90 protein-coding genes (1 of these 90 cut by a window edge) are annotated in these 112,380 nt (G+C 49.3%); 30 read left to right on the top strand and 60 right to left on the bottom strand.

Features of this window, described 5'->3' with window-relative positions:
* Positions 1 to 193 precede the first annotated feature (193 nt).
* Positions 194 to 1,201: an NAD-dependent epimerase gene (locus ACG2E4_RS04435; protein WP_395275810.1), complete on the top strand. Its 1,008-nt coding sequence runs from the start codon at positions 194 to 196 to the stop codon at positions 1,199 to 1,201.
* Here ACG2E4_RS04435 and ACG2E4_RS04430 read toward each other — a convergent pair.
* The 32 genes from ACG2E4_RS04430 to ACG2E4_RS04275 all read right to left on the bottom strand — a co-directional run bounded on the left by ACG2E4_RS04430 (position 1,198) and on the right by ACG2E4_RS04275 (position 36,985).
* On the bottom strand, positions 1,198 to 1,776 hold the full coding sequence (locus tag ACG2E4_RS04430; RefSeq protein WP_395275809.1) for a WecB/TagA/CpsF family glycosyltransferase: 579 nt from the start codon (positions 1,774 to 1,776) through the stop codon (positions 1,198 to 1,200). The two genes, ACG2E4_RS04435 and ACG2E4_RS04430, sit on opposite strands and share 4 nt — an antisense overlap.
* Before the next feature lie 243 nt (positions 1,777 to 2,019).
* Positions 2,020 to 3,120 (bottom strand): glycosyltransferase family 4 protein, encoded by a 1,101-nt coding sequence (locus ACG2E4_RS04425; RefSeq protein WP_395275808.1) that lies wholly within the window; start codon positions 3,118 to 3,120, stop codon positions 2,020 to 2,022.
* Complete coding sequence (locus ACG2E4_RS04420; protein ID WP_395275807.1) at positions 3,104 to 4,261, bottom strand: glycosyltransferase; 1,158 nt, start codon at positions 4,259 to 4,261, stop codon at positions 3,104 to 3,106. Before ACG2E4_RS04420 ends, ACG2E4_RS04425 begins: the two co-directional genes overlap by 17 nt.
* On the bottom strand, positions 4,215 to 5,480 hold the full coding sequence (locus ACG2E4_RS04415; RefSeq protein ID WP_395275806.1) for a hypothetical protein: 1,266 nt from the start codon (positions 5,478 to 5,480) through the stop codon (positions 4,215 to 4,217). Before ACG2E4_RS04415 ends, ACG2E4_RS04420 begins: the two co-directional genes overlap by 47 nt.
* A 36-nt stretch (positions 5,481 to 5,516) precedes the next feature.
* Positions 5,517 to 6,509, bottom strand: a complete 993-nt coding sequence (locus ACG2E4_RS04410; protein WP_395275805.1) for a hypothetical protein — start codon at positions 6,507 to 6,509, stop codon at positions 5,517 to 5,519.
* Positions 6,510 to 6,521: 12 nt separating this feature from the next.
* On the bottom strand, positions 6,522 to 7,805 hold the full coding sequence (locus tag ACG2E4_RS04405) for a lipopolysaccharide biosynthesis protein (protein WP_395275804.1): 1,284 nt from the start codon (positions 7,803 to 7,805) through the stop codon (positions 6,522 to 6,524).
* A 16-nt stretch (positions 7,806 to 7,821) separates the two neighbouring features.
* The gene (locus ACG2E4_RS04400) at positions 7,822 to 8,511 is read right to left on the bottom strand and encodes a cytidylyltransferase domain-containing protein (RefSeq protein ID WP_395275803.1); all 690 of its coding nucleotides are present in this window, start codon (positions 8,509 to 8,511) and stop codon (positions 7,822 to 7,824) included.
* Positions 8,511 to 9,557 carry a nucleotidyltransferase family protein gene (locus ACG2E4_RS04395; protein ID WP_395275802.1) on the bottom strand — a complete coding sequence of 349 codons (1,047 nt, stop codon included), beginning with the start codon at positions 9,555 to 9,557 and terminating at the stop codon, positions 8,511 to 8,513. The genes ACG2E4_RS04400 and ACG2E4_RS04395 overlap by 1 nt, the downstream gene beginning before the upstream one ends.
* On the bottom strand, positions 9,544 to 10,227 hold the full coding sequence (locus ACG2E4_RS04390) for a PIG-L deacetylase family protein (protein ID WP_395275801.1): 684 nt from the start codon (positions 10,225 to 10,227) through the stop codon (positions 9,544 to 9,546). Before ACG2E4_RS04390 ends, ACG2E4_RS04395 begins: the two co-directional genes overlap by 14 nt.
* Positions 10,224 to 11,108: a methionyl-tRNA formyltransferase gene (locus tag ACG2E4_RS04385; RefSeq protein ID WP_395275800.1), complete on the bottom strand. Its 885-nt coding sequence runs from the start codon at positions 11,106 to 11,108 to the stop codon at positions 10,224 to 10,226. Before ACG2E4_RS04385 ends, ACG2E4_RS04390 begins: the two co-directional genes overlap by 4 nt.
* Positions 11,109 to 11,113: 5 nt before the next feature.
* A complete protein-coding gene (neuC, locus tag ACG2E4_RS04380) occupies positions 11,114 to 12,274 on the bottom strand; it encodes a UDP-N-acetylglucosamine 2-epimerase (protein WP_395275799.1) in 1,161 nt (386 codons plus the stop codon).
* The gene (neuB, locus tag ACG2E4_RS04375) at positions 12,271 to 13,299 is read right to left on the bottom strand and encodes an N-acetylneuraminate synthase (RefSeq protein ID WP_395275798.1); all 1,029 of its coding nucleotides are present in this window, start codon (positions 13,297 to 13,299) and stop codon (positions 12,271 to 12,273) included. Before neuB ends, neuC begins: the two co-directional genes overlap by 4 nt.
* Entirely contained in the window at positions 13,296 to 13,919 is a 624-nt protein-coding gene (locus ACG2E4_RS04370) for an acetyltransferase (protein ID WP_395275797.1), read from the bottom strand. Before ACG2E4_RS04370 ends, neuB begins: the two co-directional genes overlap by 4 nt.
* Complete coding sequence (locus ACG2E4_RS04365) at positions 13,909 to 15,060, bottom strand: LegC family aminotransferase (protein WP_395275796.1); 1,152 nt, start codon at positions 15,058 to 15,060, stop codon at positions 13,909 to 13,911. The genes ACG2E4_RS04370 and ACG2E4_RS04365 overlap by 11 nt, the downstream gene beginning before the upstream one ends.
* On the bottom strand, positions 15,060 to 16,043 hold the full coding sequence (locus ACG2E4_RS04360) for an NAD-dependent 4,6-dehydratase LegB (RefSeq protein WP_395275795.1): 984 nt from the start codon (positions 16,041 to 16,043) through the stop codon (positions 15,060 to 15,062). The genes ACG2E4_RS04365 and ACG2E4_RS04360 overlap by 1 nt, the downstream gene beginning before the upstream one ends.
* A gap of 5 nt (positions 16,044 to 16,048) precedes the next feature.
* Positions 16,049 to 17,155, bottom strand: coding sequence for a Wzz/FepE/Etk N-terminal domain-containing protein (locus tag ACG2E4_RS04355; RefSeq protein WP_395275794.1), 1,107 nt, complete (start codon positions 17,153 to 17,155; stop codon positions 16,049 to 16,051).
* A gap of 820 nt (positions 17,156 to 17,975) precedes the next feature.
* Positions 17,976 to 19,226, bottom strand: coding sequence for a Wzz/FepE/Etk N-terminal domain-containing protein (locus ACG2E4_RS04350; RefSeq protein ID WP_395275793.1), 1,251 nt, complete (start codon positions 19,224 to 19,226; stop codon positions 17,976 to 17,978).
* A gap of 863 nt (positions 19,227 to 20,089) precedes the next feature.
* Positions 20,090 to 21,502 (bottom strand): capsule assembly Wzi family protein, encoded by a 1,413-nt coding sequence (locus ACG2E4_RS04345; protein ID WP_395275792.1) that lies wholly within the window; start codon positions 21,500 to 21,502, stop codon positions 20,090 to 20,092.
* 29 nt (positions 21,503 to 21,531) lie between these two features.
* The gene (locus ACG2E4_RS04340) at positions 21,532 to 22,644 is read right to left on the bottom strand and encodes a DegT/DnrJ/EryC1/StrS family aminotransferase (RefSeq protein WP_395275791.1); all 1,113 of its coding nucleotides are present in this window, start codon (positions 22,642 to 22,644) and stop codon (positions 21,532 to 21,534) included.
* An 83-nt stretch (positions 22,645 to 22,727) separates the two neighbouring features.
* Positions 22,728 to 23,141, bottom strand: coding sequence for a four helix bundle protein (locus tag ACG2E4_RS04335; protein ID WP_395260725.1), 414 nt, complete (start codon positions 23,139 to 23,141; stop codon positions 22,728 to 22,730).
* A 123-nt stretch (positions 23,142 to 23,264) separates the two neighbouring features.
* Positions 23,265 to 23,852 (bottom strand): acyltransferase, encoded by a 588-nt coding sequence (locus tag ACG2E4_RS04330; protein ID WP_395275790.1) that lies wholly within the window; start codon positions 23,850 to 23,852, stop codon positions 23,265 to 23,267.
* 136 nt (positions 23,853 to 23,988) lie between these two features.
* Positions 23,989 to 25,023 (bottom strand): Gfo/Idh/MocA family protein, encoded by a 1,035-nt coding sequence (locus ACG2E4_RS04325; RefSeq protein ID WP_395275789.1) that lies wholly within the window; start codon positions 25,021 to 25,023, stop codon positions 23,989 to 23,991.
* A gap of 214 nt (positions 25,024 to 25,237) precedes the next feature.
* Positions 25,238 to 26,098, bottom strand: a complete 861-nt coding sequence (rfbA, locus tag ACG2E4_RS04320) for a glucose-1-phosphate thymidylyltransferase RfbA (protein WP_395260730.1) — start codon at positions 26,096 to 26,098, stop codon at positions 25,238 to 25,240.
* A 253-nt stretch (positions 26,099 to 26,351) separates the two neighbouring features.
* On the bottom strand, positions 26,352 to 27,638 hold the full coding sequence (gene cysN / locus ACG2E4_RS04315) for a sulfate adenylyltransferase subunit CysN (RefSeq protein WP_395260731.1): 1,287 nt from the start codon (positions 27,636 to 27,638) through the stop codon (positions 26,352 to 26,354).
* Positions 27,639 to 27,707: 69 nt separating this feature from the next.
* A complete protein-coding gene (locus tag ACG2E4_RS04310; RefSeq protein WP_395275788.1) occupies positions 27,708 to 28,067 on the bottom strand; it encodes a four helix bundle protein in 360 nt (119 codons plus the stop codon).
* Between the two features lie 105 nt (positions 28,068 to 28,172).
* Positions 28,173 to 29,078 (bottom strand): sulfate adenylyltransferase subunit CysD, encoded by a 906-nt coding sequence (gene cysD / locus ACG2E4_RS04305; protein WP_395260735.1) that lies wholly within the window; start codon positions 29,076 to 29,078, stop codon positions 28,173 to 28,175.
* A 180-nt stretch (positions 29,079 to 29,258) separates the two neighbouring features.
* Positions 29,259 to 29,783 (bottom strand): adenylyl-sulfate kinase, encoded by a 525-nt coding sequence (cysC, locus tag ACG2E4_RS04300; protein ID WP_395275787.1) that lies wholly within the window; start codon positions 29,781 to 29,783, stop codon positions 29,259 to 29,261.
* Positions 29,784 to 29,808: 25 nt separating this feature from the next.
* The gene (gene cysQ, locus ACG2E4_RS04295; protein ID WP_395275786.1) at positions 29,809 to 30,597 is read right to left on the bottom strand and encodes a 3'(2'),5'-bisphosphate nucleotidase CysQ; all 789 of its coding nucleotides are present in this window, start codon (positions 30,595 to 30,597) and stop codon (positions 29,809 to 29,811) included.
* 242 nt (positions 30,598 to 30,839) lie between these two features.
* Positions 30,840 to 32,609, bottom strand: a complete 1,770-nt coding sequence (locus tag ACG2E4_RS04290; RefSeq protein WP_395275785.1) for an SLC13 family permease — start codon at positions 32,607 to 32,609, stop codon at positions 30,840 to 30,842.
* 82 nt (positions 32,610 to 32,691) lie between these two features.
* Entirely contained in the window at positions 32,692 to 34,740 is a 2,049-nt protein-coding gene (locus ACG2E4_RS04285) for a ComEA family DNA-binding protein (RefSeq protein ID WP_395275784.1), read from the bottom strand.
* A gap of 22 nt (positions 34,741 to 34,762) precedes the next feature.
* Complete coding sequence (locus ACG2E4_RS04280) at positions 34,763 to 35,602, bottom strand: hypothetical protein (protein ID WP_395275783.1); 840 nt, start codon at positions 35,600 to 35,602, stop codon at positions 34,763 to 34,765.
* A gap of 312 nt (positions 35,603 to 35,914) precedes the next feature.
* Positions 35,915 to 36,985, bottom strand: a complete 1,071-nt coding sequence (locus ACG2E4_RS04275; RefSeq protein WP_395275782.1) for a family 43 glycosylhydrolase — start codon at positions 36,983 to 36,985, stop codon at positions 35,915 to 35,917.
* Positions 36,986 to 37,052: 67 nt separating this feature from the next.
* Between ACG2E4_RS04275 and ACG2E4_RS04270 the strand changes: the two genes are divergently transcribed.
* From ACG2E4_RS04270 to ACG2E4_RS04250, 5 genes are all read left to right on the top strand, one after another.
* Positions 37,053 to 37,979: a DUF4835 family protein gene (locus ACG2E4_RS04270; RefSeq protein WP_395275781.1), complete on the top strand. Its 927-nt coding sequence runs from the start codon at positions 37,053 to 37,055 to the stop codon at positions 37,977 to 37,979.
* Between the two features lie 549 nt (positions 37,980 to 38,528).
* Positions 38,529 to 39,299: an electron transfer flavoprotein subunit beta/FixA family protein gene (locus ACG2E4_RS04265; protein ID WP_395260747.1), complete on the top strand. Its 771-nt coding sequence runs from the start codon at positions 38,529 to 38,531 to the stop codon at positions 39,297 to 39,299.
* Between the two features lie 109 nt (positions 39,300 to 39,408).
* Positions 39,409 to 40,383 carry an electron transfer flavoprotein subunit alpha/FixB family protein gene (locus tag ACG2E4_RS04260; RefSeq protein WP_395260748.1) on the top strand — a complete coding sequence of 325 codons (975 nt, stop codon included), beginning with the start codon at positions 39,409 to 39,411 and terminating at the stop codon, positions 40,381 to 40,383.
* A gap of 144 nt (positions 40,384 to 40,527) precedes the next feature.
* Entirely contained in the window at positions 40,528 to 41,853 is a 1,326-nt protein-coding gene (locus ACG2E4_RS04255) for an FAD-dependent oxidoreductase (protein ID WP_395260750.1), read from the top strand.
* Positions 41,850 to 42,152 carry a ferredoxin family protein gene (locus tag ACG2E4_RS04250; RefSeq protein ID WP_395260751.1) on the top strand — a complete coding sequence of 101 codons (303 nt, stop codon included), beginning with the start codon at positions 41,850 to 41,852 and terminating at the stop codon, positions 42,150 to 42,152. Before ACG2E4_RS04255 ends, ACG2E4_RS04250 begins: the two co-directional genes overlap by 4 nt.
* Positions 42,153 to 42,332: 180 nt before the next feature.
* Here ACG2E4_RS04250 and ACG2E4_RS04245 read toward each other — a convergent pair whose 3' ends face one another.
* Positions 42,333 to 42,686 carry a carboxypeptidase-like regulatory domain-containing protein gene (locus tag ACG2E4_RS04245; RefSeq protein ID WP_395260752.1) on the bottom strand — a complete coding sequence of 118 codons (354 nt, stop codon included), beginning with the start codon at positions 42,684 to 42,686 and terminating at the stop codon, positions 42,333 to 42,335.
* Between the two features lie 244 nt (positions 42,687 to 42,930).
* Between ACG2E4_RS04245 and ACG2E4_RS04240 the strand changes: the two genes are divergently transcribed.
* The 4 genes from ACG2E4_RS04240 (at position 42,931) to ACG2E4_RS04225 (ending at position 50,417) form a co-directional block, all read left to right on the top strand.
* A complete protein-coding gene (locus ACG2E4_RS04240) occupies positions 42,931 to 44,115 on the top strand; it encodes an acyl-CoA dehydrogenase family protein (protein ID WP_395260754.1) in 1,185 nt (394 codons plus the stop codon).
* A gap of 128 nt (positions 44,116 to 44,243) precedes the next feature.
* Complete coding sequence (locus ACG2E4_RS04235) at positions 44,244 to 45,461, top strand: acyl-CoA dehydrogenase (RefSeq protein WP_395260755.1); 1,218 nt, start codon at positions 44,244 to 44,246, stop codon at positions 45,459 to 45,461.
* A gap of 444 nt (positions 45,462 to 45,905) precedes the next feature.
* Positions 45,906 to 48,770 (top strand): TonB-dependent receptor, encoded by a 2,865-nt coding sequence (locus ACG2E4_RS04230; RefSeq protein WP_395275780.1) that lies wholly within the window; start codon positions 45,906 to 45,908, stop codon positions 48,768 to 48,770.
* A 15-nt stretch (positions 48,771 to 48,785) separates the two neighbouring features.
* Positions 48,786 to 50,417 carry an SGNH/GDSL hydrolase family protein gene (locus ACG2E4_RS04225; RefSeq protein ID WP_395275779.1) on the top strand — a complete coding sequence of 544 codons (1,632 nt, stop codon included), beginning with the start codon at positions 48,786 to 48,788 and terminating at the stop codon, positions 50,415 to 50,417.
* 112 nt (positions 50,418 to 50,529) lie between these two features.
* Here the strand turns inward: ACG2E4_RS04225 and ACG2E4_RS04220 are convergent, their stop codons facing one another.
* The gene (locus ACG2E4_RS04220) at positions 50,530 to 52,005 is read right to left on the bottom strand and encodes a hypothetical protein (protein ID WP_395275778.1); all 1,476 of its coding nucleotides are present in this window, start codon (positions 52,003 to 52,005) and stop codon (positions 50,530 to 50,532) included.
* A gap of 221 nt (positions 52,006 to 52,226) precedes the next feature.
* On the opposite strand from ACG2E4_RS04220, the gene ACG2E4_RS04215 reads away from it, so the two are divergent.
* Positions 52,227 to 52,883 carry an HAD family hydrolase gene (locus tag ACG2E4_RS04215; RefSeq protein ID WP_395275777.1) on the top strand — a complete coding sequence of 219 codons (657 nt, stop codon included), beginning with the start codon at positions 52,227 to 52,229 and terminating at the stop codon, positions 52,881 to 52,883.
* A 185-nt stretch (positions 52,884 to 53,068) separates the two neighbouring features.
* On the opposite strand, the gene ACG2E4_RS04210 is transcribed toward ACG2E4_RS04215, so the two are convergent.
* From ACG2E4_RS04210 to ACG2E4_RS04195, 4 genes are all read right to left on the bottom strand, one after another.
* A complete protein-coding gene (locus ACG2E4_RS04210; RefSeq protein WP_395275776.1) occupies positions 53,069 to 54,793 on the bottom strand; it encodes a RagB/SusD family nutrient uptake outer membrane protein in 1,725 nt (574 codons plus the stop codon).
* Positions 54,794 to 54,839: 46 nt separating this feature from the next.
* Complete coding sequence (locus tag ACG2E4_RS04205) at positions 54,840 to 58,289, bottom strand: SusC/RagA family TonB-linked outer membrane protein (protein WP_395260763.1); 3,450 nt, start codon at positions 58,287 to 58,289, stop codon at positions 54,840 to 54,842.
* A gap of 52 nt (positions 58,290 to 58,341) precedes the next feature.
* Entirely contained in the window at positions 58,342 to 59,424 is a 1,083-nt protein-coding gene (locus tag ACG2E4_RS04200; protein ID WP_395275775.1) for a FecR family protein, read from the bottom strand.
* A 223-nt stretch (positions 59,425 to 59,647) separates the two neighbouring features.
* A complete protein-coding gene (locus ACG2E4_RS04195) occupies positions 59,648 to 60,280 on the bottom strand; it encodes an RNA polymerase sigma factor (RefSeq protein WP_395260767.1) in 633 nt (210 codons plus the stop codon).
* 496 nt (positions 60,281 to 60,776) lie between these two features.
* On the opposite strand from ACG2E4_RS04195, the gene ACG2E4_RS04190 reads away from it, so the two are divergent.
* Positions 60,777 to 61,820 (top strand): arabinan endo-1,5-alpha-L-arabinosidase, encoded by a 1,044-nt coding sequence (locus tag ACG2E4_RS04190; RefSeq protein WP_395260769.1) that lies wholly within the window; start codon positions 60,777 to 60,779, stop codon positions 61,818 to 61,820.
* Positions 61,821 to 61,945: 125 nt separating this feature from the next.
* Here ACG2E4_RS04190 and ACG2E4_RS04185 read toward each other — a convergent pair whose 3' ends face one another.
* From ACG2E4_RS04185 to ACG2E4_RS04165, 5 genes are all read right to left on the bottom strand, one after another.
* The gene (locus ACG2E4_RS04185; RefSeq protein WP_395275774.1) at positions 61,946 to 63,562 is read right to left on the bottom strand and encodes an arabinan endo-1,5-alpha-L-arabinosidase; all 1,617 of its coding nucleotides are present in this window, start codon (positions 63,560 to 63,562) and stop codon (positions 61,946 to 61,948) included.
* A gap of 98 nt (positions 63,563 to 63,660) precedes the next feature.
* Complete coding sequence (araA, locus tag ACG2E4_RS04180; protein ID WP_395260773.1) at positions 63,661 to 65,163, bottom strand: L-arabinose isomerase; 1,503 nt, start codon at positions 65,161 to 65,163, stop codon at positions 63,661 to 63,663.
* Positions 65,164 to 65,246: 83 nt separating this feature from the next.
* Entirely contained in the window at positions 65,247 to 65,948 is a 702-nt protein-coding gene (locus tag ACG2E4_RS04175; protein WP_395260775.1) for an L-ribulose-5-phosphate 4-epimerase, read from the bottom strand.
* Positions 65,949 to 65,958: 10 nt separating this feature from the next.
* Positions 65,959 to 67,650 (bottom strand): ribulokinase, encoded by a 1,692-nt coding sequence (locus ACG2E4_RS04170; protein WP_395260776.1) that lies wholly within the window; start codon positions 67,648 to 67,650, stop codon positions 65,959 to 65,961.
* A gap of 118 nt (positions 67,651 to 67,768) precedes the next feature.
* Positions 67,769 to 68,473: an NrtR DNA-binding winged helix domain-containing protein gene (locus ACG2E4_RS04165; protein WP_395260777.1), complete on the bottom strand. Its 705-nt coding sequence runs from the start codon at positions 68,471 to 68,473 to the stop codon at positions 67,769 to 67,771.
* Positions 68,474 to 68,988: 515 nt separating this feature from the next.
* Here ACG2E4_RS04165 and ACG2E4_RS04160 point away from each other — a divergent pair.
* From ACG2E4_RS04160 to ACG2E4_RS04145, 4 genes are all read left to right on the top strand, one after another.
* A complete protein-coding gene (locus ACG2E4_RS04160) occupies positions 68,989 to 71,244 on the top strand; it encodes a tetratricopeptide repeat protein (RefSeq protein WP_395260779.1) in 2,256 nt (751 codons plus the stop codon).
* A 114-nt stretch (positions 71,245 to 71,358) separates the two neighbouring features.
* On the top strand, positions 71,359 to 72,747 hold the full coding sequence (locus tag ACG2E4_RS04155) for an efflux transporter outer membrane subunit (protein ID WP_395260781.1): 1,389 nt from the start codon (positions 71,359 to 71,361) through the stop codon (positions 72,745 to 72,747).
* 90 nt (positions 72,748 to 72,837) lie between these two features.
* On the top strand, positions 72,838 to 74,043 hold the full coding sequence (locus tag ACG2E4_RS04150) for an efflux RND transporter periplasmic adaptor subunit (protein WP_395260782.1): 1,206 nt from the start codon (positions 72,838 to 72,840) through the stop codon (positions 74,041 to 74,043).
* 41 nt (positions 74,044 to 74,084) lie between these two features.
* Positions 74,085 to 77,195, top strand: coding sequence for an efflux RND transporter permease subunit (locus tag ACG2E4_RS04145; RefSeq protein WP_395260784.1), 3,111 nt, complete (start codon positions 74,085 to 74,087; stop codon positions 77,193 to 77,195).
* Positions 77,196 to 77,213: 18 nt separating this feature from the next.
* On the opposite strand, the gene ACG2E4_RS04140 is transcribed toward ACG2E4_RS04145, so the two are convergent.
* Positions 77,214 to 78,137, bottom strand: coding sequence for a sterol desaturase family protein (locus ACG2E4_RS04140; RefSeq protein ID WP_395260786.1), 924 nt, complete (start codon positions 78,135 to 78,137; stop codon positions 77,214 to 77,216).
* A 277-nt stretch (positions 78,138 to 78,414) separates the two neighbouring features.
* Between ACG2E4_RS04140 and ACG2E4_RS04135 the strand changes: the two genes are divergently transcribed.
* Entirely contained in the window at positions 78,415 to 79,188 is a 774-nt protein-coding gene (locus ACG2E4_RS04135) for an outer membrane lipoprotein-sorting protein (RefSeq protein ID WP_395275773.1), read from the top strand.
* A 39-nt stretch (positions 79,189 to 79,227) separates the two neighbouring features.
* Here ACG2E4_RS04135 and ACG2E4_RS04130 read toward each other — a convergent pair whose 3' ends face one another.
* From ACG2E4_RS04130 to ACG2E4_RS04120, 3 genes are all read right to left on the bottom strand, one after another.
* On the bottom strand, positions 79,228 to 80,223 hold the full coding sequence (locus ACG2E4_RS04130; protein WP_395275772.1) for a universal stress protein: 996 nt from the start codon (positions 80,221 to 80,223) through the stop codon (positions 79,228 to 79,230).
* A gap of 150 nt (positions 80,224 to 80,373) precedes the next feature.
* Entirely contained in the window at positions 80,374 to 81,516 is a 1,143-nt protein-coding gene (locus ACG2E4_RS04125; RefSeq protein WP_395275771.1) for a DUF368 domain-containing protein, read from the bottom strand.
* Positions 81,517 to 81,692: 176 nt separating this feature from the next.
* On the bottom strand, positions 81,693 to 82,361 hold the full coding sequence (locus tag ACG2E4_RS04120) for a protein-L-isoaspartate(D-aspartate) O-methyltransferase (RefSeq protein WP_395260794.1): 669 nt from the start codon (positions 82,359 to 82,361) through the stop codon (positions 81,693 to 81,695).
* A gap of 254 nt (positions 82,362 to 82,615) precedes the next feature.
* Here ACG2E4_RS04120 and ACG2E4_RS04115 point away from each other — a divergent pair, with 254 nt between their 5' ends.
* On the top strand, positions 82,616 to 85,696 hold the full coding sequence (locus tag ACG2E4_RS04115; protein WP_395275770.1) for an AsmA-like C-terminal region-containing protein: 3,081 nt from the start codon (positions 82,616 to 82,618) through the stop codon (positions 85,694 to 85,696).
* A 325-nt stretch (positions 85,697 to 86,021) separates the two neighbouring features.
* Here ACG2E4_RS04115 and ACG2E4_RS04110 read toward each other — a convergent pair whose 3' ends face one another.
* Positions 86,022 to 86,669 carry a PIG-L deacetylase family protein gene (locus ACG2E4_RS04110; RefSeq protein WP_395260798.1) on the bottom strand — a complete coding sequence of 216 codons (648 nt, stop codon included), beginning with the start codon at positions 86,667 to 86,669 and terminating at the stop codon, positions 86,022 to 86,024.
* Positions 86,670 to 86,737: 68 nt separating this feature from the next.
* Between ACG2E4_RS04110 and ACG2E4_RS04105 the strand changes: the two genes are divergently transcribed.
* Together ACG2E4_RS04105 and hisS are read left to right on the top strand one after the other, a co-directional pair.
* Positions 86,738 to 87,724 carry an NAD(P)H-quinone oxidoreductase gene (locus ACG2E4_RS04105; protein ID WP_395275769.1) on the top strand — a complete coding sequence of 329 codons (987 nt, stop codon included), beginning with the start codon at positions 86,738 to 86,740 and terminating at the stop codon, positions 87,722 to 87,724.
* A 175-nt stretch (positions 87,725 to 87,899) separates the two neighbouring features.
* A complete protein-coding gene (hisS, locus tag ACG2E4_RS04100; protein ID WP_395275768.1) occupies positions 87,900 to 89,177 on the top strand; it encodes a histidine--tRNA ligase in 1,278 nt (425 codons plus the stop codon).
* Between the two features lie 350 nt (positions 89,178 to 89,527).
* On the opposite strand, the gene ACG2E4_RS04095 is transcribed toward hisS, so the two are convergent.
* From ACG2E4_RS04095 to ACG2E4_RS04085, 3 genes are all read right to left on the bottom strand, one after another.
* Positions 89,528 to 90,292, bottom strand: a complete 765-nt coding sequence (locus ACG2E4_RS04095; protein ID WP_395260802.1) for a succinate dehydrogenase/fumarate reductase iron-sulfur subunit — start codon at positions 90,290 to 90,292, stop codon at positions 89,528 to 89,530.
* Positions 90,293 to 90,389: 97 nt separating this feature from the next.
* Positions 90,390 to 92,309, bottom strand: a complete 1,920-nt coding sequence (locus ACG2E4_RS04090; RefSeq protein WP_395260803.1) for a fumarate reductase/succinate dehydrogenase flavoprotein subunit — start codon at positions 92,307 to 92,309, stop codon at positions 90,390 to 90,392.
* A 79-nt stretch (positions 92,310 to 92,388) separates the two neighbouring features.
* Positions 92,389 to 93,087, bottom strand: a complete 699-nt coding sequence (locus tag ACG2E4_RS04085) for a succinate dehydrogenase cytochrome b subunit (protein ID WP_395260805.1) — start codon at positions 93,085 to 93,087, stop codon at positions 92,389 to 92,391.
* A gap of 241 nt (positions 93,088 to 93,328) precedes the next feature.
* On the opposite strand from ACG2E4_RS04085, the gene ACG2E4_RS04080 reads away from it, so the two are divergent.
* The 7 genes from ACG2E4_RS04080 (at position 93,329) to coaBC (ending at position 99,402) form a co-directional block, all read left to right on the top strand.
* Complete coding sequence (locus ACG2E4_RS04080; protein ID WP_395260806.1) at positions 93,329 to 93,946, top strand: IMPACT family protein; 618 nt, start codon at positions 93,329 to 93,331, stop codon at positions 93,944 to 93,946.
* 192 nt (positions 93,947 to 94,138) lie between these two features.
* Positions 94,139 to 94,696, top strand: coding sequence for a cob(I)yrinic acid a,c-diamide adenosyltransferase (locus ACG2E4_RS04075; protein WP_395260807.1), 558 nt, complete (start codon positions 94,139 to 94,141; stop codon positions 94,694 to 94,696).
* Between the two features lie 125 nt (positions 94,697 to 94,821).
* A complete protein-coding gene (gene glmM, locus ACG2E4_RS04070; RefSeq protein WP_395260808.1) occupies positions 94,822 to 96,168 on the top strand; it encodes a phosphoglucosamine mutase in 1,347 nt (448 codons plus the stop codon).
* Between the two features lie 161 nt (positions 96,169 to 96,329).
* On the top strand, positions 96,330 to 97,211 hold the full coding sequence (locus tag ACG2E4_RS04065; RefSeq protein WP_395260810.1) for a YicC/YloC family endoribonuclease: 882 nt from the start codon (positions 96,330 to 96,332) through the stop codon (positions 97,209 to 97,211).
* Between the two features lie 88 nt (positions 97,212 to 97,299).
* Complete coding sequence (gmk, locus tag ACG2E4_RS04060; protein ID WP_395275767.1) at positions 97,300 to 97,890, top strand: guanylate kinase; 591 nt, start codon at positions 97,300 to 97,302, stop codon at positions 97,888 to 97,890.
* A gap of 12 nt (positions 97,891 to 97,902) precedes the next feature.
* Positions 97,903 to 98,196 carry a DNA-directed RNA polymerase subunit omega gene (locus ACG2E4_RS04055; RefSeq protein ID WP_395260814.1) on the top strand — a complete coding sequence of 98 codons (294 nt, stop codon included), beginning with the start codon at positions 97,903 to 97,905 and terminating at the stop codon, positions 98,194 to 98,196.
* 3 nt (positions 98,197 to 98,199) lie between these two features.
* Entirely contained in the window at positions 98,200 to 99,402 is a 1,203-nt protein-coding gene (gene coaBC, locus ACG2E4_RS04050) for a bifunctional phosphopantothenoylcysteine decarboxylase/phosphopantothenate--cysteine ligase CoaBC (RefSeq protein WP_395275766.1), read from the top strand.
* Positions 99,403 to 99,466: 64 nt separating this feature from the next.
* On the opposite strand, the gene ACG2E4_RS04045 is transcribed toward coaBC, so the two are convergent.
* Positions 99,467 to 102,151: a PAS domain S-box protein gene (locus ACG2E4_RS04045; RefSeq protein WP_395275765.1), complete on the bottom strand. Its 2,685-nt coding sequence runs from the start codon at positions 102,149 to 102,151 to the stop codon at positions 99,467 to 99,469.
* Positions 102,152 to 102,536: 385 nt separating this feature from the next.
* On the bottom strand, positions 102,537 to 103,679 hold the full coding sequence (locus tag ACG2E4_RS04040) for a hypothetical protein (protein WP_395260818.1): 1,143 nt from the start codon (positions 103,677 to 103,679) through the stop codon (positions 102,537 to 102,539).
* A 140-nt stretch (positions 103,680 to 103,819) separates the two neighbouring features.
* Between ACG2E4_RS04040 and ACG2E4_RS04035 the strand changes: the two genes are divergently transcribed.
* Both ACG2E4_RS04035 and ACG2E4_RS04030 read left to right on the top strand, forming a co-directional pair.
* The gene (locus ACG2E4_RS04035) at positions 103,820 to 104,818 is read left to right on the top strand and encodes a hypothetical protein (protein WP_395260820.1); all 999 of its coding nucleotides are present in this window, start codon (positions 103,820 to 103,822) and stop codon (positions 104,816 to 104,818) included.
* Position 104,819: 1 nt separating this feature from the next.
* The gene (locus ACG2E4_RS04030) at positions 104,820 to 105,680 is read left to right on the top strand and encodes a lipase family alpha/beta hydrolase (protein ID WP_395260822.1); all 861 of its coding nucleotides are present in this window, start codon (positions 104,820 to 104,822) and stop codon (positions 105,678 to 105,680) included.
* Positions 105,681 to 106,033: 353 nt separating this feature from the next.
* On the opposite strand, the gene surE is transcribed toward ACG2E4_RS04030, so the two are convergent.
* The 7 genes from surE to ACG2E4_RS03995 all read right to left on the bottom strand — a co-directional run bounded on the left by surE (position 106,034) and on the right by ACG2E4_RS03995 (position 111,646).
* Positions 106,034 to 106,795 (bottom strand): 5'/3'-nucleotidase SurE, encoded by a 762-nt coding sequence (gene surE, locus ACG2E4_RS04025; protein WP_395260824.1) that lies wholly within the window; start codon positions 106,793 to 106,795, stop codon positions 106,034 to 106,036.
* Between the two features lie 222 nt (positions 106,796 to 107,017).
* Positions 107,018 to 107,845: a 3-methyl-2-oxobutanoate hydroxymethyltransferase gene (gene panB, locus ACG2E4_RS04020; RefSeq protein ID WP_395260825.1), complete on the bottom strand. Its 828-nt coding sequence runs from the start codon at positions 107,843 to 107,845 to the stop codon at positions 107,018 to 107,020.
* Complete coding sequence (gene fabZ, locus ACG2E4_RS04015) at positions 107,842 to 108,288, bottom strand: 3-hydroxyacyl-ACP dehydratase FabZ (protein ID WP_395260827.1); 447 nt, start codon at positions 108,286 to 108,288, stop codon at positions 107,842 to 107,844. Before fabZ ends, panB begins: the two co-directional genes overlap by 4 nt.
* A gap of 50 nt (positions 108,289 to 108,338) precedes the next feature.
* Positions 108,339 to 109,028 (bottom strand): bifunctional demethylmenaquinone methyltransferase/2-methoxy-6-polyprenyl-1,4-benzoquinol methylase UbiE, encoded by a 690-nt coding sequence (ubiE, locus tag ACG2E4_RS04010; RefSeq protein ID WP_395260828.1) that lies wholly within the window; start codon positions 109,026 to 109,028, stop codon positions 108,339 to 108,341.
* A gap of 216 nt (positions 109,029 to 109,244) precedes the next feature.
* A complete protein-coding gene (locus tag ACG2E4_RS04005; RefSeq protein WP_395260830.1) occupies positions 109,245 to 109,886 on the bottom strand; it encodes a histidine phosphatase family protein in 642 nt (213 codons plus the stop codon).
* Positions 109,887 to 109,896: 10 nt separating this feature from the next.
* A complete protein-coding gene (locus ACG2E4_RS04000; protein WP_395260831.1) occupies positions 109,897 to 110,532 on the bottom strand; it encodes a hypothetical protein in 636 nt (211 codons plus the stop codon).
* A gap of 400 nt (positions 110,533 to 110,932) precedes the next feature.
* A complete protein-coding gene (locus ACG2E4_RS03995) occupies positions 110,933 to 111,646 on the bottom strand; it encodes a ComF family protein (protein WP_395260832.1) in 714 nt (237 codons plus the stop codon).
* Positions 111,647 to 111,868: 222 nt separating this feature from the next.
* Between ACG2E4_RS03995 and ACG2E4_RS03990 the strand changes: the two genes are divergently transcribed.
* On the top strand, positions 111,869 to 112,380 hold the start of the coding sequence (locus ACG2E4_RS03990; RefSeq protein WP_395260834.1) for a helix-turn-helix domain-containing protein. Its footprint extends 589 nt past the window's final position; the window shows 512 of its 1,101 coding nt (coding positions 1-512); the start codon lies at positions 111,869 to 111,871; the stop codon falls past the right edge of the window.

Raw genomic sequence — 112,380 nt, 5'->3', positions numbered from 1 at the left:
GCTTGACCCAATGACCGTTAACCGCTAATATCGCTGTTGGAAAGTGGCACTATATGGCCCGAAATGAGTGGCACTATATGACCGAAATAGCCAACTATGCTCTTGAGAAAAATTTTTGCCGTCTTTCTTTTTTAAATTGCAGCTCAATTCTTAGTTTTGCTCACATTTATCCAAAAATCAAATACCCTAACAGTTGATTATACTAGTAACCGGAGCAGCAGGCTTCATCGGATTTCATTTAAGCAAACGATTACTCCAGGAGGGACACCAGGTTGTCGGAATTGATGACCTCAACGATTACTATTCAGTGGACCTCAAAACAGACCGCGTTGAAGAGTTAAAAGATACAAGTAGTGAATTCTCTTTTGTTAAAGCTGATATTTCTGATATAGACAAAATCGAGGAAGTCTTTCAAGAACATAATATCAGCAGAATCTATCATCTAGCCGCGCAAGCCGGAGTAAGATACTCCATTAACAACCCTGATGTCTATATCCGGAGCAACCTGATTGGATTTTATAATATTATCGAGGCCGCACGGCAGCATGATATCGAGCACCTGATATTTGCCTCCTCCTCTTCTGTCTATGGGGCTAACAAAAAAGTGCCCTACGAAGTGAGTGACCATACCGACCACCCGGTTTCACTGTATGCGGCGACCAAAAAGTCAAATGAGATGCTGGCCCACTCCTATTCGCACCTGTATGATATTCCCATGACGGGACTTCGTTTCTTTACGGTTTACGGCCCTTGGGGACGTCCGGATATGGCTTATTTCAAGTTTACCGACCTTATTAAAAGCGGCCAGCAGATTGAGATATACAATGAAGGCGACATGTACCGCGATTTTACCTATGTGGATGATATCGTGGAAGCACTATACCGTATATTAAATGTGATTCCTGAGCCTTCAAACCAATGGGATGCTGAAAACCCGAGCCCCGAAGTGGGACCAGCGCCCTATCGACTGTACAATATCGGCAATAACACTCCCATTAAACTCATGGATTTTGTCAATATCCTGGAAGAAGCATTGGGCGTTGAAGCGAACAAAGTCTTTAAGCCGATGCAGCCGGGAGATGTGTATCGCACCTGGGCGGATTGTGAGGACCTATACAACACGATCGAATACAAACCAGAGACCGATTTGGAAGAGGGAATCGGAGCGTTTGTGGATTGGTATGAAAAGTACTACAACTAACCAAAAAACTTCTGTTTGAAAACCCGCATAAAGAACAGGGGATTCCCGATAATATAACGATCAAACATACGTACCGGCTCTTTTAAAAATCGATACAGCCACTCGAGGCCATTCTCGTGCATCCACCTGGGAGCCCGGGATTCAGTTCCGGCCAGGAAATTAAAACAATTGCCGCCGGTCATGATAATTCCGACATTTAATTTATTTCGATTATCTCTTATCCACTTTTCCTGAAGGGGCATGCCAAATCCTACGATTAGAATATCGGGATTAAGCTGATTGATCTCTTGAATAATACGTTCATTCTCTTCACCCTCTTTTTTAAAAAAGCCGTGATGTGTTCCTACAACCTTTAGGTCGGGATATTTTTCCTGCAATCTCTTTTTTGCTTTTTCAGGAATCCCTTCTTCATTACCTAAAAAATACATCGACAGCCCCTCCTTCTCACAATATGCAGCCAGATCCCAGCCGAAATCGGCCCAGGTCATGCGCTCTTTTATTGGAGTGCCCAAAATCTTTCCAGCAAGCTGGATGCCCGCCGAATCGTTCCGGACCAGCTCGGCCTTGTTGTTCATTTTTAATAGCCACTTGTACTTTTGAGCTTGGTTAATTCCATGAATATTTGCCGATAACATGACCGCGGGATCAGATGGGCTTTGGTCTTGCGCATATTTATTTATGGCCTCCAAAAGTTCATCCAACTCCAGGTTGCTTACTTTACATTCTGCAATATAAACCTCACTCGCCTTCATCAATCAATAATATTAGTATAGCTAAAAGATATGTGGTTAGAATTTTTAATTTTAAAATTAATCCATTTATAACAGCTCTTTATACAACTCAAATGTCCTCCGGGCGGTGTTTTCCCAAGTATAGCTATTCAGGATTTCGGGGTACTTATTTATCATTTTTCTTCTTATTTCTTCACTGTCAATTATTCTGATCATAGATTCCTTTAGCTCCTGAATGTCTTCCGGATCGTGATATAAAACTTGACCTTGTGTTATTTCTGAAAGACACGCCGCATTGGAGCTTATAATGGGAAGTCCATATGCCATCGCCTCGATCAGGGGCAGGCCGAAGCCTTCATAAATCGAGGGCATCAAAAAGCAAAAAGCACCTTTGTAGAGTTGCCGGAGTTCTTCATTAGATACATACCCCTTTACGACTACATCCTTCCCAAGTGCACGGCTATATTGAAAGTCATTAACGATAGCTTCATTTCCTTCCCCTACAATTACCAACTGAATTTCATCATTATGTTCTTTTTTATACTGATAAAAGGCTTTCAAGACCGTACCCAAATTCTTATGGGGCAGACCCTTTCCCACAAATAAAAAGTATTTGCCGTGCTCATTCAATGGTTCTTCTGGAACTCCATTGCGTATTGGCTCAACGCCATATGACTGATAAATAACTTCCACTTTTTGTTTATAAATCTTAAACTTATTGACAAGATCTTTCTTTGTGTTCTCAGAAATGGAGATAATTTTAGCTGAGCTTTTACATGATCTGTATGTGGAAAATATGCGATATATCTGCCGAAAGTAATTGTACTTTTTGATATACAATTCAGCCAGATCGTGCACTGTCACAATAATCGGGATTTCCCCGCTTCTCAATAGAATTGGATTTAACACATGGATAACATCTGCATTGTACTTTTTCCCATAGTGTTCCAGAGAAAAGAAGTGAAAAAGATGTTTTCTGATAGTTCCTATTAAGGTGTTCGGATGGTGAACCTCGATAGGTTGCAGGTTCGGATGCTTATTCAGTGCACCTTTTATATGTTTATTGACCAACACATAAAACTTGTCGTCCGGTTGCTGTTCCACGAGCTTGTTAATCAAATTGACGGAATAGTTACCCACTCCCGAAATTTTGGAATCGGTATGCAGTGCACTAATGAGTACATTCATGTATCAATTCTGATATTTTTTGATCTATTCGTTCCACCTTTTTTTCCCAGCTGTTTTCACTGGCTACCTCTATTCTCCGGGTAAATTTTTGCCTGCTGTCTTGTTCAACACATTTTCGAATATTGTTGATAAAAGAATCGTGATCATCCGAGAGATAAATAAGGGTATCATAGTCTGCCAAGCTGGGCAGAGCGGTTGAAACTACCGGTTTTCCTGACGCAAGGTATTCAAAAAGCTTCAAGGGGAAGACGCCCCTAGTATAGCCGTTAATATTATAAGGTATAATACAGACATTGGATTCCGCGATGTATCCTGGTAATTCTTCATGGTCTTTAGGACCTAAAAATCGAACATTTTGCAAGTTCTGTGGATCAATATTATCAGAACTTCCCCATCCTCCTATGGGACCAATCATAGTAACAGCAAACCCCTCTTTGTCCAGCTTTTGGATTAACGTGAGGTCTACTTTGTGACTATTAATTGCACCTACGTAGAAAACATCAATACGGTCACCTGGATGATGCCTTTTAAAGGTTGCCTTTTCTTTAAAAATAGCAACATCGGCGACGTTTTCTTCCAGGATATAATTCTTGGCAAACTTTCCTTTATTATCAGCCAGAGGTTTTGAAGTAAAAATCGTTAAGTCAACCACTTTTAACATTTGTTTTTCAAGATTGAGAAAGCGCTCTTTTTCCTTTTCTCTTTGGCCGTAGTAAGGGGATTCCTCATAGAAATCCACACAGTCATAAACTTTTAATACGGCCGGCATATCTCTCGTCCTGACAAACGCCTCAGGAGAATAATACCAGAAAATGATTTCTTCTTGCCCTGCTAAATAATAGGATACTATCTTCTTCAATATAAACCAAGAGAGTGCTCTCAAAAGATGGGGTCCCCGATATAAAAAAAGTAAAACAGGACTGAGAACTGTTACACCATCAGTCTGCTTCCACCAGGTAAAAAGGAAACGGAATGGGTTTTTCAGAAGCTTACGCTTGTAATATCTTTTACTCTGAATACCGGGATCAATGTAGAGAACCTCATACTTCCTGGCTAGTCTTGACATCAAATTCTGCCGATTGGTCCATTGCAGATTATCCCATTCGGAAGTTGAAAAGCAGATTATTTTCTTTTTCTCCATAAAAAACTATCATCGGTTCCGTAATATTTAAGGAAGAAATTAATGATATTGAAAACATAATAGTTGGGTCAGTAAAAAAATTTGTTGTCAAGCTTAACATAAATGCTGCAAAAAAGTATGAAAGTATGAAATGTTTATTCCAAGACTTAAAGGCAATGATTTTATAAACAATTATATAGCTTAACAACAATCCTAAAAAACCAACTTCGGCATAAAAAGTAAAAATATGACCTTTATTACCTACCTTATATTCTTCATTACTAACTGGATTATAATAACGAGATGGGCCATCCCCTATTAATTTAAAAGGTTGATTTGAATAGTAATAAATCGCAGCAAGTCTTGAATAACCACCCTCCTGAAAACTACTTAAATCAATTTGATCAAAAGAGTTTGGGTTAAAATAATAACTTATTCTTTCAATTTTATCAGCAACAAATGGTATTTTAAAAATAAATTGATAAGATCCTATGATAGTTAAAAATATCACTATAATGAATATTACATTTTTTAATTTCCCAAAATCATATTTTATATAAAAAAAGTAAATCCAAATTATTATCAAAGAAATATTTAATATCTGAGAATTACCTAAAAAAACAGATAATGTTAAAACAAATAGTATTAAATTTTGAAGCCAATAACTCATATCAATTTTTTTGTACATCAATATAAGTATTAAACCAATCAAAAAGATCGACATACTAGGATCATTTTTTACTATAAAGGTCCCAAAAACTATATCGACATCACTAATAGGAACGGCTGAAAATGAACGAAGGAAGGGATGAAATAATCTTTGAATTATTAGCACTGGAAGCTGCAAGCAGCCAATAAATAGAAATGTATATAAAATATATTTCCGATATTTTTTATTACTAACAATAAGCCTTGCAACAAAAAAAACAATAAATGAAGATACTAATGCTCTAGAGAAAACAACAACATCAAATAATGATGAATAATTTTTAATCGCAGATACAATAATTATAAATAATAATATTATATAATATATTTCTATATTTCCAATTTTTGAATTGAAATTTACTACATAAACAATTATACCTAGTACACTTATTATTGTAAGATTTATTGGTATACCAATCATTTCAAACAATCCTCCAAACAAATAAAATATTGATAAATACAATAAGAAAATTGCTAACGAAGTATACCTAGTGCAATCCTTAATAAAATCTCTTACAATTGAAATATTCATTCTTAATTGATAAAGTACTGATTAAATCATATAAGTTTATAACTTAATAATGGTAAAATTATCATACTTTCTATATCTTTTATAAATAATTTTTGAGGTCTTTTTATACTTAAATGAATTAATAATATCTAAATCATATTGAAATGAATACAACATGGAGCTATTGCCAAATAAGGCATAACAATTATCAAGTGCAGTAGAAATAAATGATGCTATAATCTCAGGCAACTTGTTTTGTTTAATCAGATATGTTTCAATTGGTTCATCAATATTTTTAAATTCAAAACCCAAATTTTCTATCTCTTGAAATTTTTTTGAGTTTTCTCTCCTGTGCGGCACATAATAAACTGTTTTTCCTTCAAAATAGTCTAAAACCCTTCTTAGAAGAGTTAGATAATCTTTTCTCTCTATAAAACCGTATTCTGAGATATTATTTCCTAAAAAATAAACCTGTCCTTCCTCTACTTTTTTCTTTTTTAAACTACATTTTAAAAATGAATAATCATTAATGATATCAGTTTCTCTAGTGTATTCACTGTAAAAGGTGAAAAAATTAATGTCCCAAATATCCTTATCATTAAAATTAAACAGCCAGTTTAATGCCTTTCTTATTGGATTAAGAGTAGATCTGAGTCCTTCTTTTGAAATTATCTTTTTATGAATGAACAAAGCTACATTACCATCATCCAACAAAAAAGATTTTTTACAATTACTTTTATGAACAAAATTTCTCATCAACAAAGAACGATATTCTCCTATAAATACATTGTTTACTTTCGATCTCTTCTCCTTCAAGATACTCTCAAGTTCATTTTGCCATTTATAAAGCATCATCTTGTTATGGCTGTTGGGTAATTCATAAACAGAATCCCAGCATGAGTGATCTACCAGTTTCTTTATTTGATTCATGCTTTTTGGGGAAGCACCTCTTAAAATTATAAGTACATTTTTTTCATCTACACATAATTTATATTTGGCCTCTCTAGCATTCAAATATTGTAATGGGGACTCAACTAAAAAATAATTCATTGATAAAATTTTTTATTTTTTTCTGAAAAGCCACGGCATTTCATGAACTCTAGTAGCTAATTTCCAAGTAAGAATAAATTGCATCAAATAGGTTATTGTAGTAGCCTGGGCTGCTCCGATTGCACCAAACTCTCTTATTAAAAAATAGTTCAAGACAATATTTGTTGTAGCAGCTATAAATGTCATCCAAGACAACCAATGAGTCTTTTCTTCATAAAAAATATAATTCGTTACCATCATATACATCCCATTAAATGCGTATCCAATAGCAACCCAGATGATATATGAAGTAGCACTAAAAAAAGCTTCACCTACAAAAAAGTTCATAAACCAAGGGGCAATCAAAGAAAGGATTAGTGCCAAACCTATAATTACCACAAAATAGCCATATGTAAATCGTACGATTTTCTTCTTTACTGCTTCATCTCCTTCATTCAACTTTTCAAATAGCCAAGGTGTCCATGCTTTGTTAAAGGATCCCGCCAGTACACCAATAATCATACCTATTTGATAGCCCACTGTATAAATGCCAGTTTCACTAATATTTACCATATTTGTAATAAATACTCTATCAATCATGGTAATTATGAATCCACTTAACACATGGGGTATTAACGGAACACCATATGAGAGAGCATGTTTTATATATTCATAAACTATCTTAAAATTTATTAACTGGTTATACCATAAAATTATAACTGCCCCAACTCCAAATAAAGTAACAGCAATCACCTTTCCAATTACTCTTCCCTCCCAACCATACCCCATTCCAACGATCAACAAAATCGCCAAGCTAAGGTTAAGCAATGTCAACAAAATTTTAAATACACCATAGTGTATAGCATTATCCTGAGCCTGCCAGTTTACCAAAATAATGTTAACAGTAAACTGTCCAACAGCTACTAACAAGACAGTACCTAACCAATCTTTGGGAAACTGAGAATAAGAAGCAATAAAGTCTGAAAGGAAAAAAACTACACTCCCTATTAATATAGTACTGCAAGACAAGATGAATAGTACATTCCCAATATATGTTGGAATGTTAATATCTTCTTTAAAATAGTTCCGTAAAACCGCTGAATGGCCATTATAACCTACTAATGGGGCAACCAGGCCTACAAGAACAGTAAACATAGAAACTATTCCATAGTCTTCTGTGCTTAGATATCGGGTAAGTACTGGGAGTAATAAGAAAGGAATGGCCTTTTCTACTATACTGGAAATGGTATAAATACCACCGCTTTTAAAAAGCTTACTCTGTAATAAATTTGAAATCTTTTCTAATAAGACTGCCACTTTTGTTTAATGGAAACTAAAAAATATTTGATTTTATCATTAACTTTGCCATCTTCCAATCTAATTGAGTATCAATATCTATGGAGCTAATTTCATCCATTATATATTTTTTTACTTTTTTAAATTCAGACATTTCCTCATTATATAATGACTTTACATTGATGATGTAAATAGCACCATTAAGCTCCCAAACTTTAGGACAGTCTTGTCGTCTCTTAAATGCCCCCTCCTTTGACTTTTCCAAATATCCTTCCTCATTTTCTTCAAACAAGACAAAATACGGGTTTGCATCTGTTTCTTTTACGGAAACCACTCTATCTAAACTAGGATGATACAATTCTAATGCTTTTTTAATATGTTCTCCAGTTCTGAACGGAGTCGTCGGTTGCAACAACAAAACCGTATCTGCACTATAGTTATACTCCTGTTTGTAAAATTCAATGGCGTGTAACAACACTCCGCGTATTCCGGCAGTATCGGTAGCCAAGTGGGCCGGACGTAAAAAAGGAACATCCAACCCGGTTTGCTCAACTATCTTTTTAATCTCTTTATCATCAGTAGAAACACAGATAACCTCCTCATCAAACACTTCGAGAGCTGCTTCTATGGTGTAGTAAATAAGCGGTTTCCCACCAAGCTTTTTTATATTTTTGCGGGGAATTCCTTTTGAACCTCCTCTTGCGGGAATTACTACTAGCGGTTTCATCAAAATTTAATAGTTTTAATATCTTTCTGAGCCTTCTCAAAATCTTCATGCTTACCTATATCCAGCCAATAACCAGTTAAAGGATATGAAAAGACCTTTTTCCCTTTCGCAATTAATTTTTCCATTAAATCAGTAGTATCATAAAACTTATTATTGGGTATAAAATCCACGATTTCTCTTTTCATCAGATAAATACCCCCGTTCGAATAGTATGTATAGGTCGGTTTCTCCTTAAAATTCATGACATGTCCATTCGATGTCTCCAGTACCGCATACGGTATATCAACTTTATAAGGTATCGTTACAACGGCAAAATCCGCACCCTCTTCCAAAAACTGCAAAAAGAAATCTTCATAGTCTAAATTTGTAAGTATATCTGAGTTAGTTAGCAGAATATAGTCATGCCGGAAATTCTCTATTTTGGACAAGGCCCCGGCTGTTCCCAACGGTTCGTTTTCCCAAATATATTCTATATGCAAATTCCGGCCGTTGCCATTGCCAAAATGTTCCTCGATCTGCTCTCCCAGATAATTTACCGTAATCCAAAAATCATCCATTCCATATTCCGAGAGTCGCTGGATGTTGTGCTCCAAAATAGGTTTGTCTCCCACCTCCAACAGTGGCTTTGGAGTATCTTCAGTGAGTGGACGAAGGCGGGTCCCCTTCCCTCCGGCCATAATTACCACATCAACCGGCAGATAAGATTTCAAATAATTGAAATTGAGGACATTTATCACTCGGTCCTTCTCATCCAGAATAGGCAGTATCTGAAAATTATTTTCCCGATATTTTATGATCTTGTCAATATCATAATTACTCTTGCGAATATATTTCGGATCAGATTGAATGATCGTATCAACAGGCTGATCCGTTTGAACATCATTGATCAATCCGCGACGCACATCACCATCAGTCATTGCTCCTAACAGTTTATCATTTTCATCTACAATAAAAGTAACGGCATCCTTTGCAAGCATATCCAATACCTTGAGAGCCTCTTTGATTGATGTCCCCGATGGTATCAGATGGTCTTTATAGTGTCTCAAAACGATAGGATTTTATAATTTGAAAGGCTTCTGCGTACTCGACTCCAGCTGTGGCCCCCCGGTGAGTGGCTACAGCCTTTATATTACGTTCAGAACGTGGAAATGGGTGAGTGCCTAACTCCGATTTAAAAATATTCATAATTTTAATTTTCTCTTCAAGCTCGTCGCTAATATCTACATAACAATTCGGCTGAAATTGCTTTTCAGGCAAGGCCGGGGCAAACTCCGTCTCTGAGATACATTCATACATTAATACCTCTCGAATAAAAGGATAACGAAAAGATTTCGTGCAGGCCATTACCGCATCAAATACTACGCGGTGATCAGAATGGGCATCTGACCTGTTCATGGTATAAATCACTTCCGGGGTGTGACTGCTAACCACTTCAGAGATATCAGAAATAAGGCTACCCAAATCATCGGAGCTCAAACTCATTGTTGGATAATCAAGTTTGACTGTTTCTTGAACATTATAACACTCTGCTACCTGCTCAATTTCTTTTTGTCTTTTAGATACCCGTTGTTTGCTAAAGCCCTGATGTTCAAAAATATTGGTTACGATCAACCAAATAATTTTATCTCCTTGCTTTGAATGGCGCAATACCGTTCCCCCAGCACCAAGTGTCTCGTCATCTGGATGGGCTGATAGTATTAGTACCGGTTTACTCATAACAAATACTCACCTTTTTGGGGCATTTCATCCAACTTATGCTCTGTAAGCCAAATAGCCATATCCCCTGTTTTAACTAAGATTTTTCTATTATCCACGTCAAGCACTTTCCCTGGTTCAATATTTTTGGGTGCCTTTTTTCCTACTTTAGTATCCCATACTTTGACATCCTTACCCTTATACTCAAAATGGGCTCCTACATAAGGTTTGCTCAGTGCTCTTACCAGGTTATAGATAGCCTCCGAAGACATCCTAAAATCAATCTTTCCATCATCTTTTCCTCTTTTTCGCCAGCTATTACCAGTGCCTGAATCCTGGGGAATTCTGTGGATATTCCCCGTTTCAAATTGCTCAATTATTTCTTCAAGTTGTCCTGTTGCAGTTGTTGTCATTCTTTTATAGACATCTATAGCTTTATCTTCAAAATGGATAGGGAATAACTTTTGAGAAATAACGTCGCCAGTATCCGCACCTTTATTCATAATAAAAAAAGTAGAGCCTGTTTCTCTTAGTCCTAAAGCTACAGCCCATATTAAAGGGTGGCGACCGCGGTTATGGGGTAGTTTAGAAGGGTGATATCCTACAGCACCCTTTGGGGGTATGCTCAATACCTTCTCTTTCAACAGTTGTGACCATCCCAGACAGAATATCACATCTGGTTGTTTTTTTTGTATCCAACTAATCGTTCTTGTAGAGTTTACATCATTTGTGTAGTGATAAGGAATATTATTATCCACCGCTAATTTTGAGAGGTCAACGAAATCAGCATTAAAATCAGACCGCTCTTTAGTGACCACTCCAACTAAATTTGTATTGAGCTCAATTAGTTTCTCCAGCGCCTTTTCAGAAAATTGTACGGATCCAATGAAAAGTATTCGCATATCTTTCAGATATCGTAAAACTGTTTTTTAATAATATTATTTAATTCGACTTCTTTTAATATTGGAATCATCTTTTCAGATGAAAACCCATTATCATAAGGATTTAGTTGTTCTCTAGTTGATGTGATAAAATCATTTTTTAGGGCTTTTTGAATGCCCTTTCCAATATCTTCAATATTTGTTTTAGTATGTATCACCGTTGGCCCTGCTACTCTTCCTCTTTGCCGGTCACCTATATCTACTGTGGGTTTCTTAAAAGATGGAACTTCAACTAATCCACTAGAAGAATTCCCAATTACAACATCAACGTGTTTTAATGCAGACAGATATCTACGTTGACCTAATGACGTAAATGCAACACAGCGGTCAGAATTCTTCTGCACGTAATCATTTATTCGCTTTATAATAACTCGACCATCCGTATCAGCATTAGGCATTGTAAAAATTACTTTCGCCTCTGGAAATTCATCGATAGCCCTTAATAATGTATTGATCTGGCTTTCAGCTGTCTTTTTTTCTAATGTTACCGGATGATAGGTAACCAGAAAAGTGGGTGAACCAAGCTCAAAATTGATACTTTCTTCAAACTCTGATCTATCCAATAAATCCAGCCGATAAATATTTTCAATACCTAATGCACCCACATTAAAAACCCGATCAGGTTGTTCTCCCAGTTGAATTACTCGTTTTTTATACTCCTCTGTAGAAGTAAAATGCAAATGACTCATTTTGGTAATAGAATGTCGAATGGGTTCATCAATCAACCCTTCTGTTGCCTCACCACCATGACAGTGAGCAACAGGAATACGAGCAATCATGGCCGCTGATACTGCTGAGAAAATTTCAAAGCGATCTCCCAAAACCAAAACCAGGTCGGGTTGAAGTTCAGCAAATGCTTCAGAAAACGATATCATCCCCAATCCCATGGATTTGCTAATGCCAACAGGGGTATCAGAAGAAAGCAAAGTTTCAATTTTCTTTGTAACAGGTATATCTTGTTGTTCAATATCCTCGATTGTCAAGCCAAATTCTGGAGATAAATGCATACCCGTAACATATAACTGTAATTCAAGATCTGAATCTTTCTGTATTTCTTTAATTACCCAATATAGTAATCCAAACTCTGCTCTGGTGCCTGTTATAACGGCAATTTTGCGATTATTCATACCAAATCTTCCCAGCTCAATTGTTCATTCTTTCTAAGATTTTTGTTTACTTTTCTGCCTACTACTTCAGTATACTTCATGGGAGAAATTCCACCTGCGGGTCGAAGTGGAATGAGATCCTCCTCATTTATTGTACTTCCCTTATTTAAGTTTTGGGCTAAATGAATACTTTTTCGAACAACTTCAATATTTTTTTTCTCACTTTTGCTTGGCTTCTTCTTGCCATCTCCGGAAAGAGCTTGTTCAATATTTCTAATGCACCCTACCATCGCTTTTAATTCCTGCGGTTCTAACGAAGCCCGGTGATCGGGTCCGGGCAGACTTCGATCTATGGTAAAATGCTTTTCTATCACTTTTGCTCCTCTCGCAACTGCGGCGATTGGCACTTCAATACCTAACGTGTGATCTGAGTACCCAACCTGTACCCCCAATTCTTTTGCTATGGTATCCATGGCTTTTAGATTCACATCCTCTATGGGTGTAGGATATTCCGTATTACAGTGTAAAACTGTAATCTGTTCTTTTGTCAAACCAAATTCAGTTAATACGGCTATAGCATCTTTAATTTCTTGTAGTGTTGCCATACCAGTTGACAGAACTACCGGTTTCCCTTTTTGACCTAACCTTCTCAGGTACGGGTAGTTGGTAATTTCTCCAGAAGGACTCTTAAAAAAGGGTAATCCTAGTTCATCAAGGTAATTGATACCTTCCACATCAAATGCCGTTGACAGGAAATGAATATCATATTCTTTACATTTCTGAATAATAAATTGGTGATCTTCATCGCTTAACTCTACCGATTTAAGCATACTATACTGATCATCAGTATCATCACCAATATTTTCTGCCTGATATTCAGCTTTCTTTGCTTTTCGGCTTACAATTTTTTCAGCATCAAAGGTCTGAAATTTTATGAAATCAGCTCCGGCATCAGCCGCCACTCTTATTAATTCCTCAGCGGTTTTCCGGTCACCGTTATGATTAACACCTGCTTCGGCAATTATTGTTACTTTTTGTGCATTCATATTTCTCTACCTGGATTACCTACAACCTTTTTTCCATCAGGAATATCCTGTATAATTGTTGCTCCAGCCCCTACTATTACGTTTACTCCTATAGTAATTCCTTCCTTTACTACCGCATTTGCACCGATAAACGAGCCTTTCCCAACAGCAACATTGCCTGCTAAGACAGCTCCAGGTGATATATGAACGCCCTCATCAATATGGCATTCATGTTCAATAGTACAATTTGTATTCAATACCACATACTTCTCAATTTTACTTAATGCATTTATTGTTGCGTGGGCAGAAATAAACGTCCCCTCACCAATAGTTGCACTGTTCGAAATTTCAGCCGCCGGATGAATAATTGTCCGCAATAACTCGTTTTTACTCTTAACTAAGTCACCAAGATTCGTGCGAATTTTATTATCGCCTACCCCTAAAATAAAACCGAAATCCTTTCCCCATCCTTTGAAGTTGTCACTACCTTCAAAACCCATATAGTTTAAATTCAGGGGGTCATTTTGAACTTTCACCTTATCCGCATAATAATCAATAGAAATACCGGCCTTTTCTGCTGCTTCTGCGACAACATAGGCATGTCCAGAATATCCCAGTAATATATTTTTACTATTTGACACGGACGCTACTCGGTATATTCGCGATTCGGTCTTCTAAATACTCTGCATTTTGTTGATCATCCCTCAAACAATCCTCATACATTGGTAGTCGGTACATCAACTGCCAAATAGGCCGGGTCATAATACCTTTTTTATTTGTCTGCTCCAGAAAATTGTCTCTGCGCTCTCGATTCTCCAGCTCTATACACATTAACCAATAATTGACCCTGGTATTGGGTTGCTCTGTCCTGAACGCAACTCCCTTCTCGGCAAAAAAAGCTTCATACTTTTCAGCCAGCAATCGTTTGTTTTCTATATAATCATCCAACTGTTCCAACTGAGCACAAAGCAATGCCGCATTTAAATTGGGCATTCGATAATTATATCCCAATTCATCATGAAAATATTCATAGCTCTTAGATTTTTTTGCAGTGGTTGTCAAATGTTTGGCATGTTCCCCGGCTTCTACCTTATCCGTGACGATGGCTCCTCCACCACCTGCAGTCACAATTTTATTACCATTAAAGGAGAAAATACCTAGTTCACCAAAACTTCCCGTTGGCTTTCCTTTATAAAATGAACCAAGTGATTCAGCCGCATCCTCTACCACCGGAATATTCCATTCAGTACATACTGTAAGCAATTCATCCAGGTGAACCGGGAATCCAAAGGTATGCATGGGAACACAGGCAGCTATGCGATTACCCGTCTTTTTATTATAACAGCCACTTTCTCGAACTTCTCCATACTCTTCAAGAAATCGTTCTAATGCCCTCGGAGACAACCCCATCGTATCCCGATCTACATCAATAAATACCGGATCTGCTCCGTTATATTGAATAGCATTTGCCGTTGCTACAAAAGTCAGCGCTTGGGTTAATACCTCGTCTCCCTGCCGAACTCCTGCCAATCGCAAGGCTACCTGCAGGGCAGCTGTTCCATTTACAACAGCCACTCCACATTTGGTTTGAGAAATATCTGCAATCGTCTCTTCAAACTGATCTACATACGCACCGATGGATGAAACAAAGGTCGATTCAATCGTATTGGTTACATACTCTTTTTCATTCCCAACAAAACGAGGTACGTGTAGGGGAACAACATCATTCGTCCCGTAGTACTCACGAATAAAGCCGACGGTATCATCAATAAAATCAGTCATTAAATATTATAGATATCCGTCTTGAAGTGTTTCAAATTCTCCTCTTTAGTGTACCAATCAATCGACTTTTCAATTCCTTCTTTCAGAGAATATTCAGGTACCCACCCCGTAAATTCCTTTAACTTTTCATTAGAACCGTACAAACGATACACTTCACTTTTTTCAGGCCGAACTCGCTGCTCATCTTGTTTGATTTCAGCATTTGGGTTAATCTGATCTATAATCTCCTGAGCTAAATTTCCTATACTGATTTCATTTTGCGTGGCAATATTCACTTCTTCCCCGATAAGGTCATCACATTCAGAAACTTTAAGAAACCCTTTTGCTGTATCCTTTACATAGACGAAATCCCTTGTTGGATGTAAATCTCCCAATTCAATTTCTTCCTTACCACTGGCTAACTGGGTAATTATCGTGGGTATAACCGCCCGGGCCGATTGCCTAGGCCCGTACGTATTAAAGGGGCGCACCATGGTAACCGGAAGATCAAAGCTACGGAAAAAAGATTCGGCCATATAATCGGCACCAATTTTTGAAGCGGAGTAAGGTGATTGTCCCTGTTTGGGATGTACTTCCGTTATCGGTACAAACTGGGCCGTTCCATATACTTCAGAAGTAGAAGTTACAAGTACTCGTTCAAGCTCTAAATCTCGTGCCGCCTGTAAAACATTCAACGTACCTTTGACATTGGTATCTACATAACTGTCCGGGGAATGGTAACTGAATGGAATACCTATAAGAGCCGCAAGATGAAAAACCATATCCACATCCTGCATTGCGGTACGTACTCCATTGGGATCACGAATATCTCCGGTAAAAATTTCAATCTCCTCTAGTTTCTCTTGTGACAGAGTGTCAAGCCATCCCCAGGAGTTGAATGAGTTGTAGTAGCAAAAGGCTTTAACGTTATAACCTTCTACCAATAATAACTCTGTTAAGTGGCTGCCAATAAAACCATCAGCACCGGTAATTAATACTTTCATATTTTCTATCTCCTTATCAAAAATTCAACCACCCCAATTCCTATTGATAACAAGCAACCAAGTGATGTAAAAACAATCAATATCATAAGCCCACTCGTATTATCCTCCAACGGCACCTGCACCGGCTGCAGGATACTAACCACCGGCGTCTGCTCCTGAACTTTTAGTTTTGCCTGTTCTACCCGCTGGGCGAGGGAGTTATAAACGTTGAACGCGATATCGTATTCCGACTGCAGGCGCTGCTCGCGGGTCTGGGCCTGGGCAGTAGCAAGGTTCACGTTGCTGTCACGAAACTCCGCAAGCCGGCTCTGGGCCTCCTCGAATCGCTGGCGTACCTCCTCCAACTGTTGAAGTGCGTGCTCCAGGTCTTCCTGCGCTTTGCGGGTACGGTAGTTGGTCATATACTCCTTGAGCAAGGCAATACTCGTCTTCCCTACCTGCGCCGCGGCGTTAGGGTCCGGCATCTCAACTGACAGATTGATAACGCCGGATTCCTCGTTCAGCGAAACCGTCACGCGCTGCTGCATATTTTCAATTACCTCCATCTGGCTCTTAGTCACCGATACCACTGAGTCGGTCGCAAAACCCTGCGGCAGTGGGCGTTCTATCTCATCTCCTTCTCCCTTAATCAGCCCGATGATCTTACCCGGCAGGCCTATGGTATAGCCCGTGACGTATGAGAAAACGGAGGGCGTATAGACCTCGTCGAAAAAATTATACACCGTAGTTGTGGTATCGAATTCAGCAAAATACACGCTTTTGTTCAGCAGCTCCAGCTGAAAGGGCAGGCTTTGCACGATCTGGGGATAGAGCGTGGGCGGAATGATGCCCTGTTGCCCCATATTCAGGTCGCCGCCGCTCATACCCAACAGTCCGCCGTACTGCTGCAGTAGGCTACTGGGCCCGCTTTGCTCTGATTGCACCTCTGGCATCAGGGTGGCGCCGGTCTGATATTCTTTCGGCATCAGCAGGGCAACTAAAAGTCCTATAGTTACAAATACGCCGGTCACTTTGGCGATGAAAAAGCGCCTGCTCCAGATATGATTTGCCAACTCTATAAGATCAATCTCACGTTCTTCAAACTCCCGCTCCTCCCATTCCTCAACGGGCACAAGGCGGTATTCCTGTAGTGGAAATTCCTCGGACTGCTTCCCGGGCTTTTTGCCGGTATTGGGCTTGTTATCATTATGTGGCGTTTCGTCGCTCAGAGTATAATGGGTTATGAGTTCGTGATAAATTTTCAGTGCACAATGATACGGATTTTTAAATAGGGAGGAAAGAATAGATAATAGCGATTCTTACTGAACCTGGCAGCTGTAAGCTTGTTTGAAATGTGGAGAAACAGGGTATAAAAAGCATTAACGATACTGAAGGGTTACAATTTTCGATATTGATAATGTTCATTTTTTCATCGATGAAAAAACGAACCCAAAACAATCGCCGCCAGAGGATGGGAATTATGAATGTAGAATTAATAATGATGAATTTCGAAGGGGTGATCGTATGAACGTGTCAATCAATTTTTCCGATACCGGAAAAATTTCTGTCTGACGAGGAGATAGGACAAAAATATAAATCGGCTTTTCCGGCCTTGAATGGGGCGCGGAAGCCGAAGCCGGCGATTGTGGATGTTGCACCGGTGATGGCTTTGATAGCGGGCAACCAGTGTGACGGACCATCAACATCCACGCCCGCACAGGCTGCAGCGGGTGCCCCATTCACCGCCTTGATTTTTTTCGTCCCTTTTGGATCAAGCCAAAAGGGACAACTCTATTGGGGAAATATAGTCTCCTGTTTCTTGTTGGGGCTTCGCAATCAGCATTGTAAGGTCTGGAATCGCAAAGCCGGATTAAAATGAAAGATGAGCGGATGAACTCAGGTTACAGGTCACTTGATATTAAATTTAACCACTTAAAGCTGTAGCCAGGGCCTCTACGCCTTATGTCGATATTGGCCTTCAGCATAGATTCTAAATCCAACAAAACCAATGCCAACTAATGCTCCCAGAAACAAGCCAATCAGTAACACTTTTAACCGTTGTGGACTGCTTTTTTCCAGGGGAACCTGTACGGGATCCAGTATTTCAAAAACAGGGGTCTCCTCCTGCAGTCGCAGCTTCGCCTGTTCCCGCTGCTGAGCCAGCGCGTCATATAAATTACGGGATAGAGTGTATCGGTACTCCAGTACCTGCTCCCTGTTTTCTGCCCGGGCCGTTGCAATATGTTGATTGCGATCTCTGAATGTAGCCAGTGAATCCTGGATGCTCCTGAATTGTTGCCTTGCATTTTGATATTGCTCGGTTATAAAATTGAGATCCATCTTTATTTTTTGGGTCCGATATTCTGTGAGGTGCTGCGTTAGCCTTTCGATCGCATATTGTGTGACCTGAGCTGCCAACCTGGGATCCGGCATGGTGGCCTGAACATGGACTATTCCTGATTCCGGATCCAGCGATGACCGGACTCGAAACTGCATTTCGGCAATAATCTGCATCTGTTCCTTCGAAATATTCAATATGCCGGGATCCGCAGAATTCACCCTTCCTGTCACCGGTGTCACTCCCTGCTCATTTTCGAATAACCAGTATTCTAGCCAGGCTTTGGCGGTAAACGGAAGAGCGATGGTGTAGGCGTAAATATAATCCAGCAGCGAATACGTTCGCAGGGTGTTAAAATAAATGAATAGCGGTGCGGTGGTGTCATGTTCGGGGTAATAAAACTCCTGTTCAAGCAGATCCAGCTGAAACGGCAGTGAATATACAATTTGAGGATACAGCTCAACCCTGATTGCGTTGCTTCTGGAAGCATATGTGCCCCCCGTAAACCCGAGCATGTCCCCGTACTGTTGAAGCAGCTCCTGGGCGTTTCCTCCCAAAGATCTCTCGGTACTGTATTCGGGCATTAATGAAGCTTTTGCGGTATACTCCGGCTTCATCAAAAAGGTGACCATGAGACCTGCAACTCCTGCAACAGCGGCATATTTTAAAATATCGATCCTTTTTTCCCATAGCCTGTTAAACAGAGCTGTAGTATCAATTTGACGCTCTGACCATTGAAGAAAACGTTGATATTCATCTACGGGAACCAGTCTATAGTTGCTTCGGACAAGCTTAAGCGGACCAATATTGGACTTCTTCTCTTTATCTGATTCTCTTTTCCCCGTATTTGAATCTGATTTGCTCACAGGAATATAACCGTTACCTGACGATTCCGATTCTATTCATCATGTTTACGATGGGATAACTCGTTGCATCCCGGCCGAAAAATGACTGCCCCGCTACTATCAAGAGATGGTAGCCTGTAAATTGTTACCAATTAATCTGTTCGCAGGTGTCAAGCAACGGTCATTTTTTTCTAGAAGCCTATCTACAAAAAAATCACTGTACTCCTTTTCCCATTGAAGAGATGTTCCTTTTTGTATGAACAAAAACGAACCCAAAAAAGGTACTGTGTCTAAAGTCACCGCCGGAGGATGGGAATTATGAATGAAGAATTAGAAATGATGAATTTCGAAGGGGCAGAAACGGAGAACGCGGGTCTTTCCCCCTTGTGGCAGTTATGATTAAAAAGCGGTAGATGATGTTCGAAGGGGGGGGCAGGGGGATGAAGAATGAATAATGAAAGATAAAACCAACGACGGTTTATTTGAGTACAGGAGCATGAGCTAAAAATTGCAAACCTGCCCCCCGGCCTTGAATGGGGCGCGGAGGTCCTGCCGGTATACCTTGTCTGATGGTCAGCTCGGCTCGAAACCTGCGAGGTTTGTACTCCGGAAGGGACGCCCCCCCTCAAGGCCATTGCCTTTCCTGGAAGGGAAACCTCACAGGTTTGGGATCAAGGCCTTGTTCGGAACCCCGGGGGTTTTAGAAGGAGCATTGTTCTCTATCCCTCCACGCCTGCACAGGCGGCAGCGGGTGCCCCATTCACCGCCTTGATTGTTGAGTCCCTTTTGTATCAAGACAAAAGAGACACCTCTGTTGGGAAAACAACCTTTTCTGGTGTGGGTTCTCAATCTCCCTACCCTCCATAAAACTCCTGATTACAGGATTATCTCTGCCAGTTTATCCCCAACATCAGCCCCAGGTTGTCGCTGTACTGTTCGCCCGCATCAGCACCCAGCTTAAGGAGAATATCCAGACCCTCCAGCGCGTAACGGAACTCCATCATCAGCGAGTACTGCTCGCGCCGAAACTGGTCTCTCGGTGTAATATCCGGGCGGTCATTGGGGATGGAATCGCCCCCCTGTTCTATCCAGTCGTCCTGCACGCCGTAGTTGCGTGACCAGGTCAACAGGCTTCTCCAGCTCAGTCGCCGGTCCCAAAATGCGCCTCCCATCCCAAGGTGATGCCCCACCAGCACGTTATTGGTGATAGTGGTGCCGTCAAAAAGGATCAGCGGAATTCCCAGCGTGCGATTCTCGTAAGTCCACCCGCTGCCGTATACAAAGTTGTCATAATAGTCGCGCCGGCCGATCAGCTCCCACGATTTTGCATCCTGGTTTTTGGTGTTGACATGCTCGTAGGTGAGTGCGTTCAACCACCGGTTTTGATCCTCAAACTCCAGGTTTATGCCCCAAACCCCGTCCCAGGGACTCCGAAACCGGGTTGAAACTTTATCCTCCAGGTAAAACAGCCGGGTCAGATGCAATCGATAACTCTCATGCCTGTACAGCAACCCAAACTCATAGGCTGCTACCGAATTCCCTATTACGTTCGATTTCTCCCCTCCCGGTGCGTTACTGTCCTCATCGGCTCCCCGACCGGCAACAAGACGGATATAGTCTCCAAAAGACTGCGGCAGCTGACCCCGGTCCGGGTCCACACCGCCCCACTGCGCATTGTGAATAATACCTCCCGTACCTGACAGCGGCCCCACATTCACCCTCAGGTAAAGATACTTTTGATGCAGATACGGCCGCTCCACATGCCGGTCTTTTTCAAACCACCCGTGGCTGAACATGCCTTTGTACTGCAGGTATCCCCCGGCAAAAGGCACATTCCTGAATTCCGGGGTCGAAATGGAGATCTTTGGCAGTGGTGTTGCATTCCGGCTAACCATCATGGATCCCACTGACAACGCATGATTATTTAACCCGATCGGCTGTGGAAAGCGACCGATATCCAGTTTCAGGCCAAAAGCACGGCCGCTTAGATAGAGCTGGGGAAACAGAATGGCACTTTCTCCTGACCAGCGAAGCAGGGCATGTCCACCGGCATTGAAACTACTTTTATCATTTTGGAAGATGGTGTGACCAAAGCTGATCTCATTTAAAAAGTTGGTACTTCCCGGGTCCACCATCCCGTCCATCCCGGAATAAAACCAAAACGGAAGTTCGCCCTCGGTCGCGGTATAAACAGAGGAACGAAGCCCTATACGGAAGTCATCCTTATTGATGGTCTCTTGGGCATGAGTCGTCACGCAAATACCGAATACTATCGCAAAAACTGAGAAAAATCGCATCTTTAAAACTGAATTAACCGGGTTATGGATTAGAACTTAGCCATGAATTCCTTGATTGCAGTTACCACATCCTCCTGTTTTCCTGTTTCCATTTCCGGCCATATCGGCAGGCTTAGTACCTGCTGTGCCATCTTTTTTGATACTTCCAGCTCATAATTGAGTTTGCTGTAAACCGGCAGTTGATCTTGTGGCACCGGGTAGTAGACCCCCGTGCTAATCTTTTTTTCAGAGAGCTTTTGACGCAGCTGGTCCCGTTTACCGTTTAACACGCGAATGGTGTACTGGTGGAAGACGGGGTTGACGGGTGACGGGTGGCGGGTGGCGGGTGGCTTGATGCCGCTAACATCTTCAAGTGATTCTGTATATCGTTGGGCAATGCTTTGGCGCAGGCTGTTTGCTTTGTCCAGGTATTTGAGCTTAACCAGCAGCACCGCAGCCTGCATAGTGTCCAGCCTGGAGTTGTACCCCAGCATCTCGTTGTGGTATTTTTTCGTGGAGCCGTGGGCCCGGAGCTTCCGGCAGAGCCCGGCTGTTTCATCATCATCGGTGGTTATGAGTCCGCCGTCACCAAAACCTCCGAGATTTTTGGTCGGAAAAAAAGAAAAGGCGCCAACATCTCCAATGGATCCGGTTTGCTGACCGTTGCAGGTGGCTCCGAACGACTGGGCGCAATCTTCAATCACCTTAAGATTGTGCTTTTCTGCGATCTGCATGATTTCATCCATCCCGGCAGGCAGACCGAACAGGTGCACCGGCAGTATGGCTTTCGTGTTTTCGGTGATGGCAGGTTCAATATTGGCGGGTTGCAGGTTGAAGGTTGAAGGTTCAATGTCGACGAAAACGGGCCGGGCGCCGATATTGCTGATCGATTCGGCCGTGGCAAAAAAGGAAAATGGGGTCGTAATCACCTCGTCTCCGGGTCCCACCCCTGCCGCCCGTAATCCAATTACCAGCGCGTCGGTACCGGAATTTACTCCGATGGCGTGCTCTACTCCCAAGTATTCGGCCGCTTGCTGTTCAAACTCCTCGACCTCCGGACCTAAAATAAACTGGCCATGCTTCATCACGTTCTGAATGGCGTTGTTATATTCTTCCCAGTGGGCCTGGATGTCGGGCTTTGGATCGAAAAGGGGGATGGGCATTGGAAGGTTAAAGGTTGAAGGTTAAAGGTTAAAGGTTAAAGGTTGAAGGTTGGAGATTGAAGGTTGGAGATTGAGTTGTCAGATTAATTAATTTGATAGGCTGTCACTGCTTCTGAGACTCTGTCATTGGAGTTGTATTTTTCAAGATATTGAATGAATCGATATGTTTTCCGTGATATTTTAGTAGCGAGCTCGTAGCATTCTTTGAACTGTTCGTCTGTTATGTATTTACAATCCAGGGCTACATATAAAATGGATCTTGTTTCCCCGCATGAAGCTTTTGAACGACCTAAATAATCAATAAATTGCTTTACAGTCCGGCTTTCAAATCCTTCGCTGATATTGTTCATTACCGACACTGATGAACGACGGATCTGATCTTTTAAACCGAAATCTTTATCAAATTTTTCCTGTCTCGTCAATTCATAAATTTTGTTGACAAGAATTCGGGATTCCCTCCAAATATCCAGATCCTCAAACTTTTCTACAGATGCCACGGCTCAATTCGTTCAGTATTAATATGTTAAATAATGTTGAATGTTACAGGTTACAGGTTACAGGTTACAGGTTGAAGGTTGAAGGTTTTTGCAGTGTAAGTCCAACATTCAACATTCAAACCTTCAACCTGCAACCTCCAGCCTTACACTCCCATCCGCTAACCTATATTCTTCTCCGGTTTCAGGACAGATGGCTGCGTTTTTTTCATTAAACTGCAGTCGATGGCCGTTCCGGCTCATCCAGCCCACCTGCCGGGCGGGATTGCCCAAAACAAGGGCGTAGTCGGGAACCTCCCTGGTCACAACCGCGCCGGCCCCGATGAACGCATACCGCCCTATCTCGTTGCCACAAATGATTGTCGCATTGGCGCCAACGGTCGCTCCTTTTCCCACTCTCGTCTCGAGAAACTGGTTACTGCGATCTACCCCGCTGCGGGGATTGATAACGTTGGTAAACACCATCGAGGGACCCAAAAACACCTCGTCTTCACAAATCACACCCTCATATACCGATACATTGTTTTGAATTTTGACCCGATCACCAATTTTTACATTGTCCCCAACAAACACGTTTTGTCCCAGCGTGCACTCACTGCCAATACTGGCGTTTCCCATCACATGACAAAAATGCCACACCTTGGTCCCGCTGCCGATCGCCGCCCCTTCATCAACATAAGCGGATTCATGAATGTAGGCTTCCTCGTGGATCATACTTGTCTATTGTTGCAGGTTGAAAGTTGGTTGAAGGTTGAAAGTTGAAGGTTGCAGGTTGCAGATTGGTGATTGTACTAAAAACCTTCAACCTTCAACATTCAACATTCAACCTGTAACATTTAACATTTAACTTTCAACATTTTCGCTGCTTGTAAATTCGCTCGATAATATCAACTACTTTCATCCCCTCGCGGGCACTGGTCTTTATCTGGCTTTTTCCGGATAGTGTGTCTATAACATTCTCTATGACGTAGTGATGATTGGCCGCACTTCCTTTAAAGGGGCCATAATCATTCGGCGGGTTGGTCGGGGGCAGTTCCGGGACTTCATAATCTTTAATATGGCAATATTCAATTTTATCCATATACTGGCCGCCAATTTTTAATGAGCCGTTACTCCCTATTACAATCATACTGCTTTCCATGTTCTTATCCCAGCAGGATGTCGTATAGTGAATCGATCCCTCTCCCCCCGTTAAAAATTTGAAATTAACGATACCTGTATCCTCAAACTCAATCATGCCATCGTGGTTAAAATTTTCAAACCGGGCTGAAATATCAGTAATATCTCCAAATATCCAATACATGATATCCACAAAATGGCTAAACTGGGTGAACAGGGTGCCTCCATCCATATCCAGGGTTCCGTGCCAGTCTCCCTCCTTATAATAGCGTTTGTCCCTGTTCCAAAGGCAGTTGATCTTTACCAGGTAGATCTCGCCCAGTACTCCTCCGGAAACCACTTGTTTAAGCCATTTGGAAGGGGGACTATATCGATTTTGCTTGACAACGAACACCTTCTTGCTGCTTTGCAGCGCGGCTTCAATAATTCCTTCACAGTCTCTCCGGTTCAGAGCCATCGGTTTCTCAATAACGACATGACAACCACGTTCCAGGGCTTCTATGGACAGCGGTGCATGCAGCCCGTTGGGCACACAAATATTGATCACTTCAGCGCGATTATCAGCGGGATTCAAATTCCAGTAGTCTTTCATGCTCGGATAGTAAGCCGCCTCAATATCGAGCTTCCCGAGGTACTTCTGCTGTGTGCTGTCGGGATCGATGACAGCCGTCAATTCGGCTCTTTCATGCTCATGAATGATTTTGGCGTGCCGTTTACCAATTCGACCAAATCCGCATACTGCAAATGTGACGGGGTTATTACTCATTAATTACACATATGGAGTTTCTGAAATTTCCGATGTGGATATTAAAACTATTAGAATTGAATCGAAACCCGAATGTCAGCTGAATATTAAATCCAACCCGTATTACCTCACAAATATTTATGTTGTAACACCATAAGCCCCTACACAACAAGGAGTTCAGTCTATGTTTATCGCTTTTTGAAATCTACAGGGTATTTTCCTGGAGCGCGCTTTCTCACCCAAGCAATCCTTCCAGGTAGGCCCCGTAGGAGTTGGTGTAGCTTTCTCCCATCGCTTTCAGTTCCGCCCCCGTTATCCACCCCTTTCGCCAGGCGATCTCTTCGAGGCAGGCGATTTTCAGGCCCTGGCGGCGTTCGATAATCTCGACAAACTGGGAGGCTTCGAGCAGCGATTCGGGCGTGCCGGTGTCGAGCCAGGCAAACCCGCGGCCCAACAACTCTACTTTGAGCTTATTCTGTTGGAGATAGGTCTTGTTCACATCCGTGATTTCAAGCTCGCCGCGGGCAGAAGGCGTAATAGTCCTGGCAATATCCACCACGGTGTTGTCATAAAAATAGAGGCCCGTAACCGCGTAATCCGAACGGGGATGCTCCGGCTTTTCCTCGATGGAGATGGCGTTCCGGTCCTCATCAAACTCCACCACCCCAAACCGGTTGGGGTTTACCACCTGGTACCCAAATATCGTGGCCCCTTCGTCGCGTAGTGCGGCTTGCTGCAACAGTGCGGTAAATCCCTGCCCATAGAAAATGTTGTCACCAAGGATCAGGGCAACATTATCGTCACCGATAAACTCTTCACCAATCAGGAAGGCTTGTGCCAACCCTTCAGGTTTGGGCTGCACGGCATACTTCAGGTCGATGCCCCAATCCGATCCATCGCCCAACAGTTTTTTAAACGCCGATTGATCGACCGGTGTGGTTATGACAAGGATATCACGGATACCCGCCAGCATAAGAACCGATAACGGGTAGTAGATCATCGGTTTGTCGTAGACCGGCAGCAGCTGCTTGGAAACGCTCTTCGTGACCGGATGAAGACGGGTTCCGGTACCACCGGCCAGGATGATGCCTTTCATTGGGGGGGAGTTATAGGTTGAAGGTTGAAGGTTACAGGTTATAGGTTGAAGGTTTGTATTATGGGTGCTTTATGTTCAAAATATTTTATCTTGCGGCCGTTAAATTTCCCGTATCCGTAATTCGATTTTAATTGGGCTCTTTGCAGGGCCTCCCAGTTTGCTGGAAGGTGGTTGTATCACCGACCTTGTTGACCTTTTAAACGTAAGTACAATTTCCTAAGAACAAGGAATTGAGGGTTTTCAAAGTCCTTAATTAAATGATCATTCCCGCACCGACCGTCTCATTGGTAAACTCGTCGATAATGATAAGGCTTCCCGTATCACGGTTGCGCTTGTAGCTGTCGTAGAAAAGCGGCTGGGTGGTACGGATATGAATGCGGCCGATGTCGTTCAGGCCGATCTCCTTGTCCCCCTGCACGCGGTGCAGTGTGTTGATGTTGACCTTGTACTTTACCTCTTTGACAATACACCGCGCATTCTGGGTTGTATGCTTGATAGCATACTTGCCACCCGGCTCCAGCGGTTTCTTGTTCAGCCAGCATACCATCAGGTCGATATCCTGCCCCACGGTGGGCTGGTTGTCGGGCTTGGCGATCATATCGCCGCGGCTGATGTCTATCTCATCTTCCAGCGTCATTGTCACGGACATCGGTTGAAAGACCTCCTCCTCTTCCTTCTCGAAGGTCTCCACGGTATTTATTTTTGAGGTAAACCCGGACGGAAGCGCAATAATTTCGTCGCCCGGCTTGAATACGCCACCGGCCACCCGACCGGCATACCCGCGGTAATCGGGATATTCTTTGGATTGCGGCCGCGTTACCCACTGGACCGGGAAACGGCTGTCTACATGGTTGTAGTCGCTGTCTACCTGCACGTTTTCCAGCGTATGCAGCAGGGTGCTGCCGTTGTACCACGGCATATTGTCGTCCCCTTTATCGACCACGTTGTCCCCGTACAGGGCACTTATCGGGATGTAGTGAATATCGGGCACATCCAGCTTGGATGAGAAGGTCGAAAACTGTTTTTTAATCTTCTCAAACTGCTCCTCACTGTAATCGACCAGGTCCATCTTGTTGACACACAAGATAATATGCTTGATCTGCAGCAGCGAAGCGATAAACGAGTGCCGGCAGGTCTGCTCAATTACACCATTGCGGGCATCCACCAGGATAATCGCAAGGTTGGCCGTGGAGGCCCCGGTCACCATATTCCGGGTATACTGCACGTGACCGGGCGTATCTGCAATTATAAACTTCCTGTTGGGCGTCGAAAAATATCGATACGCCACATCAATGGTGATACCCTGTTCCCGCTCGGCAGAAAGCCCGTCGGTCAGCAGCGCCAGGTTGGTATACTCATCCCCCTTCTTGCGGCTGGATTCCTCAATAGCTGCCATCTGGTCATCAAAAATCTGCTTGCTGTCATAAAGCAGGCGACCGATCAACGTACTTTTTCCATCGTCTACACTGCCCGCAGTCGTAAACCGCAGCAGATCCATATCCAGATATTTCTGCGCTTCTGTTTTTTCGTTGTTACTCATCGATTACGATTCTTAATTTAAAATTCCTTCATTTTCTTGACCGGCGACGGCTGACCGTTGACCGGTGTTTTACTTTATAGCCTTCTTGAAGGCCTGGAGCTTGTTGAATAGTTCTGCTCCCAATATTTCAAACTGTTCTTTTGTTTTATCCTGCTTTGTTAAATAGCCTCTGTCTTCCATAAGCCGTACACAGGCTATAGTCTCAACATGAGATCGAATTGCATAAGACAAAAACCTTGCCTGTTCAGTATCTGTCTGCCCGGTTGAACCTTCAGCAATGTTAAGAGCAATTGAGTTGGATGCCCTTTTTAACTGAGAGGCCAAATTATATTTCTCATCCTCTGGCAAACTATCTGCTAATTTATAGGATAGATGACTAAATTTCATTGCCAGCTTCCAAACTTCCAGCTTTTCAAATTTATATTCCATATCTCAATTTTACGGCCCGTTAATGATTTCCGGTCATCCGTCACCAGTCACCCGTCTTTATATCACAGACTATAAAAAACAGAGGTCGGAATACTTAACACTTCCCTAGAAATACCCCTCCTTCTTCCGCTCCTCCATGGCTGCTTCAGAGCGCTTGTCGTCGGTGCGGTTGCCCCGTTCGGTGATGCGGGCCGAGGCGACCTCTTCAATTATCTCCGCCAAATCGGTGGCGTCAGAAAGAACGGCCCCGGTACACGTCATGTCGCCAATGGTTCGGAATCGTATCTTTTTCTTCTCGTATTCTTCGCCGTCGGTAAGCGTAATAAATTCTGATTTTGCCAGGTAGGTACCCTCGCGTTCAACGACCTCCCGCTCGTGTGCTTTATACAGGGAGGGAATATCGATACCCTCAGCCGCGATATACTGCCAGACATCCATCTCCGTCCAGTTGCTGAGCGGGAAAATTCGGAAGTGTTCGCCCAAATTTTTCCGCGCGTTGAAGAGGTTCCACAGCTCCGGCCGCTGGTTCTTGGGATCCCACTGGCCAAACTCATCGCGGTGCGAGAAAAAGCGCTCCTTTGCGCGGGCTTTCTCCTCATCCCGCCGGGCGCCCCCGAAAGCGGCGTCAAAGCCGTGCTCTTCCAATGCGTTCAGCAGGGTCGGAATCTGCAGCTTGTTCCGGCTGGCGTTGGGCCCCTTCTCCTCCTTGACCTTGCCGGCGTCAATCATATCCTGAACGTGGGCGACAATCAGCTCCACACCCAGCTCATCCATAAGCTGATCCCGAAATTCGATCGTCTCCGGGAAGTTGTGGCCGGTGTCAACATGCAGAAATGGAAACGGTATCTTGCCCGGCCAAAACGCCTTTTGTGCGAGGCGGGCCATCGTGATACTGTCTTTTCCGCCGGAAAACATCAGCACCGGGTTTTCAAACTGGGCCGCCACTTCGCGAAACACGAAAATCGATTCGGATTCGAGCTGCCTTATATGACTTAATTTATACGACTTCATGACTTTATTAATAAACGATTGAACTTGGTCTAAAGCTGCCAAAGTTAAAGATTAATGGGAACAATGACTAACCATAATATCTTCACGTTTCTTTCAGCAGCGATTCATTACAAATATTGTAGATGCATACCTACACTAACGCCAGCTAGGGTTAAGGGGGGTTTTTTAGAGAAAACCGGTCTAGCGAGATTCCAGGTACCTGAAAACCTGCTGTACGGCCTCATCAACAGAGATATCGGTGGTATCGATACTCAGTTCCGGGTTCTCAGGTTCCTCATAGGGATCGCTGATCCCGGTGAAGTTATCGATCTCCCCTTTTCGGGCTTTTTCGTAAAGGCCTTTCACATCGCGGCGTTCACACTCTTCCAGCGGGGTGGAGATATAAACCTCGGTGAAATCCTCGCACATATCCCGAACAAAATCCCTGGCGTCCTGGTAGGGAGAGATAAATGAGGCAACGACAAAAACGCCGTGCTTTTGCAGCAGACTTGCCACAAAGCCGACTTTCTTGACGTGGCTGTCTCGCTCCTCTTTCGAGAAGCCGGTGGTGGGAAAGACCTCCCGAACAGCATCCCCGTCAAGATGTTCAACTTTATAACCCCGATCCTTGAGGGTCGCGTATACTTTTTCCGAAATAGTGCTTTTGCCGGACCCGGAAAGACCGGTAAACCAAAGGACGGTGGGTTTTAAATTCGTTTCGCTCATAGTAGTAAGTGAAAAATTTTAGATTCTAACTGTTACGATTTTTGTTCATGCTATCATCGTTAAGCCCTATTACAAAACTGCCGTTCTTCAGGTCGGGCTTGTTATAAGTAAGCGGGGAGGGATGCTGGCCATTTTTAGCTGAATTCCGGTACACGCAATCGCCTGCAGCCACATCCCATTCCATTGTCGGACCCATACGCGGGTAAATATCCGCTTTGCCTTCCGCTACCAGGCAAAATTTGATTGAACTGCCCGCCGGCATCGTTTCCTCAACGGTAATTCCCTGCTTCTTCAGTTGATCTTCCAGGTCCGAAGACCCGTGCGAGCGGCTGCAAACCACCTTCAGCGGGGTCAACTTGTCGGCCTGTTCAGAATAAATGCGTACCGGATCCCCGGCTCCGTCCTGCCTGAACGAACCGTCCTGCTTGCTGCCATAATACGTAACCTGTTGGGCCGGAACGTAAACGACACCAAAAACGGGTTCTCCCTGCTCTACAAGCGCGATGTTAATGGTAAATTCTCCATTTTTTTTGATAAACTCTTTCGTGCCGTCAAGCGGATCCACGATCCAGAATTTTTCCCAGTGCTTTCTCTCCTCATAGGATGGAAGCCCCCCCTCCTCGGATATGACCGGCGTCTCGGGGTCGATCGTCTCCAGTGCCTCTGTAATAATCTTGTGGGCGGCCAAATCCGCCTTGGTGAGCGGGGAGTCGTCCTCTTTTGTTTCCACCTCTATTTCCTGGTTATAATATTCCAGGGTGGCCTCTCCCGCCTTGCGGGCGGTCTCTATCACTTTTTCAAACATGTTCAACATAGTCCGGTTTTTCCATTCAATATATTTAACGTAAACTTCACTGTTTTGTAACTGTCTGAGGCACCCTTTTCTTTCCATGCCCGGCGGCCTTTAAAAGACAGGGGCAAAACTACGAAAAGATTTTTTTAATCCCATTTTTAAGTAGGAGATCCTCAAAGAGAAGCTAGTGTAGTTACTGGTTAACCAGTGAAGTAATTATTAGGGCAGTATTGGTTATTATTGGGCTTCATTTCCTGGGATCCCTATAATGGCCAGATAATGGGTACCAGCAGCACCGTGATCGTGGCGATAATGAGGTTTAACGGGAGTCCAATCCTGGTAAAGTCGGTAAACTTGTACCCTCCGGGACCATAGACCATCAAATTGGTTTGATACCCTATGGGAGTGGAAAAACTGGCCGATGCAGCCATGATGATTACCATCACAAACGGCATGTAGCTGACCTCCAGCGAGGCGGCCATGGAGATGGCGATGGGGAATATAAGAACTGCGGCTGCATTATTGGTGACCAGCTCGGTCAAAACCCATGTAGCAAGATAGGTCGCCGCCAACGCCAGGTACGGGTTGGCATCCGCATACTGAAACAGGCTTGATGCGAGCTCGCCGGCCGCACCCGTCACCTGCAGTGCATTACCCAGGCCCAGGGTAGCGGCAATCACCAGCAGCACCGTCCAGTCTATGCTTTCTTTTGCGGTACCCGTCTTGCAGCAGCCGGTCAGGATCATGAGTCCCGCCGCCAAAAATGATCCCTGGAACATCGATAAAAATCCCAGGGCTACCGACAGCACCATTCCACCCAAAATCGTCCAGGCATATGCCGATCGTTCGTAATTGGGGGGAGAAGAGTCAGCGATGCCGCTCACCAGGAAATAGTCGGTGGAGTTTTTGAATCGCTCAACAAAACTGGGCGGCGCCTCGAGCAGCAGGGTATCGCCCGTCTTCAGCCTTATATCGCCGACTTTCTCCTTTACCCTCTCCCCGTTACGCGAGACGGCCAGCACGACCGCATCATAGCGGTTGCGGAACCCTCCCTCCTTGATCGTCTTTCCATTCATCGGGTGAGACTGGGAGACCACCGCCTCGATCAGCAGCCGTTCTCTTCGGGGTGCATCCAGTTTAAAAACCTGGTCGGTAGCCGGACTTATCCCCTTGACCTGCTGCAGGTCCACAATTGAGCTGACGATTCCCGTAAAAATGAGACGGTCGTTTTCACGCAGTCGCTCTTCCGGTTCAACGGCGGCAATAATCTGTTCATGCCGGTAGATCTCCACCAGGTATAACCCCGGCAGGTGGCGCAGTCCGGCTTCTTCAATTGTTTTCCCGGAAAGCTGGCTGCCTTCGTCAACAATCATCTCGATGGTGTATTCCCTCGGATCCTTGAATGTATCGAACCCGGAACCGCGTGTGGGGAGCAACCGCTTGGCGAACAGGGCCAGGTATGCAAATCCGACGATGGCACATGGCAAACCAATTAAGCCGGGCTCGAAAATACCGAGTGAACTGGTCGCACTCTCATTGATAAGCAACCCGTTCACAATCAGGTTGGTACTGGTTCCGATCAGCGTGCAGGTACCTCCCAGAATGGCGGCATAGCTGAGCGGAATCAAGATCTTGGAGGCCGGAATCCGGTTTTTTCGGGCCCAGTCCTCCATCGCCGGGATAAAGGAAGCTACAACCGGCGTATTATTCAGAAAGGCACTCACTACCATTACGGGTCCCATGACACGTACCTGCGCCCTCCTGATACTTTTCGAGTGACCGATAATCTTGTTTACGATCAGGTGGATTGCCCCGGTTTCCTTGAGTCCCGCAGCCACCACGTAAAGAGCCGCTACCGTAAGCATTCCCTGATTAGAAAACCCAACCAGGGCCTGTTCAGGAGTAATAGTATTTCCGACAATCAGCAGGGTAAGCCCGCCCAAAAAGATGATATCCGGCGAATATCTGGTCGATATCAGCAATACCAGACACAGCAATATTACAAAGATTACACTCCAACCTGCTATTGTCATAGTTTGGGTTCATTATTGGTCGGCAAGTCAACTAATTTCACAAATGTAGGTAACAAAATTTGACAGTCCAATCAAGAACCCGCTAAAAAACGAACCGGACCTGTACGCCCAGGTTACTGCGTGTATTCCCGCGTATTTCACTTAATCCACTGCCCAGCACCTGCCGGTTTTCGAACACCGTGATTCCAAACTTGGCCCATATCTCCATGAACTCATACGGTTCATAGTTTGCCAGCAGGTAGAGCCGCTGTCCCTGGTCGTACAGCATCGTATTCGAAAACAGGTACAGCAGATCGTTTTCAAACTGGTATACCCGGCTGTTGTAGCTGTCGGTCTCAAATACAGAGACGCGGGCGTCGAACGTCCACCGTGAATTGGGCTGGTAGCGCAGGTCCTGATACACCAGGTATCCCTGCTCCGCCGGCGCGCCGGGCGGCTTCGACCGCACCCATTCTCCCCGCATCCGCAAGCGAACCCTCGGGTTCACCCGATATTCGGCATGCAGCCTGAAACTTGATCGACGGCTACGATCCAGTTTTCGGAGAGAACGTCCATACGGACCCTGGACTTCATACTCATCCTCTTCATATTCACCCCGCCCCTGCAGGTACAGCTGCAGGTCGTCGTGCAACTGGACTTCAACGAGCCCCAGCCAGTCCACGCCCTGCGTCGGCTGGTGGGTTCCAAACCGGGGGGCCGGGAACCGGTACTGATCGAAATAAGCGCTTACCAGTATTTTTGAGCTTAACTCGTGACTCAGCCCGATATAGATCCCCTCCTCATTCTGCGGCTCCCCGGACTGCTCGCCGAATCCCGCCCCATAGACAGATTGAAAATTTTTTTGATAGTTTCGGTAAGCGATAACAAGGCCGGTGTTATTGCGTATCGGGGTTTCTATCCCGGTAATCAGCCCCATTCCACTGTTTTTCGTTCGCGCTCCTTCCCCGAAGATGAGCGTGGATCCCAACAGCAATTTATAGTCAACCCCCAGTGCCGACGTTTGCCTGCCGCGGAAGTCAAACGCATTGTATACTGCCGAACCGGGATAAATTTGCTTGTTGAACGAAGTATGGTATCCGGTAGCTCCGATGATTCCGAAAGGGAGCGCAAGTCGTACCCGCCCCCCGGCCATATTCTGCTTGAGACTTCCTTTTTTGGCGATTTCGGTACGCGTGCGATGCATGCCGTCATCGGAGGGGAAACGGGTGGTATCTTCATTTATCACCGAAGCCGAACGTCGCTGGGCAGAGTAGAATCCGGTAACCCGGAATTGACCGCCGTAGGTAGCTGCAATTCCTCGGAAAAAGTTGGCTTCCATAGACGAAGTATAGGGATGAATTCCCCGTTCCTTTTTAGCGACCGTGCCGATAACCTCCCGTCCTTTACCAAACGCTCCGCCGTTCCACAATACCAGTCCCTGCCCGAACGAAAGGCTGTAATCCCCGATCACCATTTGCTGGAGCTTCCCGTTGTCGGTCAGCGCCAGGTGCCAGGATGTATAATCAAACCCCGAGAGACCCTTGAGCGGCTCTCCGGCGTCTTTTTCCTGCGTGAGGTTTGCGGAAATATGGTTGCTGCTATACTGCAGCCGATGATAATATTTGACGGGACTTCCCTGGAAGCCCGTGGAATCCGGCCGCCGGTAACCCTCCTGCTCTTGCAGGGACCGCTGGAACCGGGAGAAAAACTCAACCTCGCTGTCGCTGGTCCAGTAGCGCGGATCGGTGTAGAGGGCCCGCAGCCCGGGACCGGTTTCGATCGTCACGTACGGGCGGACGCGATCCAGGGTAACCCGACCGATGCCGGGCACTTCCCTCAGTTCATCGACCGATTCAAACGGCTTCACATCATTGCGATAGTCAAGGACGGCCCGGGCCAGCCTCAGGTTGAGTCCCGGCACCTGCAGGAGATCGTCGATACCGGCGGTATTAATGTCTATGGGATTGGCCGCCAGGTTTTGCAGGAACCGGGTTAGCTGCTCAGCATTCAAATCGGTGTCTTCCGGATCGATGTTCTCGAGTGCCCGTTCCAGGTCGTCACGCACCTCCGAATCCGTGGTATCGGGCTGTTGTGCAAAGCTGCTGGTTCCGGCGGATATAACTGCAACGGCAATCAATAGCTTCTTAAGCATCGTGCAATCGGTCTCTTGTGAATTATAGATTGAGCGAAAGGTCCAGGCCGGGACTGATCCCCAGTTCAGCATGATGTTGTGCCACAACATTTATTTCCCAGATCCCGAACGAGTACCCGAATCCGGCGGCAAACGTTGCCGGCAGCGTAGTGACGCCGACCCGGCCTGCAAAACGCTCAAAAATCTTCACTTCCACCCCTCCACGATATGCAAGCGGGAACCTCACATCCTTGACTACATCCGAGGTAAAAAGAGCGATACCAGACAACCGGTACGACAGTCCGATGGCAAGTTCACGAGGCAGCGGTTCCTCTGTATTCCCGTAGCGCGGATGATTTATGTTCGTGGCCCGTGCCCCGATCCAGGCACCATCAAAAAGAGGGGCTGCAATTCCCAGGTCCAGCCCCACGGCGCCGGCTGATCCATAACCTCCCCCCTGGGCGATGTGATTGTAATTCAGTACCGCCCCATAATGGAATCCCTGGAATGAGTGCTTGTAAGCGATGCGAATCCGGCTCTCACTGAACAGTTCAAAACCATAGCGATGCGCCCCAACGCCGATAACGCCCCATTTTGCGGGAAAAGTGCCCACCGCCGCCATATCCGTAATTTCGGACAGGCCGTAATAGCGAATCCCGAAAAATGACACCGTACTCTGCCTCGCACTGAGTACAGCGGGATTTGAGAACAAGCCCCATCCAGAATTGGCAAGGGCGGTGACGGCTTGTCCCATGCCAATTGATCGGGCACCCAACACGTTTTGGGCTTTTGCAAAGTCCGTTCCGGCAGACAGTGTAACCAGCACGGTTACCAGCAGTGCCTTGATATAATCATACTTGGTGAATAGAGTATGTTGTACCATTGTATCCCCTTGAATTAGTCGTTTTATCGCCAACTGTTTATTTGTAGAGAAAGTGTCGATTTTGACCATAATTTCTGGTTTCGACACTCCTCTTGTTGAAAACCCTCTCTTGTAACGTCGTTTTGAGAATTTTTTTTCAGTCTCGATTATCGCCAATCTCTCCAAAAAAGGGAGGATATCGCTTTTCCCGGCTGGTAAATTTCCCTCTAAAACCAAATCCGCAGGCCCAAATCACTTTTCAACGCGCTCTTTAATTGCGAATAATGGAGATCGATTCATCGATCTGGTACGACAACCTCTTTTGGAATGCTCCTACCTTTTCTCCGGACTGGTTGGGGCGTTATCGGGAACGGGAATTCCGAAGTCGGGCGTACCATCCTCGTTCCACCGCAGTACCTGTACCCGCGTGTGGCGGTTGGGATCATCCAGGGGATCTCCCTCGATCTCCTTATAGCTCCGGGCATGGTACACAAGCAGGTCAACCGCCCCACCCGGAGTCGTCGTAAAACTGTTGTGCCCCGGCCCGTAGATACCGTTCTCGACCGAACTTTTGAACACAGGCGTCGGCGATTTGTGCCAGGATTCAGGATCGAGCAGATCGGCATCGACATCCGCCGTCAGCAATCCCACGGCGTAATTGTGATCGGTACCACTGGCAGAGTAGGTCATGAATATCTTCCCGTTTCTCTTGATAACCGCCGCTCCCTCGTTCACTTTGAACAGCTGTTTTTCCCATTCATATTCAGGTCGGGTGAGCTCCACCTGGGGCTGAACAATACTCCACGGCGTATCCATTTCGGCAATGTAGAGGGCGGTATTCCCATCATATCCAGGGGGGTGCTGGGCCCAGACCATATACCGGGTACCCCGGTGCTCAAACGTTGTGGCATCAAGGGAAAAGGTTTCCCATCGGGTTTTGGTCTGCCCTTTTTCCACCCACTCTCCAGTCAATGGATTGGCTGAGCTGTTTTCCAGCACATACATGCGGATCGCCCAGACATCCTCGGCCCCGCCAGCGGCGAAATAGATGTACCACTTCCCATCAATGTAGTGCAGCTCGGGAGCCCAGATATGAGATCCCATCGGACCAGATTCGTGCTTCCTCCAGATCACCCTGGGCTCGGCTTCGGCTAATCCTTCAATCGTACGGGCACGCCGCACTTCCAAAAGATCGTACTCCGGTACCGTCGCAGTAAAATAGTAGTATCCGTCCGTGTGGCGATATATCCACGGATCGGCGCGATGCAGAATAAGAGGTGTAGTATAGCGTTGCGAATCTGCTGAGACAGAATTACTTTGCGCTAACAGTTGTTGTCGATCGTCAATCCCGGACAAAAGCAGTAGCAGCAGTGCAAACAGTGACATCTTTAGTAACTGAACCATAGGTGATACCTCATTCTATTTATGTTACGTCCTGATCACAAATTTTTGTAAAAACTAGCCAATCATAATGAAATTTTCTGATTTTCCGGGCAAATTTCCTGTCAGTGGTGCCAGCATCACAATGATGTTGCTTTGGCTCTGCAGCATCCCGGTCGCAGCCCAGGAATTCAACATGGAGGTAACCGTTGACAGAAGCCAGGTCAGCAGCTCCTCGCTCGCCTATCTCGACAACCTGCCCGGCGAAATTGAAACCTACTTCAATGAACACGACTGGATTGACGCCAGTTTTCTTGATCATGAACGTATTGATGCCGATCTCCAGATCATCCTGTTAAGTGTTGATGACAATTACAATTTCCAGGCGAATGTGGTGGTACGCGCCCAGCGGCCGATCTATAACACCGTGCAGCAGACTACCATATTCCTGTTAAATGACGAAAGCTGGGCGTTCCAGTACACTCCAAACCGCTCGCTTGTACATGATGAACTCCAGTTTGATGCTGTTACCACACTTTTGGACTTCTATGCCTATGTCATCCTGGGATACGATTTTGACAGTTTTTCCGAAACCGGGGGTACCCCCTACTTTTCGGAAGCACAAAATATCCTTTCTCTGGCCCAGACCACCTCGGCCCCGGGATGGTCCAGAGGCAGCAGTTCGCGCCGGGGGCGTGCCCAACTCATCTCTGACCTCCTGAACCCCACCTACCATACTTTTCGCGAAGCGCTTTATATTTATCACCGGCAGGGACTCGACCAGTTTATATCCGATACCGAAGAGGCCCGGCAGCGCGTGCTCGAAGCTCTGCAGATGATCCGTGATACCCAGCGAAGCGCAACCAACGACTTCCTGTTTGATATCTTTTTTGATGCCAAATACCGCGAAATCGTCTCCATCTTCGAGGATGCCGGGGCCGAAGTTCGGCTGGAAGCCTACAATCTGCTGTCGGAAATGGATCAAAGCCACCTCTCGGAATACAGCAAGCTGCAGTAGAATGTTACCTTCGGTATGCATCACAGTTCAAATGGATTCTTAGTGTATGAGGCCTTTGCAGAACCTGATGCTTAGTTGAGAGGTGGTTGTACCACCGACCTTATATGGCACATAAAGCGGGAATACAGCTTCCTCCAAACGGAGATTCGAATGTTTTACAAAGTCCTCTGTATGGTGTTATCAGAGGTTTATTTCCGAAAAATTCAAATTTTTTTCACCATGTTAACCCGCTCGTTACCAGGCTCTAATAAATAGACCGACAAGTCGACAATTCCTTACAGAGGATTTTGCAAAACCCGGGTTTTGTACATGCTCAATCCCTGCACAAATTTGCAGCCGCAGTTCATTTCCCGTAAACAGAGATGTTGGATGCACGGAACGGCCGGAATCGGGAATCCATCGGTTTTGCAAAGCCCTCTTTTAAGCTTTCCTGTTTGGAAGTTGGTTCATCGGATTTTCGGCTGACTCCAAATCTTACGTTTGCATTTTATATATTGTGCCATCAAGGTCGGCGAAATGAGAAATCCAATCTAAAATGAGAGACCCGATATGAAATTTTACGTGTGTATTAAGCAGGTGCCGGATGTTAACGCGCCGATCCAGATCAAAGAGGGACAGCTTATCCAGGACAGCGACCGCATGGTACTCAACGCATACGATGCTTCTGCAGTGGAAGAAGCCCTGGTACTCAGCGAGGAGCACGGCGGGGAAGTCGAGGTTGTATCCATCGGGCCGGACAAAACCACCGAGGCGATCCGCAAGGCGCTGGCGATGGGCGCCGACAAGGCGGTCCACATAAAAACAAGCGGCGATGATCGGTTTGATTCTGCCTCCTACGCTGAAATCCTCGCCGCCTTTTTTGCGGGCAAACAATATGATGTGATCTCCTGCGGAAAACAGTCGCAGGACACTGATGCCGGCCTCACCGGCAGCATGCTGGCCGCAAAGCTGGATTTGCCCTACGCCACCAACGCCGTGGGACTTTCCATTGAGAAAGAAAAGCTGCTGGTCAAACGACAGGGCGATGCGGGCCAGGAGATGATCGCCCTCCCCGTGCCCTGCCTGGTTACCTGCTCCAACGATATGAACGAACCGCGCATCCCCAGCCTGAAGGGGATCATGCAATCCAAGAAAAAACCGGTGGAAACAATTGAACTCTCCTCCCTTGATATTGATGAAAGCAGGCTCGCGCCCAAAACGAACGTAACGGGATTCCGCGAAAAACCGGCGCGCAAGGCCGGCGAAAAATTTGAGGGGGATCCGGGTGAACTGGCACGAAAAGTGGCGAAACTGCTTGACGAAGAGGCTAATGTGGTTTGATGTGAGAAGTGAGACGTGAAATGTGAGACGTTAGAGGTGAGAGCTTGTCCTTTGTCTTGCATTCAGGATTTCGAGAATTGTTAATTTCATATAAACAGAAGGTGGTTGCATGAGTTCCCTATTAACATATATCTCAATCAGTGACGGAAACGTGAAGCGTGCCTCCCTTGAAGTGCTGTCGCGCTGCAGGCAGCTTGCGGAAGAGCACGGTCATCGGGCTGAAGCTGTCATTGTCGATCCCGATGCTTCCGACTACGTAGAGCAGGTGAAGCAATATGGACCTGAAAAAATTTATCTTATTGAAGATCCGATTTTTAAGGATCATATCAATACGCCGCTGGTCAAAGCGCTCACCGCTGTGGTGAAGCAAGCCAATCCCTACCTGGTTGCGTTTGCCTCCACCGAAAGCGTCAAGGATATTTTGGGAGCATTTGCTGCCCGTTTGGACGCCGCCGTACTTTCTGATGTGTCCGGCTTTGAGCTCATCGAGGGTGGGGTCGAGGTTACGCGTCCCGTAATGGCAGCCAAAATTCTTTCCGACGCCCGGGCCAAAGCGGAAAAGATCGTGCTGTCGGTCCGATCCGGATCTTACGACGTCGTGGAATCACCTTCCGACCCCGAGATCGTAACTGTCGACTTCAGCTTTGATGAAAGTGAACTCAAAGCCACGCTGCGGGAAGTGCTGGGAGCTTCCGGTGAAAAAATCGACCTCTCCGAGGCCGAGACGATTGTCGCTGCCGGTCGGGGGGCGAAAGATGAAAAAGGACAGAAATTGATCGCGGAGCTGGCCGAGGTGCTCAACGCCGCCGTCGGGGCCTCCCGCGCGCTGACGGAAGCCGGTATTGTGGATCCCAGCCTGCAGATTGGTCAGACGGGCAAAGTAGTGTCGCCGCAGCTCTATATCGCCGTCGGCATTTCTGGTGCCATCCAGCATGTGGCGGGCATGGCCAACAGCAAAGTGATTGTGGCGATCAACAAAGATACCGACGCCCCTATTTTCGATATCGCTGACTATGGCATCGTGGGCGATCTGTACAAAGTATTGCCACCTTTTATTGAAGAATTGAAGAAGATAAAAAAATAATTTGGTTACAGGTTACAGGTTGAAAGTTGAAGGTTATGGGTTGTTCAACATCCAACCTTCAACTTTCAACTTTCAACATTCAACCTTCAACTTACAACGTTTAACCTGCAACTTACAACGTTTAACCTATAACATTCTACATCCGTGGATGAACAGTTCGATTGTATAATCGTTGGTGCGGGTGTTGCGGGACTGGCAGCCGCCATGACGCTTGCCCGCAGCAATATGAAGTTCCTGCTTATCGAAAAGGGAGAGTTTGCCGGCTCCAAAAATGTTTCGGGCGGCGTACTTTGGGGACATGACCTGGCCAAACTCGTGCCCGGGTACTGGGAAGAGGAGGAGGCTGGCTGGGAGCGGTTTATCAATCACCGGCGACTCACGTTTATGGATGGGGAGGCCACCTTTTCGCTTGATTTTAAATCCGCCCACTTCAACGAACCGCCCTACGCCGGGGTCGTGGTGCTGCGCTCCAGGTTCGATCGCTGGCTGGCCGGCAAGGTGGAGGAGGCGATCGCGGAAAGTGATTATGCGATGGACTCCTTCATTGCCACCAACATCAAGGTGGATGAGGTGCTGATGGAAAACAACAAGGCCGTGGGGATCCGCACCGGCGACGAGGAGTTCTACGCCGAGAGCGTGATTATTGCCGAGGGCGTCAACAACCTGCTCACCCGCCAGGTGGGACTGCAGGACGACTATGTGCCGGCGGATCACGTGCTCACCGGTATCAAGGAAATTATCCGCTACGACCGGGAAGTGCTGGAAAATCGCTTCCAGCTGAATGGCCGCAGCGGGATGTCAAATGAGTTTGTCGGCTATGCCACCGATGGCGTGGAGGGCGGCGGGTTTCTCTATACCAACAAAGAGACGATCTCCATCGGCCTGGTGCTGGGACTGAAAGATCTTCGGGAAAAAGAGAAAAGTCCCCATGATATACTCAATCACTTCAAATCCCATCCCGTCGTCGCCGACACCATCCGCGGCGGGGAAGTAGTGGAATATTCGGCCCACGTGGTCTCCTCGGGCGATATGCGCATCATGCCGAAGGAGCTGTACAAAGATGGCCTGCTGATCTGCGGGGAAGCAGCCAACCTGTTGATGAACGCCGGCAAGGCGATCCAGGGCATGGATTACGCGATGCGCTCCGGGATCCTGGCCGCAGAGACCATTGTGAAGGCCAGGAAACGGAATGATTTTTCTTCCGCCACAATGAAGGAATACCGCGCGGCGCTGGAGGAAAGCTACGTGATGAAAGATATGCGTGGATTCCAGGATGCGGTGCAGATGCTGCATCAACCGATGATGTACAAGGATCTGCCCAACCTGGTCTGCGGCTTCGGCAAAAAATTCTTTACGATCGATAACCAGCCGACCAAGAAAGCGCGGGAACAGCTGAGCGAGTCGGTCCGGGAGCACTCCTCGTGGTGGAACCTGATCAAACTCGGAATCAACGGAGGAAAAGCGCTATGAAAAACCTGAAACTGACCGAACGACTCGGCCTCGTCAGCTATCGGAACCAGGCGAAATCGGAAATTAAACCCCACATTGAGGTGGATACGTCGATCTGCAACTCGGTTTGTCCGCATAAGTGCACGACCTACGTCTGCCCCGCCAACTGTTACAAGATTGATGACGATGGACAGGTCTACTTCCAGGTGGAAGACTGTATTGAGTGTGGAACCTGCATGTATGCCTGCGACCAGGGTGCGGTCAGCTGGAACTACCCGGATCCCGAAGAGGGCCGCGGCGTAACATGGAATTACGGATAGGTGAATGAGTGAGTTGATAAAAGGTTGTTTAAAACCTTCTGATTGCGGATTTCTCAATTTTTCTGGCTACGTGAAGAGAGGAGCCATATACAAAAAACGACCGCCCGGAAATATAAAAAGCCATCCCGGTTTTATACCAGGATGGCCTGAATTGTTTTGAATTAATCTGCTACCAGGAAACTATTGACCACTTGGCATTAAGGTAATGGTTACCTCTTTGCCTTCAGCGCCGAGTTCAACCTCTTTGCTGACCTCCTGGTATCCTTCAGGGGTTGCTACGATAGTATATGTGCCAGGCGCAAGCCCGGAAAATGAAAACTGTCCTTTTTCATCGGTTTGAGCAGATTGTTCTGTTCCCTCGATCTTCAGTTCAATTCCTGAGACCGGTTGTTCAGTCTCAGAGTCTACAACCGTGCCGCTTATTGCGGTGGTTTGCTCTAGCTCCTGAGCCTGAGCCTCTACAGCGGTTACAGAAAACAGAAGTCCGACAAACAGTGTTACCATTGCTAACAGAGATGCTTTTTTGCTAAACATAATGAGACCTTATTTATTTAGATTGCTATTCTTCTATTGATAGATATTTAAACTTCAAAATTAGTTGATCTTCCAACCAACCTAATTCATTACATTTTAGCCAGATATGATTTATTTGTTCCCGGATAAAAGAGATTGAATGAGAATTTAATTTTACCTACTGTTTGAATATAGATCCAAACATCTGAGTCGTGGGCACGTACCGGTTCGCTTTTTCCAAAGATCAATTAAAACCTAATATATCATGAGTTCAGATCGATCGAGTAACCGCTCCACCCTGTCGTTCCAGCTTTCCGAAGAACAGCAACTGATCAGGGACAGTGCGCGCGACTTTGCCGAACGTCATGTCGCGCCGGGGGTGAAGGAGCGCGACGCCTCAAAAGCGTTTCCCCACCGGCTGGTCGGCCAGTTGGCGGAACAGGGCTTTATGGGGATGATCCACCCAGAAAAATACGGCGGCGGTGCGGCCGACATGATCAGCTACTGCCTGACCATCGAGGAGATCGCCCGCTGGGACGCCTCCCTGGCGCTGACGGTGGCCTCCCATACCTCTCTTGCATCTGGCCATATTGCACTGGCCGGAAGCGACGACCAAAAAAAGCGCTATCTTACGGCGCTGGCCAAAGGAAAAAAGCTGGGTGCCTGGTGCCTGACCGAGCCCGGCTCCGGCAGCGATTCCTCCGGCATAAAAACCACGGCCGTTAAAAAAGGGGATAAATGGATCTTAAACGGTACCAAAGTATTTATCACCCAGGGCTCGGTCGCCGGAATCTATGTGGTACTGGCAAAAACGGATCCGGGAAAGGGCACAAAAGGCATTAGCGCATTTATCGTGGAGCGGGAGTGGGACGGCGTAACACCCGGCACCCGGCTGGAAAAGCTTGGGATGAACTCCTCTGACACCACGGAGATCCATTTTGACGATGTGGAAGTCCCCGGCCAGAACCTTTTGGGTGACCTGAATCACGGATTTGCGGATACGATGCAGGTACTGGATGGCGGCCGCATCGGTATCGGGGCGCTGTCCGTAGGCATAGCGCGGGGCGCCCTGGAAGAATCGCTGAAATACGCCCGCGAGCGGCAACAGTTTGGGCGGCCTATCAGTGACTTCCAGGCGATCGAACAAAAACTGGCCGATATGGCTACCGAAGTTGACGCCGCCCGCCTGCTCGTCCACCGCGCCGCCTGGCTGAAGGAACTGGACCGGCCGTTCACCAGGGAAGCCTCTATGGCCAAGCTCTTTGCCTCTGAACAAGCTGTCCGGGCTGCCGACGAAGCGGTCCAGATTCACGGGGGCTATGGCTACATCAAAGAGTATCACGTTGAACGATTCCTTCGGGATGCCAAACTGATGACGATAGGCGAAGGCACTTCAGAGATTCAGCGCAAAATCATAGCACGCGAACTGAAAAAAGATCCAAAACCTTAATATTTGTTGACGCCTGAAAGTTGCCGGCTAAACATTAACAAACTGCAACTTTTGACATTCAACCTGCAACTTGCAACCTGCAACCTGCATCACTAATTGATCTACTGACAAAATTAACAACCGCCAGTATGCCAGATACCAGCTTCAATCCCGACGATGCCCTCCAATTCGAATCCGAACTGGGTGAAGAAGATCGTATGATCATGGAAACCGCCCGCGAATACGCCCAGAGCAAGCTGGAGCCCCGGGCCCTGAAAGGCAACCAGGAAGAGTATTTCGATCCTGACATAGCCACAGAGATGGGAGAGCTGGGGCTGCTAGGGGCCAGCATCGATCCGAAGTACGGCGGCGGAGGGGCCAGCCACACCGCCTACGGGCTCATCGCCCGGGAAGTCGAGCGGGTAGATTCGGGATACCGCTCGTTCATGTCCGTGCAGTCGTCGCTGGTGATGTACCCGATCTCAATATTCGGAACCGAAGAGCAGAAAGAACGCTTCCTGCCGAGGCTTGCGGCCGGAGAGCTGATCGGCTGTTTTGGACTGACTGAGCCCGACCACGGCTCCGATCCCGGTTCCATGAATACCACCGCCCTGAAAACCGAGGGAGGCTGGACCCTGAACGGGGCCAAAATGTGGATTACCAACGCACCCATCGCCGATGTTGCCGTTGTCTGGGCCAAGGCAAAAGAGAACAAAAATGAGGAAGGCGCAATCCGCGGATTCCTCGTTGAAAAAGAAATGGAGGGCTTCAGTACGCCGGCAACAAAATACAAGATGTCGCTGCGTGCCTCTGAAACGGGGGAACTCATTTTTGAGGATGTTTTTATTCCCGATAAAAATGTATTTCCCGATGTTTCCGGGCTCAAAGGTCCCTTCACCTGTCTGAACAGCGCACGCTACGGTATCGTCTGGGGAACGGTGGGTGCTGCCGAATTCTGCTATCAAAAAGCGCGGCAATACGTACTGGAACGCACACAGTTCGGCTACCCGATCGGGGCAAACCAGTTGCCGCAGTCCAAACTGGCCGACATGCTTACCAGTATTACACAGATGCAACTGCTGGCGTGGCGCCTGGGCACATTAAAGGATGAGGGGCGGGACCACCATGTAATGACCTCGCTTGCCAAACGCAACAATTGTCAAAAGGCGCTTGAAATCGCCCGCACGGCCCGCGACATGCACGGCGCCAACGGAATTACCGGCGAATACCGGGTTGTCCACCACATGATGAACCTCGAATCGGTTAACACTTATGAAGGCACGTATGATATTCACGGACTCATCCTCGGACGTGAACTTACCGGCATTCAGGCATTTATCCCACGAGGAAATGATCTGTCCGAATAATTCCATCTTTTTTTATGACTCCGCCGACGGTAGCAAACCGTAAAACAGACGCGAATACCAGCTAAACGTGGATTACCTGCGGTTATCGCGGATTATTCACCAGGAAATTCGGTTATGAACGAGGCGAAGGAAAAAAGGCGGCGGAAACGTACTGGTGTACCTTTAGCACCTCATTTTTCCTCCAACGAAGTGCACGGCCGAATTTCGCAGCCCGTTGCAACTACCCTCCAATTTGGGCCATAAACAATTTCGATATACAGAATAATATCAATAACTCACCCCTCTATTTTTGAATATTTCGTGAATAATCCGGGGTAAAACAACATCGTCTTTAACCTCAAAAATAGGTATATTGTAAACGACGAGTATATGGCTAATAGATGGTATTAAAGCCTACAGACACTTTCTTTTCTATATCCATATTACGATTTAAGGGAGGCAGGGATGAATACTCAACCTATTGTTCAGCGAACTGCAGTTCTATTTTTTTTACTTTTCCCCTTATGCTGCCTGCATATCGACGCAAAGGCGCTCTCCTCCAAAGTGGAGGTTACCATTTCCGGTGTTGTGATTGAGGCGGAAACTGACGAACCGCTGCCCGGCGTCAATGTAAAAGTAAAAGGCAAGGTTATAGGCACCTCCACAGGTCTCGACGGCCAGTTCCAGCTCCGGATTAACCAGGATCCGCCTTTGACGCTGGTATTTTCGAGCGTCGGTTTTAAAACAGTGGAGGTCGAGATCACCTCTTCGCAGCCGGAAAAACTGACGATCAGGATGGAGCAGGAAACCTTGATAGGCAGTGATGTGGTCGTATCCGCCTCACGGGTCGAAGAAAGTATTCTTGAAGCTCCTGTTTCTATCGAAAAGATGGATATTATATCAATACAGCAGAACGCGGCCCCTACTTTTTATGATGCCCTTGCCAATATGAAAGGGGTCGACTTCAGTACCCAAAGCCTGACCTTTAAGTCGGTAAACACCCGCGGTTTTGGAGCAAACGGCAACGTGCGATTTGTACAACTGATTGACGGCATCGACAACCAGGCTCCCGGCCTCAATTTCCCGGTAGGCAATGTGGTGGGGATTTCGGAGCTGGACCTGGAAAGTGCAGAACTAATTCCGGGAGTTGCCTCCGCGCTGTACGGAGCCAACGCGCTGAACGGCATCCTACTGCTTAACAGTAAAAGCCCGTTTGATTACGAGGGGCTGAGCGTAAAGGTGAAACAGGGTCTCAACCACGTTCAGGAGACAGATCACGAGCGCTCGCTGTATCAGCAGTACCTGGTCAGATACGCCAAATCCTATAACAACAAGGTCGCCTTCAAAGTAAATGGTTCCTTTTTGAAAGCGCAGGACTTTGTAGCCGTTGACTACCGGGATATAGGCCCCGCCTCTTTTGGAGCGATCGAACGGGGAGCCACCTCCAGGGGCGACAACCGGGTCTACAACGGACTCAATGTCTATGGGGATGACCTGCTGACCATCGGAACGATCGCTGACGCCCAGATAGCCGCCGGCAATTCCGATATCGCTGCGATCCGCTCCCTGTTGCCCGATGGGGAAGCCGGGGCTTTTACCCCGCTTGGATATACAGAGTCCTCGTTTGTGGACAATACGACAGAAAGTTTAAAATTAAACGCGGCGCTTCACTACCGTATTAATGATGACCTGGAGCTGCTCGGTCAGTACAATATCGGGTTCGGGAGCACCGTGTATACGGCCAATGACCGGTTTGTACTCGACGATTTCAGCATATGGACCGGCAAAATTGAGCTGCGAAATCCCAATTTCTTCCTTCGAGCATATACCACCCAGGAGGATGCCGGCGACACGTATGCAGCCAATACCGTAGCCACACAGATCAACCTGGATACATACGTACCAGCTTATTTCCAGGCCTTTGCCCAGGCACGTATCCGGGGAGCCACGGTCCAGGAAGCCCATATGCAGGCAGAGAATGCCGGTGCCCAGGCTCGCCTCGAACCGGAAAGCACGGCGTTTCAACAACTTTTTAACGAGATCCGCAGCATACCGATTTCGGAAGGCGGCGCCCGGTTCCTCGACAAGTCCGACTTGTGGCATGCCGAAGGGAAATACAACTTTTCAGAGATCATAGATCCCGAAATCGCGGAACTTATCACCGGGGCCAGCTACCGTAAGTACGCCCTTGACTCCGGGGGTACGCTGTTTGCTCTCCAGGAAGATGGAGATGAGTTTGATATCGATGAGTTCGGCGCCTATCTGCAGATTTCAAAAACACTGCTGGATCAGACGCTGGACCTGCAGAGCGCCGTCAGGTACGACAAAAACGAATATTTTGAAGGGCAGTTCTCGCCGCGGTTCTCCGCGGTCTACACAGTGGCCGAAAATCACAATTTGAGGGCTTCGTTTCAGCGCGGTTTCAGGATTCCAACAACCCAAACGCAGTTTATCGACCTCGATGTGGTCCGCCGGCGGCTGATCGGCAGCAACCAAACGCTGATCGATCGGTACAATCTTGAGACCAACACCGTGTACTCCACCGAAAGTGTGCAAGCTGCCCGGCAGGCGGATGATATCTCTCTCCTTGAACCGATCGAACTCAACAACCTGCAGACTGAAAAGGTCAACACCTTTGAAGTGGGCTACAAGGCATTGATCAGGAATCGACTGTTGATCGATGCTTCCTACTATTACAGCTCGTATAACGATTTTATCGCTGAAATAGACCTGACCCAGGCGGTGGATGTCGCAGACACTGACAACCGCGACGGGTTCGACCCGGTTGACGGGTTTAATCCCGATTCGGATGCTGGTAAACGAGATATTCTCAACAACAGCGTGGCCGGGGGACGCCTGCAACGATACGGGTTCGATATCAATGCAGACGGAACGGTGGAAAGCCAGGGGGTGGCCGTCAGTGCCGAGCTTGCCTTCAACCGGGGATACAAAGTGGGCGGGAATATCTCGTACAGCGATCTCATTTCCCAGCAGGACCTTATCGACCAGGGGTTCAGAGCTAGCTACAACACCCCTGAATGGAAATACAACATCCAGTTTTCCAACAGGCGCCTGACAGATCGCCTCGGGTTCAACATCGTCTACCGGTGGCAGGATGCTTTTCTCTGGGAGTCCAGCTTTGGGCAGGGCGTTGTTCCGGCCTTCGGCACGCTGGACGCGCAGGTCAGCTACAAGCTGCCGGTCTACAACACCATACTTAAAGTCGGGGGGAGCAATATCCTGAATGAACGATATACCACCTCAATTGGGAATCCACGCCTCGGTGCCCTCTATTATGTATCACTTACCTTCGATCAATTTTTGAACTAAACCTATTCCGCACCCATGAAATTTATAAACACGCTTCCGTTGTTTTTTTGTTGCGCATGCTTCATTCTCGCCGGGTGCGAGGGGCAGGAAAGTGCCCTGGTTGATGCCCGCCTTGAAGAAAACCCGGTACCCGAGCAGCAGGTCCAGGCCACACAGGGGAACGCCGATTTTACGAAATATGTAGCGATGGGAAATTCCATAACGGCGGGACTGATGGACGCCGCTCTGTACAATGACGGGCAGAAGTTCAACTTTGCCAACCTGCTGGCAGAAGAACTTAAAATGGCCGTTGAAAATGACGGCGAAAATTTTGATCCCTTTGATCAGCCGGATATTAATGCTGAAAACGGGTTTAACATCTCTGTGCCGAACCCGGATCCTGAATCAAATACCGTACTTGGCAGATTTGAGCTGGATCCCGACATTCCGGGGCCGGTGCCCACCCCGGGTGAACCGATTGCTCCTTTTACCGGCGACAAAGAGGCGTTAAATAATTTCGGGGTTCCCGGTATCGTGGTCGGCCAGCTGCTCACCCCGGCCACGGGCGGACCACAAAGTCCACAAAACCCTGCGTTTACACCCTTTTACCAGCGTTTTGCCACCGATCCCGGAACTTCTACGATACTTGGAGATGCCATAAATACCCAACCGACTTTCTTCACCCTCTGGATCGGCAGCAATGATGTGCTGGGCTATGCATTGTCGGGCGCATCAAATGAAGCTTTGTTAACCGGTGTCTCCAATTTTGAAAATCAGTTCAATACCGTCGTTAACAACCTGCTGGCAGGGACCTCCGCGTCCGGAGTCGTGATCAATATACCGCCAATACTGGCATTGCCTTTTTTTCAGGCTGTCTCCTACAATGCCATTACGCTTGATCCCGTCTCAGCCAATCAGCTGAATGAGGCGTTTTCCGGGTTCAATACCGCACTGGAGGCGATAGTCACAAGCTTTGGGCATGACCCTGAGGATGCTGACCGGAGAAAGGTTCACTATGCGGCCGGCAACAACCCGATTTTGGTCATTGACGAAGAGCTGGAAGACCTGGGGCCCAAGTTTGACCAGCTGCAGATGGCAGGAGCAATAAATGCACAACAACGGGCGGCCCTGGTTCCATACGAGCAGGCTCGCCCTCTTGACCCGGGAGAACTGGTGCTGCTGCAGGCCGGCGCCCTGCTTGGTACCGAAGCGGACGGCGATGACAGCGAGAGAGACACCCCGGTCGGCGTAGTGGTGCCGCTCGGTTTTGACCTGTCGGATGGCACCCTGAACGGAGATCCATTTTACCTGACTAAAGCCGAGCAGACACGCATTACGGAGCGTTCCGTGTCGTTTAACACGGCGATAGCCACGGCGGTTGCTTCAAACAGTGACCGGCTTGCCCTTTATGACACAAACGATCCGCAGGGCATATTTCACGACCTCTTCGGACTGGACGGAAGCGCCCCCGGCATTACTATTGAAGGGGTAACGCTTCAACCAGATTTTAGTCCCAATGGTGTATTTTCAACTGACGGGGTCCATCCCAACCCCAGGGGAAACGCAATTATTGCAAATGAAATCATCGGTGTAATTGAAAGAAACTTCGGCTCAGAGATCCCCCGGGTGGATGTACTGAACCTCGGGAGCGTAGTCCTTGCCCGATAGTATTATTTTGAGTTTTCCAACCGGAATTCAATCCTGTACTCGTACTTCTTCTCCACAAACGAGGCAACCAACGCTCCATCTCAACAGGCAACACAAATCGGCACCGGTCACCTCAGAGTAGTGCCTGCTGATCTCCAAAGCGATCCAGGTACTTTTTTAATTTCACCTTCCGGCGGGTGCTTTTGCTGGTCATATAGCGCACCTTGCCAAAAATTGGACGTTCCTGCCAGGCGCGGTCGAAGCGACCGAAACACCAGAAAATGCCGGAGTAGCTGTTGGGATCGCGACCGTCGATGGCAAATTTGTTGTTTAGCTCGATCAGGTACTCCAGTGCGGTTTGCGGGTCGGGCGTCCACTCGATCACCTTTTTACCCCAGAGCATCCGCAGGTAGTTGTGAATAATGCCCTCCTGTCGTAATTGTCGCTGGGCGGCATTCCAGATCTCGTCGTGGGTTTGGGCATTTTCGAGCTCTTCGTAACTGTAAATCCATTCCCGCGGATCATCCTTGTGATCGCGCAGGGTCTCCAGGGCCCAGTCGGGCAGGCTTTCGAATTCGGCGTAGTCGGGCCGGTGATGTGCAAAATGGAATCCCACTTCGCGCCAGGTTATCACTTCATCCAGGAAGCCGTCGATATTGGGATCTCCGTTGAAAAAGCCGCCGGTCGAGCCCTTGTTAAAGGAGATATCGCCCAGGTCCCACCCTTTCGGCTGGTGATCGAGCACCGTTTGCACAATCTCATGTTCCGATATCTTTCCGAAGTGGAGCCAGGGACTCAGTCCACTTACCTTGCTCTCATCCGGATCATTCCGTTTCTCATCATACTCCGGCAGTCCATATTGTACAAACCGGCCCAGTTTCCCGAGTGCGGCCTGCCGCGTGCCTTTTATCTCCAGCGGTTTCACCTCATGATCGATAGGTAATTCATTTATAAATTTTGGAATCTCTTCAGGTATTTCTCCCCTTGTCGGCAACTTTTTTCGAAGACTTTTAATATCAATTTCCTCCCGGTTTTTCAGCTCTTCCAGCGGGTTTTGCTTTGGGGGATGGGTATAAGCCTCCACAAAATTTCGCTGCATGATCTTCCGAAAAAAATAGGCGTTGTAGGGATCTTTCTCGGTGAGCCCTAGCGGGATCAACCCGTTGTTATCCACCGTATATACCGGAATGTCGAGGTGTTCCCCAAGCCATCTGTTGCGTTCGCGGATAAAATAGACAGGGAACTCGTCGGTAACCAGGCAGCATGCGTTACGCAGCATCTCAAGATAGGCCCGTTTGTTGGTCTCGGGCTCTTCTTCCACAAATGAAAGGTAGTTGTGGTTGTGCTCCCGGCAGTAATCCCGGATCTCCTGCATCCCCTCCAGGTAAAAGGTATGGATGCGGTCGGAGGCCCACGGGTAGTCGTTTTTCAGCTCCTCGTATAACAGCAGCGGCTTGTCCAGCTTGTTGGCCCAACCAACCGCGTACTCGAGCGCAAAATTGTAGTGCAGGCGGTGGGCCGACTGCATCCAATATACGACGTATTTTCCCCCGGTATCCGGCTCTTTCTGGTTTCTATGAAATACGCGGTGACTGTTGATATTCTTCATCTGCTGCCCTGTTGGCTCCTGTTAATTTCCGGTGCCTCAACAGCAATCGGTCAACCGGCATTCCCAAAATGGGTATCCTTGCCCACAACCCAGCCCGGGTCAGTCTATCAATCATTTCATATACAATTACTGCAAGCTTTGTATATTCAGGCCTCATTAGTCGGTATTTATTGAGCTGGATACTCCATCTTTTTTCCGACTTTTAACTACAAACCAATCAGATGCGAAGCAATTTTGGCGTTCTTTTTGACATGGACGGGGTCATTGTACACAGCAACCCCGCACACAAAAAAGCGATCAACATTTTTTGCGACAAACACGATATAGAAATTGATGACGACTACCTGAAAAATAATATCTACGGGCGGGCGAACAAGGAGTGGATTCCTAAAATTTTCGGGGATATTTCCACAGAACGGCTCAAGGAGCTGGCCGATGAAAAGGAACAGATTTTCCGGGATATATTTGATCCCGAGGCGATGCAGGTGCCCGGCGTTATCAGGTTTATCAGGCAACTGAAAGAGCAGAAGGTAAAGATGGTCGTGGCGACCTCGGCCCCGGGTGAAAATGCCGATTTTATCCTTAATAAGCTTGCGATCTACGATATGTTTGATGCTGTGCTTGACTCCTCCCACGTTACCCACAGCAAACCCCATCCGGAACCCTATCACAATGCAGCCAAAGCGATCGGCCTTACAGCCCCGGAATGTATTGTGATTGAAGATTCCGTTTCCGGGGTGCAGTCGGGATTGGCGGCGGGTGCTGCCGTTATTGGGGTAGCTACCACGCATACCCCTGAAGAACTGAGTGACTGCCACCTGGTGATCAACGACTTTGAAAACTTTACCCTGGACAGCATGCTTAGCCTGAAGGATTAAATTCTATTCCCACCTGTTGATCCATAGTGCGGCGAAGGCAACACATTAAAGACAAGTTATACTAACGGGGGAGCGGCTCTTCCAAAGCACGATTAAAAAAGGCTGCAGGCGTTTACCGCCTGCAGCCCCTGTAGGTAGTGGGTATAATAAACTACCCGGTTTTTAAATGCTGGTAAGGTCTCCTGTCAGTATCCCGGGTTTTGTGACAAGTTTGGATTAAGATCCCGCTCACTTGCCGGTATGGGCCAGACGTAATCGCGGGGAGTCTCGAACGAGCGCGTATGCTGCCCGGGCACCGGGGCAAAATTGCCCTCCCCGTCAGCGATGTCGATACCGTGAACATTGCCGTTCAGCACGTCCTCGGCAGTTCCCCAGCGACGTATGTCCGCCAGGTGCAGGCCCTCCCAGGCCAGCTCTATCGTTCGCTCATTACGGATAAACTCAATCGCCTCTTCCTGCGACATCGCGGTCACATCCTGAGGCATCGGCAGGTTGATGCGGTCACGCACCTCCTCGATCGCCTCATTTACCGAGTTGTCCAGCTCATCCAGCTCAGCCTTCGCCTCTGCATACATCAGCAGGATGTCGGCATATCGCATTTTGATGATGTTGAGGCCACTGTTGGTGGGAGCCGCCTGGTCTTCCGGATCCACATATTTCATGGCAATATAGCCAGTATACGTGTTGTTGTAGTCCGTTAACAAAATCCGGTCGGTTGTGGGACTGCAGTAGCCGTCGGGCGCCCCACTGCTGCAGGAGGGATAGGAGTTGTAGATAGCTCCATTGAACTCCCCGCCCGGGAACAGGACCGTACCGTAGAACCGCGGGTCCCGGTCGGCGTACATGCCCAGCGTTTCTACCGTCGGGTTGCCGTCGCCGTCGTAGGTGATGCGGGGCGGAGATGCATCATACAGTGGCGACTCATCGATCGGCAGCCCATCCTCCATCGGGAACATGTCCACCAGTTCCCGGGTCGGTTCTACATCGACATTACTGCCCATCGACTTGGGGGCAAAGCCCAGCCACGCGTGCCATCCATTCTGGCCGGAAACTTTCTGGTAGGAAAAGATAATTTCATTGCTTTGCTCACCGGCGTAGGTAAAAAGCTCACGGAAGTCCGGGTGCAGGCTGTACTCGTTGAGATCGATAACGGCCCGTGACATATCCGCAGCCGTTTGATACAGCTCATCGGCGCGCGCTGCATTTCCTTCGTGATGCTCCTGCCAGCCCGCTTCGTAGAGTGCCGTGCGGGCGTGATATCCCAGTGCAGTACCCCGGGTGGCACGGCCAAACTGGCTGGAACTCCAGCTCGTCGGCAGCAGGTTCGCAGCTTGAGACAGGTCAGAGGTAATCTGGTTGTACACCTCTCCCCTTGAAGAGCGGCTTACCTGACGTGCCTCCTCTACCGTAGGGACGCTCGTGAAGATAGGCACTTCACCAAACATCCACAGCAGCTCGTGGTAGAAGTAGCCGCGCAGGAACAGGGCTTGTCCCCGAATCTGGTCTACGACCTCAGGAGAAAGTACGCCCTCTTCCAGGGCATCGAGCTGCGCAAGAATTTCGTTTGCACGACTGATCCCGGTGAAGGTTCGGTCCCACATGTCGGCCGACCAGCCGGAAAGGGCGTTGGCACGGCCCATGACGTACTCGTGCTGGCGCATCCAGTCGGCGTGTGAATAGCCGATCTCCGTGGCACCGTCGAAGTACATCGGGTCGAGGTTGACACCGAACATCCGGTCATACGCTCCATTGAGCGCCGTATTAAAATCACGCTCGGTCGACCAGAAGGTCGCCGAGGAGACCCTGTCTTTCGGTACCGTCGTCAGCAGGTCTTCGCTGCATCCCGTCGCTCCCAGAGCGATACCGAGAGCCAATATGCTACAAAACAGTTTATTGATTGCTTTAGTCATCTTAGAAGTCCTTTTCTTGGTCTTGAAAGTCATAATCCTGGTCGTTTTAGAAGCTAATGTTGGCGCCAATGCTGATCACCTTCGTCTGCGGATAGTAGTCGCCGGTCGTCCACGGGTATTCGGGATCCAGGCCGATACCCAGGTTTTGATGCATCCAAAGGTTTTTACCCGTTGCATACAACCGCAGGCGCTGAATGCCGACCTGGCTGACAATATCCTGTGGAAGGGTATAGCCAAGCTGGACGTTGCGCAGCTTCACAAAGCTCCCGTCCAGGATCCACCAAGAGTTCGTTGTGTAATAATTCCGGTTGTAGTTGGAGTAGTACGCGGGATGACGGGCATCCGTGTTTTCAGGGGTCCAGTAGTCTTTATGCCATTGTGAGGTATAATTCTCCCATACCGGACCCTGGGCAAAGCCAAGTCCCAGGTACTGGTCACGCTTGCCAACTCCCTGCAGAAATGCGCTGAAATCGAAGTTTCTCCATCCCATGTTAAGATTCACACCAAAGATATAGCGCGGATTGGGATCGCCGATTACCACGCGATCTTCTTCATTAATCGCCCCGTCGCCGTTCTGATCTTTGAAGCGGATATCCCCCAGGCGGGTTACCCAGCCGGCAGGTTGGGCGTGGTTGTCGATCTCTTCGTACGAGTTAAACAGCCCATCCGCCTCCAGGCCGTACCAGGCGTTGACCGGGCTGCCTTCCTGGACCACGTGACGGTCGAGTCCGCCACCCAGTACATAAGGTCCCGTGTCTACCAGGTCGATAACCTCGTTTCGGTTGTCAGACAGGTTGAAGTCGATTCCGTAGCTAACTTCGTTGATTTGATCCTGCCAGCCAACAGCCAGCTCCCAGCCTCTGTTCTCAACGATGCCCGCATTCTGGTATGGCGCGCCCAGGCCGACCATGTCGGGAACCGGGACATTCAGGAGAATATCTTCTGTGCGTCGCTGATAAATATCGCCCGTGAGAGTCAGGCGATCATCGAAAAAGGCTGCATCGAAACCCACGTCGATGACGGTGGTCGTCTCCCACGATAGCTCGTTGTTGACAAGGTCTGTAGCAGCCCCGCCCACGGCCTGCGGACCACTGGAGTTGCCCAGGTAGTACGGGATACCCAGGTCAATCGACGAGTAGTAGGAGTACAGCGGCACATCCTGGTTACCCAGCTCGCCCCAGGAGCCGCGCAGTTTCAGTTCGTCCACCCAGTCCACGTTAAAGAACGGTTCTTCGGCGATTCGCCAGCCGACCGAGAATGAGGGGAAAAACCCGTAGCGATGGCCCTCGGCAAACCGACTCGACCCGTCGTAACGGGCGTTAAACTCAAACAGGTAACGATCCATCAGTTCGTAGTTTAACCGTCCAAATACCGAGCGGAGCGCCCACTCGCTGCCGTATCCCACCGTTCCGTCATTCGAGGGATTCCCCATGTTGAGTTGACGCAGCTGGTTGTTGTAAAACTGGTCTCGCGAGGCCCGGAACTCCTCGAAATTATACTGAATCTGCTCGTAGCCGACCACGCCGGAGATCTCGTGCGTTTCCAGGAACGTGTGGCCGTAGTCGATCATCGCCCGTAGTGTAGACTGACGCTCCGTGTTGCTGCGGTTCTCGCCGTAACTCGGTCCCCAGTAGTACCCGTCTTCGGGATATTCCTCGATAAGATCCGGATCGGTGCGGAACAGCTCCCAGTCCATACTTCCGTAGTCGAAGGAGGCGAGTGTCTGCAGCTCCGCCCATCCAGGAAGAATATCGATATCCAGCCGACCGGTAACTTTGCCTTCCCAGAACACTCGCTGTTCGTCACCACTTACTTCGGCAGAAGCCAACGGGCTGCGACCGAACAGGTTCAAGCCGTAGGTTCCGTCGGAATAGCGGGTCCGGCGTGTCGGCGGCGTGTCATGGACGATATAAAATGTTGAAGCCCAGTTTTCCGCGGGAATGATATCCCACCGGCGGCTGCCCGAGATGTCAAGGCCTCCCGAAATCCGGTCGGTCATCTGGAAATCAGTATTGAGGCGCACTCCGTACCGGTCGGTTCCGGTGTTCGCCATCATGCCGTCCTCACTCATATAGTTAAGCGAAAGTGCATAACGCGCATCGGTGTTTCCCCCGGACACGCGCAGCGTGTGGTCCTGGATTGGCGCCGGGTCAAAGATCGCATCCACCCACTCGTTGTCCGGATAGGCGTCAGGGTCTGTTCCGGCGATCGTATTCTGGATATACTCATCCGTATATCGGGGTGCATAACTCGGATTACTTCGGCACTCTGCCGGGGTCTGGCTGGGATCGCGACCATCGAGGCACCAGTTCAAAAGATTCTCCCGGGCCAGGTTTGCAAGCCGCATGTGCGTTTCGGTATCCACCCGCTCCGGCCACGCTGTTATATCCTGCATTCCCATGTATCCATTGTAATCGACCTGCAAGCCGGCCGATCCACGCTTTGTGGTGACCAGTATTACGCCGTTTGCCGCACGCGAGCCGTAGATCGCCGCCGATGCTGCATCCTTCAGTACTGAAATATTTTCTACGTCATCCATGTCGACGGTGGAAAGGTCCCCTTCAAGTCCGTCTATAAGCACCAGGGGGCGGGAAGCTCCGGCACTGCCGGGGTCACCGCGACCAAGCGTACCCTGCCCGCGCACCAGCAGATCCAGCTCGTTGCGTCCCGGGCGGTTTCCTCCGTCCAGCAGCTGTAGACCCGGAGCCATCCCCTGCAATGCATGAGTGACCGTCGGAACCGGGATTTCGGCCATCTCGTCAGCCGACACTGACGCTACTGAACCGGTAAGATTCTCCGAACGCTGCGTGCCGTAACCGACTACGACAAGCTCCTCACCCGAAATGGCTCCCACTTCAAGGGATACGTTAATCTCGGTGCGACCCTGAATGGGAACCTCTTGAGATTGGTACCCGATAAAGGAAAACACCAGCGTATCCTGCAGGGAGGGTACATTCAGGGAGTACGTGCCTTCCGCATCTGTGGATGTCCCGGTTGTCGTGCCCTTGACAAGAATGTTCACGCCGGGCAGTGATTCACCGGTATTGGCGTCCCTGACGGTTCCGGTTACACTTTCCAGGCGAATCGCCTTCTTGAAATTATTTGTCCGAATATAGGAGGCCTTTTTTATGGCATACTGCTGCTCCGACTCCCGCGAATAGGTAAGCCCGTTCCTGCTAAGAGCCCGGCCCAGCATTTGTCCCAGGCTGTCAGCCTGAAGCAGGGATGCCCTCACATATTTTCCTTTCAGTATGTCCGAATCATACAGAAAAGAGACGTTGTAGCTCTTCTGTATCTCAGTCAGAGCCGCCTCCAGTGAAAGCATTTTTATGGTGCTGACAGAAAAGGTACTGGCACTCAGCTGTTTTGACGTATAAAGTTCCTGCGAGGGTACCTGGGCAACGGATCGTGAGACCATGAGCATGCTTCCCAGCAAAATGGCACACAAAATCCCTGCTGATACCCTTCCGAATATTGTATCATTATGAATTTTCATAATTCCCCTTATTTCGGTTATGGTTATGTTGATTTATTTATGGGCACTTGTCTTATCCCTGTTTTTCTTCCCCCAAGTAGACTGTTTTCCCATCAATCTTAACAGGTGTGGACAGAGTTTGAGACAATGTTGACAGTATCACATCCATCTTTGAGTTTTCGATAGTACCGGAGAGCGTCCGCTGTTTAAGCGCCGGATCCTTGATTTTTATCGTTACCCCGAAGGTATATTCTAGCCTTTTCAGCACCACCGGCAGCGGGGTGTGATCAAAGACCAGGTCGTCGGTTTTCCAGGAAGTGTATACATCGGTATTGACCCATCGCACTATCAGAGTATCACTTTCATTATCAAACTCGGCCATGTGGTCGGGTTTTAAAATCAACTGGCGCTGTTTCTGGCGGGCAGGCTGATACGAGGTAACTTCTACGCTGCCCTTCTCCAGCACAACCTGTGTTTTTTCGTCCCTGGTGGAAACTGAAAACGCCGTCCCCAGAACCTGCACAAAACCGTCATCTGTAATAACCCTGAATGGGAACTCGTCACGGCTGGTCCTTTCGGGGACGCTGAAAAAAGCCTCTCCCTCCAATTCAACACTGATATTGGTCGGATTTGCGGTATTGGTCCTGTAAACCAGCTCGGAATTGGCATTCAGGTTTATTACAGATCCATCTCCCAGCTTTATGGTTTTCTGTTCTCCATAGCTGGTTGTAACCCTGTGGCTTGTCAATACATTTTCTGATTGCGGCTCGCTGTTATCTCCTGAATACCCAAAATAAACCGTCAGGCCGGTTGTAAGAATGATGAGAAATCCCGCGGCCATCCGGTAAATCCAGTTGAGATCAACATTTCCTCTTTCGCTCTTTTTTACCGTCCCGCGACTGATCTTCTTCCCCTCCCGGTTCAGCCGTTTACTAAACCGGTTCCAGGCGTTCTCGGTGTTTGGGCTGACTGTTGGATCAAGGCTGAATCCCGCTATCTCCTGCATGGCATCCCGCGCCAGCTCGCGGTGTTCCTCCGCCTCCGAAACCCAGTTGTCCCAGTATTCTTTTTGATTTTCGGAAGCCTCACCCTGAGCCCACTTTCGGAATGAGGCATCTTCCAGCAGTTCTTCAATGGTATGTTTCTGACTGTTCACTGTCCTGTTTTTTGTTGTTTAGGGATTTCACTCAAATAGACGGGTGGCAAACTGTTTTGTACCAGAAAAAATCTGATTCGGGAAATTCCTGCAATGACGTGGCCTGAATCTATCTAAACAAACTTTTTAAATAGAAATATTGAACAGGAATATGGAATACAAAGAAAGATTTTACCCTGTGGCCATGCCTGGTGAGCGATCGATTTTGCATGGAACGACAGTATTAGTGTACCATCATCAATACGTGCGACACACAACATATCAACGATATTAACGGGAAGGGAGCCAGGGTGGTCAACAGTATTCCGTTTGCCGGACTGTTTATTACCCCGTCAAGGATCTTCAACGACTTGCAGACATAGTTTCGAAGGGTCTGGTAATTCAGGGAGGTAATCGACTCAATTTCTTCATATGTCATTCCTTCATAATAGCGAAGGTATATGATTTCCCGCTGGCGGGGTGTTAACTCATCCATCGCCTTTTTTAGCGCTGCCCGTTTTGCGCGGTCTTTCTCTCTTTGGATAATTATCTCATCCACTGCAAACTGCATACTGCTTGTCTCCTCTCCAAACTCTGTATAAATATCTGATCGCCGGGACTCCTTGTGGATTTGATCGATCAGGCTTCTTCGCAGGGCGGTCCAAAGATAGGTCTTTACCCCCGTCACATCCCCCAGATTTGCCCTCTTCTTCCAGATCCTCAGGAACAGATCCTGGATATGATCTTCAGCTACCACTTCACTTCCGCAAAATTTGACCGCATACCGAAACAGATCGTCATAGTATTGCCGAAATAACGCTTCGAGTGCACTGCGATTCCCTTTTTTTAACTGCCTCCACCTTTCCCTGTCGGTCATACTGATTTCCCCAGTTCCACTTTCATCTATCCCCTTTTAATAAATACTAATCCTTTTTCTGTGCTGAGTCTGTCCTTCCCATAATTTGAAACAGATACTCAAGGTAATAGCACCACTCGAAAGGGAACATTTACAATTAAGTGTAATTATTACCCTTAAGCATATGGTAAACAATTTATCAAATTTCGTGTCAATTTCAAGGCAAATACCTTCTTTCGGGAATCAAAATGCTTTCCCTGCTTGATAGTGTTGTGAGATTTGGCTAACTCAAAAGGCGTGCGACTGACACTTAGAAGTTTTGCAACACCAGGATTTTGACCAGTTTCAAAAGCCTGGGTGACTTCAAACACGCGGTTTGGATCTCATAAATGAGGATTTCGAAGTCCCGAAAATGCCATCATCGGGCAATTAAAAGGCTCAGGGCTTGCCTTACCCAACTGTTTTGCCCAATCTTGCTGAACACACATTCTCACTTACTTCTGAAAGGAGCAGTGTAATGAACTACAGGGATAATGCACTCATGGAATCCGTACCTTCATCACTCCTTCTCTACTGTTTATGCGGGCTTTTACTAGGTATTGCCGGTAGAGAAGCGCTGGCTCAAAATCGGAACATACCTGTTCACGATCCCGTCATGATTTCACAGGATCAGACCTACTACCTGTTTGAGACAGGACGCGGTATTTCCGTTTGGTCATCGCCAGACCTGCAGAACTGGACTGAAGAGAACCGTGTTTTTGACGAAGCGCCCCATTGGACCTACCAGGTTGTCCCGGATTTCCGCAACCACATGTGGGCCCCGGATATCGCCTATCACGACGGCACCTACTACCTGTACTATTCGGTCTCTTCGTTTGGGAAAAACACTTCGGCCATAGGGGTGGCAACCAACAACACACTGCACCCCGATGATCCCGACTTCAGGTGGGTGGATCACGGTCCTGTAGTGGAATCGGTACCCGGCCGTGACATGTGGAATGCCATTGATCCCAATCTTGCCATTGACGACAAGGGAACCCCGTGGCTCACGTTTGGCTCATACTGGCTTGGGATAAAACTGGTGAAACTGCAGGATAATCTCACGGAGGTCGCTGTTGATACCGCGGCCGAATGGCATACCATCGCTTCCCGGCACCGCTACTGGAAGCTCGATGAACGCGATGCGGGAGATAGCGAAAATGGCGATATTGAAGCCCCGTTTATCTTCAAAAAGAACGGGTTTTATTACTTGTTTGTATCCTGGGATCGATGCTGCGCTGGCGAAGAAAGTACCTATAAAGTAGTCGTTGGCCGCTCAAAAGATATTACTGGTCCATACCTGGATCGGACCAACAGGGATATGCGACACGGCGGGGGCACGCTTGTGGTCAAGGGCAACGAAAACTGGGCCGGTATCGGGCACAATTCGGCCTACACATTTGACGGCACCGACTACCTGGTGGTCCACGGGTATGACCTCTCCGACGAAGGGAGATCAAAGCTCATAATGCTGGAAATGGAATGGGATGAGGAGGGATGGCCCCGGGTAACGCCCGACTGATACCTACCTATACCAGAGCTACAAACAACGCTACCCTATACACTCCATTACGGCCCGGGATTAAAACCATTTAACCAGTTTAGTTGTTCATAGAAGGGTTTTATAGACTGTCGTACGTCGGTATTCTACTTCCGTTGGACCTTCTTTCCCCAGACCGATCGCCCGGAGGGGATAAGACCGGTGTAGGTTATGGTTGTATGGCGTGGTGAAGCCTCCCAATCCCACGCAGTGTCTACAATAAGCTCTGTACCATTTACGGTAAGCGTTCGGGAATCCTGATGATAAGACCAGGTACCCCTCAGTTGACCACCCAGCGTATAATCTTCATTAAACCTCACCATATATGATTTTTGCATGGTTTTATACTGGTAGTCCAGGATAATTTCTTCCCAGGTCCCCACGATATCCTCTTCATCTATTGCGATGTCCGGGACCCCGGCGTAACGTTCCGGTGCAACCACCGGCCAGCCACTTTCAGTCCAGTATATTTCTCTTACGTGCCCCATCATTACAGCATTTGAGACGTTGATTCCCCCGATCTCCGGCGGCAAGCGTCCCTGGGATGAGTAGAACCACTTCCCCGTCTCCGGGTCCTGAAAAACCGCACAGTGAGATATGCCCACCCACCCGTGGTGACCGTCAAATTTATAGGGATGCGTTACCATGGGCCACGCCTCTGCTCCTTTGGTAACATTGTCCCCATTGATGCCCAAATAGGGACCCGTAATGCTTTTAGATCGGGCCACGCGGGTATTGTAGGCCACGGACAGCTCATCGTAGGCCAGGAACAGGTAGTAATATCCGGTATCTCCATTATATATAATCTCCGGACCTTCAAGCCCCTGCCACCTGTTGGAAGCCACATCTCCACGACCGGCTATTCTGACCCCGTAATCTTCCAGGCTATCTAGTTCGAACGGTTTACCGGTCGCAGGATCGAGCTGGACGGCGGCAATTCCCGAATGCCAGGAACCGTATACCAGCCAGTGCTCTCCCCCGGGGGTGACCACATACGATGGGTCAATGGCGTTGTATTTGAAATAAGTACTCCAGTCTGAGCCTCCGTTTCGCTGGTAGGACGCCTCCCCATCTGCCACAGAGTGGATCACCATGCCCTTGTCTTCCCAGTTGTTGGCAGCCAGATCCGCAGATTCTGCCAGCCCGATAAAGGCCCGCTCCGTCCAGGAGCCGGTATCATCCGTTCCGGTAATCGGATTCATAGTGACCACGCTGTAATACAACCTGAACGTATCATTTACTTTTGTTACATGAGGTGCCCAGAAGCCAAAATCGGGATCTTCGATGGGAGGCAACGGAGGATCCATTTCAGCCCTTATGCTGTATAAGGAATCCTTTACCCATGAAGGAGCATCAGGAAATACGGTGCCAGAAAACTCCCAGTTAACCAAGTCTTTGGACCGGCGGTACGGGTAGTATCCATGTCCCTTGTGCACATTGCCGTAGGAAGCGTTCGTTTGATACATGTAAAAATAATCGCCGTCCTTGATAACCGTTGGGTCATGGACGTTCGCCAGATTCCATTTTGAACGATCGTCCCATGAAGAGACTGAAGTATAGTCATCAGGATAAGCGGGACCCTCAAAATCCTCAATAATCCCCTCGTATTCCTCTTCCCGTTCTCCAGCTTCATTGTCGTTCCCTGTGCCAGTACTGATGTCTCCACAACCAGGGCAAAGCCCCAGCGCCAAAAAAAGGATCAGTGTGGACTTTACTGCTTTCATATATTCCATTTCTGCCTGTAGGTGAAGCGAGAACGGGCACCCGTGACTTTTTTGGAAGGAAATCCTGGGTAAAATACATTTGAAATCGGACGGTACGTCTATCGAATTCCTTTATACCTGCCGTAGTACACCTCGTTCGATCTCAATGCCAGTTTGAAATCGTGGATATCGGTACTTTCATCAATGACAACGCATTCAATTCCCAGCATCTCGGCAAAATCGCGAATATGATCCACCCGCAGGCTCTGGCTGTATGCGGTGTGGTGGGCCCCGCCCGCCAGGATCCACGCCGCTGCCGCAGTTTTGAGGTCCGGTTTGGGATTCCACAACACGCGGGCGACCGGCAGTTTTGGGAGATCGGGCATTTCAACGGCTTCCACTTTATTCACCAGCAGACGATACCGGTTTCCGAGATCAATCAGCGAAACATTCAGGGCATCGCCGGGCGGGGCATCAAACACGAGTCGCGCCGGGTCCGCTTTGCCGCCGATAGAGAGCGGGTGTACCTCCAGTAAAGGAGTTCCTTCTGTTATCGAGGGACATATTTCCAGCATGTGGGCCCCCAGCACCTGCATCCGGCCGGGTTCAAAATGATAGGTGTAATCCTCCATGAACGAAGTGCCTCCCGGCAGCCCCTCCGCCATCACTTTTGTCGCCCGTACCAGGGCCGCCGTCTTCCAGTCGCCCTCGGCTCCAAATCCATAGCCCTGTTGCATCAGGCGCTGCACGCCGAGTCCCGGCAGTTGCTTGAGACCATGCAGGTCTTCAAATGTAGTGGTAAAAGCGCGAAAGTCGCCCTCTTCCAGGAACGCCCTGATCCCCAGTTCAATGCGCGCCGCTTCAACGATCGCACTGCTAAAATGATCGTCGGAGAGGTCATCGGAAGCGATCTCATACTGCTCTCTATACTCGTCAACCAGGTTTGAAAGATCACGCTCCGAAACCCCGTTTACATGTTCAGCCAGGTCGCCCACGCCATAGCCCCTGACATCCATTCCAAGCTGGACCTGTGCTGTTACCTTGTCCCCCTCGGTAACGGCCACATTCCGCATGTTATCTCCAAAACGGGCCACTTTCATGTTGGTAAGCTCATCTTTGCCGATCGCTGCCCGAATCCAGGTGTCGAGCTCATTGATCACTTCAGCATCCTGCCAGTGGCCGACAACCACCTTCCGGTCGATCCCCATCAGCGTATTTATAAAACCGAACTCCCTGCCCCCGTGGGCCGACTGGTTCAGGTTCATGAAATCCATGTCAATCTCCTCCCACGGAATATCGCGATTGAACTGGGTATGCAGGTGCAGGAACGGCTTGTCTAGAATTTTGAGACCCGCGATCCACATTTTGGCCGGCGAAAACGTGTGCATCCAGGTAATCAACCCGATGCAGCTATCAGAGCTGTTGGCTTCCCGACATAAACGCTGAATGGCGCCGGAGGTGGTGAGTACTGATTTAAAGACTATTTTTGCGGGAGATTGAGTGCGCTCCGAAAGTCCGGCCGTTACCTTTTTGGAGTGGATCTCTACCTGCTTCAATGCTTCCTCACCATACAGGTTCTGGCTGCCGGTGATAAACCAGATCTCTTTTTGCGCTTGACTCATAAATAGTGTTTATATTTTCAAAAAATTATATCAACATCTTCATCGGCCGGACAATAAGCACATTTATCCCGTCCCTGCCTCGGTCACTCCTGCCCGTAATAGGCGTCATCGCCGTGCTTGCGTTCCCAGTGTTTCCGGATAAGGGTCTCCTTCAGCCGGGGTGCATCGGGGCGAATCTGGAGAGAAATGTACGCCATCTTGGCCACTTCCTCCAACACCGCGCTGTTATAGACCGCCTTTTCCGCCGTCTTTCCCCAGGTAAACGGGGCATGGTTGGCCACCAGCACCATCTCGACCTCCTCATACGAAAGATCACGATCATCGAACGCATTAATAATCTGGTAGCCGGTCTGCTCCTCGTAATCTCCCTTAATCATCTCGTCGCTCATAACCGGGGCACACGGGATATCCCGGGTCAGGTGATCGGCGTGTGTAGTGCCCATGATCGGGATATCCTGCTGGGTCTGCGCCCAGGCGGTGCCGTATGTGGAGTGCGTATGTACGATGCCGCCAATATGCTGCCAGTGCTTGTATAATACCGCGTGGGTTTCAGTGTCTGAGGAGGGACGCATCTCCCCTTCCACTACATTCCCGTTAAAATCAACGATCACGATATCTTCCGGTTGCAACTCATCATAGGGAACGCCACTCGGTTTTATGGCGAACACTTCGCGATCCCGGTCCACGGCGCTGGCATTGCCAAATGTGAACAGCACCAGGTCCAGTTCCGGCAGGCGCATATTGCTTTCATACGCCTCTTTTTTAAGTTCGCTAAATTCACTCATGGAGAAACGGCTAGTTTTTGTATTGATTTTGAATTCTGGATTCGATCGCATCACCGAACGACTTGTATCGGCGGTACAGCTCCTCATACTCCTCGACTTTCCCGGATTCAGGCTGGTAGATCTTACCAAATCCGTTGCCCATCGCCTCTTTCGCCTCGGTAACATCGTCAAAAAGACCGGCGGCGGTGGCGGCAAACATGGCTGCCCCCCGGGCGCAGACCTGGTCGGATTTGGCAATCTTGATCGGCATATTCAGCACATTGGCCAGCGTCTGCATCACGTAGGGTGATTTTTTGGCCACCCCGCCGAGACCAATGATCCCGTTGATCTGGATTCCTTCCTCCTCAAACCGCTCGACGATAGCCCGGGCACCAAAACAGGTAGCCTCAACCAGCGCTTTAAAAATACGGTAGCTGTCGCTCCCCAGATCCAGTCCTTCAATAGCCCCCTTGAGCAGCTGGTTGGCATCCGGGGTTCGGCGACCGTTAAGCCAGTCGAGGGCCAAAATACCGGTATCGACAGTACCGATTTTTGCGGCGCCCTCCGACAGCCGGGCAATCAGCTGATTGTCAGCTTCGCTGAGCAGCTGTTCCTTCTGCTCATCAGAGAGTATATCGGACTCCCCAACCAGGGTTTCGAAGGGGGCCAGAAGCACGTTTTTATACCAGGCGTAGACATCTCCAAAAGCCGACTGCCCCGCCTCAAGCCCGATCATTCCCGGGATAACGGAACCATCCACCTGGCCGCAGATGCCCTGCACCAGGTTCTCCTGCACATCCTCATAGGGCGCCACAAGGATGTCGCAGGTCGAGGTTCCCATCACCTTGCTTAGGAAATAGGGTTCAATCTCTCCGCCGACCGCCCCCATGTGGGCATCAAACGCCCCGACCCCGATTACAACATCTTCAGGCAGCCCCAGTTTTTCAGCCCATTCCTCCGAAATCGTACCGGCCGGCTCATCTGCGGTAAACGTTGCTTCGTAAAGTCGCTCGCGTACCCCGGAAAGCAGCGGGTCAAGTTTCGTCAAAAACTCATCACCGGGCAACCCGTCAAACTCCTCGTGCCACATCGCCTTGTGCCCGGCCGCACAGCGACTGCGCTTCATTTGGTGAACATCCGTCCCCCCGGTAAGCTCGTAGGGAATCCAGTCGCACAGCTCCACCCAGGAGTAGGCCGCTTCGCGAATAGCGGGATCCCCGCGCAGGGTGTGAAGCATTTTAGCCCAAAACCACTCCGAGGAGTAGATTCCCCCGACATACTTCGTATAGTCGGGACCACCCCACGACCGGGCCAGGTCGGTAATCTCCTCCGCTTCCCTGACGGCGGTATGATCCTTCCAAAGGATGAACATCGCATTGGGGTTTTCCGCGTGCTCGTCGGTCAGGGCCAGTGGTCTTCCCGTCTTATCTACCGCAACCGGCGTGGAACCGGTGGTATCCACCGAAATACCCTTTACATTTTGAGCAACTTCTTCTGGAACCGCGCCCAACACTTCCCTGAGCGTGTTCTCCAGCCCTTCCAGGTAATCCAGCGGATGGTGCCTGAATTGGTTTTTAGTACTATCGCAGTATTTACCCTTCGCCCAGCGGGAATAGTGGTGTACCGCTTCCGCCAGGTTGTTTCCTTCCAGGTCCACTATCACCGACCGTACCGAGTCGGTCCCGTAATCAATGCCAATAACGCAGCCTTTGTCAGATCCCATCTGTTATCCTTTTTTATATTTTACTGAAAATGTTAAACAGCAGCCTATCCCAACAATAAGTGTAAGTATAACGCTTTTTAAATTTTGATGAAGAAATTATCAAAAAAATTGATCCAATTTAAAATTTCAGCGGTTTAAACGTCAGACTTTCGCCATTATCCACCTTGTCTTGGTATTTTTCCCAGTCAAACTCGTAGAGGTAGGCTCCCTTTTTGGAGTATTTTTTTTGCTTTTCATCCGTTTTATTCAGCACATCCGTCGAAAGTATGCGGCGGCGAAAATTTCGTTTGTCGAGCTTGGTTTCATAGATATCCTCATACAGGATCTGCAGCTCCGGCATCGTAAATCTTTCGGGCAGCAGTTCAAACCCGACCGGTTCGTGGGAGGCCCGGTATTTCAGTCTCGCTTTGGCCGCTTCCACCATCTCGGAGTGATCGAAAATAAGGTCGGGCAGATCTTCAATCGGAAACCAGCGGGCGCCATACTCCTCCACCAGCTCCTTGTCATGATCTTTTATATTGATCAGCGCGTAATAGGCAATCGAAATCGTGCGCTCCACCGGGTCTCGGTCTACCTCCCCGAACCCGTAGAGTTGCTCCAGGTATACATTTTTAAGCCCGGTCAGTTTGTGCAAAATGCGGTGAGCTGCCTCATCCAGGCTCTCCTCCCGCTTCAGGAAGCCTCCCATCAGCGACCATCGGCCCTTTTCAGGTTCAAAATCCCGCTTGACAAGCAACAGTTTCAGCCCATTTCTGTCGAACCCAAAAATAATACAGTCCAGGGCCACTAAAATTCGATCGTGCTCTTTATAATGGTTTTTCATACGTATTCGTACTGCTTAATTACTGCTGTTATTCTGATTGCGTTTTTGCATTTTATCCTTTGCAAAATCTTCCTTTATACCGGCTTTCATCATCCAGATGGATTACGTTCTGCAGCTTGCCCACCCCCGGATATCAACAATGCGGTCGTTTTCGCAACTCTACGACAATAATGGATTTCAAATGTAAGTTCAATTATTACTGAAATTAAAAAACAACAAACCTGTACAGGTTGCGTAAACCCACGGTTTTTGAAAATTCCATTCTGGTCATTCATAGTGGACCTTTGGGGTGAACAATAGCCCCAAATTGAGCAAAGAAAACGGGCTGGAACGCGTCGCTGTAAAAATCCCGCTTTGTCCAGGCCCATACCAAGCTGGTTCTGTTTGGGAATTCAAGCTAAAAATTTATTTTCAAAAAAGCTCTCGGCTCTCTCCTGGAAATAAGACTTGGACTTACATCTTTTTTCCCTATAGATTAAACCCGGTCCGAAAATGACAGATATAATCTTTTTTTGATGAATCGTACTTTCCTTTTATTAGTTGTGATAGCCATCTTTTTGCTGCTTGGAATCTCCTATAGCTGTTCCCACCAAACAGACAAGGAGAAAACATCTGCTGCAGACAATTCTCAAGCTGCCCAATTTGTCGGAGTTGAAACATGCGGCTCATGCCACCAAAAACAGGTGGAAGACTGGGAAGGGTCTCACCACGACTATGCCATGAAAAAAGCCACTGATGAATATGTGCTGGGAAATTTTGACGATGTAACGTTCACGCACCGGGGGCGGCAATACCGCTTTTACCGCCGGGCAGATCAGTTTATGGTAGAAGCCCCGGGACCTGACGGAGAGAACAACCATTATCAGGTAGCCTATACTTTTGGCTGGGAACCGCTGCAGCAATATCTGATCGACTTTGGCAAAGGAAAATTCCAGGCCCTGAATATCGCCTGGGATACGGAAAAAGAGGAGTGGTTTGCCCTGAATCCTGATGAGGATATACAACATGGCGACTGGCTGCACTGGACCGGTGGCGCGATGAACTGGAATACGATGTGTGCCGACTGCCATTCGACCAATCTTCAGCAAAATTACATCGCCGAGGCGGATTCCTTTCACACCACCTGGTCAAGCATCAACGTGAGCTGCGAGTCGTGCCACGGGGCCGGCAAGGAGCATGTTGAGTTCATGCAGTCGGAACAGGCCCGGGAGGCTACCATAGACCGAATCCGCAACGACTTGAAGATGACGGGACAGACCGGGCAGGTGGATCTGGTCAACCAGTGTGCGCCCTGCCACGCCCTGCGGGAAAAGCTGACCCCGGGATATGATCACAACGGAGCGTTCCTGGACCATTTTAGTCCCACTCTGCCACACCCCGAAGCCTATTTCGCCGATGGCCAGATCAGGGATGAAGTCTATGTTTACGGGTCGTTCCTGCAAAGCAAAATGTACAAGCAGGGGGTGGAATGCGTGGACTGCCATAATCCCCATACGCTGCAGCTGAAACAAAATGTTACCGACAATACGTTGTGCATGCAGTGCCACGAACCGAGATACAACAGCCGGGAGCATCACTTTCACGAACCAAACACCGAGAGCTCGCAATGTATCAATTGCCATATGCCCGGCCGATATTATATGGAGGTCGACTTTCGAAGGGATCACAGCTTCAGGGTACCCCGGCCCGACCTGACCCGGAAGTTCGGCAACCCCAACGCGTGTAACGACTGCCATGACGATCAGTCGGCCGAGTGGGCCGCCAACAGCATAGAACAGTGGTATGGGCCAGACCGCCCCAACCATTTTTCCCAAACCTTTCTCCGCGCCGACTCGCTGGGTCCCGAGACGATTCCTGAACTTCAGGAAGTAATCTCTGACACGGCCCAAAATGACATCGTCCGTGCAACAACAGCATGGTATCTCGGGCAGTTTGGCACCCGCGAAAGCCTGGATATTCTTGAACAATACACCACCGATGAAAGTGCGCTGGTCCGCAACAGTGCCGTGCGAGCCCTGGCCGCACTTCCTGCAGAAATGAAACAGGTCCCTTTGCAGGATGCGCTGGATGACTCGAGCCGTGCGGTAAGGCTGGGGGCCGCCCGGGGACTGGCTGAATTTTCAGTACAGGATATTGCATTTAACCTCAAGCAGGCGTTCAACGAGGCAATTTCGGAGTACCGTGAGTACCTGCAGACCAATCAATATTTTCCCCAGGGACAGATGAACCTGGGGCAATTCTATGAGAACCAGGGCCAAACGGAAAAAGCGATCAGCGCCTACAGGAGTGCGATTCAAAAAGATCCTTATTTCAACCCCGCGCGGATAAACCTTGCATACCTCTACAATCAGATCGGGGAAAACCAGGAAGCTGAACAGCTCCTGGAAAAAGTTATCGAACAGGAACCATCATACGGGCCGGCCCATTATTCCCTGGCTCTTGTACTGGCGGAACAATCAGAGATCTCACAGGCCCTGCCCCATTTTGAGCGGGCGGCCTCCCTGATGCCCGATCACCACCGCGTCCGATACAACTGGGCTATTTCACTGCAGCGATTAAACCAGCCGGAGCAATCAGAAAAAGTATATAAACAGGCGATAAGCCTGGCCCCTCAAAATGCCGAATACCTGTACGGGATCTGCACGCTGTATATTCAGCAGAACCAGTACCGGGAAGCATTGCCCTATGCCGAAAAACTGACAACGCTGTATCCGCAGAACCAGCGGTTTTCCCAGCTTCTGAACATGGTTAAAAGCAGAATTACGGATTAGACCCGGATTGAGGAACGCTTCAAACTTCCTATAGATTTACTATATACCTTTAGCGTCCAACAGAAATTTTTTGGTAGGTATACATGACTTCCCTAACTGCACAGAACGGAGGATATGTCACAAAATCATTCGGTAATTTTGTCAACTATTCTTTTGCTCGCTGCTATGACCTATTTTTCGGGATGTGCCGCGCAACGGGAAACGGTCACTCTCCCGGTTGATGCGCCCGGTTCTTTCTCTCAGACCGGGACCCCTCAACTGCCCGAGAGGTGGTGGACCTCTTTTGAGGATGAAAAGCTCAATACCATGATTGATACGGCGCTGACCACTAATTTTGGCTTAAAAACCGCCTGGCAGCGGCTCCGCGCCTCCCAGGCGGTGGTCAACCGTGAATCTTCTGCCCTCTTTCCGGATCTCGAGGCAACCGCACAGGGAGAAGTAACCGACGGTGCGACAAGCGGTCCCCCAGGCGAAAATATCGGGCTTGGCCTCAGCTCCGTTTACGAGGTCGACCTCTGGGGGCGCATACGCTCCAGCGTGGAAGCCGAAGAATTTCGCGCCGAAGCCTCATTCACCGATTACCAGGCTGCCGCCCTGTCCCTGTCGGCAGAGATCGTCAACACGTGGTACCGGCTTGTGGAGGCACATAGTCAGCGGAGCCTGGTTGAACAACAGATCGAGACCAACCGGCAAGTGCTGGAACTGCTGGAAAATCGCCTGGGAACCGGCCAGATACAGGGAGTGGACATTATACGCCAGCGGCAGCTTCTGGAGTCGACAATCGAACAACGCACGTACGCGGAAGCTGACATTCAGGTGCTGGAACATCAACTGGCCGTATTACTGGGCCGTTCTCCCCAGGCTCAACAGGTCACCGTCCCCGACAGCTTGCCGGAACTTCCTCCCCTGCCAGACACCGGCATCCCGACAAACCTGGTGCGACAGCGTCCTGATGTACAAAGCGCCTTTTACCGCCTCCAGGCGGCCGATCGCGATCTGGCTTCCGCAATCAGCAATCAATATCCGCGACTGACTCTTTCCGCCTCTGTTTCCACCGCTGCTGATAACGCCGGGAATCTCTTTGAAGACTGGGCGCTTTCGTTCGCAGGAAACCTGGTGGCTCCCCTCCTGTATGGAGGAGAACTCAGTGCCGAGGTCGATCGCGTGGAAGCGGTAAAGCAGCAACGATTATATGAGTACGGGCAAACGGTCCTAACTGCATTTCGGGAGGTGGAAGACGCGCTGGTCCTGGAACAGCAACAGTCTGAAAGTATCGACCACATTGAAGAACAAGTCACCCTAGCCCGCGATGCTTATGAACAGCTTCGTCTGCAGTACCTGAATGGTACCAGTAACTATCTGGATGTTCTCACGGCCCTGGATGAAGTTCAGCAGTTGCGCCGGGATCTTATTTCCGCAAGACTGGCACGAATAGAGTACCGGATTGGCCTGTACCGGGCGCTTGCGGGTTCATTTGAAACAGCTCGTGAGAGCGGAAATTAATCGCAATAATCCATCAATTGCAATGAAGCTGGGTCTCCAATCGATCTTTTAAATTCCGAGATCCGCCTCAAAATCAACGAACACGCTCACATGCATTGGAAAAAAACATTACTCATCTGTTGTGCAATCCTGCTTTTTGGAGGAGCGGCAACTACACTGATTTTCTCCACCGAGCCCACGGCCCAGCGTACTGGTGCCACCCAGCAGACCGCCATGCTCGTTGATGTCATCGAGGTTCAGCGGGGGACTTATGAACCGACCATCAGAGCCATGGGCACTGTAATGCCCTCTCAGGATATCACGTTAAGTCCCCGCGTGAGTGGCCAGGTTATGGAGCGTTCACCCAACTTTACCCCCGGTGGATATGTAGAAAAGGGGGAAACGCTGCTCCAGCTCGATCCCTCCGATTACGAGAACACCCTTCAGCAGCGCGAAAGCGACCTCAGCCAGGCTATGTCAGACCTGAAAATTGAGATGGGTCGTCAAAATGTGGCGCAACAGGATTACCAGCTACTCAGCGATACGCTCTCGGAAGAAAACAGAGAGCTTGTGCTCCGGGAACCCCAGCTGGAGGCCGCACGGTCTGAAGTTCAGTCGGCGCGCGCCGCTGTTCAACAGGCAGAACTGGACCTGGAACGGACAACGATCAAGGCACCCTTCGACGCCCATATCCTGAGCCGTAATGTAAATGTGGGCTCGCAGGTTGCCCCCGGCGACAACCTGGGGCGCCTCGTTGGCTTAGATACCTACTGGGTGGAGGCCACGGTTCCGTTGTCTCAACTCCGGTGGCTCTCCTTTCCATCTGACCGGGATCAGGGTTCAGAAGTCAGGATTATAAATAGAACGGCCTGGGATGAAGGAGAATACCGCCTGGGACACTTATTCCGACTGGTGGGCTCGCTGGAAAATAAAACACGCATGGCGCGCGTGCTGATAACGGTCCGCGATCCCCAGTCATACCAGACCGGCAATACCGGTCTGCCCCGGCTGATAATCGGTTCCTTTGTGGAATCGAATATCAAGGCTGATGCGATCGCCAACGTGTTCCGCCTAAACCGGGACTACCTGCGTCAAAACGATACCGTGTGGGTAATGGAGGATGGTGAGCTGAGCATACGTGATGTTGACATCGTCTTCAGGGATGCCGAATACGCCTATATCAGGGGCGGCCTCAACGAGCAGGACCAGGTGGTGACAACGAATCTTTCAACCGTAACTGATGGCGCTCCCCTGCGCCTCCAGGGTTCCGGCGACAGTGAAACAGAACAGGATTCCGTACAAACGGATATCCAGTAACACCGGGATTAAAATGCAATCTTCATGAAGGTTCAGGATAAATGAGCAATTCTGATTCACATACCAACCGGGATTCCGACTATTCGGGACCGATAGCCTATATGGCGCGTAATCCTATTGCTGCCAACCTCTTGATGATTATCTTGATCGGCGGCGGCATCTGGACGATGTTCAATATCCAGAAAGAGGTTTTCCCGCAGTACCAGCTGGATATGGTGGAAGTGAGTGTCGTCTATCCGGGAGCCGCCCCCGCTGAAGTTGAACAGGGAATTTTACGGCCCGTGGAAGAAGCGATACGGGGTGTACAGGGCATTAAGGAGGTCACCTCCAGTGCCGATGAGGGTTCGGGCGAAGTGATGATTGAACTGGTTGCGGGAACCGACCGAATGAAGACGTTCCAGGATATCGACCAGGCCGTGAACCGCATACGAACTTTTCCCGATGATATTGAAGAGCCGGAAGTACGGCTGCAGTCAAACCAGCAGGAAGTGATGACCATCGGGCTGTACGGCGATGCGGATATCTGGACCCTCCGCAAACTGGCCGAAAATGTGCGCGACCAGATGCTGAGCACCCCGGAGATCACTCAGGTTGAAATCGGGAATGTACCCGATTATGTCACCCACGTGGAAATTCCCCGAAACCGGCTCCGGGAGTACGATCTCACGCTGCAGGATGTGGCCGACATTATCGCCAGCTCCAGCGAGGATATCCCCGCCGGGGCGGTGGAAACCAACGCCGGTGAAATTCTCTTGCGCATGCAGGAACGCAAACAGTGGGCAGAAGACTACGGCACTATTGAAGTGATCTCCTCCGATATGGGCAGCAACCTGACGCTGGCAGACCTGGCCAAAATTACGGACGGATTTGAGGAGACGGGATTCCACGGGGAGTTCAACCGGCAGCCGTCCATCGATCTTGAAATTTACCGGATCGGGGAGCAGTCTCCCCTGGAGATTGCCGCTGCCGTTCGGACTGTCCTGGAGGAGGCCGAACCCTCCTTTCCCCCGGGCGTCCAATACCGCATTGACAGCAGCAGCGCCCAGGACTACAGCGAACGCCTCTCCCTGCTTACGGAAAACGGCGTTATCGCGATCCTGATCGTCATATTCATCCTGGCCCTGTTCCTTGAATACCGGCTGGCATTCTGGGTCATGATGGGGATGACGATCTCTTTTATCGGCGGACTGCTTTTCCTGCCGGTCATTGGGCTGAGCATCAACATGATATCGATGTTCGGATTCCTGGTGGTGCTGGGCATTGTGGTCGATGACGCGATTGTGGTTGGCGAAAATGTATATGAGTACCGTCAGAAGGGGCTGAGTTTCCTCGATGCCGCCATAGAGGGAGCAAAAGATATCGGCAAGCCGGTTACGTTCAGTATCTTTACCAATATTGTCGCCTTTATCCCCCTGTTGTTCATCCCCGGCACAACCGGTAAATACTGGTGGCCCCTGCCTGCGGTGGTTATCGTTGTGCTGGCCGTCTCCCTGTTTGAAGCCCTGTTTATACTGCCTGCCCACCTGGCACACAGTTCAACAGAAGAGAGCAGGTTCAAACTCGGGAAAACCCTGCATCGCTGGCAACAGTCATTTGCAGATCGCTTTAACCGGTTTATCGATACCTACTACCGTTCATTCCTGGAGCTCAGTCTCCGCAACCGCTACATCACGTTAAGCACCGCCATCGCCCTGCTCGTGGTGGTCGGTGGCTATGGCTACAGCGATCACATGGGCATGGTGATGATGCCCGAGGTCTCCGCCGACGAAATCGAGGCGGGAGCAAGTCTGCCGGTCGGTACAACCCCGGCACAGGCTGCACTGGTCGCCGAGGAGATCACCAACTCCACCCACCAGATGTTTGAGGAGCACAACCTTTTTGAGGTGGCAGAGGGTATCAAAACCAACGTGCGGGGACAAAGCTTTATCGATGTTGAAATTGTGATGAAACCGCCCGGGGAGCGCGACATGACGGCCCAGCAGCTTATTGAACTCTGGCGGAACCAGATCGGTGACATTGAGGGACTCGACCAGATCACCTTTGAAGCTGAGCGGGGGCCTGCGGGCTACCTGCCGGATATCAGTGTGGACCTGAGTCATTCCGACATCGAGGTACTGGAGGCGGCCAGCGAGGCTTTCATGCAACAGGTTGAATCTTTTGAGGAAACCCGCGATGTCAGTGACAACTACAATCGCGGCAAGACGCAGTTTGATTTCAAACTCCTGCCCGAAGGGCGCAAACTCGGGTTGACGCCGGCCGATGTCGGAGAACAGCTGCGAAATTCATTTTACGGCGCCCTTGCCATGCGCCAGCTGCGGGGTACAAACGAGATTGAAGTTCGCGTAAAGCTGCCTAAACAGCAGCGCGAGGACATCTACCACCTGGAGGACCTGGTCATCAAAACGCCGGCAGGGACTGACGTCCCCCTGATGGATGTGGTTGAAGTTGAGGAGGGTCAGGCGTTCACCACCATCAACCGCAGGGATGGACGCCGGGTGGTATCGGTCAGTATGGATGCTGAACCGGCCAATGCAGTAAGCCGGGTACTGGCCTCCATACAGTCGGAGGTGCTCCCCCAGCTGCGGCAGGACTTCCCGGGCATTACCTGGAGTTTTGAGGGAAGCCAGGCCGAGATGCGCGAATCCACGCAGGCCCTGTGGGGAGGATTTGCCCTGGCTATGATTGTGATCTACGCACTGCTTGCCATCGCATTCAGCAGCTACCTGCAGCCGCTCATTGTCATGGGTGCAATTCCCTTCGGCATTGTAGGAGCTGTAATCGGGCATATCCTGCTGGGCTACGACCTTTCACTGGTCAGCCTGATGGGGGTCATCGCACTCTCGGGGGTTGTACTGAACGACTCCCTGATCATGATCGATTATGCAAACAAGAAGCGGGCGGACCTGTCGGTCTTCGATGCCATTCACGAAGCCGGGCTAAGACGCTTCAGGCCCATTATCCTGACCACGTTTACCACCTTTGGCGGGCTTACCCCGATTATCCTGGAGACCTCCCGGCAGGCGTATCACCTGATACCGATGGCGATATCCCTCGGCTTTGGAATTGTGTTTGCCACCTCTATTATTCTCGTAATCGTACCCTGCCTGTACCTTATTCTCGAAGATGTGTTGGCCCAGTTCAAAACGGCCTGAAATAAATGGGAAAAGACCCTACTCATCGGCTGCAGCGGGTTCTTTCGCTGCAGCTATCTGTTCGCTGTTTTCTTCCTTCTCCTTGACAGCACGGGCCTGCTCGGCGGGACTGGCAAATAAGATCCACAAATACTCCTTCCACCCGGAGGCTTCTTTAATATCCTTCCAGATATCGATAAATTCGTGGAATACTAGGTACACCGGGTTATACGATTCGGGCGGTTTCGTTATGCCGTAATTCGGCGTATTCAGCTCGGGTTGAAACGTACCGAACATTCGGTCCCATATAATAAATGTAGAGCCGTAGTTTTTGTCCAGATAGTGATCATCCTTGGCATGGTGCACGCGATGGTGAGAAGGGGTTGTAAAAATAAACTCAATGGGCCGCGGCAGCTTGTCAATCATTTCAGTATGAATCCAGAACTGGTAAAGCACCGCAATCTGGTGACAGATAAAAAAGACCACCGGATGAAAACCCGCCATTGCCACAGGCAGAAAAAAGATCACTTTGAAACCCTGAACCCAGGAAAGACGAAAAGAAACGGAAAAATTATACTGCTCGGAAGAGTGATGAGGGACATGCGTTGCCCACCAGATCCGCTGTTCGTGGGCAATGCGGTGCGCCCAATACCGGCAAAAATCCAAAAACACAAAACAGAGCGGGTAAGACCACCAGGTATGCGGTACACGCCAAGGCATCATGTTATAGAAAAAGAGTATCAGCCCAAAGATACTTACCTTGGTGAGAGAGCTGACAATGATATTGCCGATGCCGATCGCCGTGGAAGCCCAAAAATCTTTTGTATCATACCGATCCTTCTTTTGGTAATAACTTATACCCCATTCGAGAAACACGAGGGCAAACATTACCGGGGCTGCATAAATAATGATGGGCGGCAGGCCCATGTTCATAAGTTCTTCTAGAGTAATCAGTTCTGGCATATGACTTTAAAAAATTTTATCAGGGGCGTCGTAAAATCACCGTTTTACCGGGCTCTCCGGGTATTTGAAAATTCTCAATAATTATCCGGGAATGCGATTCTGCATCCGACCAGGGATTGGCCTGAACAAACCACCGGAGATCAACGCCCTCTGTCACAAGAGTTAAAGAGGACTAAAGCTATCAGTTATAATTATGAATCAAAAAATTTAATTCCGTGGAATTTACCTGACAGGTTGCAGTGTTAATAAAACCAATTATTAAGATTAAAACATGACTATGAAAAATTTTTTACCTGTTATCGGTATCCTCCTTTTGATTTTGCCGGTTACAACAGCAGCACAAAACGCTGATGAGGACCCACGGGCCCGCGAAATATTTGAGGAGGTCGACCAGCGCCGCGAGCGGATTGATTACGAGACGGCCGACATGCAGATGATTATCTACGATGCCCGGGGTCGCACCCGCAACCGGCAAATTCAGTCTTTCAGTTACAACAGGAATGAAACAAGTCGATCCCTGCTGGTTTTTGAGGAGCCCGCCAACGTCAGGGGAACGGCCTTTCTCACTCTCAGTGAAGGAAGCGACGAAGTCCAGAAACTCTACCTGCCGGCCCTCCAGCGTATCAAAATCATTTCGGCTTCAGAACAGGGTGACCGGTTTATGGGCAGCGATTTCACCTACGAGGACCTGGGAGACCGCCAGCCGGAAGATTACCGATTCCAGATGCATGCGGAAACAGATACCTCCTACGTACTGCGCGCCGAGAAAAGGGATCAAAGTCAATATGCCTGGCTTTATTTCCATGTAGATCCTGATCGCTACGTGGTAGAGAAGATTGAATATTTCAATGCACAAGGCGACATGATCAAGCGGCTGGAGGCCACCGGTCATGAGCAGGTCCTGGAGGGAGTCTGGCAGGCCGGTGCCATGGTGATGCATGACCTGACGGAAAATCGGAAAACCGAGCTCCGCTGGAGCGACCGCACCATCGGAACCCCGATACCGGAATGGAGATTTACCGATCGGGGATTGCGGCGCGGAATAAACTGAACGAGCGGGAATTGAAAATATATGCCCCCGGGCTCACTTTTAATCTGCTTTTTTAAGCTCCTTACCGGCGGGTTTAACCGTAAGAACCGGCATATCCACGTGCTGGGCTACTTTTTCAGTTGTGGAACCGAGAAAGAAGTGGGCAAGTCCGCTGTGCCCGTGTGTGGTCATAACGATCAGGTCGGCATTGTCCGGGGCATAATTTTCAATTTCATAATGGGCTGAAAGCCCTTTTGCTATAACGGTATTCAGCTGTATGGCTTTAGGGTTTACTCCCTCTGTTATTAAAATCTGATCCTCAAATTCCCGGTCGCCCCGCTGTACGGTAATCCCATCCTGGCCGGTCTCAGAAAGGTATTCAGTCAATTTCTCAAGGATGGCTTGGTAGAGGTCAGACTCTTCGGTATTGCCGGGATTTCGTTCCAGGCTTTCCGACAAGGTTCCGTAGAGCTCCAACACATGGAAGAGCGTGATCCGGGCACCGTAGGTATCAGCGAGGGCCAGCGCCACCGGCAGGCATGCAAATGAAAGCGAAGATGCATCTGTTGGCAGCAATATATTTTTAATGCCCTCCGGTTTCAGGCGGTTATCAACCGTAAATACCGGTACCGCTGAGTAACGGATCACTTTTTCGGTAATGCTACCGCGCAGCAGATCTGAACTGTGCTCCCCCCTTGCTGCCATTACAACAAGATCATAGCCGTTATCCGAGGCGAACTCCGCTATCGCTTTCGATGGTTTCCGCTCAATTCGCACGAGCGCATCGCCCTTGTTTTCCTCCTTCAGATAATCCGCCATAAATCCCTTCAGGCGGTGCTGCGCCCCATCCTTGACATGAGGATACAGGTCTTCATCAAAATTCAGGGGAACTCCCAGTTTGTTAATACTTTCGCTAAAATATTTCAGCGTGGGCACAATATGTATCATATCTACCCGTGCCCCTAACTTTGACGCCAGTTCCTGAGCATGGGTATAAGCAGAAATCGCCTCGTCAGAAAAATCGGTGGGCACTAATATTTTTTTAATCTCCATCATGGTAATCTCCCTTTTGGATCAACACTTGAATTTACAGATGTATCTACGCAAAGTTCTTCATCAATTGGTCATTTTTTCAGTACAACAAAAAGTAACATACAAATATGAATTTACGATCAATTTTTAAAATTGGTCGTACGAGAATACAGCCTATTCCAACTCTGTTGACCGCAGGTAGTCAAGTCCCCCAACCATGGCCAGACCAATTATCATGCCGATAATGCCACTCCAAAAATGTTGGGTGCCGGCGTCTTCCCTCGTCAGGTACGGGATGTAGGGGGTCGTCTTGATCATTTTCTGCTTTATCGTCTGGATTTCAACCCGTTTCTCCGGGCCGTCGGTCTTTACTGGTCCCAGCCGCTCGTATTCCGGCCGGTTTTTATCGGGACCATGCTCTCGCAATGTTTCTGCCCGTGGATGGTCGTAATCCACAATTTCTGTTTTCCGTACCGTTTCGTGGTATGTACGGTCTTGATACGGCCAGATAACGTAAAGCGACCCGATCAAAAAACCGATAAGCACTGCCAGGGTAAAACCGTAATAACGGTCCAGCAGCCAGGAAAGCAGCCGCGAAAACAGGGCCAGTCCTACTGCCGCGCCTGCAAAAAAGGTGAGCAATACCAGTACCGGTTCCAGCGATTCGCCCAATGCCGCCACCTGCGACAGGATGTAGTCGTATTTGCGGAGTATAAGCAGAAGATATGAGCCAGAAATGCCGGGCAGAATCATGGCACATATGGCAATGGAGCCGCTAAAAAAAACGAACAGGCTCGTTTCCGGCGTATCGGTGGGTACCAGCGTCACCACCCAGAACCCGACCAGCGTTCCGAACAGGATAAACAGACCATGCCTCCAATCCAGGGCGTCTATCACTTTTACGAGAATATAGATTGATCCCACGATAAGCCCGAAAAAAAGTCCGAAAATCAACTCCGGTTTTGTGAACATGTAGACTTGCAGTGGTACCACGCGGGTAAAGAAGATGATGGCCAGGACAATGCCACTGAACAGCATAAACAAGAATTTCCAGTGCACCACCTGGAACGCCGCCTGCCAGCGGAAGGTCAACAAACGGGTGAGAAACCGGGTATTGGCACTTTTAATAGCATTGATCAGGCGCTCATAAATACCCAGGATAAGGGCCAGAGTCCCCCCGCTCACGCCGGGTACGATATCCGCCGAGCCCATCAAAAAACCCTTGACAAGCAGGAGCGGCCACTCTTTCCATGATGTGGATTCTAAGTCTGTATTTTCTGTTGCAGGCGACGTCTGAGTTTCTTCTTCTCCAACCACAATGTTAGTAACAACGACCAATGAACAGGTGCCGGTTATTCATTGCTCCGGTTTCCGATTAACGTAAATATTCAATATGGCGGTGGTAAGTTATCAAGATATGCGTAATACGCAACACCAAATTAAACCCTGAAAAAGATGGCAGGCAACCAGCTGTTCTCATCACTGATCCTCGCCTACTCGTTCCACCCCTTCTCCCCGATCAGCGGAACAAACTTGAAATCCTTGTAGTTTTCCTCTTCAAACTCATCTTCCCGAATCTTGATAATACGTTTCATCACCTGGCGTGTTGAGCTCCCCACCGGTATCACAAGCCGCCCGTTTACATTCAGTTGTTTTACCAGCTCATCGGGTACGACCGGCGCACCTGCGGTTACCACGATGGCGTCATACGGGGCATACGCGGACCAACCCATCGTTCCGTCTCCCAGTTTGAGCTGCACTTTGTACCCCAGCTCGCGGAGGGTGGAGCGCGCCCGCTCGTAGAGTTCCTTGTGCCGTTCAATGGTATACACCTCGGCTCCCAGCTCACACAAAATCGCGGCCTGGTATCCCGAACCGGTCCCGATCTCCAGTACCTTTTCGCCCGGCTTTGCTTCCAGCAGCTCCGTTTGCCGGGCTACCGTATAGGGCTGGGAGATAGTCTGTTCCTTCCCTATTGGCAGCGCCGTATCTTTGTACGCCCGGTCGGCCAGCGCCGTATCCACAAACTGGTGTCGGGGGACGATGCTGAACGCCTCCAGAACGCGTTCGTCCTTGATACCTTTGCTTCGCAGCGTATCCACCAGGCGACGCCGGCGCTGTTTGTATTTCAGATCTCCATGACCGGATCCCAAATTTAGCATATAGTATACTACTACCTATTTAGAAAATGCGTTTCAACAACTCTTCTAAACATAAGGAACTTGAACCAATAAAACGGATATTAATTTTACCGGCCTGCTGCCGGAAGACCTGTTTTCTGCAACAGCATCCCCCTCTCACGGGATAATAAACCAAGTCGATCTCTCCCCGAATCCCATAAATTTTAATGTGCCGGGCGCGGTTTATTTACTTAAATTGCGTTTCAAAAATCTGTTCATTTTTATTCTCATCATCCATGAAAACGTTTGCCAAGATATTTGCCGGAGTTCTGCTATTCATCGTTGTAGCCCTTATCGCGCTCAACCTTTATTTTACCGACGAACGGTTGAAACAGACCATCATGCCCTATGTGGATGAGAGTCTCGGTCGCCCGGTGCAGGTTGAGTCGATCTCACTGACATTTTTCAGGACATTTCCACGTCCCGGGGTCCGTATCCAGCAGCTGAGCGTTCCCGGTGATACGCCCTCCGATACGCTGCTCGCGCTGGATGAATTCGTGGCAAGCGTGGAGCTTTTCTCCCTGTTTGGGAACCAGATAAACATTGCCGAAATACGGCTGCAAAATCCCCGGTTTACCTACCGCATACATGCCGACAGCACCACAAATATCGACTTCCTGCTGGAAGGGGAAGCCGACACCACTGCCGAAGCGGAGGGGTTAGAACTGAACATCCCGCGGTTTTCAGTAACAGGTGGCAATTTTGGATTTGAGGATGCGACCAGCAGTGCCTCCATACGTATGGACAATCTGAATGCCGATATCTCTTTGCAGTATGCCGATGTAATCAACAGTTCGGTAGATATAGACCTCGGAGGACTTACGATCCAGGTCGACAGCAGCCGATACGTGAACCGGCTGCCGCTCAGCCTTGCCCAGAGCTCATCAATCGACATGGAAAATGAGACGCTTAACCTGGAAAGCGGCACCTTTTCTATCCGGGGACTGGCCCTGAACCTGACGGGATCCATCCGGAACTGGAGTGCCGACCAGCCGGCGATAGATCTCGATTTCAGCTCGTCATCCGACAACTTCGGGGAGCTTTTACGGCTGCTTCCCGATGCGTACCAGGAACAGGCAAGCGGACTCGAAACAAGGGGAACCCTCTCGATCGCCGGTCATGTAACCGGAACCGTCGGGGGTGAAGCGCTCCCCTCTTTCGCTGCCGATATTGACGTTACAGATGGATACTTGAAAAACCCGGATCTCCCGGAGCCGATCCAGGATATCCGGTTGCAGGCCAGTGCTTCCAATGAGCTCATAACACTTGAAACGTTTGAAGCCACCGCGGGTTCGAACCAAATTTCAGCCAGTGGCAAGCTGGAACAGCCTCTTAGTGACGAAGCCCCGTTCACCGCAAAGATCAACGGTGATGTAGACCTGGGAACCGTAGAGCAATTTTATCCGCTCGGGGAATTCTCCATTGATCAGCTGGGAGGAACACTAACGGTCAACGCCGTAGCCAACGGGCGGCTTGATCAACCGGAAGCAGCCACGTTTAACGGGGACCTCAACCTCTCCGAAGGGTTGCTCAAATACGCCGACGTACCGAGACCGATAGAAAATATTTCGATTGATGCGACGGCCAGTCAGGACCTGCTCACCATCAACTCCTTTAGCCTGAATGCTGCTCAAAACAGGCTTTCCCTGCAGGGTCAAATAACAGAACCACTGGACGAAGCCAACCGCTCCGTAGATTTGACGACAGACCTTTACTTTGACCTGGCCAGCATAAAGGAGTTCTACCCGATTGACGAGGATACGCTGCAACTGCGGGGAGAGCTCACTGCACAAGCAATCCTGAAGGGCTCCACCGGGCAGATAGAGCAGGCGGTCCAAAGCGGATCCATTGAACTGAACAACGGGTATATCGCACACAAGCAACTGGGACAGCCGCTGGAGGATATTACGCTCAATTCAACCCTGGAGGGCAACCGACTCTCCGTCACGCGTGCCAGCTTCCGTTCCGGGCAAAATGATCTCAGTTTATCCGGTACTGTTACCGATTATCTCAGTGAAAATCCCGTCATCGATCTTCGCGTGCAGGGAAATGCACAGTTTGCAGAAATTCAACACTACTACGACCTGCGCCCCACCATATCCGAACTCACCGGCAGTGGTCAACTTGATCTGTCGGTCCGGGGCCCCCTGCAAACGCCTGAGAATCTTATATTTAACGGCAGTGCCACTGTCAACGATGTGAACATGAGTGGTGATTCACTGGGTCAGCCTGTCAACAATCTCAACGGCGTTCTGAAACTAACTCCCAAATCCGTTGACCTGACTGGCCTCAGCTTTGATCTTGGCTCTTCAGACCTACACCTGGAGGGCTCACTTCAAAACTATATGGAATACCTCAAGCTGAAGGAAGACCGTACAGCCACGCCCGCTCTATCCGGCAATTTCCAAAGCGATCACTTCAATATGGATGAGCTTATCGACTGGGAGGACACCACCGCTGCCACCCCGATACCCATAGAACTGCCCGACCTTACAAGTTCGGTTACCGCGAATATCAGAACCCTGGTAATTACCGGCGTCACCATGAACAACCTGGAGGCACAGGCCGGGACCACGCCCACGCGGATAACCCTGGATCGCGCCTCCATCGAACTCTTCGACGGCACCGCTTCCGGCTCTTTCATTTGGGAGGTGCCACAGCCAGATCGAACAAACCTGAACTTCAAGGGACAGCTGGAGGGACTTGACCTGGATGCGTTCTTCAGGGAGTACCAGGTGCTTGGAGAAAAAAACAATTTTCACGAGCATGTCACCGGATCTTTCAGCGCCGATATCGATTACTACTCCGAGCTGGATGTCTACCTCGAACCCGATATTTCCACCACGGAAATGGACGGCACCTTCACCATGACCAAGTCGCGCATAAAGGGGCATCCGGTACAAGAAAGCGTTGCAACGCTTTTAAAAACTGATGAATTACGAAACATCGCTCTGGATGAATCACAAACGCGGTTTTCACTCAGCAACAGCGTCATGACCATTGAAAACCTGGGGCTCACCAGTGGAGATATCGGGGCCGAGATGAGCGGTACGAGGCATCTGGTTACCAATGACATCGACTACCAGCTGAAGGTCTACCTGCCGGGGCGATTCCGCGGGCGTATTGCCTCCGTTATATCTTCACAGGCGGTAGAGGCCCTTACCCAGGAAAACGGTACCATCCTGGTACCCCTTCGGGTAACCGGCACGCAAGAGGATCCCAATATCCGTCCAGACCAGGAGATGATACAACCGATACTCAAGGATATGCTTAAAGACAAGGCGGGCGATGCCATTCGGAATCTATTCGGGAATTAGCCTGCATTTCTAACCAAGAAATTGGTTTGTATGCAAGGCGATGGGAATATCGGGAACCGAAACGCATCCCTATACGTAGAGTGAGCGATTTCCATCATCAACGAAACAATTTCGCAACCGGCTACCCACTGTAATAGTATTTTTGGTGTTTAAATCATTATGCTGATTTAAACACCAACTACTGGTTTTCAGAGGGGACTCGTTTTGTGATTCCGTGTCAAGGTATTTAAAAACAATTCTTCAGGGCAAATATACGAAGGGCAAGGTTGCTTTTTTACGCATCACGCATTTTGCAAGTAAACCCAACCCCGAAATTACCGCTTTTTTACCACTTGACGCGAATGACTTCAAACGCTTCGGCGTAATCCGCTTTCACTTGCACGCCCCGTACTTTTGCGAGTCCCCTGATGAATTCCTCTGTAAAGTAGTTTCGATTCTTTTTTACCTGTGACTCATACACCGTCAAGATCTCCCATTTCTTGTCGATCTGCTCTTTTGTCAACGTGACGAACGCCTGGGCAGAAAACGTGATGTGGTTCCACGGCAGCTCATATCCCCAGACGGTAATTTCCTTAAACGCCCGCAGGCCCTCTTTATTGACGACCTGGTGATCCTGGTGCAGGTCGCTTCCCGAGGGCAATAACACCATTTCAGGCTCAATTTTCCTCTTCAACTTAACCAGCTCTTCCAGCACTTCCTGTCGGGAATAGTTGAGTTTTCGAACCTGGTAGTCATAAACATACCGGCGCTCCCCCGGAATATTTAGAATATCCATTGCGGCGTTAAACTCTTTTCGCAGCAGATCCGGATCGCTGCCGGGTGGCAAAGAGGCACGGGCCGTGGAGAATACGGCGACATGCACCTCCACGCCGTTATCCAGCATTCGCACAATCGTGCCCCCGCACCCCAGCTCCGCGTCGTCGGTATGGGGAGCCAGCACCAATACTTTATTAAGCCCGGTAATATCTGTCATGTCAAAAAATCCTCTATTTGCGTATGTTTGATTGAGCCATCACCAAAAGAAGGAAGGTACCGATTTGCATGAAAGCCATCAACGTCATAAATCCCGGTAAAAAATCATCGCTGGAGATCCGGCATGTAGCCACTCCCGAGCCTGATCCCCATGAGATACTTGTCAAAATTGAGGCCACTGCCCTCAACCGTGCAGACCTGCTGCAACGGCAGGGAAAATATCCTGCTCCAGAGGGTGCCAGCAATATCCTGGGACTGGAAATGGCGGGCATCGTGGAAAAAATCGGGTCCGAAGTATCGGAGTGGCATCCCGATGATTTTGTATTTTCCCTGCTGCCGGGCGGCGGTTATGCCGAATTCTGCGTCATTCCCGCCGATATGGCGATGCCGGTTCCCGGGAACCTGTCATTTACGGAAGCGGCGGCGATCCCGGAAACATTTTTAACAGCGTACCAGGCCCTGAAATGGGTGGGAGAGATCCGTGAAAACGAGACCGTTTTAATCCATGCAGCCGGCAGCGGCGTCGGTACCTCCGCTATCCAACTGTGCCGCCACCTGTTCAATACCCGGGTTTTGGCCACAGCCGGTAAAAAGCGCAAACTGGAAACGGCCCGGGAGCTCGGCGCCGATTTTACCTATAATTACAAGAGGAATGATTGGGCGCAACAGGTGGAGCAGGAGCTGGGCAAGCATGCTGCAGACCTGATCCTCGACTTTGTTGGCGCTTCCTACTGGAATCAGAACATCAGCGTGCTGGCAGAAGACGGGCGACTGGTGCTGCTCGCAATGCTCGGAGGTACAAAAGTAACCAGGATGAACCTCATCCCGATCCTTTCCCGGCGCTTGTCGATCAGGGGCTCCACCCTGCGGGCTCGGTCGAATGCCTACAAAATTGAACTGACCCGCGAATTTTCCAACCGGGCACTACCCCTGTTTGAACAGGGTATCATCCACCCCGTAATCGATTCAGTATACGACTGGCGGGAGGCAGAAGAGGCCCACCAGCGGATGGCTGAAAATAAGAATACAGGCAAAATTGTGCTTACGGGGATGTAGAAGAGGGATGTGCACTATTAATAAAGCGAAAACCCAATTACCCTGTAGCACTCCCGGTCGGTAAACGTTGCATTTTATGCCACCCGCCCATTTGAATTTTCTTACAAGATATTCTCCCCAGCCTCTGTTATCTTTGACCAGCTAATTGAACAAATATTATTACAAGTACTTATTCATGGCGCAACCCAAATACCGTACTCACGTTGGAATGGTAGACATCCTGCCCGGAGAAGTTGAAAAGTGGCAAACGATAGAACGAATTATCCACGAAGAAGCTCAGAAATTTAATTTTGAGGAGATTCGCACCCCCATACTGGAACAGACCGAGCTGATCGCCCGCGGCATTGGCCAGCTTACCGATATCGTCTCGAAAGAGATGTTTGCTTTTGAACGGGGCGACGACCAGTACGTGCTCCGCCCGGAGTGTACCGCTCCCGTGGTTCGGGCGTTTGTAGAGCATCACCTCGAGCAGCGCGGCGGCACCCAAAACCTGTACTACATCGGGCCGATGTTCCGCGCCGAAAAACCGCAGAAAGGGCGCCAGCGCCAGTTTCACCAGTTCGGTGCCGAAATACTGGGCAGCGACGATCCCATCGCCGACGTGGAGTGCATGGCGTTTATGATGAGCGTCTATGAAAGGGTGGGAATCACCAACACCAGTCTGAAGATCAACTCGGTCGGCGATCCCGAAAGCCGCGATGCCTACAAGAAAGCGCTTGCTGACTATTTCACCCCTCACAAGAATGAGCTGAGCCAGGTTTCTCAAAACCGTCTCGAAAAAAATCCGCTGCGAATCCTGGATTCCAAGGAGGAGGAAGATCAGACGCTGGTTGCCGAGGCGCCTGTGATCGGGGATTTCCTGAACAAAGAATCGGCTGACCATTACCGCAAGGTTAAGCAGTACCTGGATGAACTGGGGCTCGCCTATGACGAAGATCCCCACCTCGTGCGGGGACTCGATTACTACACCCGTACGGCGTTTGAACTGGTCAGCCCCGATTTGGGAGCCCAGGATGCCCTTGCGGGCGGTGGCCGGTACGATCTTCTGGTTGAGGAAGTAGGCGGGCAACCGACCCCTGCCGTGGGATTCGCAGCGGGAATAGAGCGGTTAATACTGGCTTGTGATGAGCTCGGTATCAAGCTTTCGAAACCCAAATCGGTGGACCTCTACATTGTTACCATCGGAGACAAAGCTCGCAGCTGGGCGCTTCAGCAACTGCCCATATTTCGGCAGGAGGGATTTTCCGCAACCATGGATTATGCCGGGCGCTCCATCAAATCACAGATGAAAGATGCCGACCGGGAGAACGCCCGTTACACAATTATAGTGGGAGAAAATGAACTGAATGAAGGAACATTCACCTTTCGCGACATGGAGGCCAGTGAAGAAACGCAGCTTCCAGTTGAGGAGATCCTGGACAGGCTTGAAAAGAAACTGGATCCACAGGAGTAGATTAAAGAGGTTTGTGTGCAAAAAAATTTTTCAACGACCTCTTGAACCAGGACAGCAGGAACAACAGGGGATTTTACAAAAAGCGGGATTTAACCTGCATTTCTCACCAAAAAATTGGTTTTTATGCAAGGCGAAGTAGTAATCGCAAGCGAGAGCAAGACGTATGCTGATACCTTGAGCGGGCGATCCCCAAATTCAACGCAGCAGATGTGCCAATTTCAAAGTCCGCTAACCCTGCCATAGTATTTTCGGTCGGGAAATCAATATAAATCATTGTAATTCATAGTATTACAATGATTCAAAATTATTCTCGCGGGAATGCAGGTTAGAAGCCTTTACATTCGCTAATTTTATACCTCTTCTCCTGCAAAGACCGCTTTCATATAATCTCGTCGCATTTCGGCGATAGCAGAGATTGAGATCCCTTTCGGGCAAACCGCTTCGCACTCGGCAAAGTTGGAGCAGTCGCCAAATCCTTCTTTCTCCATCTGTTCAACCATCGCCACTGTTCGCCGTTTCTTTTCAGGTTCGCCCTGGGGAAGCCGATTCAGGTGAGCAAGTTTCGCTCCCGTAAAAAGTGAGGCGGATGAGTTGGGACAAGCCGCAACGCAGGCCCCGCACCCGATACAGGTCGCATAGTCAAAAGCGGTGTCCGCTGTCGCTTTTTCGATCGGAATGGCGTTGGCATCCGGTGCCGAACCCGTTTTCGTAGAGACGTACCCCCCGGCCTCAATAATTCGGTCAAAGGCGCTGCGATCTACGACCAGGTCCCTGATTACGGGAAATGCTTTGGCCCGGAACGGTTCCACCACAATGGTGTCGCCGTCGTCGTAGTTGCGCATGTGCAGCTGGCAGGTACAAGTCATCGCCTTGGGACCGTGGGCCGTTCCGTTGATCACCAGGTTACAGGACCCACAAATTCCCTCCCGGCAGTCATAGTCAAACTCAACAGGTACTTTGCCCTCTGCAACAAGCTTTTCATTCAACACATCCAGCATCTCCAGAAAAGACATATGCTCATTGACATTATCCAGGGTGTAATCAACCAGCTTGCCCGGCTTGTCAGGACCTTCCTGCCGCCAGATCTTCAGATGTATGGTCATTGTCTCTGCCATAATTAAAATATTTTTATCAGGAAACGCGGTTCATCGTTTTACGGATCGAGCGTATTTGCGATTTACGTTGAATCCGCGTCAACTCTGTTCAATTCCGTTATTTGTAACTGCGTTGTTTCAGTTCTACATATTCAAATTCAAGATCTTCTTTGTGAAGCTCTTCCACCAGCTGTCCATTCAGGCCTTTAAACTCCCATGCCGAGACATAAGAATACTCCTCGTCATTTCGGAGGGCTTCTCCCTCTTCGGTTTGATGCTCTTCCCGCAGGTGGCAGCCAGCCGACTCATCACGGTCAAGCGCATCTTCAGCCATCAGTTCGCCGAGTTCAAGGAAGTCAGCCACACGCCCGGCAAATTCGAGATATTTATTGTAGTTGGTTGCCTCCCCGGGCACGCGAACATTCTGCCAGAAGTCCGCCCGCAGATCCCGAATCTGGCTGATTGCTTCTTTCAGACCCTCTTCGTTCCGGGCGATGCCCACCTTGTCCCACATAATCTGGCCCAGCTCGCGGTGATACTCGATCACACTTTTCTCCCCGTTCACATTCAGTAACTTGTCAATATGGTTTTGGGCATTCCGGGCCGCCTCGTCAAACGCATCGTGACGAGTATCCGCTTCCGCCAGGTCGTTGCCGGCAATATAGTTGCCGATGGTGTAAGGAATGATAAAATACCCGTCAGAGAGTCCCTGCATCAACGCGCTTGCGCCAAGCCGGTTGGCGCCGTGATCTGAAAAGTTTGCTTCGCCGGCGACAAACAGGCCGGGTACATTGCTCATCAGGTTATAATCCACCCAGAGACCGCCCATGGTGTAATGCACAGCCGGGAAGATCCGCATCGGAACCTCGTAGGGATCATCCCCGGTGATATTCTCATACATCTCGAACAGGTTCCCGTATTTTTCCTCGATCGTCTTCCTGCCGTCGCGTTCAATGGCATCCCGAAAATCGAGGTAAACCGCACGCCCCGTGGGTCCCACGCCCATGCCGTCGTCACAAACCATTTTGGCATTTCGCGAGGCGACATCGCGGGGCACAAGGTTCCCGAAGCTGGGATATCGCTCCTCGAGATAATAGAACCGGTCCTCTTCCGGTATCTGATTGGGAGGACGTTCATCATTCTTGTCGCGGGGTACCCACACCCGGCCATCATTTCGAAGGCTCTCGCTCATCAGGGTGAGCTTGGACTGGTAATCTCCCGATACCGGGATGCAGGTGGGGTGAATCTGCACATAGCAGGGATTGGCAAACGCAGCTCCCCGTTTATGGCAGCGCCAGGCCGCCGTTACGTTGGAATTTTTGGCATTTGTGGAAAGGTAAAACACGTTTCCATAGCCCCCGGTGGCCAGCACTACGGCATCGGCAATCCACCGTTTTATCTCCCCGGAAACCAAATCGCGGGTAATAATTCCACGCGCCTTGCCGTCGATCAAGACCAAGTCCAGCATTTCGTGCCGCGGATGATATTCAATTTTGCCTTCATGGATCTGGCGCATCATCGCCTGGTAGGCACCGAGCAGAAGCTGCTGGCCGGTCTGCCCGCGGGCGTAGAATGTCCTGGAAACCTGGGCGCCGCCAAACGACCGGTTGGCCAACAATCCGCCGTATTCGCGGGCAAACGGTACGCCCTGCGCCACGGCCTGGTCAATAATTTCGTTGGAGATCTGGGCCAGCCGATACACGTTGGACTCGCGCGAGCGGTAGTCGCCTCCCTTGATCGTATCGTAAAACAGGCGCCAGATACTGTCCCCGTCATTGGGATAGTTTTTGGCCGCGTTAATTCCTCCCTGGGCAGCGATACTGTGCGCTCGCCGTGCCGAATCCTGGATACAAAAACTCTGCACGTTGTACCCCAGTTCAGCCAGGCTGGCTGCCGCAGATCCACCGGCCAGACCCGTTCCCACAACAATGACATTATGCTTTCGCTTGTTGTTCGGGGCAACGAGTTTGATGTCATTCAAATGATTGGACCACTTCTCTTCTAACGGTCCCGAAGGAACTTTTGACTCTAGGTTCATGAATTAAACTCCATTTTATTTTGGAACGCTGATGATAAAGGCAGGGCTCTGCACCCGAACCCATTTCATCCGCGCTCTGTCAAGGTGATAATAATGCGCCCGATCCACCGGTAAAGTAGATGTACAAGGGGATAAAGATAAAGCCCACAGCCATCAAAACAGCGAAGATGATCCCCGCGGTATAAATAAGACCTGAAAACCTGGTATGCTTCATCGTCAGAGAGGTAAATGCGCTCCAAAAGCCATGCTTTAGGTGAAAGCCCAAAAGAATCATCACAAATGTATAGCCGAAGGCGTAAAGCGGACTTTGAAATTTTTCCACTACCAGCGCCTTCAGGTCGCGCGCCGGTTCACCGTCGATCATTACCGTCTCGGTAGCCCCGAACTTAAACGAGTCCAGGTGAACAATTAAAAACAGAAAGAGGACGATACCGGTAAAGATCATGCTTTTGGAAGCCCAGCTAACATGACTAGCTCCCCCTTTACTGTTGTATTCTTCATATCCCTCCGGCCGGGATTTCCGGCGTTTCAACCAGATCGAAACCCCGAGATAGGCGTGCAGCAGAAAGCCCACGACCAACACCGCTTCAATCAGGTACAAGATCCACCCAAGACTTTCAAGGGCATAGGTGTATTCGTTAAAGGCCTGCGGTTCCCCAAAAATCGTCAGATTTCCAATCAGGTGCCCGATAATAAAAAGAATAAGGCCAATACCTGTAACTCCGGTTAAAATTTTTCTACCAACTTGTGACTCTAGCGCTTGTAAAATTGATGGCATTGCAATCTGATCGGTGATTTTTCTTCTTAAAATAGGTAAGCCCAAACGTCGCGTTTGAACCCCTCTTCCCAACGCCTGAAAATGTAGCGAAATAACTAAAAAGGCAAGATCAGATGCCTCAAATAATTATAAACCACTTATTAAGAAAAAGTCTAAATTGGGTTTTGGTATTTGACAATTGGGATCAGTTATTTGTAGATAAAACTGATCGACAACCTTCTTTTCACCATTTAACCAACTGTTGAAGACTGTAGCCAAACAAACAACCGCCTCGTTTCGGGAGAAAGGCTCAAAATTTATCGGACACCTCTTTCCCTCGGAAACCAAAGACGAATTTAGCCGGCAGCTTTCCGGTATCACATCCCGGTATCCCGACGCGACGCATCACTGCTACGCCTACCGGGTTGACCCCACCGATCCACAGGAGTTCGCCCAGGATGACGGGGAACCTCGTGGAACCGCCGGACTCCCGATTCTAAACCAGCTCAAGTCGGCTGAACTGGTCAATGCCGGCCTGGTAGTCGTTCGCTATTACGGGGGCACGAACCTGGGAACGTCTGGGCTGATCGAGGCTTACGGGCACACCGCCCGATGCTGCGCCGAGAAGGCGGACCTGTTTACGCTCATTCCCACACTTAACATCGAGCTGCGATATCCCTACCATCGACAAAATGAGATCGATCAGCTCGCCTCAAGCTTTGACCTGACTGAACTGGACGCCACCTACCTGGCCGCCGTAACCCTTGTACTCGCATCGCCTCTGGACAAATCGGATCAGCTTACCCGGAAGCTGGACAAGATGGTGCACCTGGAAATTCAATATGAAATACTGGGAGAAAGTTTCGTGATTCATCAATAACTTATGCTTTACCCCGGGTTTTGCCAGGGGATAAAGTATTGCCACAGCCTCCTGAAAATATCAACATCCTGTTTCCCGGTTTCTTAACCAATCCGGGTTCAAAACCCGGACATCATCCCAATCCCAAATTGGAGCTGAAACTCTGGTAACCGCTCCTTACTTTAGCTTACTCAAATTCAACAATCAGATCCTATGAAGATTTATACAAAACAAGGTGACCAGGGGGATACTTCCCTTTACGGTGGCGACCGGGTGTCAAAATCGTCCTTGAGGATCGAGGCGTATGGAACCGTGGATGAGCTGAATGCCTGGGTCGGCCTGGCGCTGAGTGCCAGACTTTCTGAGAAAGGAACCGAAGTGATGACGAATATACAGGAGCACCTGTTTATATTGGGAGCCGATCTTGCCACTCCTCCTTCGGCAAAACCGCGTATTGAGCGGCTTGATGAACGTCACCTCCAATATCTTGAAACCATGATCGACGAAATGCAGAACGAACTACCGGCACTAAAAAACTTTGTCCGACCCGGCGGGGCAAAAGGTGGAGCTCACCTGCACGTCGCACGCACCATCTGCCGCAGGGCCGAACGCTCGGTCGTTCGGTGCAGCGAACAGGAAGCGGTTTCTGATTTCACGATTAAGTACCTGAACCGGCTGTCGGACCTCCTCTTTGTGGCAGCTCGCTACGAAAACCAACAGGCCGGGATCCCGGAAATCCCCTGGAAACCGGACCGGGGTGAGCAGGAATAACTTGGACCTTCCCGGCCACCAACAAAAACTGAATACCCAGACCCAAGACCCACGACTCAAGACTCAAGACTCAAGACTCAAGACTCAAGACGAAAAACACACAACACAAAACTCAAGACAAAAATATGGCCTTAATGATTTCAGTCTCGGGCATCCGGGGCATTTTTGGTACCGACTTAACTCCTGAAAATCTTGCCCGGTTTACGGCCGCCTACGGCACATGGATCGACCGCGGTACTGTCGTCGTCGGCCGCGATACCCGTGTTACCGGCCCGTTATGCGAGGACATCGTCTGCTCAACGCTGCAAGCCGTGGGATGCGATGTTGTCAAAGTGGGAGTCGTGCCCACGCCCACCGTAGCCATGTCGGTACTCGAGCAGGATGCCGATGGGGGCATTATTTTGTCCGCCAGCCATAATCCCGCCGAGTGGAACGCCCTGAAGCTGTTGAATGAGAAAAGTGAATTCCTGGATTCCGACCAGGGCCAGCAGGTTATTGAACTGTCGGAAAAGGGAACCTTCAACTACCAGCAGTATGAAACGATCGGGTCGGTATTTACCGACAAGCATGCGGTTGAAAAGCATATCGAAAAGATTCTCGATCTCCCCTACATCAATCCTGACAAAATCGCCGCGGCTGATTTCACCGTGGCGATCGACCCGGTAAACGGGACCGGGGCTGTCGCCCTCCCCCCCCTGCTGGATGCCCTGGGAGTTCATACCATTCACAAAATTAATGCGGCCCCCACCGGTATCTTTGCGCACAATCCCGAGCCCCTGCCCGAACATATGCAGGATATCTGTGCCCTGGTACGAAACAAATCATGTGACCTGGGTATTGTGACCGATCCCGATGCCGACCGGCTGGCACTGGTGACCAATACCGGTGAACTGTTCGGCGAAGAAAATACGCAGGCAGCTGCAATCGACTTTATGCTTGCCCGGCACAAAGGCCCTGTGGCCACCAACCTTTCCTCCTCGCAGGTGGTGGACGACATCGCTCAAAAATATGGACAGACCTGTCACCGCTCTTCTGTGGGAGAAATCAACGTAGTGAAGAAAATGCAGGAGATTGATGCGGTGATCGGGGGCGAAGGCAACGGCGGTGTGATAAATCCGGACCTGCACTACGGCCGGGATGCCCTTGTGGGAGTCGCCATGATACTGCAGATGCTGGCAGAACGAGGCATAACGCTGGCCGAATACCACCAGCAGCTGCCAAAATACCATATCAGCAAGAAAAAACTACAGCTCGACGGAATTGACGGTGACCAGGTGCTTGAGCGGGCCCGGGAGCGCTATGCCGATCAAAAACTCATTACTATTGACGGGGTGAAAATTCATTTCAGCGAAGGATGGGTTCACCTGCGAAAATCAAATACCGAACCGATCATCCGGGTCTATGCCGAGGCCCAAACCCGTGAAATGGCCGATGAGCTTGGAGGACGAGTTAAAAAAGAGGTATTAAAGTAAAAGTAACAGTTCTCCCTTGCTGGAGAGAAAAGTCCCCTCGGATGGGGCATGGTCAACGCTCGTTGTATATTTTGATCTTAAATTTCAATCTGCCTGCAGCTTTTTTATTTTAGATTCAATATTTCTTTTAATTGTAAATTTTATCCTCAAGTCAATTTTCCATGATAGTATCAATGACTGGTTTTGGGCGTGGCGAGGCCTCGGCAGACGGGTTCGCGCTAACCGCTGAAATTCGCGCTGTAAACAGCCGATATCTCGATCTTTCCATCCGCCTGCCACAGGAGATCCAGGAGAGGGAACTGGATCTTAAAGAAATTATCCAAGCGCAAATAAACCGGGGTAAACTGAATATTAATATCCGCCTCAACCAGGCACAAACCGGGCAGCCCGAGGTCACCTTCAACGAGGAGCTGGTTAAAGGCTACAAACGGCTGTTGGAAGAGCTCAGAGACTCCGCAAATATTGACGAACCGGTGACCCTGCGCAATCTCATGTCATTCAACGACATTTTTGTGAGTCGCGAACAGGATGAGGAGACGATCGAGAAAATATGGCATCTTGCCCGCGAAGCCACCGAAGAAGCCATCGTGCAGCTGAACCAGATGCGCCGGCAGGAAGGGCGGCAGCTGGAAAAAGACCTGCACCGTCGGGTTTCCAATATTGAAGAACTACTCAATAAAATCGCCGTACTCACCAAAGACCGCGCAGAAGAGGCGCGTGAAAAGCTCAAGGAACGGCTGGACGACCTGATTGATGATGATGCGCTGGACCCGGAACGGCTGGAGATGGAAGTGGCCATCCTTGCTGACAAAATGGATATCACCGAAGAGATCGTCCGGCTGCAATCACATCTCAAATTTTTCAGGGAGGCGCTCGAACAGGAGGAATCGGTGGGACGTCGTCTCAATTTTCTTTCCCAGGAAATTAACCGCGAAATCAACACCATCGGTTCCAAAGCCAACAGTTCCGAAATATCAAAACATGTGGTTCACGCCAAAGAAAACCTCGAACAGATCCGTGAGCAGGTGCAGAATATCGAATAGCGACTCAATGAATGTCGAATGCTTATGAAGTCGGAACAACACACCCCTGGACAGATTCAGTGCTGAATGCTGCCAAACAGATAACTTTTTGTATAAGACCATGACCTCCCGGGAAAACAAAAAAGGCAAAGTAATTATCATTGTAGCGCCGAGTGGGGCGGGAAAGACCACAATCGCGAATAAGCTGCTCAATGATATCGACAACGTAAAATTTTCAACCTCTGCCACCACCCGTTCTCCGCGGGAGGGCGAACAGGACGGCAGGGAGTATTTTTTCCTGAGCGATGAAGAGTTTGACAGGCGGGTGGAACGGGGTGAATTCCTCGAATGGGAAGCCTATGGAGAAAACCGGTACGGCACCCTGCGTTCAGAAGTTGATAAACTGGTGGAATCTGGCTATTTTCCCCTGCTTGATATCGAGGTCAAAGGGGCTTTGAATGTCAAAAAGATGTACGGCCCCGGCAGTGTTGCTATTTTTATCAAGCCTCCTTCGCTGGAAGAGCTCAAACGGCGGCTGCGCAATCGAAAGTCGGAAACCGAACAGGAGGTTCAAATTCGGCTGAAAGAAGCGCAAAAAGAACTGCAATACGCCGATGAGTTCGACCACGTTGTTATTAATGATGACCTGGATAAAGCGTATAGCCAGGTCAAACAAATTGTCACCAACTTTATCCGCTAACCGAGTAGTTTTATGTCCATACAAACATTAGATGTTGAAAAACTGAACAAAGATACCGGCAATCAGTATGAACTGATTGTTATCATGTCGAAGCGGTCTCGTCAGCTTGCCGCCCAGGAGAAACTTCAACTGGATGAAAAGCTGAAATACTTTGAAGGGTTCGAAGATGACGATGAATTTTCCTTCAACGAAGAGCAGGAAAACATTTCCAAGGAGTTTGAAAAACTGCCCCATCCCACCCAGCGCGCCGTTCAGGAGATGAAGCGGGGCGAAATCTATTTCCGTTATCCTCAGGACGAGGATTAACATATGCTTTCCGGCAAGCGCATCTTGTTGGGCGTAACCGGTGGAATAGCAGCCTACAAGGCTGCTTTTCTTTTGCGCGAATTTCAGAAGGCCGGGGCCGAGGTTCGTGTTGCCATGACCCCCTCGGCCACGCGTTTTGTTGGTGCCGAAACTTTTTCCTCCCTTTCCAGGCACCCCGTCGCGGTCGATATTTTTCCCGACAGTTCAGATTCCGGCGACTCCTGGACGCGCCATATTCAATGGGGGGAATGGGCCGACCTTTTTGTAATTGCGCCGTGTACCGCCAACACTCTGGCAAAAATTGTGCACGGGCTTGCCGACAATATGCTCACCTCAACGGTACTGGCAGCGCGTTGCCCGATCCTGATCTGCCCGACGATGGACGGGGAGATGTACCAGGCACCCGCCACACGGAAAAACCTGGAACAAGCACATAATTTGGGTTACCACGTCCTTGAACCCGAAGAAGGCTACCTGGCCAGCGGCCTGGAGGGCAAGGGACGTCTGCCCGAACCCCAGCAGATTCTGCAGTATTCCACTGAATTGATCTCTTCCGTCTATACGGGGGGAGTCCTGGCCGGCAAAACCGTCCTGGTGACGGCTGGTCCCACGCGAGAGCATATCGACCCTGTCCGGTTTATCTCGAACCCCAGCACCGGGAAAATGGGCTTTGCCATGGCCGAGGCCGCCCGGCAGCTGGGAGCTGAAGTGATACTTATTCACGGTCCGGTGCAGCTCTCCCCTCCAGCCGGAATGGAGACGATCGAAATTGAAACTGCCCAGCAGCTTTTTGAGGCGGTTAAAACGTATGCTGATGCTGATATTGTCATAATGTCGGCGGCAGTTGCCGATTTTTCCCCTTCCGAGTATCACGAGCAAAAAGTAAAGAAGGAGCAAGCAGAATCGGAGATCAAGCTCACCTCCACCCCCGACATCCTGTCCTGGCTGGGTCATAAAAAGCGAGACGGACAGGTACTGATCGGGTTTGCCATGGAGACGGAAAACCTGCTCGAAAACGCCTCCCGCAAGCTCAATGAAAAAAATATTGACTGGATTGTAGCCAACTCGCTCACTGAACCCGGAGCTGGGTTTGCCGTTGATACAAACGCCGTCCTTTTACTTGGAAACAGCCGGCAAGAGCAACTCAGCGGCTCAAAAAAAGAGCTGGCCCGGGAGATCCTGGATCTCATTTTTAATTCAAAATAGCAGTACACTGTCACAGTTTTAATTGCCCGGTTTGGCCCAGGTTTCGATCAGGTTACGGAAGGTATTACTGTAGAAAATGGCTGCTCGATCCCGTGGTACTCATCTTCTCAAAGATCAGCTCGAAAGTGGTGCCGTTTTCGGAGTCAATATGGAGTTCTCCTTCCAGCTGGTCCGTTAACTGGTCGATCAGGGTCATCCCCATGGAAGCCCGCCGCAGTTCCTCGAAATTGTCTGGCAGGCCGATTCCGTTATCATCCACCACCACATGCACTTTACAATTCTTCTCCCAGATACGTACATTCAGGTTGCCCCTCTTCTTTCCCTCAAAAGCGTACTTGAAGGCGTTCGTTACAAATTCATTCAACACCAGCGCGCAGGGGATCGCCTGGTTGATATTGAGATTGATATCCTCCACCTCCAGGTTGATCTCGATATCCTTGTCCGCGGTAGAGGTCACTTCATTGTTAAAGCCGATCAGCTTTTCTATATAGCTGCTTAGCTTCAGATGAGCAAAATTCTCGGTCTTGTAGAGGGTTTCATGCACCAGGGCCATCGTCTTAATTCGGAGCAGGCTGTCCCCCAGAATATCGGCCACATCTTCATTTTCCTCATTGAGAACCTGCAACTGTAACAGGGCCGATGTAATCGCCAGGTTATTCTTTACGCGGTGGTGAATCTCCTTGAGCAGTATCTCTTTCTCCTTCAGTGAATTCTGCAGTTTTCGCTGAACATTTTTTTGATCGCTGATATCGATGTAGATCCCAAATCCCGCCAGGGGTTCTCCCTCCAGGTATACCGGTATCGCTCCCACCAGCACGTCAACCGGGTCTCCATTCTTCGTAATACGGGTAAATTCTTTGATAAAATCTTCTCCCAATATTTCCTGTCCCGGCATTTTAGGGGCCGCGGCCGCCTCTTCTTCCGGAACAATAAAGTCATCGATATCCTCTCCCGCCAGTTCATCTTCCGTGTAGCCAAACAGCTGCTCGAATTTTCGATTAACCATTTTTACCTGGTTGTCCCGGTCCACCATTATCATGGCTACCGGCGCCCGCAAAAAGAGGTTCCGGAAAAGCTCCTCACTTCGTTTCAGATCCTGTTCGGCCTGTTTATGGCGGGTGATATCCCGCACGATCGCCTGGATGTAGACCCCGTCCTGCAGCACGATCTTGTTCAGGCTTATTTCCGTATCGATTAATCGCCCCTTTTTGGTAACGTGTTTCCACTCAAATACCTGGGGTGACCCGTTAAGTGTTTTGCGCAAATACTGACGACCTTTGCGGTCAGATTTGCTCCCGCCTGGCTGGACCGCCGGGGAAAAGACAAAGGGCGTCTGCCCGATAATTTCATCCCGGGAGCACTCAAAAAGCTCCTCCATTTTGCTGTTGCAGTCAACAATATTGCGCCCCTTGAGAATCAAAATGCCGTCATTGGCCCGTTCGTACAGTTTGCGGTACTTTCGTTCGCTGAGTTCCAGCTCCTCCCGAACACGTATGCGTTCAAGGATACGTCCCAGTTGACTCTCAACAGTCGCCATAATCTCCATCAGCTCCGGCTGCATCTCTACCGAATGCTCGCTGAAAAATTCCAGTACCACCGTAATCTCGTCCTGCACCTTCACGGGGAAGGCAAAACAGGTGCTTACAGGGAGCGATTTTCCCAGTTCTTGACGGATAAACGTTTCCTTGTGGGCTTCCAGGTTTTTCAGCCACAGCGGCTGCTCCCGGTTGATAACCGCCCCCAGGAATCCCTTGCCAGGCTCAACATCTGTTTCTTTTGACAGGTCCACGATCGCCTGGTACCGGTCGGGGTCCTTAAGGTACCATATATCCGTGCTCTCAAAACGCTGCGCATTGGCTCGCTGGTATACATGTCCCACCGGCCAGTCGATAAACGCGCAGATCTTCTTGACCGCCATCTTCAGGGCCTGGTCGTAATGGTTCAGATTCCCCACCGAACTGGAAAGCTCATTGACAAAACGGATCATCTCATTTTGCCGCGAAAGCTTTTGCTCCGCTTGTTTTTCTTGTGAGATGTCTTCGACGAATGTCAGCAGCATCCGGGCTTCTCCCTCCTCGTCGCGGAGTACCGAGGCGTGAATACGGATGTCGACCTGCGTTCCCCCGCGGTGGGTGATTCGCGTATCCAGTTGCCGGGCCGGTCGCCCGCCCTTTACTTCCCGGAATCTTTGTTCCAGTTTCTGCTTTACTTCAGAGGAAAACAGATCCATTGCAGACAATCTTTTCCCCAGCATTTCGTCGCCGGGATACCCCGAGAGCTCCTCTGCACGTTTTGACCATTCAACCACTTCCAGCCTGCTGTTCCACTTGATCATCGCAAGTGGATTTTCCCGGATGAGATGATCCAGCTCCCGGTAGGCCTCTTCCACCTCCATCCGCGCGTTTACCTCTTTTGAAATATCCAGCACCGACACCAGGCGCGAGCGGTATCCCTTGTATGGAAAAGCGTGCGAGGTAACCTGGACATGAAAAATTTCCCCATCTTTCTTTTTATGACGAAACACGCGGCTGCTGTTCAATCCTTCATTCAGGTGTTCCAGGGTATGGTGCAGCCTCTCGATCTCCTCTTCAGGCCGGATATCCTCCAGGTTCAGCTGTGTAAATTCATCAGCTGAATAACCGTACTTTTGGACGGCGGCGTGATTGACTTTCAGGATATTGAGCGTATCCATATCATAGAGCAACATGGGGTTTGGATGCCGCTCAAAGAGCAGGGCCTCGTTCTCCATCTTACGATAATAAACTTAATATTGAATTGTGTGCTGATATACCTTTGACAGGATCTGCATAACTATTTTTTAGCCGTTTACGACCCGTTATGTTTCTCCCGTTAAATACTTTTAATCCTTTTGTACCAACGTTCATTTTATTAATGCATTCACCGACACAGCATTCCTGAGAGAGTGGACGTCCTCCCGGCGATACGCTACTATCCCCCGATAATAACGTTATTAATCCCTGTCAAGACCGTCGGCAGGGCGTGGCGCCTGCGGCTCGTCTCCACACAAGGCTCGCATCGAGGCCCTGAAGCGGCACGGAATGTACCCCGCTTGGTCTTTCAATAGCCTCGCAATCTGTCGTCGATACTGTAGATGATAATGATATTCGGGAAATTCAGTATTCCCACTTGTACGTTCTGTGCGTTTTGTGATGTTTACATCCCAGCGCCTCCAGGCTGCGCTGCATAAGCCAGTTTTTTTCACTGACCCAAGCCCCCTCCAGGTATTTCATTGATGGAGCCGCTTCTTTTGTATACTGTATCCCCCGGGTAAATGTAAGCGCCTCCAGCCCCATCTTCCTGAATTTCGGACGGGTCCCGTATACCAGCGTCCGCAGATGCCTGGCGCGTCGTTTAAACCAAAAAAGCTTGGGATAATGCCACCACCGGAGCCGTCCGCCCGTTTCTTTCGAAACCTCATTCAGATCGGGCACACACACAATAAATGAAGCAGGTTCCCCATCTACAAATGCCAGCAGCACGCTTTCCGGGATAAGCACCGGTTTCAGTTTCCGGACCAGCCTGTTGATGGTCTCTTCCGTCAATTCTGTAAATTCCTGCTCCCGTTCCGGGATCTCCTGGTTGCTCCATGCATCGTTATAAATTTCACGCATGTACTGGGCATCCCGGTAGATATTATTCATGTCGATCGGGCGGAGTTCAACGCCGGGCTTGCGCTCAATACGGTCGGTGATCTTGACCATGCGGTCCGGCACCGGCTTGTCAAAATAACGGATGTAGCTCCAGTGATCGTCCAGTTTCTGACCCCCCGTCTGCTCCAGCAGGTCCTTGTAGTAGGGCGGATGGTAATACATACCGTAGATATTGGGATGTTCAAAATTTTCGACCAGCAGTCCCCAGTATGTATCATTTTCCCCAAAATTTATGGGTCCCCTCATCGCCCGGTACCCCCGCTTTTGATGCCACCGGCGGGAAAAATCGATAATCTCGTGCGCCAGCTCAGCATTATTTTCCATCTCAATAAACCCGATACCGCCCATCTTGGGCTCCAGCACTTTATCCCGCTCCGGGGTGTTCATCAGGGCAAACCGGCCCACCACCCGTGCACCGTTCTGTACGATAAAACGCTCACACTCCCCGGTTTTAAAAAAATCATTCTTCTCGGGATCAAAAATGTTCTCGAGTTCAAATCGAAATGGCGGAGCCCAGTAGGGGTTATCCCGGTAAATTCTAAAAGGCAACTCATGAAAAGCATCAATATGCTTTTCTGTTTGCACCTTCACAACATTAAAAGCCATGATATCTGTAGTATTTCCAATTTTTCAAGGCATGATAAATGTAAGACACTGCCTGCTTTTCTCAAATTTCATTTCCTAAATACGTAGATTTACACCACAATAACACCTATTTTTGAGCTCTCAAATAAATCTACAGTGAATTGGATACCAACACCGACGGGAAAACAAAAAAGAGGCTGATAGCCCTGCTGCTGCTCATCTCATGTATAACCAGCGGTGCAATGCTGTTTTATTCCGAAGAGGGATCGCCCACGCGGCTCCGAAATTTCGCACAGGCCGACTCCCTGATCGTCAGTACACTCCAAAAATTCAATATTAACCGTACCCAGTTCAGCACGGAAACACGGCCGGTTGATTCCGCCCTGGTCCGTAAAACCTATTACATCGATCTGCCCCCGGGATTTTCAAAAACCCTGCTCCACGCCGAGCTGAACCGTATTTTTCATCCCCTGGCGGTAGGGACTCCGGCCAGAGTCAACCTCCCTGAGGAACGCATGCTGATCCAGTTAACCTACAAGGGCACCGTTTTTCGATCTCTTTCGCTCAGAACGGATGACAAGCTGGTACTGGACCGCAACATCGCGAGCATTATCATCGCGTTCAGCGAGCAGCCGTCAGCGGAGATGGTTGAATCGGTTATCCGGTTTGGAGAGCCGATCCCGATAGCTCTGCAGGTTTCCAGTCCCGAAGAGGTACGCCGGCAAGTCCAGGAGATCAAGCCGGAGTACCCCCATGTCTGCTACTGGATTGAGCCAGAGATGGAGAAGGAGAACCCCGAAACTCCGACTCCACTGCCATCCCTGTCTCTGCTTGAGCACGTTCCCCCAAATACACCAATTCTCAACTTCCGGCAGGCTTCCGTGCTTTCTTCTCAGGATGCGGCCCCGATCACGGAAACCGCATCCCAAAAAAATATCACCTTCATCGACGTCAATGACGCCGTCATCTTGAACTCAAATCTCGGGGAATCGTTCTTCAAGGAAAAGCTCGAAACATTCTCAACACAAGCCCGTCAGCAAGCCCACCCGGTAGCCATTATCATGGCCGACGAGTCGGCCCTGCAGTGGCTGAGAGAAAAACTGCCCGGCTTTAAAAAGCAGGGACTCTTCCTGATTCAACCTCCCCAAATCAACTATTGATATGCTCGATCAATTCAACAGTGAAAAGTGGTTCAAAAAATTCAAGCTGAAAGCATTCCCTGAACCTGAATACATACAGTTGCGGCATCCCGTATTGCTTTGCCACGGCTATGGTGCATTTGCCTCTCTCGTCAAGCCCTCACCGCTGAACGATGTCGCCATGTTTATGCGCTCGCACGGCGTGCCGGCGTTTGCGCCCAATATTGTACCCTATGCCAAAATTGAGATCCGTTCAAAAGAGTGGAAAACGCTGATCCGGCAGCTTTCGGAGCGGTACGACATCTCCAAATTCAATATCGTTGCCCACAGCATGGGCGGACTCGACATACGCTATGCCCTTTCAAAGCTGGAGCTGGAGCGATATGTGGCCTCGCTCACCACGGTTGCAACTCCTCACCACGGCACCAGCCTTGCTGAGCTGGTATTGAAAGCGCCCGATTCCGTACAGGGCAAGCTTGGCGATTTCTTTGACTGGATGGGAGACCGCGTCTACCCCAAAACCAAAAGTGACGCCATCGGCTCGGTAAAACAGCTAACACGCAGCTACGTGCAGGAACGGTTCAACAACGAGATCCGAAACCTGGAGTCGATCCCCTATTTCTCTTTCAGTGCGGCCGTTGGAAAAGGCACAACCGCTCCCATAGAGACGGTGATCCGTTTTCAAAACAATCACATCTACGAAAATGAAGGAATCAATGACGGACTGGTTTCCGCCCGAAGCGCAATTTGGGGTGAACATATCAAAACCGCACCGATTTCACATTTGGAGCAGATGAGCCTCCGCACCGACAAAGATCGGATGCCGGTCGTCAAGTCGTTCTGGCTGGATGTGCTGAAAATGCTGCAGGAAAAAGGCTTTTAACCCGCAAACAAAAGACGACTCGGGGAATTAGCCCGGATTTATCACCAAGAAATTGGTTTTTCAGCAAGGCGAAGGGCAAATGGCTGCGCAGACGTACGTTGGTACGTTGAGCCGGTGATTTATTTGCCCTTCAACGCAGCTGAAAGGCCCATTTCGCAGCCTTTTACAGGCTGTAATGATAATTTGGCAGTAAAAAATGGTATAAGGTATGGTCATCCATAAAGTGACATGATCTTATCCGAAATACTCGTGAGAAATCCGGGTTAGGCATGACGTACTGATTGAAGAGTTGCTCCAATCCCGTACACCCGCTCTTTCCCGGCAACGGGCCGGCTGCCGACTGTGTACTGCTGCTAAAGCTCGAGGTCTTCCGTGTTTTTGAGCAGCGTATAGGCGGTCATGTCATATTGAATGGGCGTAAGAGAGGCATATCCCTTTTCTAGCACACTCAGGTCCATGTCATCCCCCTCATCCAGCAGCTGCATGCGGCCGGTCATCCAGTAGTAGTTCCTGTTGTTGGGATCGACCCGTCCCTCAAACTCCTCCACGTATCGACTGTTGGCCATGCGTGCCCATTTTATGCCTTTCAACGGACCGGAAGGGGCATTCAAATTCAGGGTCACTCCTTTGGGCAACCCTTCACTCAGTATCCACCCGATAACCCGGCGTGCGGCGTCTTTAGCTCCACTCAGGTCTGCATCCTCGTCATAATCCGTGCAGCTAACCGCCAGCGAGGGATATCCCAGGATCGTACCCTCCGTAGCCGCACTTACGGTGCCGGAATACAGGATGTTAATACCTGCATTGCTGCCGTGGTTGATACCGCTGACCACCAGGTCCGGCTTGCGCTGCAACAGCTGGTCATGTGCCAGCTTCACGGAATCGGCCGGGGTGCCGGATACGGCCTGTCCGTTGAAACGATGGTCGATCTGGAAAGCGCGACTTCGGAGCGGGGTGCTCACGGTAACCGCGTGCCCTACGGCGCTCTGCTGCCGGTCGGGAGCGATAATCTCTACATCGCCGAATTCATCAGCGACCTCTGCCAGCGCTCGAATACCCGGCGCAAAAATGCCGTCGTCATTGCAAACCAAAATGAGGGGCTTGTCACTACTCATAAGACAGATTCCTCGATTGAAAAATTATCATAAAACGCTTTTAAGAATTAACAACCTGTTTTAAGTCATCCGATTCTGGGTCCCTCCTCCTGCTCTCCTTCCTCATGGAGGAAAGCACTGAGCCTGTAAAGCAGGTCATTACCACTTTTGAGGTCGTATCCTCCTCTTCCCGAAGAGGAAATGCAGGGAGATTAATTCTATGGCTAAAAAGCCGATTCTACATTAATCATACTGTTCATCTTCGCTGGGGAAATCTCCCCGCTTAATGTCTTTGATAAACTGGCCTACCGAATCCGTTATTATGCTGTGGAGATCGGCATAGCGCCGCAGGAAACGGGGCTCGAACTCTTTGTTGAGTCCCAGCATGTCGTGCAACACCAACACCTGCCCGTCACAAGCAGCCCCTGCACCAATACCAATGGTGGGAATGGAAAGTTGTTCCGTCACTTTGGCAGCCAGATCAGCGGGAATTTTCTCGAGTACAATGGAAAAACAGCCTGCTTCTTCGAGCCGCCTCGCATCCTCCAGCAGCTCTTTGGCTTCCCGGTCCTCTTTGGCCCGCACTTTGTAGGTGCCAAACTTGTAGATACTCTGCGGGGTGAGCCCCAGGTGCCCCATTACGGGGATACCGGCATCCACAATTTTCTTCACCGTGTCGATAATCGGCTTGCCCCCTTCCAGCTTGACGCCGTGCACGCCCGCTTCCTTCATCATACGGCCGGCATTGATCAGTGCTTCCTTGGGCGTAACCTGGTAGCTCATAAACGGCAAATCCGCAATAATCAGCGACCGCCCGACGCCCCGCACCACGCAGGAGGCGTGGTAAATCATATGCTCAAGCGTCATCGGAACAGTGGTCTCGTGCCCTGCCATCACATTGCTGGCAGAATCACCCACCAGTATGACATCGACACCGGCCTGATCTACAATACGCGCCATCGTGTAATCGTAGGCGGTAAGCATGCTTATTTTCTGTCCCTCCCGTTTCATGTTGACCACCGTCTGGGTAGTCACTTTGGGAGGTCGACTCTGTTTCTGTTGCGTGCTCATGCTTCCTCTCTGGGTACAATCGCCGCTGAAGCTTCCAGTTCGCAAACTACATTTCCGTCTACTGTTGAAAGTCCGTCCATCGTTACAAAATTGCGGCGCTGATTTTTAAGAATTACCTCCATTCGAATCTGGTCGCCCGGCTCTACCGACTTCCGGAACTTGGCCTTGTTGATTCCGGTAAAGACCACCAGATTTTCCGCGGGATTCTCCACCTGGTTTTTCATCAGCATGATTCCTCCGCTCTGGGCCAGCGCCTCTACCTGCAATACGCCCGGCATGATGGGGGCACCCGGAAAGTGACCGTTAAAAAACTCCTCGTTGACAGTCACATTTTTAAGCGTAACAATACGTTTCTCTTCCAGCTCCAGCACGCGGTCAACCAACAGGAATGGATACCGGTGGGGAATATACTTTTTTAGCTCTTCGACTTTCATTTCAGCCATAAACAATCGTCATTTCTTGCAGTTTCAGCTCGGGGCGTAATATAGCAGATTTATTGAACGGTACCCACATATATATAGGCGATACCGCTTGTCAATTTTTTATATTCTCGCCTTGAAAAAGCGTTGGCCTGATCCATCAGGGTTAAAAACTTGTCGCCCGCAGGGAAGGCTGCGCTTGTTTTGGGAAGATAGGTATAGGCTTCGCGGTTGCCGCTGATCCACCCTCCTATGGCCGGCATGATATACTGGCTGTAGAGTTCATAGGGAAATTTCATGATCCCCTCTGGCTGGCCAAATTCAAGCACGACCACACTCCCCCCCGGACGAACCACCCGGGCCATCTCACCCAGCGCGGTCACAGGCTCGTCGACATTGCGAATTCCAAAGGCGATACTGCAAATGTCAAATTTGTCATCCTCATACGGCAGGTTCATTGCGTCGGCCACTTCAAAATCCACGACAAGATTCTGGGCTTCCGCTTTTGCGGGTGCGTGTTCAATCATCTCTTTGCAGAAGTCGGTACCGAGCACGTAGCCGTCGTCCCCCACTTTCTTTTTAAACTCCAGCGCCAGATCGCCGGTGCCGGTGGCACAATCCAGCACTTTGTCACCAAGCCCGGCACCGCTGAGCCGCACCGTCTCGGTCCTCCAGGCGTGGTGAACTCCAAACGAAAGGATGGAGTTGATGCGATCGTAATCATCGGCGATATCGGCAAACATATTCCGAACCTTTTCACTCATATTCTTCCAATTGTTAAATTTATCGCTTGATTCTCCCGGTAGCCGGACATTCTGTCCGGCTCGGCAACCGATGTCCGTCCGGGTTATATTTCAGCGTCATGCCCTGGTCAGTATCTTGTCAAACTCGATTCGAGCAACAATATCCCTTCGATCCCCCGGGGAACAGCCCTTTCAGTAATCATGGGTCAGCATGCAACGAATGTAGTGGTAACAGCACTAGGTATCCACCTTTGTTGACATATTTTTCTCCAGGTGATTTGTCTTGTCCAGGCAGACAATTTCAAATGATTCGCCGTTCCATCGCAGGTGGTTGAGCGAACCGTTGCTGTGTTTGATCTCGTGCATCCGCTCCAACCCGTATCCCAGCCAGCTGGAAAGCAAAATACGTATTAGCCGACCATGCAGTACCGTCAGAATATTTTTACCGGCGTGCTCTTCTATAATAGAATCCATCCGGCCGCGCACTCTCGAGAGCGCCTGGGACGGACTTTCTCCTCCCTCAATAGCCAGGTCAACTTCCCCGTTCCGCCAGCGTCTATGAACCGCTTCCAGATCGTCCTGGATCTCATCGGAGAATTTTCCCTCAAAAATACCAAAATTAATTTCGTCAAGCTCACGGTAGGAGACCAGCTCCACCTGAAAGCGATTGGCTGCTACTTGTGCCGTTTGGATAGAGCGTTTTAAGCTGCTGCTTACCGCCAGGTCTATGCCGAACTCTTCCAAGTAGCTCGCCGTGGCTTCGGCCTGCCGTCGCCCCGTTTTATTCAGGGATTTATCGATGCCCCGGCCCTGCATACGCCCCAGCCTGTTGTACTCGGTCTCACCGTGCCGGACAATAAACAAATTGGTTTCAGACATCAGCTCTGATTTAGTTGTTCTTTTTCCTGCTGCTTGCGAGGCTAACTATTTGCTCTTCCATTTCCCGGATATCATCCGGTACCAGGTTCTCCCTGATCGAAAACCGGAGAATAACCATTTTCATGACCCGGTCATTCAGTGTCAGCAACACTTCCTGCCGCATCTGGAATAATTTATCCCAGAGCTTTCTGAGGAGGCCGAGTTTAAGTACAAAGAAAAAGAGCAGTCCAATACTTGCTGCAAAATATTCGCCCATAATCCCCAAATAGCTCAGTACAACCAGGGAAGTCACCAGCTGGGTTCCGTCTTTGTAGAGATACTCCATCAGGGTGTTCAGAGAGATCATTACAAAAGAACTCTTGTTGAAATACCAGGCCGCGTGAAACGCCACCGCCAGCAGGGCCGCAACCAAAGGAGGAACAAACAGCAGCAGCCCCAGCAGCAGCAACATGGAAAGGCTGTCAGCACTTTTCACCCACGCCTGGGCTGCTCGCACCAGCTCCTCCAGCTCCACTTCTTCCAGCAAACCGGGGACAAACTCCTCGATATAATCGGTGGTGGTGTGGAACCAATCGCCATACCGGGTGACGATCCCCATCCGGGTTTCTGCAAACAGTCGATGAGGGACTTTTCGTTTGTGCTTCATGAGCATTCCAATACTTTTGAAGAGGACGGTCCTCCAACGGCTGGTGCCTGGTGCATCCTCGCATTAAACATTGAGCGTTAATTTATTTAACATCGATCAAATCTGTAAATCATTCAGCGTATTACCCAATACCTCTAAAAAGGTTGATTTAGACAAAAATCCATTTTGCAACGCCTTCTTAAAAGTAACATTCCGATCAGAGAGCACACAATGTTCTTTTAAGATCGAAATTTACAGAACTGCATTCCAGCCAAACCGGGTATACGCGTGATTGCAGGTTTTTCCCGGTTATTTGAAAAAGCTCACCTTGAGGTTGGTAATAAACCAAGAACTGTGAATAAATGCGAAATCTTATCCCAGGCAGGATCCAGTTTCAAGCTGATGCCACTGGGTAGTATCGTCAAGCCTGCGCTACAGTCAATATGATGACGCCATCTGCACCGGCTTCCAGCAGTTTTCCCGCGAGTTCAAAAGAAGTTGCGCCTGTCGTAAAGACATCGTCCACCACGATGGACAATTTATCCGCTATCTCCTCCCCGTTTTTTACTCGAAACGCATCTTTCATGTTTGCATTTCGCTCTTCCAGGTCAAATCCCGTTTGGCTCCTGGTGTTTTTCTGCCGTACCACATCACTGATTCCGCAGATCGGGATGTCCAGCTTTTTTTGCAAACCCTGCGCAATCGTAAAAGCCTGGTTAAAGCCCCGTTGCATAAATTTGATATAGTGCAGCGGTACCGGTACCAGTAAACTGTTTGACGAATATTCTTCCATCATTGCAGCGATACCGGGATGCTGCAGCGTGCGCCAGCCCAGCCGCTCCCCCAGCTGTACCCCGATCTGTTTCAGGTGGTTGTATTTCAACTGGTGCATGAGGTCCTGAAGCGCCCCGCCCTTGTCAAATTGCCAGAGCGCATGCTGAGCCCATACTCCATCGGGAAGCAGCTCGGCCGCCGAGGTGTCTGTATTTTCCGGATTTGCATCCTCAAAACGCTCCATCAGGCAGAAAGTGCAGATCTGCCGCTGCTGTTCCGTTACTTCCATCCCGCAGCAGACACAAACGTTGGGAAAGACGATGCCCGCGAGCCCTGTCTTGATAAAATTTGATATCCCCATAACCGTTTAATACGTGAGTTTTTGCACGTTCTTTTATTGAATAGACCTGCTCAATCCGGGATCCTTACGCAGTTTTGGAGAAATCGGTAAAAAATTTTTGGCATCAGCCATATTTGATTAGATTTACTTGAATATTCTGGAGTTCCTTTTACAAATTTGACTGACTACGTCTCTCTGTTATTTTCAAGTTCTCTTTTATCTATTTAATCACAAATAATACTCATGGCTTCACTTGGTAAAGACCTTGCTACCATCCGAGAGCATCAGAAAAAAACGCTGGAGGATATACATGATGAAACGAAAATTCCGGTGCATATCCTCCAGGCAATAGAAGATGGAACCATTTTTACCGATTTTGAAGAGAACAAGACCTATATTCGCAGCTATATCCGGAGTTATGGCAAGGCCCTGAAAATTGAAGAGGAGCAGGTCATTGAAGCCCTGGATCATTATGAGCTGGGAACCTACGACGGCCACCTGATGGAACAGAATGAAGTTGAGTCGTTCTCCTTTCCTCCCGGGGATCTAACCGCTGAAACAGAAAAACCGGAAGAGTCGTCTGATGCGGAACAGCCTGACGCGGAGCGGCCTCCAGAGATCTCCGCCCGCTCTGCAGATCGGTCCGCCCGGCGCCAGTCCGCGACCGCTCCCCCTTCTGTCAGTTCCGTCGACTGGGCTGACCTGGGGCGCAAATTCAGGCCCCTTGAAAACAGGTCCCGCATATGGATCGGCAT

It is taken from the genome of Halalkalibaculum sp. DA384, assembly GCF_043951955.1.
GTDB lineage: Bacteria > Bacteroidota > Rhodothermia > Balneolales > Balneolaceae > JAMQKA01.
This window is presented reverse-complemented; position numbering and strand designations above follow the sequence as displayed.

What these genes read in the sequence shown, in the direction of transcription:
- ACG2E4_RS04430 (WP_395275809.1), bottom strand. Translation starts at nt 1,776, where the DNA reads ATGAACAACAAGGCCGAGCTGGTCCGGAACGATTCGGCGGGCATCCAG.
- ACG2E4_RS04425 (WP_395275808.1), bottom strand. Translation starts at nt 3,120, where the DNA reads ATGAATGTACTCATTAGTGCACTGCATACCGATTCCAAAATTTCGGGA.
- ACG2E4_RS04420 (WP_395275807.1), bottom strand. Translation starts at nt 4,261, where the DNA reads ATGGAGAAAAAGAAAATAATCTGCTTTTCAACTTCCGAATGGGATAAT.
- ACG2E4_RS04415 (WP_395275806.1), bottom strand. Translation starts at nt 5,480, where the DNA reads ATGAATATTTCAATTGTAAGAGATTTTATTAAGGATTGCACTAGGTAT.
- ACG2E4_RS04410 (WP_395275805.1), bottom strand. Translation starts at nt 6,509, where the DNA reads ATGAATTATTTTTTAGTTGAGTCCCCATTACAATATTTGAATGCTAGA.
- ACG2E4_RS04400 (WP_395275803.1), bottom strand. Translation starts at nt 8,511, where the DNA reads ATGAAACCGCTAGTAGTAATTCCCGCAAGAGGAGGTTCAAAAGGAATT.
- ACG2E4_RS04390 (WP_395275801.1), bottom strand. Translation starts at nt 10,227, where the DNA reads ATGAGTAAACCGGTACTAATACTATCAGCCCATCCAGATGACGAGACA.
- ACG2E4_RS04385 (WP_395275800.1), bottom strand. Translation starts at nt 11,108, where the DNA reads ATGCGAATACTTTTCATTGGATCCGTACAATTTTCTGAAAAGGCGCTG.
- neuC (WP_395275799.1), bottom strand. Translation starts at nt 12,274, where the DNA reads ATGAATAATCGCAAAATTGCCGTTATAACAGGCACCAGAGCAGAGTTT.
- neuB (WP_395275798.1), bottom strand. Translation starts at nt 13,299, where the DNA reads ATGAATGCACAAAAAGTAACAATAATTGCCGAAGCAGGTGTTAATCAT.
- ACG2E4_RS04365 (WP_395275796.1), bottom strand. Translation starts at nt 15,060, where the DNA reads ATGACTGATTTTATTGATGATACCGTCGGCTTTATTCGTGAGTACTAC.
- ACG2E4_RS04360 (WP_395275795.1), bottom strand. Translation starts at nt 16,043, where the DNA reads ATGAAAGTATTAATTACCGGTGCTGATGGTTTTATTGGCAGCCACTTA.
- ACG2E4_RS04345 (WP_395275792.1), bottom strand. Translation starts at nt 21,502, where the DNA reads ATGCGATTTTTCTCAGTTTTTGCGATAGTATTCGGTATTTGCGTGACG.
- ACG2E4_RS04340 (WP_395275791.1), bottom strand. Translation starts at nt 22,644, where the DNA reads ATGCCCATCCCCCTTTTCGATCCAAAGCCCGACATCCAGGCCCACTGG.
- ACG2E4_RS04330 (WP_395275790.1), bottom strand. Translation starts at nt 23,852, where the DNA reads ATGATCCACGAGGAAGCCTACATTCATGAATCCGCTTATGTTGATGAA.
- ACG2E4_RS04325 (WP_395275789.1), bottom strand. Translation starts at nt 25,023, where the DNA reads ATGAGTAATAACCCCGTCACATTTGCAGTATGCGGATTTGGTCGAATT.
- rfbA (WP_395260730.1), bottom strand. Translation starts at nt 26,098, where the DNA reads ATGAAAGGCATCATCCTGGCCGGTGGTACCGGAACCCGTCTTCATCCG.
- cysN (WP_395260731.1), bottom strand. Translation starts at nt 27,638, where the DNA reads ATGAGTAACAACGAAAAAACAGAAGCGCAGAAATATCTGGATATGGAT.
- ACG2E4_RS04310 (WP_395275788.1), bottom strand. Translation starts at nt 28,067, where the DNA reads ATGGAATATAAATTTGAAAAGCTGGAAGTTTGGAAGCTGGCAATGAAA.
- cysD (WP_395260735.1), bottom strand. Translation starts at nt 29,078, where the DNA reads ATGAAGTCGTATAAATTAAGTCATATAAGGCAGCTCGAATCCGAATCG.
- cysC (WP_395275787.1), bottom strand. Translation starts at nt 29,783, where the DNA reads ATGAGCGAAACGAATTTAAAACCCACCGTCCTTTGGTTTACCGGTCTT.
- cysQ (WP_395275786.1), bottom strand. Translation starts at nt 30,597, where the DNA reads ATGTTGAACATGTTTGAAAAAGTGATAGAGACCGCCCGCAAGGCGGGA.
- ACG2E4_RS04290 (WP_395275785.1), bottom strand. Translation starts at nt 32,609, where the DNA reads ATGACAATAGCAGGTTGGAGTGTAATCTTTGTAATATTGCTGTGTCTG.
- ACG2E4_RS04285 (WP_395275784.1), bottom strand. Translation starts at nt 34,740, where the DNA reads ATGCTTAAGAAGCTATTGATTGCCGTTGCAGTTATATCCGCCGGAACC.
- ACG2E4_RS04280 (WP_395275783.1), bottom strand. Translation starts at nt 35,602, where the DNA reads ATGGTACAACATACTCTATTCACCAAGTATGATTATATCAAGGCACTG.
- ACG2E4_RS04275 (WP_395275782.1), bottom strand. Translation starts at nt 36,985, where the DNA reads ATGGTTCAGTTACTAAAGATGTCACTGTTTGCACTGCTGCTACTGCTT.
- ACG2E4_RS04270 (WP_395275781.1), top strand. Translation starts at nt 37,053, where the DNA reads ATGAAATTTTCTGATTTTCCGGGCAAATTTCCTGTCAGTGGTGCCAGC.
- ACG2E4_RS04265 (WP_395260747.1), top strand. Translation starts at nt 38,529, where the DNA reads ATGAAATTTTACGTGTGTATTAAGCAGGTGCCGGATGTTAACGCGCCG.
- ACG2E4_RS04260 (WP_395260748.1), top strand. Translation starts at nt 39,409, where the DNA reads ATGAGTTCCCTATTAACATATATCTCAATCAGTGACGGAAACGTGAAG.
- ACG2E4_RS04250 (WP_395260751.1), top strand. Translation starts at nt 41,850, where the DNA reads ATGAAAAACCTGAAACTGACCGAACGACTCGGCCTCGTCAGCTATCGG.
- ACG2E4_RS04245 (WP_395260752.1), bottom strand. Translation starts at nt 42,686, where the DNA reads ATGTTTAGCAAAAAAGCATCTCTGTTAGCAATGGTAACACTGTTTGTC.
- ACG2E4_RS04240 (WP_395260754.1), top strand. Translation starts at nt 42,931, where the DNA reads ATGAGTTCAGATCGATCGAGTAACCGCTCCACCCTGTCGTTCCAGCTT.
- ACG2E4_RS04235 (WP_395260755.1), top strand. Translation starts at nt 44,244, where the DNA reads ATGCCAGATACCAGCTTCAATCCCGACGATGCCCTCCAATTCGAATCC.
- ACG2E4_RS04230 (WP_395275780.1), top strand. Translation starts at nt 45,906, where the DNA reads ATGAATACTCAACCTATTGTTCAGCGAACTGCAGTTCTATTTTTTTTA.
- ACG2E4_RS04225 (WP_395275779.1), top strand. Translation starts at nt 48,786, where the DNA reads ATGAAATTTATAAACACGCTTCCGTTGTTTTTTTGTTGCGCATGCTTC.
- ACG2E4_RS04220 (WP_395275778.1), bottom strand. Translation starts at nt 52,005, where the DNA reads ATGAAGAATATCAACAGTCACCGCGTATTTCATAGAAACCAGAAAGAG.
- ACG2E4_RS04215 (WP_395275777.1), top strand. Translation starts at nt 52,227, where the DNA reads ATGCGAAGCAATTTTGGCGTTCTTTTTGACATGGACGGGGTCATTGTA.
- ACG2E4_RS04210 (WP_395275776.1), bottom strand. Translation starts at nt 54,793, where the DNA reads ATGACTAAAGCAATCAATAAACTGTTTTGTAGCATATTGGCTCTCGGT.
- ACG2E4_RS04205 (WP_395260763.1), bottom strand. Translation starts at nt 58,289, where the DNA reads ATGAAAATTCATAATGATACAATATTCGGAAGGGTATCAGCAGGGATT.
- ACG2E4_RS04195 (WP_395260767.1), bottom strand. Translation starts at nt 60,280, where the DNA reads ATGACCGACAGGGAAAGGTGGAGGCAGTTAAAAAAAGGGAATCGCAGT.
- ACG2E4_RS04190 (WP_395260769.1), top strand. Translation starts at nt 60,777, where the DNA reads ATGAACTACAGGGATAATGCACTCATGGAATCCGTACCTTCATCACTC.
- ACG2E4_RS04185 (WP_395275774.1), bottom strand. Translation starts at nt 63,562, where the DNA reads ATGAAAGCAGTAAAGTCCACACTGATCCTTTTTTTGGCGCTGGGGCTT.
- araA (WP_395260773.1), bottom strand. Translation starts at nt 65,163, where the DNA reads ATGAGTCAAGCGCAAAAAGAGATCTGGTTTATCACCGGCAGCCAGAAC.
- ACG2E4_RS04175 (WP_395260775.1), bottom strand. Translation starts at nt 65,948, where the DNA reads ATGAGTGAATTTAGCGAACTTAAAAAAGAGGCGTATGAAAGCAATATG.
- ACG2E4_RS04170 (WP_395260776.1), bottom strand. Translation starts at nt 67,650, where the DNA reads ATGGGATCTGACAAAGGCTGCGTTATTGGCATTGATTACGGGACCGAC.
- ACG2E4_RS04165 (WP_395260777.1), bottom strand. Translation starts at nt 68,473, where the DNA reads ATGAAAAACCATTATAAAGAGCACGATCGAATTTTAGTGGCCCTGGAC.
- ACG2E4_RS04160 (WP_395260779.1), top strand. Translation starts at nt 68,989, where the DNA reads ATGAATCGTACTTTCCTTTTATTAGTTGTGATAGCCATCTTTTTGCTG.
- ACG2E4_RS04155 (WP_395260781.1), top strand. Translation starts at nt 71,359, where the DNA reads ATGTCACAAAATCATTCGGTAATTTTGTCAACTATTCTTTTGCTCGCT.
- ACG2E4_RS04150 (WP_395260782.1), top strand. Translation starts at nt 72,838, where the DNA reads ATGCATTGGAAAAAAACATTACTCATCTGTTGTGCAATCCTGCTTTTT.
- ACG2E4_RS04145 (WP_395260784.1), top strand. Translation starts at nt 74,085, where the DNA reads ATGAGCAATTCTGATTCACATACCAACCGGGATTCCGACTATTCGGGA.
- ACG2E4_RS04140 (WP_395260786.1), bottom strand. Translation starts at nt 78,137, where the DNA reads ATGCCAGAACTGATTACTCTAGAAGAACTTATGAACATGGGCCTGCCG.
- ACG2E4_RS04135 (WP_395275773.1), top strand. Translation starts at nt 78,415, where the DNA reads ATGAAAAATTTTTTACCTGTTATCGGTATCCTCCTTTTGATTTTGCCG.
- ACG2E4_RS04130 (WP_395275772.1), bottom strand. Translation starts at nt 80,223, where the DNA reads ATGATGGAGATTAAAAAAATATTAGTGCCCACCGATTTTTCTGACGAG.
- ACG2E4_RS04120 (WP_395260794.1), bottom strand. Translation starts at nt 82,361, where the DNA reads ATGCTAAATTTGGGATCCGGTCATGGAGATCTGAAATACAAACAGCGC.
- ACG2E4_RS04115 (WP_395275770.1), top strand. Translation starts at nt 82,616, where the DNA reads ATGAAAACGTTTGCCAAGATATTTGCCGGAGTTCTGCTATTCATCGTT.
- ACG2E4_RS04110 (WP_395260798.1), bottom strand. Translation starts at nt 86,669, where the DNA reads ATGACAGATATTACCGGGCTTAATAAAGTATTGGTGCTGGCTCCCCAT.
- ACG2E4_RS04105 (WP_395275769.1), top strand. Translation starts at nt 86,738, where the DNA reads ATGAAAGCCATCAACGTCATAAATCCCGGTAAAAAATCATCGCTGGAG.
- hisS (WP_395275768.1), top strand. Translation starts at nt 87,900, where the DNA reads ATGGCGCAACCCAAATACCGTACTCACGTTGGAATGGTAGACATCCTG.
- ACG2E4_RS04095 (WP_395260802.1), bottom strand. Translation starts at nt 90,292, where the DNA reads ATGGCAGAGACAATGACCATACATCTGAAGATCTGGCGGCAGGAAGGT.
- ACG2E4_RS04090 (WP_395260803.1), bottom strand. Translation starts at nt 92,309, where the DNA reads ATGAACCTAGAGTCAAAAGTTCCTTCGGGACCGTTAGAAGAGAAGTGG.
- ACG2E4_RS04085 (WP_395260805.1), bottom strand. Translation starts at nt 93,087, where the DNA reads ATGCCATCAATTTTACAAGCGCTAGAGTCACAAGTTGGTAGAAAAATT.
- ACG2E4_RS04075 (WP_395260807.1), top strand. Translation starts at nt 94,139, where the DNA reads ATGAAGATTTATACAAAACAAGGTGACCAGGGGGATACTTCCCTTTAC.
- glmM (WP_395260808.1), top strand. Translation starts at nt 94,822, where the DNA reads ATGGCCTTAATGATTTCAGTCTCGGGCATCCGGGGCATTTTTGGTACC.
- ACG2E4_RS04065 (WP_395260810.1), top strand. Translation starts at nt 96,330, where the DNA reads ATGATAGTATCAATGACTGGTTTTGGGCGTGGCGAGGCCTCGGCAGAC.
- ACG2E4_RS04055 (WP_395260814.1), top strand. Translation starts at nt 97,903, where the DNA reads ATGTCCATACAAACATTAGATGTTGAAAAACTGAACAAAGATACCGGC.
- coaBC (WP_395275766.1), top strand. Translation starts at nt 98,200, where the DNA reads ATGCTTTCCGGCAAGCGCATCTTGTTGGGCGTAACCGGTGGAATAGCA.
- ACG2E4_RS04045 (WP_395275765.1), bottom strand. Translation starts at nt 102,151, where the DNA reads ATGGAGAACGAGGCCCTGCTCTTTGAGCGGCATCCAAACCCCATGTTG.
- ACG2E4_RS04040 (WP_395260818.1), bottom strand. Translation starts at nt 103,679, where the DNA reads ATGGCTTTTAATGTTGTGAAGGTGCAAACAGAAAAGCATATTGATGCT.
- ACG2E4_RS04030 (WP_395260822.1), top strand. Translation starts at nt 104,820, where the DNA reads ATGCTCGATCAATTCAACAGTGAAAAGTGGTTCAAAAAATTCAAGCTG.
- surE (WP_395260824.1), bottom strand. Translation starts at nt 106,795, where the DNA reads ATGAGTAGTGACAAGCCCCTCATTTTGGTTTGCAATGACGACGGCATT.
- panB (WP_395260825.1), bottom strand. Translation starts at nt 107,845, where the DNA reads ATGAGCACGCAACAGAAACAGAGTCGACCTCCCAAAGTGACTACCCAG.
- fabZ (WP_395260827.1), bottom strand. Translation starts at nt 108,288, where the DNA reads ATGGCTGAAATGAAAGTCGAAGAGCTAAAAAAGTATATTCCCCACCGG.
- ubiE (WP_395260828.1), bottom strand. Translation starts at nt 109,028, where the DNA reads ATGAGTGAAAAGGTTCGGAATATGTTTGCCGATATCGCCGATGATTAC.
- ACG2E4_RS04005 (WP_395260830.1), bottom strand. Translation starts at nt 109,886, where the DNA reads ATGTCTGAAACCAATTTGTTTATTGTCCGGCACGGTGAGACCGAGTAC.
- ACG2E4_RS04000 (WP_395260831.1), bottom strand. Translation starts at nt 110,532, where the DNA reads ATGAAGCACAAACGAAAAGTCCCTCATCGACTGTTTGCAGAAACCCGG.
- ACG2E4_RS03995 (WP_395260832.1), bottom strand. Translation starts at nt 111,646, where the DNA reads ATGGGGATATCAAATTTTATCAAGACAGGGCTCGCGGGCATCGTCTTT.